120 protein-coding genes, 1 tRNA gene and 2 riboswitches (1 of these 123 running past the window's edge) are annotated in these 111,254 nt (G+C 72.8%); of the genes, 47 read left to right on the forward strand and 74 right to left on the reverse strand.

All coding sequences use genetic code 11. The annotated features are described in order from the left end of the window. Window positions 1–897 (reverse strand): hypothetical protein (locus J4709_RS02250; RefSeq protein WP_232382878.1); only part of this gene is annotated, 897 nt, incomplete at its 3' end. 90 nt (window positions 898–987) lie between these two features. Here J4709_RS02250 and cds1 point away from each other — a divergent pair. Then, window positions 988–2,085, forward strand: coding sequence for an L-cysteine desulfhydrase Cds1 (gene cds1, locus J4709_RS02255; protein ID WP_208236344.1), 1,098 nt, complete (start codon window positions 988–990; stop codon window positions 2,083–2,085). On the opposite strand, the gene J4709_RS02260 is transcribed toward cds1, so the two are convergent. Further along, window positions 2,086–3,384, reverse strand: a complete 1,299-nt coding sequence (locus J4709_RS02260; RefSeq protein WP_208236345.1) for a M50 family metallopeptidase — start codon at window positions 3,382–3,384, stop codon at window positions 2,086–2,088. A gap of 111 nt (window positions 3,385–3,495) precedes the next feature. Then, window positions 3,496–4,260, reverse strand: coding sequence for a FadR/GntR family transcriptional regulator (locus J4709_RS02265; RefSeq protein WP_208236347.1), 765 nt, complete (start codon window positions 4,258–4,260; stop codon window positions 3,496–3,498). A gap of 158 nt (window positions 4,261–4,418) precedes the next feature. Here J4709_RS02265 and J4709_RS02270 point away from each other — a divergent pair, with 158 nt between their 5' ends. From J4709_RS02270 to J4709_RS02310, 9 genes are all read left to right on the forward strand, one after another. Beyond that, on the forward strand, window positions 4,419–5,951 hold the full coding sequence (locus tag J4709_RS02270; RefSeq protein ID WP_307800881.1) for an amino acid permease: 1,533 nt from the start codon (window positions 4,419–4,421) through the stop codon (window positions 5,949–5,951). Window positions 5,952–5,973: 22 nt separating this feature from the next. After that, window positions 5,974–7,329, forward strand: coding sequence for a glutamine synthetase family protein (locus tag J4709_RS02275; protein ID WP_307800882.1), 1,356 nt, complete (start codon window positions 5,974–5,976; stop codon window positions 7,327–7,329). Between the two features lie 95 nt (window positions 7,330–7,424). After that, the gene (locus J4709_RS02280) at window positions 7,425–8,789 is read left to right on the forward strand and encodes an aldehyde dehydrogenase family protein (RefSeq protein WP_208236349.1); all 1,365 of its coding nucleotides are present in this window, start codon (window positions 7,425–7,427) and stop codon (window positions 8,787–8,789) included. 35 nt (window positions 8,790–8,824) lie between these two features. Further along, window positions 8,825–9,589 (forward strand): 3-oxoacyl-ACP reductase, encoded by a 765-nt coding sequence (locus J4709_RS02285; RefSeq protein ID WP_208236351.1) that lies wholly within the window; start codon window positions 8,825–8,827, stop codon window positions 9,587–9,589. 123 nt (window positions 9,590–9,712) lie between these two features. Beyond that, entirely contained in the window at window positions 9,713–10,069 is a 357-nt protein-coding gene (locus tag J4709_RS02290; protein WP_208236353.1) for a hypothetical protein, read from the forward strand. Between the two features lie 58 nt (window positions 10,070–10,127). Beyond that, window positions 10,128–10,223, forward strand: a riboswitch (glycine riboswitch). 4 nt (window positions 10,224–10,227) lie between these two features. Continuing rightward, a riboswitch (glycine riboswitch) is annotated at window positions 10,228–10,327 on the forward strand. 74 nt (window positions 10,328–10,401) lie between these two features. Further along, complete coding sequence (gene gcvT / locus J4709_RS02295) at window positions 10,402–11,496, forward strand: glycine cleavage system aminomethyltransferase GcvT (RefSeq protein WP_208236355.1); 1,095 nt, start codon at window positions 10,402–10,404, stop codon at window positions 11,494–11,496. A gap of 14 nt (window positions 11,497–11,510) precedes the next feature. Beyond that, complete coding sequence (gene gcvH, locus J4709_RS02300) at window positions 11,511–11,900, forward strand: glycine cleavage system protein GcvH (RefSeq protein ID WP_208236357.1); 390 nt, start codon at window positions 11,511–11,513, stop codon at window positions 11,898–11,900. A gap of 1 nt (window position 11,901) precedes the next feature. Beyond that, window positions 11,902–13,158 carry a serine hydroxymethyltransferase gene (glyA, locus tag J4709_RS02305; protein ID WP_307800883.1) on the forward strand — a complete coding sequence of 419 codons (1,257 nt, stop codon included), beginning with the start codon at window positions 11,902–11,904 and terminating at the stop codon, window positions 13,156–13,158. Window positions 13,159–13,222: 64 nt separating this feature from the next. Continuing rightward, window positions 13,223–14,596, forward strand: coding sequence for an L-serine ammonia-lyase (locus J4709_RS02310; RefSeq protein ID WP_208236359.1), 1,374 nt, complete (start codon window positions 13,223–13,225; stop codon window positions 14,594–14,596). Window positions 14,597–14,617: 21 nt separating this feature from the next. On the opposite strand, the gene J4709_RS02315 is transcribed toward J4709_RS02310, so the two are convergent. The 14 genes from J4709_RS02315 to purU form a co-directional block, all read right to left on the reverse strand. Continuing rightward, complete coding sequence (locus J4709_RS02315; protein WP_208236361.1) at window positions 14,618–15,064, reverse strand: winged helix-turn-helix transcriptional regulator; 447 nt, start codon at window positions 15,062–15,064, stop codon at window positions 14,618–14,620. 39 nt (window positions 15,065–15,103) lie between these two features. Further along, complete coding sequence (locus J4709_RS02320; protein ID WP_208236363.1) at window positions 15,104–16,267, reverse strand: thiolase family protein; 1,164 nt, start codon at window positions 16,265–16,267, stop codon at window positions 15,104–15,106. 324 nt (window positions 16,268–16,591) lie between these two features. Further along, window positions 16,592–17,182, reverse strand: a complete 591-nt coding sequence (locus tag J4709_RS02325) for an Asp23/Gls24 family envelope stress response protein (protein ID WP_307800884.1) — start codon at window positions 17,180–17,182, stop codon at window positions 16,592–16,594. Next, window positions 17,183–17,791 carry a DUF6286 domain-containing protein gene (locus J4709_RS02330; RefSeq protein ID WP_208236364.1) on the reverse strand — a complete coding sequence of 203 codons (609 nt, stop codon included), beginning with the start codon at window positions 17,789–17,791 and terminating at the stop codon, window positions 17,183–17,185. Continuing rightward, a complete protein-coding gene (locus tag J4709_RS02335; protein WP_208236366.1) occupies window positions 17,788–18,174 on the reverse strand; it encodes an Asp23/Gls24 family envelope stress response protein in 387 nt (128 codons plus the stop codon). Before J4709_RS02335 ends, J4709_RS02330 begins: the two co-directional genes overlap by 4 nt. Further along, a complete protein-coding gene (locus J4709_RS02340; RefSeq protein ID WP_232382998.1) occupies window positions 18,171–18,365 on the reverse strand; it encodes a hypothetical protein in 195 nt (64 codons plus the stop codon). Before J4709_RS02340 ends, J4709_RS02335 begins: the two co-directional genes overlap by 4 nt. Next, on the reverse strand, window positions 18,362–18,787 hold the full coding sequence (locus J4709_RS02345) for a hypothetical protein (RefSeq protein WP_208236368.1): 426 nt from the start codon (window positions 18,785–18,787) through the stop codon (window positions 18,362–18,364). The genes J4709_RS02340 and J4709_RS02345 overlap by 4 nt, the downstream gene beginning before the upstream one ends. Further along, complete coding sequence (locus tag J4709_RS02350) at window positions 18,784–19,293, reverse strand: Asp23/Gls24 family envelope stress response protein (RefSeq protein WP_173099092.1); 510 nt, start codon at window positions 19,291–19,293, stop codon at window positions 18,784–18,786. Before J4709_RS02350 ends, J4709_RS02345 begins: the two co-directional genes overlap by 4 nt. Window positions 19,294–19,446: 153 nt before the next feature. After that, on the reverse strand, window positions 19,447–19,632 hold the full coding sequence (locus J4709_RS02355) for a hypothetical protein (protein ID WP_173099091.1): 186 nt from the start codon (window positions 19,630–19,632) through the stop codon (window positions 19,447–19,449). A 62-nt stretch (window positions 19,633–19,694) separates the two neighbouring features. Continuing rightward, window positions 19,695–20,366, reverse strand: coding sequence for a response regulator (locus tag J4709_RS02360; RefSeq protein ID WP_208236370.1), 672 nt, complete (start codon window positions 20,364–20,366; stop codon window positions 19,695–19,697). Beyond that, entirely contained in the window at window positions 20,363–21,967 is a 1,605-nt protein-coding gene (locus J4709_RS02365) for a sensor histidine kinase (RefSeq protein WP_208236372.1), read from the reverse strand. Before J4709_RS02365 ends, J4709_RS02360 begins: the two co-directional genes overlap by 4 nt. Before the next feature lie 570 nt (window positions 21,968–22,537). After that, on the reverse strand, window positions 22,538–23,089 hold the full coding sequence (locus tag J4709_RS02370) for a hypothetical protein (protein WP_208236374.1): 552 nt from the start codon (window positions 23,087–23,089) through the stop codon (window positions 22,538–22,540). Window position 23,090: 1 nt separating this feature from the next. Then, window positions 23,091–23,705 carry a DUF6286 domain-containing protein gene (locus J4709_RS02375; protein ID WP_208236376.1) on the reverse strand — a complete coding sequence of 205 codons (615 nt, stop codon included), beginning with the start codon at window positions 23,703–23,705 and terminating at the stop codon, window positions 23,091–23,093. 118 nt (window positions 23,706–23,823) lie between these two features. Beyond that, a complete protein-coding gene (gene purU / locus J4709_RS02380) occupies window positions 23,824–24,672 on the reverse strand; it encodes a formyltetrahydrofolate deformylase (RefSeq protein WP_208236384.1) in 849 nt (282 codons plus the stop codon). A 215-nt stretch (window positions 24,673–24,887) separates the two neighbouring features. On the opposite strand from purU, the gene J4709_RS02385 reads away from it, so the two are divergent. The 3 genes from J4709_RS02385 to J4709_RS02395 all read left to right on the forward strand — a co-directional run bounded on the left by J4709_RS02385 (window position 24,888) and on the right by J4709_RS02395 (window position 27,776). After that, window positions 24,888–25,823 carry a CE1 family esterase gene (locus J4709_RS02385; RefSeq protein ID WP_208236386.1) on the forward strand — a complete coding sequence of 312 codons (936 nt, stop codon included), beginning with the start codon at window positions 24,888–24,890 and terminating at the stop codon, window positions 25,821–25,823. Between the two features lie 65 nt (window positions 25,824–25,888). Next, window positions 25,889–27,073, forward strand: coding sequence for an amino acid deaminase/aldolase (locus J4709_RS02390; RefSeq protein ID WP_208236388.1), 1,185 nt, complete (start codon window positions 25,889–25,891; stop codon window positions 27,071–27,073). 37 nt (window positions 27,074–27,110) lie between these two features. Next, window positions 27,111–27,776 carry an SIMPL domain-containing protein gene (locus tag J4709_RS02395; RefSeq protein ID WP_208236391.1) on the forward strand — a complete coding sequence of 222 codons (666 nt, stop codon included), beginning with the start codon at window positions 27,111–27,113 and terminating at the stop codon, window positions 27,774–27,776. A gap of 64 nt (window positions 27,777–27,840) precedes the next feature. Here J4709_RS02395 and J4709_RS02400 read toward each other — a convergent pair whose 3' ends face one another. Continuing rightward, window positions 27,841–28,140, reverse strand: coding sequence for a DUF3618 domain-containing protein (locus J4709_RS02400; protein WP_208236393.1), 300 nt, complete (start codon window positions 28,138–28,140; stop codon window positions 27,841–27,843). A 124-nt stretch (window positions 28,141–28,264) separates the two neighbouring features. Here J4709_RS02400 and bcp point away from each other — a divergent pair, with 124 nt between their 5' ends. After that, window positions 28,265–28,789: a thioredoxin-dependent thiol peroxidase gene (bcp, locus tag J4709_RS02405; protein WP_208236395.1), complete on the forward strand. Its 525-nt coding sequence runs from the start codon at window positions 28,265–28,267 to the stop codon at window positions 28,787–28,789. Window positions 28,790–28,830: 41 nt separating this feature from the next. Here the strand turns inward: bcp and J4709_RS02410 are convergent. Both J4709_RS02410 and J4709_RS02415 read right to left on the reverse strand, forming a co-directional pair. Further along, window positions 28,831–28,914, reverse strand: a tRNA-Leu gene (locus J4709_RS02410). 152 nt (window positions 28,915–29,066) lie between these two features. Further along, window positions 29,067–30,608 carry an MFS transporter gene (locus J4709_RS02415; protein ID WP_208236397.1) on the reverse strand — a complete coding sequence of 514 codons (1,542 nt, stop codon included), beginning with the start codon at window positions 30,606–30,608 and terminating at the stop codon, window positions 29,067–29,069. A gap of 74 nt (window positions 30,609–30,682) precedes the next feature. On the opposite strand from J4709_RS02415, the gene J4709_RS02420 reads away from it, so the two are divergent. The 5 genes from J4709_RS02420 (at window position 30,683) to J4709_RS02440 (ending at window position 34,755) form a co-directional block, all read left to right on the forward strand. Beyond that, a complete protein-coding gene (locus J4709_RS02420; RefSeq protein ID WP_232382879.1) occupies window positions 30,683–31,378 on the forward strand; it encodes a TetR/AcrR family transcriptional regulator in 696 nt (231 codons plus the stop codon). A 126-nt stretch (window positions 31,379–31,504) separates the two neighbouring features. Further along, window positions 31,505–32,485 (forward strand): anti-sigma factor RsbA family regulatory protein, encoded by a 981-nt coding sequence (locus J4709_RS02425; protein ID WP_307800886.1) that lies wholly within the window; start codon window positions 31,505–31,507, stop codon window positions 32,483–32,485. Between the two features lie 80 nt (window positions 32,486–32,565). Next, a complete protein-coding gene (locus J4709_RS02430) occupies window positions 32,566–33,480 on the forward strand; it encodes an MEDS and STAS domain-containing protein (protein WP_208236401.1) in 915 nt (304 codons plus the stop codon). Continuing rightward, the gene (locus tag J4709_RS02435) at window positions 33,480–34,427 is read left to right on the forward strand and encodes an anti-sigma factor RsbA family regulatory protein (RefSeq protein WP_208236403.1); all 948 of its coding nucleotides are present in this window, start codon (window positions 33,480–33,482) and stop codon (window positions 34,425–34,427) included. Before J4709_RS02430 ends, J4709_RS02435 begins: the two co-directional genes overlap by 1 nt. Before the next feature lie 4 nt (window positions 34,428–34,431). Continuing rightward, window positions 34,432–34,755 (forward strand): STAS domain-containing protein, encoded by a 324-nt coding sequence (locus J4709_RS02440; RefSeq protein WP_208236405.1) that lies wholly within the window; start codon window positions 34,432–34,434, stop codon window positions 34,753–34,755. A gap of 31 nt (window positions 34,756–34,786) precedes the next feature. Here the strand turns inward: J4709_RS02440 and J4709_RS02445 are convergent, their stop codons facing one another. The 5 genes from J4709_RS02445 to rph form a co-directional block, all read right to left on the reverse strand. Further along, window positions 34,787–35,284 carry a hypothetical protein gene (locus J4709_RS02445; protein ID WP_208236406.1) on the reverse strand — a complete coding sequence of 166 codons (498 nt, stop codon included), beginning with the start codon at window positions 35,282–35,284 and terminating at the stop codon, window positions 34,787–34,789. Then, on the reverse strand, window positions 35,281–35,793 hold the full coding sequence (locus J4709_RS02450) for a SigE family RNA polymerase sigma factor (protein WP_208236408.1): 513 nt from the start codon (window positions 35,791–35,793) through the stop codon (window positions 35,281–35,283). The genes J4709_RS02445 and J4709_RS02450 overlap by 4 nt, the downstream gene beginning before the upstream one ends. Window positions 35,794–35,806: 13 nt before the next feature. After that, the gene (locus J4709_RS54445) at window positions 35,807–36,346 is read right to left on the reverse strand and encodes a hypothetical protein (RefSeq protein WP_208236410.1); all 540 of its coding nucleotides are present in this window, start codon (window positions 36,344–36,346) and stop codon (window positions 35,807–35,809) included. A 122-nt stretch (window positions 36,347–36,468) separates the two neighbouring features. Beyond that, window positions 36,469–37,104, reverse strand: a complete 636-nt coding sequence (gene rdgB, locus J4709_RS02460) for an RdgB/HAM1 family non-canonical purine NTP pyrophosphatase (RefSeq protein WP_208236412.1) — start codon at window positions 37,102–37,104, stop codon at window positions 36,469–36,471. Further along, window positions 37,101–37,835, reverse strand: coding sequence for a ribonuclease PH (gene rph / locus J4709_RS02465; protein WP_208236414.1), 735 nt, complete (start codon window positions 37,833–37,835; stop codon window positions 37,101–37,103). The genes rdgB and rph overlap by 4 nt, the downstream gene beginning before the upstream one ends. A 92-nt stretch (window positions 37,836–37,927) precedes the next feature. Here rph and J4709_RS02470 point away from each other — a divergent pair, with 92 nt between their 5' ends. Together J4709_RS02470 and J4709_RS02475 are read left to right on the forward strand one after the other, a co-directional pair. Then, entirely contained in the window at window positions 37,928–38,437 is a 510-nt protein-coding gene (locus tag J4709_RS02470; RefSeq protein WP_208236415.1) for a CYTH domain-containing protein, read from the forward strand. 27 nt (window positions 38,438–38,464) lie between these two features. Continuing rightward, window positions 38,465–39,196 carry a hypothetical protein gene (locus J4709_RS02475; RefSeq protein WP_208236417.1) on the forward strand — a complete coding sequence of 244 codons (732 nt, stop codon included), beginning with the start codon at window positions 38,465–38,467 and terminating at the stop codon, window positions 39,194–39,196. Between the two features lie 20 nt (window positions 39,197–39,216). Here J4709_RS02475 and J4709_RS02480 read toward each other — a convergent pair whose 3' ends face one another. The 12 genes from J4709_RS02480 to clpS all read right to left on the reverse strand — a co-directional run bounded on the left by J4709_RS02480 (window position 39,217) and on the right by clpS (window position 48,763). After that, on the reverse strand, window positions 39,217–40,050 hold the full coding sequence (locus J4709_RS02480) for an inositol monophosphatase family protein (protein ID WP_208236419.1): 834 nt from the start codon (window positions 40,048–40,050) through the stop codon (window positions 39,217–39,219). Beyond that, window positions 40,051–41,823: a prenyltransferase/squalene oxidase repeat-containing protein gene (locus J4709_RS55375; protein ID WP_208236420.1), complete on the reverse strand. Its 1,773-nt coding sequence runs from the start codon at window positions 41,821–41,823 to the stop codon at window positions 40,051–40,053. Between the two features lie 129 nt (window positions 41,824–41,952). Then, window positions 41,953–42,702: an MBL fold metallo-hydrolase gene (locus tag J4709_RS02490; RefSeq protein WP_208236422.1), complete on the reverse strand. Its 750-nt coding sequence runs from the start codon at window positions 42,700–42,702 to the stop codon at window positions 41,953–41,955. Window positions 42,703–42,732: 30 nt separating this feature from the next. Further along, window positions 42,733–43,605: a glutamate racemase gene (gene murI / locus J4709_RS02495; RefSeq protein ID WP_232382880.1), complete on the reverse strand. Its 873-nt coding sequence runs from the start codon at window positions 43,603–43,605 to the stop codon at window positions 42,733–42,735. Between the two features lie 167 nt (window positions 43,606–43,772). Next, window positions 43,773–44,573, reverse strand: a complete 801-nt coding sequence (locus tag J4709_RS02500) for a thioesterase family protein (protein WP_208236424.1) — start codon at window positions 44,571–44,573, stop codon at window positions 43,773–43,775. 153 nt (window positions 44,574–44,726) lie between these two features. Further along, on the reverse strand, window positions 44,727–45,674 hold the full coding sequence (locus tag J4709_RS02505; RefSeq protein ID WP_208236426.1) for a PLP-dependent cysteine synthase family protein: 948 nt from the start codon (window positions 45,672–45,674) through the stop codon (window positions 44,727–44,729). A 20-nt stretch (window positions 45,675–45,694) separates the two neighbouring features. Beyond that, window positions 45,695–45,967, reverse strand: a complete 273-nt coding sequence (locus tag J4709_RS02510) for a MoaD/ThiS family protein (RefSeq protein WP_208236428.1) — start codon at window positions 45,965–45,967, stop codon at window positions 45,695–45,697. Between the two features lie 82 nt (window positions 45,968–46,049). After that, complete coding sequence (locus J4709_RS02515) at window positions 46,050–46,223, reverse strand: hypothetical protein (RefSeq protein WP_208236430.1); 174 nt, start codon at window positions 46,221–46,223, stop codon at window positions 46,050–46,052. 34 nt (window positions 46,224–46,257) lie between these two features. Then, window positions 46,258–46,677 (reverse strand): M67 family metallopeptidase, encoded by a 420-nt coding sequence (locus J4709_RS02520; RefSeq protein ID WP_173099061.1) that lies wholly within the window; start codon window positions 46,675–46,677, stop codon window positions 46,258–46,260. Window positions 46,678–46,711: 34 nt separating this feature from the next. After that, on the reverse strand, window positions 46,712–47,749 hold the full coding sequence (locus J4709_RS02525) for an anti-sigma factor RsbA family regulatory protein (protein WP_208236432.1): 1,038 nt from the start codon (window positions 47,747–47,749) through the stop codon (window positions 46,712–46,714). 110 nt (window positions 47,750–47,859) lie between these two features. Further along, window positions 47,860–48,387 carry a DUF2017 domain-containing protein gene (locus J4709_RS02530; protein WP_208236434.1) on the reverse strand — a complete coding sequence of 176 codons (528 nt, stop codon included), beginning with the start codon at window positions 48,385–48,387 and terminating at the stop codon, window positions 47,860–47,862. A gap of 79 nt (window positions 48,388–48,466) precedes the next feature. After that, a complete protein-coding gene (clpS, locus tag J4709_RS02535; protein WP_208236436.1) occupies window positions 48,467–48,763 on the reverse strand; it encodes an ATP-dependent Clp protease adapter ClpS in 297 nt (98 codons plus the stop codon). Window positions 48,764–48,972: 209 nt separating this feature from the next. Between clpS and J4709_RS02540 the strand changes: the two genes are divergently transcribed. From J4709_RS02540 to J4709_RS02550, 3 genes are all read left to right on the forward strand, one after another. Then, the gene (locus J4709_RS02540; RefSeq protein ID WP_307800889.1) at window positions 48,973–50,292 is read left to right on the forward strand and encodes a nicotinate phosphoribosyltransferase; all 1,320 of its coding nucleotides are present in this window, start codon (window positions 48,973–48,975) and stop codon (window positions 50,290–50,292) included. A gap of 76 nt (window positions 50,293–50,368) precedes the next feature. After that, the gene (locus J4709_RS02545; RefSeq protein WP_208236440.1) at window positions 50,369–50,950 is read left to right on the forward strand and encodes an isochorismatase family protein; all 582 of its coding nucleotides are present in this window, start codon (window positions 50,369–50,371) and stop codon (window positions 50,948–50,950) included. A gap of 3 nt (window positions 50,951–50,953) precedes the next feature. Beyond that, window positions 50,954–51,481 carry a gluconokinase gene (locus J4709_RS02550; protein WP_208236442.1) on the forward strand — a complete coding sequence of 176 codons (528 nt, stop codon included), beginning with the start codon at window positions 50,954–50,956 and terminating at the stop codon, window positions 51,479–51,481. A 24-nt stretch (window positions 51,482–51,505) separates the two neighbouring features. On the opposite strand, the gene J4709_RS02555 is transcribed toward J4709_RS02550, so the two are convergent. The 4 genes from J4709_RS02555 to J4709_RS02570 form a co-directional block, all read right to left on the reverse strand. Then, entirely contained in the window at window positions 51,506–53,254 is a 1,749-nt protein-coding gene (locus J4709_RS02555) for a DEAD/DEAH box helicase (protein WP_208237125.1), read from the reverse strand. Window positions 53,255–53,290: 36 nt separating this feature from the next. Beyond that, entirely contained in the window at window positions 53,291–54,295 is a 1,005-nt protein-coding gene (locus J4709_RS02560) for a zinc metalloprotease (RefSeq protein ID WP_208236444.1), read from the reverse strand. Between the two features lie 285 nt (window positions 54,296–54,580). Then, the gene (locus J4709_RS02565) at window positions 54,581–54,847 is read right to left on the reverse strand and encodes a DUF3039 domain-containing protein (RefSeq protein WP_173099054.1); all 267 of its coding nucleotides are present in this window, start codon (window positions 54,845–54,847) and stop codon (window positions 54,581–54,583) included. Between the two features lie 4 nt (window positions 54,848–54,851). Then, window positions 54,852–55,427: a YqgE/AlgH family protein gene (locus J4709_RS02570; RefSeq protein ID WP_208236446.1), complete on the reverse strand. Its 576-nt coding sequence runs from the start codon at window positions 55,425–55,427 to the stop codon at window positions 54,852–54,854. Between the two features lie 169 nt (window positions 55,428–55,596). Between J4709_RS02570 and J4709_RS02575 the strand changes: the two genes are divergently transcribed. Further along, window positions 55,597–56,262: a hypothetical protein gene (locus J4709_RS02575; protein WP_208236448.1), complete on the forward strand. Its 666-nt coding sequence runs from the start codon at window positions 55,597–55,599 to the stop codon at window positions 56,260–56,262. 96 nt (window positions 56,263–56,358) lie between these two features. Here J4709_RS02575 and J4709_RS02580 read toward each other — a convergent pair whose 3' ends face one another. The 3 genes from J4709_RS02580 to J4709_RS02590 form a co-directional block, all read right to left on the reverse strand. Next, a complete protein-coding gene (locus J4709_RS02580; RefSeq protein WP_208236450.1) occupies window positions 56,359–57,762 on the reverse strand; it encodes an NAD-dependent malic enzyme in 1,404 nt (467 codons plus the stop codon). 101 nt (window positions 57,763–57,863) lie between these two features. After that, window positions 57,864–58,586 (reverse strand): cytidylate kinase-like family protein, encoded by a 723-nt coding sequence (locus tag J4709_RS02585; protein ID WP_307800891.1) that lies wholly within the window; start codon window positions 58,584–58,586, stop codon window positions 57,864–57,866. Between the two features lie 220 nt (window positions 58,587–58,806). After that, entirely contained in the window at window positions 58,807–59,790 is a 984-nt protein-coding gene (locus J4709_RS02590; RefSeq protein WP_232382881.1) for a tetratricopeptide repeat protein, read from the reverse strand. 443 nt (window positions 59,791–60,233) lie between these two features. Here J4709_RS02590 and J4709_RS02595 point away from each other — a divergent pair, with 443 nt between their 5' ends. Next, complete coding sequence (locus J4709_RS02595; RefSeq protein ID WP_232382924.1) at window positions 60,234–61,418, forward strand: ATP-binding cassette domain-containing protein; 1,185 nt, start codon at window positions 60,234–60,236, stop codon at window positions 61,416–61,418. Then, a complete protein-coding gene (locus J4709_RS02600; protein ID WP_208236455.1) occupies window positions 61,411–62,817 on the forward strand; it encodes a hypothetical protein in 1,407 nt (468 codons plus the stop codon). Before J4709_RS02595 ends, J4709_RS02600 begins: the two co-directional genes overlap by 8 nt. A gap of 4 nt (window positions 62,818–62,821) precedes the next feature. On the opposite strand, the gene J4709_RS02605 is transcribed toward J4709_RS02600, so the two are convergent. Beyond that, window positions 62,822–63,145, reverse strand: a complete 324-nt coding sequence (locus J4709_RS02605; protein WP_208236457.1) for a DUF3817 domain-containing protein — start codon at window positions 63,143–63,145, stop codon at window positions 62,822–62,824. Between the two features lie 127 nt (window positions 63,146–63,272). On the opposite strand from J4709_RS02605, the gene J4709_RS02610 reads away from it, so the two are divergent. Both J4709_RS02610 and J4709_RS02615 read left to right on the forward strand, forming a co-directional pair. Then, a complete protein-coding gene (locus J4709_RS02610; protein ID WP_208236459.1) occupies window positions 63,273–64,070 on the forward strand; it encodes a DUF2127 domain-containing protein in 798 nt (265 codons plus the stop codon). A 35-nt stretch (window positions 64,071–64,105) separates the two neighbouring features. Continuing rightward, window positions 64,106–64,801, forward strand: a complete 696-nt coding sequence (locus J4709_RS02615) for a DUF4230 domain-containing protein (protein ID WP_208236461.1) — start codon at window positions 64,106–64,108, stop codon at window positions 64,799–64,801. Window positions 64,802–64,853: 52 nt separating this feature from the next. Here the strand turns inward: J4709_RS02615 and J4709_RS02620 are convergent, their stop codons facing one another. Further along, window positions 64,854–66,044: an acetyl-CoA C-acetyltransferase gene (locus tag J4709_RS02620; RefSeq protein WP_208236463.1), complete on the reverse strand. Its 1,191-nt coding sequence runs from the start codon at window positions 66,042–66,044 to the stop codon at window positions 64,854–64,856. Between the two features lie 106 nt (window positions 66,045–66,150). Between J4709_RS02620 and mce the strand changes: the two genes are divergently transcribed. The 3 genes from mce to J4709_RS02635 all read left to right on the forward strand — a co-directional run bounded on the left by mce (window position 66,151) and on the right by J4709_RS02635 (window position 69,902). Then, entirely contained in the window at window positions 66,151–66,573 is a 423-nt protein-coding gene (mce, locus tag J4709_RS02625) for a methylmalonyl-CoA epimerase (RefSeq protein ID WP_208236465.1), read from the forward strand. A gap of 369 nt (window positions 66,574–66,942) precedes the next feature. Further along, entirely contained in the window at window positions 66,943–68,286 is a 1,344-nt protein-coding gene (locus tag J4709_RS02630; protein ID WP_208236467.1) for a DivIVA domain-containing protein, read from the forward strand. A gap of 155 nt (window positions 68,287–68,441) precedes the next feature. Further along, complete coding sequence (locus tag J4709_RS02635; RefSeq protein ID WP_307800892.1) at window positions 68,442–69,902, forward strand: AI-2E family transporter; 1,461 nt, start codon at window positions 68,442–68,444, stop codon at window positions 69,900–69,902. Window positions 69,903–69,923: 21 nt separating this feature from the next. On the opposite strand, the gene J4709_RS02640 is transcribed toward J4709_RS02635, so the two are convergent. From J4709_RS02640 to J4709_RS02655, 4 genes are all read right to left on the reverse strand, one after another. Next, entirely contained in the window at window positions 69,924–70,715 is a 792-nt protein-coding gene (locus J4709_RS02640; RefSeq protein WP_208236470.1) for an alpha/beta fold hydrolase, read from the reverse strand. A gap of 116 nt (window positions 70,716–70,831) precedes the next feature. Then, a complete protein-coding gene (locus tag J4709_RS02645; RefSeq protein WP_208236472.1) occupies window positions 70,832–71,554 on the reverse strand; it encodes an alpha/beta hydrolase in 723 nt (240 codons plus the stop codon). Between the two features lie 41 nt (window positions 71,555–71,595). Next, window positions 71,596–71,913 (reverse strand): Rv1322 family protein, encoded by a 318-nt coding sequence (locus J4709_RS02650; RefSeq protein ID WP_208236475.1) that lies wholly within the window; start codon window positions 71,911–71,913, stop codon window positions 71,596–71,598. Between the two features lie 13 nt (window positions 71,914–71,926). After that, complete coding sequence (locus J4709_RS02655) at window positions 71,927–73,513, reverse strand: 3-hydroxyacyl-CoA dehydrogenase family protein (protein WP_208236476.1); 1,587 nt, start codon at window positions 73,511–73,513, stop codon at window positions 71,927–71,929. A gap of 55 nt (window positions 73,514–73,568) precedes the next feature. Between J4709_RS02655 and J4709_RS02660 the strand changes: the two genes are divergently transcribed. After that, the gene (locus J4709_RS02660) at window positions 73,569–74,555 is read left to right on the forward strand and encodes an LLM class flavin-dependent oxidoreductase (protein ID WP_208236478.1); all 987 of its coding nucleotides are present in this window, start codon (window positions 73,569–73,571) and stop codon (window positions 74,553–74,555) included. Window positions 74,556–74,604: 49 nt separating this feature from the next. On the opposite strand, the gene J4709_RS02665 is transcribed toward J4709_RS02660, so the two are convergent. Then, complete coding sequence (locus J4709_RS02665; RefSeq protein WP_208236480.1) at window positions 74,605–74,991, reverse strand: SCO5389 family protein; 387 nt, start codon at window positions 74,989–74,991, stop codon at window positions 74,605–74,607. A gap of 116 nt (window positions 74,992–75,107) precedes the next feature. Beyond that, a complete protein-coding gene (locus J4709_RS02670; protein WP_208236482.1) occupies window positions 75,108–75,296 on the reverse strand; it encodes a hypothetical protein in 189 nt (62 codons plus the stop codon). 168 nt (window positions 75,297–75,464) lie between these two features. Here J4709_RS02670 and J4709_RS02675 point away from each other — a divergent pair, with 168 nt between their 5' ends. Together J4709_RS02675 and nucS are read left to right on the forward strand one after the other, a co-directional pair. Further along, window positions 75,465–76,676, forward strand: a complete 1,212-nt coding sequence (locus J4709_RS02675) for a HEAT repeat domain-containing protein (RefSeq protein ID WP_208236484.1) — start codon at window positions 75,465–75,467, stop codon at window positions 76,674–76,676. 40 nt (window positions 76,677–76,716) lie between these two features. Continuing rightward, the gene (nucS, locus tag J4709_RS02680) at window positions 76,717–77,397 is read left to right on the forward strand and encodes an endonuclease NucS (RefSeq protein WP_208236486.1); all 681 of its coding nucleotides are present in this window, start codon (window positions 76,717–76,719) and stop codon (window positions 77,395–77,397) included. 24 nt (window positions 77,398–77,421) lie between these two features. On the opposite strand, the gene J4709_RS02685 is transcribed toward nucS, so the two are convergent. Then, complete coding sequence (locus J4709_RS02685; protein WP_208236488.1) at window positions 77,422–77,817, reverse strand: Rid family hydrolase; 396 nt, start codon at window positions 77,815–77,817, stop codon at window positions 77,422–77,424. Window positions 77,818–78,571: 754 nt separating this feature from the next. Here J4709_RS02685 and J4709_RS02690 point away from each other — a divergent pair. Further along, window positions 78,572–79,843 (forward strand): HNH endonuclease signature motif containing protein, encoded by a 1,272-nt coding sequence (locus J4709_RS02690; protein ID WP_208236490.1) that lies wholly within the window; start codon window positions 78,572–78,574, stop codon window positions 79,841–79,843. A 160-nt stretch (window positions 79,844–80,003) separates the two neighbouring features. Here J4709_RS02690 and J4709_RS02695 read toward each other — a convergent pair whose 3' ends face one another. Beyond that, a complete protein-coding gene (locus J4709_RS02695) occupies window positions 80,004–80,459 on the reverse strand; it encodes a VOC family protein (RefSeq protein WP_232382884.1) in 456 nt (151 codons plus the stop codon). A gap of 635 nt (window positions 80,460–81,094) precedes the next feature. Here J4709_RS02695 and J4709_RS02700 point away from each other — a divergent pair. From J4709_RS02700 to J4709_RS02715, 4 genes are all read left to right on the forward strand, one after another. Next, window positions 81,095–81,499 (forward strand): DUF3224 domain-containing protein, encoded by a 405-nt coding sequence (locus J4709_RS02700; protein WP_232382885.1) that lies wholly within the window; start codon window positions 81,095–81,097, stop codon window positions 81,497–81,499. Window positions 81,500–81,565: 66 nt separating this feature from the next. Next, complete coding sequence (locus tag J4709_RS02705; protein ID WP_208236492.1) at window positions 81,566–81,913, forward strand: hypothetical protein; 348 nt, start codon at window positions 81,566–81,568, stop codon at window positions 81,911–81,913. Between the two features lie 30 nt (window positions 81,914–81,943). Then, window positions 81,944–82,528, forward strand: a complete 585-nt coding sequence (locus tag J4709_RS02710) for a TetR/AcrR family transcriptional regulator (RefSeq protein WP_173099030.1) — start codon at window positions 81,944–81,946, stop codon at window positions 82,526–82,528. An 81-nt stretch (window positions 82,529–82,609) separates the two neighbouring features. After that, window positions 82,610–83,395, forward strand: a complete 786-nt coding sequence (locus tag J4709_RS02715) for a site-2 protease family protein (RefSeq protein WP_208236494.1) — start codon at window positions 82,610–82,612, stop codon at window positions 83,393–83,395. 2 nt (window positions 83,396–83,397) lie between these two features. Here J4709_RS02715 and J4709_RS02720 read toward each other — a convergent pair whose 3' ends face one another. Then, window positions 83,398–84,057 carry a TetR/AcrR family transcriptional regulator gene (locus J4709_RS02720; RefSeq protein WP_307800893.1) on the reverse strand — a complete coding sequence of 220 codons (660 nt, stop codon included), beginning with the start codon at window positions 84,055–84,057 and terminating at the stop codon, window positions 83,398–83,400. 107 nt (window positions 84,058–84,164) lie between these two features. On the opposite strand from J4709_RS02720, the gene J4709_RS02725 reads away from it, so the two are divergent. Further along, window positions 84,165–84,974, forward strand: a complete 810-nt coding sequence (locus J4709_RS02725; RefSeq protein ID WP_208236498.1) for an NAD(P)H-binding protein — start codon at window positions 84,165–84,167, stop codon at window positions 84,972–84,974. A 100-nt stretch (window positions 84,975–85,074) separates the two neighbouring features. On the opposite strand, the gene J4709_RS02730 is transcribed toward J4709_RS02725, so the two are convergent. Further along, window positions 85,075–85,623 (reverse strand): PadR family transcriptional regulator, encoded by a 549-nt coding sequence (locus J4709_RS02730; protein WP_208236500.1) that lies wholly within the window; start codon window positions 85,621–85,623, stop codon window positions 85,075–85,077. Window positions 85,624–85,720: 97 nt separating this feature from the next. Here J4709_RS02730 and J4709_RS02735 point away from each other — a divergent pair, with 97 nt between their 5' ends. From J4709_RS02735 to J4709_RS02745, 3 genes are all read left to right on the forward strand, one after another. After that, window positions 85,721–86,308: a hypothetical protein gene (locus J4709_RS02735; RefSeq protein ID WP_208236502.1), complete on the forward strand. Its 588-nt coding sequence runs from the start codon at window positions 85,721–85,723 to the stop codon at window positions 86,306–86,308. Next, complete coding sequence (locus J4709_RS02740) at window positions 86,305–87,666, forward strand: carotenoid oxygenase family protein (RefSeq protein WP_208236504.1); 1,362 nt, start codon at window positions 86,305–86,307, stop codon at window positions 87,664–87,666. Before J4709_RS02735 ends, J4709_RS02740 begins: the two co-directional genes overlap by 4 nt. Before the next feature lie 102 nt (window positions 87,667–87,768). Next, window positions 87,769–89,268, forward strand: coding sequence for an aldehyde dehydrogenase family protein (locus J4709_RS02745; protein ID WP_208236506.1), 1,500 nt, complete (start codon window positions 87,769–87,771; stop codon window positions 89,266–89,268). A gap of 692 nt (window positions 89,269–89,960) precedes the next feature. Here J4709_RS02745 and J4709_RS02750 read toward each other — a convergent pair. The 3 genes from J4709_RS02750 to J4709_RS55380 all read right to left on the reverse strand — a co-directional run bounded on the left by J4709_RS02750 (window position 89,961) and on the right by J4709_RS55380 (window position 95,292). After that, the gene (locus tag J4709_RS02750; protein ID WP_208236508.1) at window positions 89,961–91,520 is read right to left on the reverse strand and encodes an ABC transporter substrate-binding protein; all 1,560 of its coding nucleotides are present in this window, start codon (window positions 91,518–91,520) and stop codon (window positions 89,961–89,963) included. Window positions 91,521–91,551: 31 nt separating this feature from the next. Then, entirely contained in the window at window positions 91,552–93,504 is a 1,953-nt protein-coding gene (locus J4709_RS02755) for an ATP-binding cassette domain-containing protein (RefSeq protein WP_208236510.1), read from the reverse strand. 198 nt (window positions 93,505–93,702) lie between these two features. Beyond that, window positions 93,703–95,292 (reverse strand): GMC family oxidoreductase, encoded by a 1,590-nt coding sequence (locus tag J4709_RS55380; RefSeq protein WP_208236512.1) that lies wholly within the window; start codon window positions 95,290–95,292, stop codon window positions 93,703–93,705. A 96-nt stretch (window positions 95,293–95,388) separates the two neighbouring features. On the opposite strand from J4709_RS55380, the gene J4709_RS02765 reads away from it, so the two are divergent. Beyond that, window positions 95,389–96,030: a cob(I)yrinic acid a,c-diamide adenosyltransferase gene (locus J4709_RS02765; protein WP_208236514.1), complete on the forward strand. Its 642-nt coding sequence runs from the start codon at window positions 95,389–95,391 to the stop codon at window positions 96,028–96,030. 125 nt (window positions 96,031–96,155) lie between these two features. Then, on the forward strand, window positions 96,156–97,094 hold the full coding sequence (locus J4709_RS02770; protein WP_208236516.1) for a DUF4097 family beta strand repeat-containing protein: 939 nt from the start codon (window positions 96,156–96,158) through the stop codon (window positions 97,092–97,094). Window positions 97,095–97,115: 21 nt separating this feature from the next. Here the strand turns inward: J4709_RS02770 and J4709_RS02775 are convergent, their stop codons facing one another. From J4709_RS02775 to J4709_RS02840, 14 genes are all read right to left on the reverse strand, one after another. Then, window positions 97,116–98,702, reverse strand: a complete 1,587-nt coding sequence (locus J4709_RS02775) for a M28 family peptidase (RefSeq protein WP_307800894.1) — start codon at window positions 98,700–98,702, stop codon at window positions 97,116–97,118. Window positions 98,703–98,926: 224 nt separating this feature from the next. Continuing rightward, entirely contained in the window at window positions 98,927–99,403 is a 477-nt protein-coding gene (locus tag J4709_RS02780) for a DUF2550 domain-containing protein (RefSeq protein WP_208236520.1), read from the reverse strand. 27 nt (window positions 99,404–99,430) lie between these two features. Continuing rightward, entirely contained in the window at window positions 99,431–99,817 is a 387-nt protein-coding gene (locus tag J4709_RS02785; RefSeq protein WP_208236522.1) for a F0F1 ATP synthase subunit epsilon, read from the reverse strand. A gap of 77 nt (window positions 99,818–99,894) precedes the next feature. Then, window positions 99,895–101,325, reverse strand: a complete 1,431-nt coding sequence (gene atpD / locus J4709_RS02790) for a F0F1 ATP synthase subunit beta (protein ID WP_208236524.1) — start codon at window positions 101,323–101,325, stop codon at window positions 99,895–99,897. Window position 101,326: 1 nt separating this feature from the next. Continuing rightward, window positions 101,327–102,226: a F0F1 ATP synthase subunit gamma gene (locus tag J4709_RS02795; RefSeq protein WP_208236526.1), complete on the reverse strand. Its 900-nt coding sequence runs from the start codon at window positions 102,224–102,226 to the stop codon at window positions 101,327–101,329. Window positions 102,227–102,231: 5 nt separating this feature from the next. Continuing rightward, the gene (gene atpA, locus J4709_RS02800; protein WP_208236528.1) at window positions 102,232–103,869 is read right to left on the reverse strand and encodes a F0F1 ATP synthase subunit alpha; all 1,638 of its coding nucleotides are present in this window, start codon (window positions 103,867–103,869) and stop codon (window positions 102,232–102,234) included. A 40-nt stretch (window positions 103,870–103,909) separates the two neighbouring features. Continuing rightward, the gene (locus tag J4709_RS02805) at window positions 103,910–104,737 is read right to left on the reverse strand and encodes a F0F1 ATP synthase subunit delta (RefSeq protein ID WP_208236530.1); all 828 of its coding nucleotides are present in this window, start codon (window positions 104,735–104,737) and stop codon (window positions 103,910–103,912) included. Continuing rightward, on the reverse strand, window positions 104,734–105,291 hold the full coding sequence (locus J4709_RS02810; RefSeq protein WP_208236532.1) for a F0F1 ATP synthase subunit B: 558 nt from the start codon (window positions 105,289–105,291) through the stop codon (window positions 104,734–104,736). The genes J4709_RS02805 and J4709_RS02810 overlap by 4 nt, the downstream gene beginning before the upstream one ends. A gap of 32 nt (window positions 105,292–105,323) precedes the next feature. Next, window positions 105,324–105,557, reverse strand: coding sequence for an ATP synthase F0 subunit C (atpE, locus tag J4709_RS02815; RefSeq protein WP_173099009.1), 234 nt, complete (start codon window positions 105,555–105,557; stop codon window positions 105,324–105,326). A gap of 103 nt (window positions 105,558–105,660) precedes the next feature. Then, the gene (atpB, locus tag J4709_RS02820; protein WP_208236534.1) at window positions 105,661–106,455 is read right to left on the reverse strand and encodes a F0F1 ATP synthase subunit A; all 795 of its coding nucleotides are present in this window, start codon (window positions 106,453–106,455) and stop codon (window positions 105,661–105,663) included. 61 nt (window positions 106,456–106,516) lie between these two features. Further along, window positions 106,517–106,741 (reverse strand): hypothetical protein, encoded by a 225-nt coding sequence (locus J4709_RS02825; protein WP_208236536.1) that lies wholly within the window; start codon window positions 106,739–106,741, stop codon window positions 106,517–106,519. A gap of 78 nt (window positions 106,742–106,819) precedes the next feature. Further along, window positions 106,820–107,236, reverse strand: a complete 417-nt coding sequence (locus J4709_RS02830; RefSeq protein ID WP_173099006.1) for a Cg1360 family ATP-synthase-associated protein — start codon at window positions 107,234–107,236, stop codon at window positions 106,820–106,822. A gap of 406 nt (window positions 107,237–107,642) precedes the next feature. Then, on the reverse strand, window positions 107,643–108,812 hold the full coding sequence (locus J4709_RS02835) for an MraY family glycosyltransferase (RefSeq protein WP_208236538.1): 1,170 nt from the start codon (window positions 108,810–108,812) through the stop codon (window positions 107,643–107,645). Between the two features lie 163 nt (window positions 108,813–108,975). Continuing rightward, on the reverse strand, window positions 108,976–109,938 hold the full coding sequence (locus J4709_RS02840; RefSeq protein WP_208236540.1) for a DUF2207 domain-containing protein: 963 nt from the start codon (window positions 109,936–109,938) through the stop codon (window positions 108,976–108,978). A 371-nt stretch (window positions 109,939–110,309) separates the two neighbouring features. Here J4709_RS02840 and J4709_RS02845 point away from each other — a divergent pair, with 371 nt between their 5' ends. Beyond that, window positions 110,310–110,741, forward strand: coding sequence for a hypothetical protein (locus J4709_RS02845; RefSeq protein ID WP_208236542.1), 432 nt, complete (start codon window positions 110,310–110,312; stop codon window positions 110,739–110,741). A 251-nt stretch (window positions 110,742–110,992) separates the two neighbouring features. Here the strand turns inward: J4709_RS02845 and J4709_RS02850 are convergent, their stop codons facing one another. Next, window positions 110,993–111,254, reverse strand: partial view of an L-threonylcarbamoyladenylate synthase gene (locus J4709_RS02850; protein ID WP_208236544.1) — the 3' end only. It continues 578 nt past the right edge of the window; only the last 262 of its 840 coding nucleotides appear in the window; its start codon lies off the right edge, out of view — the gene reads right to left on this strand; its stop codon occupies window positions 110,993–110,995.

A 111,254-nucleotide genomic window follows, 5' to 3' on the forward strand; every position in this document is an offset into this window, starting at 1 on the left:
CAAACAAGTCTCACCCCGTTCGCCCTCCCCGACGCTAGTCGGAGCCGGGGGCGGGCCCGGGGCCGCGGCCCGGCGGGCCGCGCGGGCCAGCCTGCGGCGGCGGGCGCGCTCCGCGGCGTCCGCGCTGCGCTGCAGCAGCTCCGGCGGGATCAGGTCGTGCCGGCCCGCGATGAACTCCTGCACCCAGATCTTCGCCCGGATCAGCGGCCGCCGGAACCGCACCTCCCGCCGGACGGCCCGCTGGTACTTGCGGGAGTCCGGGTCGTAGCGCCAGCGCGACCACGGCGAACCCGGGCGCGCCACCCGGAGCGCGCCCACCACCAGCAGGACCGGCAGGAACAGCCCGAGCAGGCCCGTCCAGATCTTGCCCTTCAGCAGCGTGATCACGGCAAGGACGAGGTTGGCGACGGTCGAGGCGAAGTACGCCTGCGACAGGGCGCTGCCCGCCGGGTCGGGGACGGCGTCGGCGAACCCGAACGGGCGGATGCCGAGCAGCAGCAGGCCCGTGACGGCGATCGCGACGAACACCGCGTCGACCGACGCGCGGCCCTTCTCCGTCCAGTACACGTCGCTGAGGTGCAGCAGCAGCGCGAACTCGTCCAGCACGAGCGCGGAGCCCGCGCCGAACACGACCGCCGCGACGCAGTCGAGCGTGACGTAGGCGTCGGGGGTCGCGAGGCTCGCGATGCCGCCGACCAGCATCAGCACCACGCCGAACACGACGTGGTGGACGTGGGTGTCGCCGGCCCGCACGTTGCCGAACCATCCGCTCACGTTCGCGCGGATCAGCCGCACGATCACGCGCGTCAGCACGAACGTGACGATGAACGCGGTGAAGAAGCCGAACAGCGGCAGCCGCCCGGTCTCCACGATGCGGTGCCGGAAAAGGTCGATCATGTGTCCCCCTGCTGGGCACCATAATGCCCGGTGACATGCGCCGATATCGTGGGACCCGGCCGATCGACGAGGATCGAGGGGAACATCACCGTGAGCCGTATCGCAGACCGCTGCGACCCGGGATGCCGGGCCTGGATCGCCGAGGCGATCCGCAAGGTCGAGGCGGACGCCAACCGCAGCGCCGACACGCACCTGCACGTGTTCCCGCTGCCGCCCGCGTGGGGCATCGACCTGTACCTGAAGGACGAGTCGGTGCACCCGACGGGGTCGCTGAAGCACCGGCTGGCGCGGTCGCTGTTCCTGTACGGGCTGGCGAACGGCTGGATCCGCGAGGGAACGGTGATCATCGAGGCGTCCAGCGGGTCGACGGCGGTGTCGGAGGCGTACTTCGCGCGGCTGCTCGGGCTGCCGTTCGTGGCGGTGATGCCGGCGTCGACGAGCCCGGAGAAGATCGGCCTCATCGAGTTCTACGGCGGCCGCTGCCACCTGGTCGACGACCCGTCCTCGATCTACGACGAGTCGCGGCGGCTCGCGGCCGAGTGCGGCGGCCACTTCATGGACCAGTTCACCTACGCCGAGCGGGCGACGGACTGGCGCGGCAACAACAACATCGCCGAGTCGATCTTCGAGCAGATGCGGCTGGAGCGGTTCCCGGAGCCGTCCTGGGTGGTGGTCGGCGCCGGGACGGGCGGGACGTCCGCGACGATCGGCCGGTACGCCCGGTACCGGCGGTTCCAGACGCGGCTCGCGGTGGTGGACCCGGAGGGCTCGGCGTTCTTCGGCTCGTACGCCGACGGCGACCCGGAGCGCACCGCGGCGGGCTCGCGGATCGAGGGCATCGGCCGGCCGCGGGTCGAGCCGTCGTTCCTGCCGACGGTGATCGACCGGATGATCCAGGTGCCGGACGCGGCGTCCGTCGCGGCGATGCGCTGGACGAGCCGGGTCAGCGGCCGCGACGTGGGCGGCTCGACCGGCACCAACATGTGGGGCGCGGCGGAGCTGATCGCGCAGATGCGGGCCCGCGGCGAGCGCGGCAGCGTGGTGACGCTGATCTGCGACGGCGGCGAGCGCTACGCGGGCACCTACGGCTCGGACGCGTGGCTGGCCTCGCAGGGCCTGGACATCGGCCCCTACGAGGCGGCGCTGGAGGCGTTCCTGAAGACCGGGGAGATGCCGGTCACCGTCTGATCAGCCCTTGAAGCGGATCGGGTTGAAGACGTCGGCGTAGATGAGCAGGCCGCCCATGACGATCAGGACGGCCGCCATCACGTAGGTGACGGGCAGCGCCTTGGCGACGTCGACGTAGCCGGGGTCGGGCTTGCGGAACACCCGGGCGAACGCCTTCTTCAGCGCCTCCAGCAGCGCGCCCGCCATGTGGCCGCCGTCCAGCGGCAGCAGCGGGATGAGGTTGAACAGCCCGACCGCCAGGTTCAGCGAGCCGAGCAGCATCACGAAGTACCAGACCTTCTGGGTCGTCGTGAGGTCCTTGGAGGCGGCGACGTCGCCGCCGATGCGGCTGACGCCGACGACGCCGACCGGGCCGTTCGGGTCGCGCTTCTCGCCGCCGAACGCGGCGTTCCAGACGCCGACCATCTTCTGCGGCATCCGGATGAGCGCGCCCGCGGTGTGCTCGGTCATCGACCCCATGGCCTCGGCGACGGCGCCGGGCCCCTGCCGCTGCATGGCCTGGGTGGGGGTGATGCCGAGGAAGCCCACGTCGACGATCTTGGTCTCGTCCTTGAGGTCGTACATCTGGTTGCGGGCGATCGGGACGGTCAGCGCCGTCTCGTGGCCGCCGCGCCGGATCACCACCGGGACGTTCTGCCCGCCGGAGTCGCGGATCAGCTTGCGCAGCTGCTCGTAGTCCTTGATCTTGTGGCCCTGGAACGACACGATCCGGTCGCCGGGCCGCAACCCCGCCTGGTGCGCGGGGGTGGGGGTGGCGTTCGCGGGGCAGCTCGTCATGTTCGACTGGCTGGCCGGGACGACGCACTCCGAGACGTCCTGGATGACGGGCTGCGCGGTCTCCTTCCCGATGCCCATGAGCAGGATCGAGAAGAACACCACGGCCAGCACGAGGTTCATCGCCGGGCCCGCGAACATGATGATCAGCTTCTGCCACCACGGCTTGGCGTAGAAGACCCGGTCGCCGTCGTCCGGCCGCACCTCCTCCAGCGCCGCGCCGCGCGCGGACTCGATGAGGCCCTGCCACGGCCCGGTGCTGATCCGCCGGACGGTGCCGGGGGCGTCGCCCCGGCGCGGCGGCAGCATCCCGATCATGCGGATGTAGCCGCCGAGCGGGATCCACTTGACCCCGTACTCCGTCTCGCCCTTGCGCTTGGACCACATCGTCGGCCCGAACCCGACCATGAACTGCGTGGTGCGGACGCGGAACAGCTTGGCGAAGCTGAAGTGCCCGAGCTCGTGCAGCGCGATGGACGCCAGCAGGCCGAAGAACAGGATCAGCACTCCCGCCAGCCAGCCCATGCGTCATGCCCCTCCGTCGTGCACCCCGCACACCGAGGGGTGGTCACCAGCAATCCCCTCAGACTACGTCAACGCGCCGCATCCCGTTCAGCGCAACGGGCGACGGGGCGCCTAGCCGAGGAAGGCGCGCAGGAGGGCGGCGGTGCCCTCCAGGTGCTCGGCGACGGCGCGGCGGGCGGCCTCGGGGTCGCCGGCGAGGATCGCCTCGGCGATCGCGGCGTGCTGGACGGCGGCGTGCTCGATGTTGCGGCCGAGGACGGGGATGGCGTTGAGCAGGTCGGTGACCCGCATCCGGGCGTCGGCGCAGGCGGCCGACAGCAGCGCGGAGCCGGTCATCTCGGCGATGGCGAGGTGGAAGAGGGTGTCGAGGCGGCGGTACTCGTCGGGGCCGGCGGCGTTCAGCGCGGCGAGGCGGGCGCGCAGCTGGGCGCGCTGCGCGCCGGTGAGGGCGGTGGTGGCGAGGATCTGCGCGGCGCCGGTCTCGACGGCCATCCGGTAGGTGAGGGTGTCGTTGAGGTCGTCGCCCATCTGGGCCAGGGCCCGCCGCAGGTCGGACTGGCGGGGCTTCGGGCGCTCGTAGGTGACGAACGTCCCGCCGAAGCGGCCGCGCCGGGACTCGACGTAGCCCTCCTGCTGGACGGCCCGGATCGCCTCGCGGAGCGTGACGCGGCTGACGCCGAGGAGCGGGGCCAGCTCGCGTTCGGGCGGGAGCCGCTCGCCGCGGTCGACGACGCCGAGCTTGATCGCCTGGAGGAGCCGCTCGACGGTCTCCTCGAAGGCGTTGCCGGCCCGGACGGGGCGGAACACCGCCGCCGCGGCGAGGTCGGGAACGCCCCCGGCGTCGGGCGCGCGGGGGTCAGGCTCGGGTGCGGGCATGACCGTCCTTCGGTCCGCGGGGGCTTCGGGCTCCACGTTACATGTGCGTTTCGTCGTCGTTCGGGGGGTTGACGCGGACCCCTCCGCAAACATTAATGGTCTGTCATTAGCCCATTGCGGCTGTGTCGACCCCCCCCGTGGCACGCGAGGAGGTGCTCGTGAGCATCGACGAGCACAAGGCTTCCGCCCCCGACCCCCGATCCGACGACGAGAAACGGCTGCACGAGCTGGGCTACGCCCAGGAACTCAGCCGGTCCATGTCCGGCTTCTCCAACTTCGCGGTCTCGTTCACCATCATCTCGGTGCTGTCGGGCTGCCTGACCTCCTACACCATCGGCCTCAAGGGCGGCGGCCCCGTCGTCATCACGTGGGGCTGGCTCGGCGTCGGCGCGATGACGCTGCTGGTCGCGCTGGCGATGGCCGAGGTGTGCTCCAGCTACCCGACGGCCGGCGGCCTGTACTACTGGGCGGCCAAGCTCGCCCCGTCCAACGGCCCGGCGTGGTCGTGGTTCACCGGCTGGTTCAACTTCACCGGGCAGGTCGCGGTGACGGCCGCGATCGTCTACGGGTCGGCGGCGTTCCTGAACCCGCTGCTGGACCTGCAGTTCGGCTACTCGGTGACGCTCAGCCACACGTTCCTGCTGTTCGCGATCCTGCTGGTCGTGCACGCGCTGCTGAACCAGTTCGGCGTGAAGCTCGTGTCGGTCCTGAGCAGCGTCAGCGTCTGGTGGCACGTGCTGGGCGTCGCGTTCGTCGTCGGGGTGCTGGCGTTCAAGCCGTCGCACCACCAGTCCGCCGGGTTCGTGTTCTCCAAGTTCGTCAACGAGACGGGCTGGCAGTACGGCGCGTACGCGGCGCTGATCGGCCTGCTGCTGTCGCAGTACACGCTGACCGGGTACGACGCGTCCGCGCACATGACCGAGGAGACGCACGACGCGGCCCGGTCGGGGCCGAAGGGCATCGTGAACTCGGTGCTGATCTCGGTCGTGGCGGGCTGGGTGCTGCTGCTCGGCGTCACCTTCGCCATCCAGGACTACGGCGAGGCCGTCAAGGACGGCCCGGCCGGGATCTTCATCGCGGCGACCGGCGACACGATGGGCAAGCTGCTGATCCTGGTGTCGTTCGGCGCGCAGTTCTTCTGCGGGATGTCCTCGGTAACGGCGAACTCCCGGATGATCTACGCGTTCTCGCGGGACGGCGCGCTGCCGTTCTCGGCGTTCTGGCACCGGATCAACAAGCGCAGCCGGACGCCCACCAACGCGATCTGGCTGGCCGCCGGCGGCGCGTTCGTGCTGGCGCTGCCCGCGATCTGGAACCTGACCGCCTACCTCGCGGTGACGTCGGTCGCGGTGATCGGCCTCTACATCGCCTACGTGATCCCCACGTTCCTGAGGCTCCGGCAGGGCAAGGAGTTCAAGGCCGGGCCGTGGAGCCTCGGCAGGTGGAGCAAGCCGATCGGCACGCTCGCGGTGATCTGGGTCGTGGTGATCTCGATCCTGTTCATCCTGCCGCCCGCGAACCCGATCACCAAGGACAGCTTCAACTACTCCCCCATCGCGATCCTCGTCGTCCTCGGCGGCGCCGGGCTGTGGTGGGTGCTGTCGGCCCGCAAGTGGTTCACCGGCCCGAAGGTGCAGGGCAGCGCCGAGGAGCTGGCGGCCATCGAGCAGGAACTCCAGTCGCTCGGCTAGCGCCGGTTAGGAGATCGGACACGTGACCACATCGCTCACCCTCGACGAGCTGCGCGGGGAGGCGGCGGAGGGCCGGATCGACACCGTGATCGTCGCGATCACCGACATGCAGGGGCGGCTGCAGGGCAAGCGGCTGTCGTCCCGCTTCTTCCTGGAGGAGGTGGCCGGGCACGGCTCGGAGGGCTGCAACTACCTGCTCGCCGTCGACGTCGACATGAACACGGTGGACGGCTACTCCATGTCGTCCTGGGAGCGGGGCTACGGCGACTTCGTCATGCGCCCCGACCTCGGGACGCTCCGCCGCGTCCCCTGGCAGGAGGGCGCGGCGCTGGTCCACGCCGACATCGTGTGGGAGGACGGCTCCGACGTGGCGCCCTCGCCCCGGCAGATCCTGCGCCGCCAGCTCGCGCGGCTGGCGGAGCGGGGCTGGGGCGCCTACGTCGGGACGGAGCTGGAGTTCGTCGTCTACCAGGACTCCTACGAGGACGCCTGGCGGAGGGCGTACCGGGACCTCACCCCGGCGAACCAGTACAACGTGGACTACTCGCTGCTCGGCGGCGCCCGCGTCGAGCCGCTGCTGCGCCGGATCCGCAACGGCATGACCGGCGCGGGGATGTACGTCGAGTCGGCCAAGGGCGAGTGCAACCTCGGCCAGCACGAGATCGCGTTCCGGTTCGACGAGGCGCTGCGGACGTGCGACAACCACGTCCTGTACAAGACCGGCGCGAAGGAGATCGCGGCCCAGGAGGGCATGTCGATCACCTTCATGGCGAAGCCGAACGAGCGGGAGGGCAACTCCTGCCACGTGCACATCTCGCTGCGCGACGCCGCCGGGGCGCCCGTCCTCGCCGGGGACGGGCCGCACGGCCTGTCGAAGATCGGCGAGCACTTCATCGCGGGCCAGCAGGCGTGCCTGCGCGACTTCACGCTGCTGTACGCGCCGAACATCAACTCCTACAAGCGGTACCAGCCGGGGTCGTTCGCGCCGACGGCGATCAAGTGGGGCGTGGACAACCGGACGTGCGCGCTGCGGCTCGTCGGGCACGGGCCGTCGCTGCGGATCGAGAACCGGGTGCCGGGCGGCGACGTCAACCCGTACCTGGCGGTGTCGGCGCTGGTCGCGGCGGGTCTGCACGGCATCGAGAACGAGCTGCCGCTGGAGGAGGCGTACGCGGGCAACGCGTACGCGACCGACGCGGAGACCGTGGTCGGGACGCTCCGCGACGCCGCCGCCGACTGGGGCCGCAGCTCCCTGGCCGTGGACGCGTTCGGCAAGGAGGTCGTCGAGCACTACGCGAACCACGCCCGCGTGGAGCTCGACGCCTACGACCGGGCGGTCACGGACTGGGAGATGTTCCGCGGCTTCGAGCGCCTGTAACCGTGACCGAACCACGTTCACTTGCGGCGTGTCGGCCTGAAGAGTCGGCTTTTAAGGCCGACACGCCGCAAGTCAACGACAGCAGCGAGGGGGACATGAGCGAGTTCGAGGTTCTGAATCCGGCGACCGAGGAGGTCGTGGAGGTCGTCGCGCTGGCGTCGGCGGACGAGGCCGACGCGGCGGTGGAACGGGCCACACGGGCGTTCCCGGCGTGGCGGGACGTGGCGCCGGGCAACCGGGCGCGGCTGCTGCGCGCGTTCGCCGACAAGGTCGGCGATCACCTGGAGGAGCTGGCCGCGCTGGAGGTCCGCAACGCCGGGCACCCGGTCGGGCAGGCCCGCTGGGAGGCCGGCAACCTGCGGGACGTCCTGCACTACTACGCCGCCGCGCCGGAGCGGCTCACCGGGCGGCAGATCCCGGTGCCGGGCGGGGTGAACGTGACGTTCGCCGAGCCGCTCGGGGTCGTCGGGGTGATCGTGCCGTGGAACTTCCCGATGCCGATCATGGGCTGGGGCATGGCGCCGGCGCTCGCCGCGGGCAACACGGTGATCGTCAAGCCGGCCGAACTCACCCCGCTCACCGCCCGCCGCGTCGGGGAGCTGGCGCTGGAGGCGGGCGTTCCGGAGGGCGTGCTGCAGGTGCTGCCGGGCGCCGGGCCGGTGGCGGGGCGGCGGCTGGTCGACCACCCGGACGTCCGCAAGATCGTCTTCACCGGCTCGACGCGGGTCGGCAAGGAGATCATGCAGGCGTGCGCGCCGGGCGTGAAGCGGCTGACGCTGGAGCTCGGCGGCAAGTCCGCGAACATCGTCTTCGCGGACGCCGACCTGGAGAAGGCCGCCGCGACCGCCCCGTACGCGGTGTTCGAGAACGCCGGCCAGGACTGCTGCGCCCGCTCCCGGATCCTGGTGGAACGTCCCGTCTACGACCGGTTCATGGAACTGCTCGAACCGGCCGTGCACGGCGTCGCCGTCGGCGACCCGCGCGAGGAGAAGACCGAGGTCGGGCCGCTGATCAGCGCCGCGCAGCGGGACCGGGTCGCCTCCTACGTGCCCGACGGCGCACCCGTCGCGATCCGCGGCTCGGCGCCCGAAGGCCCCGGGTTCTGGTTCCCGCCGACCGTCCTCGCCACCCCGGACTTCGCGACGCTCCCGGCCTGGCACGACGAGGTGTTCGGGCCGGTCGTCACCGTCGCCGCGTTCGAGGACGAGGCCGACGCGTACCGGCTCGCCAACGACACCCCCTACGGGCTGTCCGGCTCCATCTGGACCCGCGACGTCGGCCGCGCCCTGCGCGCCTCCCGCGCCGTCGAGGCCGGGAACCTGTCGGTGAACTCCCACTCGTCCGTGCGGTACTGGACGCCGTTCGGCGGGTTCAAGCAGTCCGGCCTCGGCCGCGAGCTGGGCCCGGACGCGCTCGGCGCGTTCACCGAGACCAAGAACGTCTTCATCGCCGGCGAATGACCGGCGAGCCCCCGCCAGTGACAGGAGAGAGCAGCATGCAGCGTCTGGAAGGCCGGGTGGCCGTCGTGACCGGCGGCGCCAGCGGCATCGGCCTGGCCACCGCGCACCGTTTCGCCGCCGAGGGCGCGCGGGTCGTCGTCGCCGACGTCGACGAGACCGCCGGCAAGAGCGCCGCCGGCGAGGTCGGCGGCCTGTTCGTCAAGGTGGACGTGACCAGCGAGGACGACGTCCAGGCCCTCTACCGGACGGTCCAGGACGCCTGCGGGCGCATCGACGTCGCCTTCAACAACGCCGGGATCTCCCCGCCCGACGACGACTCGATCCTGGAGACCGGCCTGGAGGCGTGGAAGCGCGTCCAGGACGTCAACCTGACCAGCGTCTACCTGTGCTGCAAGCACGTGCTCCCGTACATGCTGGAGCAGGGCAGGGGCTCGATCATCAACACCGCGTCGTTCGTCGCGGTGATGGGCGCGGCGACCTCGCAGATCTCCTACACCGCGTCCAAGGGCGGCGTCCTGGCGATGTCGCGGGAGCTCGGGGTGCAGTTCGCGCGGCAGGGCGTCCGGGTGAACGCGCTGTGCCCGGGGCCCGTCAACACCCCGCTGCTGCAGGAGCTGTTCGCCAAGGACCCCGAGCGGGCGGCGCGGCGGCTCGTCCACGTCCCGGTGGGGCGCTTCGCCGAGGCGTCGGAGATCGCCGCGGCGGTCGCGTTCCTGGCGTCGGACGACGCCTCGTTCATCACCGCGTCGGAGTTCCTGGTGGACGGAGGCATCTCCGGGGCCTATGTGACGCCCCTCTAGGACCCCGCTATGCGGCGCGGTGCTAACCGCGCCGCGATTTCTTGGCATGCCCGTCGGTATGCGCACGCCCCGCTTTGTGCGCATCATGGCGCTTTCCACCCCGGTCTCTGGAGAAGTGATCCCGTGAAGCGCAGTCTCGTGGCGGTCCTGGCGTTGTCGCTCGCGCTCGGCGGATGCGGCGGCTCGGACGGCAAGAAGAGCACCGCCTCGTCGTCCACCGCCGCGGCGCCCGCCCCGGCGGCGTCGTCGCCGTCCGTGGTGTCCGGGCCGAAGGGCTCCCCCGTGCCCACCGCCCCGGGCGGGGACGGGACGGCGAAGGCCGCGCAGAAGTTCAACGACTGCGTGCGCAAGCAGGGCGTCACCATGCCGAGCCCGCACCCGAGCTCGACGCCGTCGAAGGCCGAGCTGGCCAAGATCAGGGCCGCGCTGCAGAAGTGCGTGAAGGCGATGTCCGGCACCCCCGCCGCGACGCCGCGGTGATCGCCCGGCGGCCGCTGGTCGCACGGCGTCGCCGCTGCTAGCCTTTGCGCGACGCCGTTGATCCCGTGCGGGAGAGTTCCACGCAGCCGGCGTGGGACGCCGAAGGAGCAAATCCTCCCCGGAACCTCTCAGGCCCACGGACCGCACGGACCAGGCGACCTCTGGAAAGCGGGGACCCGTTCCCCCGCCGAAGGTGAAAGCCCGCGCCGCGTCTCCTGCGGGGCGGCGGGTGAAGCTCTCAGGCGCCGATGACAGAGGGGGAGGCACCGATACGCCCGGTGCGCGAGTGGGACGATGGACCACGCGCGCCCCGTGACGAAGGAGCCGAACCGATGTCCGCCGACCCGACCGCCAAGAAGACGCCGCTGCACGACGTCCACCAGGACCTCGGCGCGAACCTCGTCGATTTCGCCGGCTACCTGATGCCGCTGCGCTACCGGAGCGAGACCGCCGAGCACCAGGCCGTCCGCACCGGCGCGGGGCTGTTCGACCTGTCCCACATGGGGGAGATCTTCCTGTCCGGCCCCGGCGCCGCCGACGCGCTCGACCACGCGCTGGTCGGGAACCTGTCGCCGATGGCGGTGGGCAAGGCCCGGTACACGATGATCTGCGACCCGGACGGCGGCGTCCTGGACGACCTGATCGTCTACCGGCTCGCCGACGAGACCTGGATGGTCGTCGCGAACGCCGCGAACGCCGCGGTCGTCCGCGAGGCGCTGGTCGAGCGGGCCGCGGGCTTCGACGCCGCCGTCGACGACCGCTCCGGCGCCTACGCGCTGATCGCCCTGCAGGGCCCGCGCTCCCAGGAGATCCTCGAAGGGTTCACCGGCGCGCCGCTCGCCGGCCTGAAGTACTACGCGATCCTCGCCGACCGCGTCGCGGGCGTCGACGCGCTGATCGCCCGCACCGGCTACACCGGCGAGGACGGCTTCGAGCTGTTCGTGGACGCCGCCGACGCGGTCGGACTGTGGAAGGCGCTCGCCGCGGTCGACGGGGTGGTGCCCGCCGGGCTGTCGGCCCGCGACACGCTCCGCCTGGAGGCCGGGATGCCGCTGTACGGCAACGAGCTGACCCGGGAGACCACCCCGTTCGAGGCGGGCCTCGGCCGTGTCGTCAAGCTGGACAAGGCGGTCGACTTCGTCGGGAAGACGGCCCTGGCGGCGCAGGCGCAGACCCCCGCGGGCCGTAGGCTCGTGGGACTGGTGGCGCGCGGGCGTCGCGCGCCCCGCAAGGGGTACCAGGTCGTCACGTCCGGCGGCGCGCCGTGCGGCGTGGTGACCAGCGGCGCCCCGTCGCCCACACTGGGCACGCCGATCGCCATGGCCTACCTCGACAGCGGCGTCGAGGAGACCGGGCTCGCCGTGGACGTGCGCGGCAGGCAGGAGCCGGTCGACGTGGTGGCCCTGCCCTTCTACAAGCGTTCCTGAAAGAGAGAAGAGACGTGAGCGTTCCGGAGCAGCTCCGCTACAGCGAAGAGCACGAGTGGGTGGCCGGCCTCGGTGGCGAGGACGGCATCGTCACCGTCGGCATCACCGCGCACGCCGCCGACGCGCTCGGCGAGATCGTCTACCTCGAGCTGACGCCCTCCGAGGGCGACGCCGTCGAGGCCGGCGAGCCGTGCGGCGAGATCGAGTCGACCAAGTCGGTCAGCGACCTGTACTCGCCGGTCAGCGGCGAGATCACCGCGATCAACTCCGCGGTGGTGGACGAGCCCAAGGTGATCAACGACGACCCGTACGGCGAGGGCTGGATCTTCAAGGTGCGGATCTCCGACGAGCCGGGCGACCTGCTGGACGCCGAGTCCTACGACAAGCTGATCGAGGAGAGCTGACGTGGGACTGTACGACTCCCTCGCCGCGGCCGACCCGGAGGTCGCCGAGGCGGTGGACGCCGAGCTGCGCCGCCAGCAGTCCACCCTCGAGATGATCGCGTCGGAGAACTTCGCGCCGGTGTCGGTGCTGGAGGCGCAGGGCTCCGTCCTGACCAACAAGTACGCCGAGGGGTACCCGGGCCGGCGCTACTACGGCGGCTGCGAGTTCGTCGACGTCACCGAGCAGCTCGCGATCGACCGGGCCAAGGCCCTGTTCGGCGCCGAGCACGCCAACGTGCAGCCGCACAGCGGCGCGCAGGCCAACACCGCGGTCTACTTCGCGCTGCTGCAGCACGGCGACACGATCCTCGGCCTCGACCTCGCGCACGGCGGGCACCTCACCCACGGGATGCGGCTGAACTACTCCGGCAAGGTGCTGAACGTGGTGCCCTACCACGTCCGCGCCGAGGACGGCCTGGTCGACATGGACGAGGTCGCCTCCCTCGCCGCCGAGCACCGGCCGAAGATGATCGTGGCGGGCTGGTCGGCGTACCCGCGGCAGCTGGACTTCGCCGCGTTCCGGGAGATCGCCGACTCGGTCGGCGCGCTGCTCATGGTGGACATGGCGCACTTCGCCGGGCTGGTCGCGGCGGGGCTGCACCCCTCGCCCGTCCCGTACGCCGACATCGTCACCACCACGACGCACAAGACGCTCGGCGGCCCGCGCGGCGGCCTGATCCTCGCCCGCGAGGAGTACGGCAAGAAGATCAACTCGGCGGTCTTCCCCGGCATGCAGGGCGGCCCGCTGGAGCACGTGATCGCCGCCAAGGCCGTCGCGCTGAAGATCGCCGCGTCGGAGGAGTTCAAGGCCCGGCAGGCCGTCACCGTCGAGGGCGCGAAGATCCTCGCCGAGCGGCTGCTCGCCGAGGACTCGGCGAAGGCCGGCGTGAAGGTGCTCACCGGCGGCACGGACGTGCACCTCGTCCTGGTCGACCTGGTGGACTCCGAGCTCACCGGCCGCGACGCCGAGGACCGGCTGCACGAGATCGGCATCACCGTCAACCGGAACGCGGTCCCGAACGACCCGCGCCCGCCGATGGTGACGTCCGGCCTGCGCATCGGCACGCCCGCCCTCGCGACCCGCGGCTTCACCGCCGAGGACTTCGCCGAGGTCGCCGACGTGATCGCGCTGGCGCTGCAGCCGTCCTTCGACGCCGGGGCGCTGTCGGCGCGGGTGAAGGCCCTCGCCGACAAGCACCCGCTGTACCCCGACCTGTAACTCCTCCGCGCCCCCTTCCCCCGTCCGCGCGGGAAGGGGGCGCGCGCTACGACGAGGTAGCACCATGGCCATCAGCGTTTTCGACCTCTTCAAGATCGGCATCGGACCGTCGTCGTCCCACACGGGCGGCCCCATGGCGGCGGCGCACCGCTTCGCCCGCGGCCTGCGGCGCGACGGCCTGCTGGAGCGGACCGCGTCCGTCCAGGCGGTCCTCTACGGCTCCCTCGGGCTCACCGGGAAGGGCCACGGCTCCGACAAGGCCGTCATCCTCGGCCTCGAAGGCGACAAGCCCGAGACCGTCGACGTCGACACGGTGGACGAGCGGCTCGCCGCGATCCGCGAGCACAAGTCCCTCCGCCTGTTCGGCTCGCACGACGTCCCGTTCGCCGTCGGCGAGCACCTGGTCTTCGAGCGCAAGGAGTCGCTGCCCGGCCACCCGAACGGGATGCGCTTCACCGCCTGCGACGCCTCCGGCGAGGAACTGCGCTCCAAGGTGTACTACTCGGTCGGCGGCGGCTTCATCGTGGACGAGAACGCCACCGGCGCCGACCGCATCAAGCCGGACGACACCGTCCTGCCGCACCGCTTCGACACCGCCGCCGAGCTCCTCGACCGCTGCCGCGAGACGGGCCTGTCCGTCTCGGCGCTCATGCTGGAGAACGAGAAGGCGTTCGGCCGCACCGAGCAGGAGATCCGGGAGGGGCTCATCAGGCTCTGGCACGTCATGCGGGCCAGCGTCACCCGCGGCTGCACCCGCGAGGGCCTGCTGCCGGGCGGCCTGAAGGTGCGCCGCCGCGCCCCGCAGCTGCACCGCCAGCTGTCCGCCGAGAAGGCGTCCGACCCGCTGGCCGCGATGGACTGGGTGACCCTCTTCGCGCTCGCCGTCAACGAGGAGAACGCCGCGGGCGGCCGCATCGTCACCGCCCCCACCAACGGCGCCGCCGGCATCATCCCGGCCGTCCTGCACTACCACGACCGGTTCGTGAACAGCGGCGACGACGAGAGCGCCGTCCGGTTCCTGCTCACCGCCGGCGCGATCGGCGTGCTGTTCAAGCAGAACGCCTCCATCTCCGGCGCCGAGGTCGGCTGCCAGGGCGAGGTCGGCTCCGCGTGCTCGATGGCCGCCGCCGGCCTCACCGAGGTCCTCGGCGGCACCCCCGAGCAGGTCGAGAACGCCGCGGAGATCGGCATCGAGCACAACCTCGGCCTCACCTGCGACCCGGTCGGCGGCCTCGTCCAGGTCCCCTGCATCGAGCGCAACGCGGTCGGCGCCATCAAGGCGATCAGCGCCGCCCGCATCTCCCTGCGCGGGGACGGCCGCCACTTCGTCTCCCTCGACAAGGCCATCAAGACCATGCGCGACACCGGCCGCGACATGCTCGACAAGTACAAGGAGACCTCGCGCGGCGGCCTCGCCGTCAACGTCATCGAGTGCTGACCTTCCGGAGTCTCGCCGGGGTCAGGAGGTGAGGGCGCCCCGGCCCGTCGGCGAGTGGGCGCCGGGGCGGGCCTCGTTGCCGCAGTGGCGGCAGATCACCATCGGGCTGAGGGTCTCGCCGCAGGAGTGCCGCCACCGGACGGGCGGGTCGTCGGGATGCAGGTGCCGGTCGCCCCACGCCATCAGGACGATCAGCACGTCGCACAGCTCCCGCCCCGCCGCCGTGAGGTGGTACTCGTAGCGGGCGGGGCGGTCGCTGTAGCGCTCGCGGCGGACGATGCCGTTCTCCTCCAGCTTGCGGAGCCGGGCCGCCAGGATGTCGCGGGTCGCGCCGGTGTTGCGGACGATCCGGTCGAACCGCCGGACGCCGTAGCTGAGCTCCCGGATCGCGAGCAGCGTCCAGCGTTCGCCGACGATGTCGAGCGTGTCGGCGATGGAGCACTCGCGGGGGTGGGCGTCCTTCGGCATACCGGGAAGCCTAACCGCCGGTCCCGGGCGGCCCGCCCGTCACAGCCGCTCGACGATCGTGGCGTTGGCGAGGCCGCCGGCCTCGCACATCGTCTGCAGGCCGTAGCGGCCGCCGCGGTCCTCCAGGGCGTGCAGCAGCGTGGTCATGATGCGGGCGCCGCTGGCGCCGAGCGGGTGGCCGACGGCGATCGCGCCGCCGCGGACGTTGACGCGCGCCAGGTCGGCGCCGGTCTCGCGCTGCCAGGCGAGGACGACCGGGGAGAACGCCTCGTTCACCTCGAACAGGTCGATGTCGCCGAGGCTCAGGCCGCCCCTGGCCAGCACCTTCTCCGTCGCCGGGATGATCGCCGTCAGCATGAGCAGCGGGTCGTCGCCGGTCACGGCGAACGCGTGGAAGCGGGCGCGGGGCCGCAGGCCGAGCCGTTCGGCGACGTCCGCGCCCATCACCAGGACGGCGGCGGCGCCGTCGTTGATCGGGGACGCGTTGCCGGCGGTGACCTTCCACGCGATCTCGGGGAACCGCGCCGCCATGCGCTCGTCGTAGTAGGCGGGCTTGAGGCCGGCGAGGATCTCCGGTGACGTGCCGGGCCGGACGGTCTCGTCGCGCTGCCCGGTCCAGGCGACCTCGCGGTCGAACTCGCCGTTCTTCCACGCCTCGGCGGCGCGGCGGTGCGACTCGTAGGCGTAGGCGTCGAGCTCCTCGCGGGACAGGTCCCACTTCGCGGCGATCAGCTCGGCGCTGATGCCCTGGCCGACGAGGCCGTCGGGGTAGCGCTCCTTGAGCATCGGGCCGAACGGGTCGCTGCCGGGGAGCACGCCCGACCCCATCGGCACCCGCGACATCGACTCGACGCCGCACGCGATCGCGATGTCGTACGCGCCGCTCCGCACGCCCTGCGCGGCGATGTGCAGGGCCTGCTGGGACGAGCCGCACTGCCGGTCGACGGTCATGGCCGGGACGCTCTCGGGGAACCCGGCGGCCAGCACGGCGGTCCGGGTGATGTTGAGGGCCTGGTCGGCGACCTGCGTGACGACGCCGCCGATCACGTCGTCGACGAGTCCGGGGTCGATCCCGGCCCGTTCGACGAGCGTGGCCAGGGTCCGCGCCAGCAGGTCGGCCGGGTGGTCGGCGTGCAGGGCCCCGCCCGGCTTGCCCTTGCCGATGGGTGTGCGCACCGCTTCCACGATCACCGCGTCCCGCATGACCACCTCCGTTGTGTTTTCCAACTCACTGCCCCAGTATCGGACGAGTCAGTTGGAAAACACAACCCACCGATCGGGAAAAGAAGAACCCGGGGGCGCGGCGTCGAACGCCGCGCCCCCGGGTCTTCGGGCCGCTCTAGCCGGAGGGGCCCATGCCGTGGTCCGTCTGTTCCTTCCATGCGTCGAAAGGCCCCAGTGAGCCGCCCGGAACCAGCAGGTCGATCAAGCGAGCCTCCTCATTCCCTCGACGTCATGTTCACTAAAGGACGTTAGTCGGACAAACCGCCATACACACCCAACAAGCCCCCAAGGTGTCATCAAAGGTCAGAGCAGCGTCTCCGCCCGGTCCCCCTGTACCAGCCGCAGCCGCACCACCGCCGGCACCGACTCGCGGCCCAGCGCCGCCGACAGCCGCGGCATCGCCTCCTCCTCGATCCGCTGCCGCAGCTCCGCCGGATCGGCGCGCCGCAGGTACGCGACGTTCAACCGCAGCTCCGGCCGCCGCGACGAACCGACCAGCCGGGCCCGCGCCGTCCGCACCCCCGGGTACTCCCCGACCTCGGCCTCCAGCGCGTCCGTCACCGCCCGCCCCGACAGGCGCGTCCGGCCGCCCGCCGAGTCCGGCTCCATCGCCAGCCCCGGCAGCCTCCCCGTCCGCCCCTGCGCCAGCAGCCACGCCAGCCCGAGCAGCGCCAGCACGATCACCGCCGCGGCGACCGCCGGCCAGAACCAGCCGTGACCGGCCGCGTACCGGCGGACCGCGCCGCTGAACACCCGTCCCGTCGCCCGGCTCTCGCCCAACACGCCCGCCCCGCGCGCGAGCCCCGCCCCGCCGGCGGCGGCCATCAGCGCGCCGACCAGCACCAGCCCCGTCCGGTTCAGCTGCGCGGGCCGCCGGGTCGTCCTGGCCGCCACCTAGGCCTCCTTATACGTCAACCGCACCGACACGGCCCGCGGCCGCAGCGGCCGGATCCGCTCCAGGCACTCGCCCACCGCCTCGGCGACCCCGTCCTCCAGGCCCCGCGCGTCGCGCACCGGCGTCTCCGCGACGACCTTCACCCGCCGGCGCCCGAGCCGGACCCGCCGCACCCGCGCCACCCCGGTCGCGTCCTCCGCCGCCGCCGCGATCGCCCGCCGCAGCCCGCGCCTGCTCACGCCCATCATCACGTCGGGGACGGCGCCGTGCAGCGGGACGACCCGCGACCGTCCCGGCAGCAGCCCGGCCAGCAGGAACACCAGCCCCACCAGCACCAGCCCGCCGCTGATCGCCCGGGTCTCCCACCCGTCCCACCGGACGTCCAGCAGGGCCCGGTACGCGACGACGTGCAGCGACGACCCGATCATCGCCGAGATCACGTCGATCGCGGCGATCACCGACGCCGCGAGCAGCAGCAGCGCCGCGACCGACCCGATCCGGACCCGCCGGGACCGGAACGCGTGCCGCGCCGCCCGGTCCGCCCGGCGCTCCCCCGACGTCCGCGCCCCCCGCGCCGGCGCCCGCCGGTGCCCGGCATGCGTGATCATGAGACGGTCCTCCCGGTGGGCCGCTCCAGCGCGGCCACGTCGATGTCCACCTGCCGCACGGTCAGGCCCGTCAGCGCCTCCACCCGCTCCCGCACGCCCTCCCGGACCCGCCGCGCCACGTCCCGCACCGGCAGCGGGTACGCCACCGACACCGCCACCTTCGCCGTGACGACCTTCCCGTGCACCCGCACGTCGGTGCGGGCCGCGCGGCGCCCCGGCAGGCCGACGCCGAGCACCGACCGGTCGAGCCCGCCCGACCCCGCCGTCTCCTCGGCGGCCCGCGCCACGATGCGCTCCACGACCCGGTCGCTGATCACCGTCCGCCCCCGCTCGCCCGGCGGCCGGACGTCGTCGGTCTCGACGACCCGCTCGTCCGCCGTCATCGCTGCCGCCTGCCGGCGTTGAACGAGAACAGCTGCCGGATGTCGAGGTTCCCCTCGATCGCCCGCCCCGTCAGGAACCCGAGGCAGCCCAGGAACAGCACGATGAAGAAGGGGCCGAACCCGCCGAACGCGCCCGCGAACCCGAGCGCCACGCCGAAGGCCAGCCCCACCAGCGGCCATACCGGAATCACTTCGCTCCCCCTTCGGCGATGTCCCCGATCAGCACGTGCACCGGGCGGTCCCCGGCCAGCGGGCGCACCGCCCGCCGCACGTCCTCCGCGGTCTCCGGCAGCGGCCGCTCCACCCGGGCCACCACCCCGACCTCGATCTCCGCGTCCCGCACGGCGACGCCGGCCAGCGGCCGTCCCGCCCGGTACGTCATGATCCGCGCCCGCGGCCCGGCGGTCAGCCCCGCGACCGACCGGCACCCGGCCGCCGCCTCCGCGACCCGCTCCACCAGCCGCCCCGGACCGCCGTCCGACCCGGAATCCGAGGACGCCCGGACCGCGTCCGGGCGCTCGGTGCTCGCGGACGTGCCCTTCCGGGCGGTGGCGCGGCGCGCGGGCGCGGCGGCGCGGGCGGCGCCGGGCGTCGTGCGGGTGCGGGCGGTCATAGCACCCGCGGACCCGTCGGCTGCTCGGACTCGTCGCGGTCGTCGTCCGGCAGGTGGATGTCGTCGACGGTGATGTCGACCTCCACGACCTCCAGGCCGCACATGTGCTCGACCTGGCCGATCACGTTGGTGCGGACGGCGTCGGCGAGGTCCGGTATCGACGCGCCGTAGTCCACGACGAGGTCGATGTCGATGGCGGCCTGGCGCTCGCCGACCTGCACCCCGACGCCCTGCGTCGGGTCCGCGGCGACGCCGGGCAGCCGCTCCTTGACCGAGCCGATCGTGCGGCTCATCCCCGCGCCCATCTCGTGCACGCCGCCCACCTCGCGGGCCGCCATGCTGGCGATCTTGGCGACCACCACGTCGGCGATCTCGGTGCGGCCGCCGGACGTGACGAGTTCGCTCGTCCCGCCGGAACGGGAGCGGTGCGGGCCCTCGCCGGGCCGGTCCTTCGGCCGGTCCTGCGTGGCGACCGAGCCGTCCCTGCGTCCATCGTCCTGGCTCACGGTGTCCCCCCGATGCGTCGGCAATGTGCGATTGATGCTCACCGCGGATCACACCAAACCCGTCAGGGGCGGACGAACGGCCAGGTCAACAGGGTTTTACATGCGAAGCGGGGGCCGGCGGCGCAGCGCCGCCCGCCCCCGCCGCCCAGGGCGCTAGCCCTTGAACATCGCGCGCATCTTCCGGGCGGCGTCGCCCGGCTTGACCTTGCGCGGCTTGTCCCCCGCGCGTCCGGCGTCGTCGGCGGCCTCCCCGGTGCGGGCCGTGCGGGGCTCGCCCGGCTCGTTCCTCCGCTCCGGTTCGGCGGTCCTGCGGTCCACCTTGTCGTTCAGGTCACCCACGACAACTCCCCCGATGTCGCTGACGGATCGTTCGTCCCGTAGGTACCCCGCGGCGGGCCCGTCTACCCCGGGTAGAAGCGGACCTCCGGCCGGCCGACCTGCCCGTAGTGGGGACGGCGCGTGGCGAGGCCGTTCTCGGCGAGGTACTCCAGGTAGCGGCGCGCGGTGACGCGGGACACCCCGGTGAGATCGGCGGCCGCGGCGGCGGACACGCCCTCGGACGCGCCCGACAGCACCTCGGTGATCGCCTGGAGCGTCTCGCCGCTCATCCCCTTCGGCAGCGACCGGTGGTCCGGGGTGCGCAGGGTCGCGAGCATGCCGTCCACGTCGGCCTGCCCGGACACCTCCCCCGCCCCCACCAGCTGCTCCCGGTAACGCGCGTACCGGACGAGCTTGTCGCGCAGCGACGCGAACGTGAACGGCTTGAGCAGGTACTGCACGACCCCGATCGACACCGCGGAGCGGATCACCGCGAGATCCCGCGCGGACGTGACAGCGATCACGTCGACCTCGCTGCCGCCCGCCCGCAGCGCCCGGCACACGGTGAGGCCGTGCGTGTCGGGCAGGTAGAAGTCCAGCAGGACGACGTCGACCGGCGACCGCTCGCAGAACCGCAGCGCGTCCGCGCCCGAATGCACCACCCCGGCGACCGCGAACCCCGCGACCTGCTCGACGTACGAGCGGTGCGCCTCGGCCGCGACCGGGTCGTCCTCCACGACCAGCACCGAGATCATCGGGCGTCCAGCGGCAGCCGGACGGTGAACACGGCCCCGTCGTCCCCGCCGACCTCCACGGTGCCGGCGTGCCGCCGGACCGCCCGGCCGACCAGCGCCAGCCCCAGCCCGTGCCCGACCGGGCCGCCCGACGACTTGGTCGTCCAGCCCCGGCGGAACATCTCCGGGACGTCCGCCGGGTCCACCCCGGGGCCGCTGTCGGCGACCCGCAGGACGAGCCGCCCGCCCTCCCTGCGCACGCTCACCCGGACCCGCGGCGCCCGCGCCCCCGCGTTCTCCACCGCCGCGTCCACCGCGTTGTCGATCAGGTTGCCGAGGATCGTGACCAGGTCGCGGGGCTCCACCACCCCGTCGATCGCGGTGTCCTCGGCGATCTCCAGCTCCACGCCCCGCTCCGCCGCCTCCGCCGACTTGCCGAGCAGCAGCGCCGCCAGCACCGGCTCCGCCACCGACCCGACGACCCGGTCCGTGAGCCGCTGCGCCGCCGCGAGATCCGCCGTCGCGAACTCGACCGCCTGCTCCGGACGGCCCAGCTCCACCAGCGACACGACCGTGTGCAGCCGGTTCGCCGCCTCGTGCGCCTGCGACCGCAGCGACTCGGCGAACCCGCGGACCGTGTCCAGCTCCCCCGTCAGCCCCTGCAGCTCCGTATGGTCCCGCAGCGTCACCACATTGCCCATCGCCCGGTCCCCCGACCGGACCGGCGACGTGCTCACCACCAGGACCCGCGTGTCGCCGACATGGATCTCGTCCGCGCGCGGCACCGGCGACGTCATCGACGCGACCAGCTCGCCCGGCAGCCCCAGCCCGCCCACGTCCCGCCCCGCCGGACCGTCCGCCGGCAGGTCGAGCAGCTCGCGCGCCGCGTCGTTGCACAGCACGACACGGCCCCCGCGGTCCAGCAGCACCAGCCCCTCCCGGACCGCGTGCAGGATCGCCTCGTAGTACTCGAACATCCCCCGCAGCTCCGCGGGCGCCACCCCCCGCGTCTGGCGGCGCAACCGCGCCGCCACCAGGCAGCTCCCCCCGATCCCGAGCGCCAGCACCATCGCCGCGATACCGACCACGACCAGCAGCCGCCGCCGCAGCTCCGCCGAGATCGCCCGGATCGTGATACCGACCGCCACCAGCGCCACCACCCGGCGCCCCTCCCCGAACACCGGCACCACCGTCCGCACCGACGGCCCGAGCGTCCCCGTGTAGGTCTCGGTGAACTCGTGCCCCGCCAGCGCCCGCGCCGTGTTCCCGACGAACCGGCCGCCGATCCGGCTCGGGTTCGGATGGGTGTACCGGATCCCCGCCGGACTCATGATCGTGATGAAGTCCACGCCGGTGTCGCGCCTGATCCGCTCCGCGTACGGCTGCAGGATCCGGCTCGGCGACCGACCGGCGACCGCCGCCCGCACGTCCGGCGCGTCCGCGATGCTCTCCGCCAGCGCCGTCACCGTGTGCGCCGCCCGCTCGTCGGTCGCGCGCCGCGCGTCCAGGTACGCGAGCGTCGCGCCGACCGCCACCAGCAGCGCGACGATCGCCGCCTGCAGCGCCAGCAGCTGCCGCGCCAGGCTCCAGCGTCCGGGCGCCGCCCAACCGGGACGCCGCATCCCACCCGTACCTCTCGTCTCGGCCCTTCCTCACGGATCTGCCGTGAACGAAATGTACACAACCGTGACCGTTACCAGAAGATCGCGCATAGTGACGGATGCATGCCGCCCGACCTGCACGACCATCCCCGTGCGCGGACGCCCATCGTGTGCATGCGCCCGCTCCGCGGCGCAGGGGCGCCCGCCCGAGCGCGGACACCCGTCCGGGCTCCGGCGCCGACCCCGCCCGGCGCCGCCCGGACGGGTGCCGTGTTTATTGGCATTGCCCTTGGCGGTCAGGCGCTAGAGCGCCTTCCCTTCGGCGGGCAATGCGTGCGATCGCAGCATCGCTTCGACTCGGCCCTGGGGGCCTCGCTGCGCGATCGGATTCTCGCTTCGCTCGAATCCGGCTTCGCACGCGATCGCGACTCCTGAGGTCGCCGCGTGGCTGGGCCAAGCACAGTGCGCCGGTTGCTGCCGGTGGTTCCGTGCAGGTTCGGACTTGGCTTCGCACGCGATCGCGACGGTTCAGGTCGCTGCGTGGCTGGGCCAAGGACACTTGCATGCGCCGGTTGGGCTTGAGAACGCTGGTCAGGCGGTTTCCGGGTGGGGGGTCCTGGGGCGTTTCTCGGGTTGCGGGAACGCCAGGCGGAAGCGGACTATCGCCTTCAGGTCGGGCATGCCCAGGGCGCGGCGGTAGCGCTCCACGGGGCCCGCGCCGAGCTCGCCGTAGACCTCGCTGAGCAGCGCGTCGCCGGCGCAGGTCACGTGCATGACGAGGCGGGGCCGGTTGACGGTGCCGGTGAGCCGGACCCGGACGTCCTGGACGTCCGGGAGCTCCTTGGCGGTCTTGACCAGGACGTCGGCGGCGGCGCGGGAGTGCGCGCGGGTCTGCGGGTCGAGGTCGGGCCACCGCAGGTGGACGACGGTGCGGCCCTGCACGACCAGCCACAGCTGGCCGGCGAGCGCGAGGATCTCCGCGATGCCGGCGGCGGCGGGCAGGAACCACGGGCTGCGCGCGGCGAAGTCCGTTACGGCGGGGTCGAGCGGCGGGTGCCCGGCGAGGCCGGTCGCGCTCAGGGCGAGCGCGGACGCGCCGCACAGCAGCAGCAGGGCGCCGGTCGCCGCGATCGGGATCCTCATGTCAGTCCTTCCGCCAGCGCAGCCGGACGTCCACCAGGGGACGGTGCATCGGCTCGATCCGCTCGAGGCGCGCCGTGACGGCGGCGTGCACCAGTTCCTCCAGGTTCGCCGGATTGCGGTAGTGGGTGACGGTCCGGACGACCAGCCGCCGGCGCAGCAGGCCGAGGCCGCGGGCGCGGGTGCGCTCGATGCCGGGGACGGTCAGTGCCGCGTCGGCGGCGGCGCGGCGCAGCGCGGAGCGGCGGACGACGCCCGCCAGGCGCGGGTCGGCGCCGTCCAGCGGGACGCCCCGCAGCCGCCCGGGCAGCGCGGCGAGCAGGAACAGCAGCCCGCAGCCTGCGGTCGCGGCGGCGGCCTCGCGGACGCCCGCGTCGCGCCACGGGTGATGCCGCAGGGCGTGCACGAGGGCGCCCATGCCGGGCACTGGGTGCACGCCGGAGTGCAGGGTCGCGGCGAGCAGTTCGATGGCGGCGATGCCGCCCGCGGCGGTGACCACCAGCGCGGCCGCCAGCCCGGCGAACGCGCGCCGCGGGCGGAACTCGCGGACGGCCAGGCGCCGCGCCTGCCGCCTGCTGCGCTCTTCCTCGATCAGGTCCTTGACCAGAGCCTCGGCCATAGCCACCCCCGTGAGCCACCGGCACGTCCGGACGATCTATCACTACCGATAGTGATGCATTATCACGTGGAGTGAAACACGCCATGCCGACATCTCACGCTTTCACCTGCGCGAACGGTCAGCGGAAGACGACGGTGCGGTCCCCGTTGAGCAGCACGCGGTGCTCGGCGTGCCAGCGGACGGCGCGGGCGAGCGCGAGGCATTCGACGTCGCGGCCGACCGCCACCAGCTCCTCGGGGCTGTGGGTATGGTCGACGCGGGCGACCTCCTGCTCGATGATCGGGCCCTCGTCGAGGTCGGCGGTGACGTAGTGGGCGGTGGCGCCGATGAGCTTGACGCCGCGCTCGTGCGCCCGGTGGTAGGGGCGGGCGCCCTTGAAGCTCGGCAGGAACGAGTGGTGGATGTTGATGATCGCGCCGGGGAGCTTGGCGCAGAAGTCGTCCGAGAGGATCTGCATGTAGCGGGCGAGGACGACGAGGTCGGCGCGGCAGTGCTCGACGAGCGCGAGGACCTCGGCCTCCTGCGCGGCCTTGCCGCCGGGGCCGGCCGGGAGGTGGTGGTAGTCGATGCCGTACGACTGGGTGAGCGGCCGCAGGTCGGGGTGGTTGGACGCGACGGCGACGACGTCGATGTCGAGGAGGCCGGACCGCTGCCGGTAGAGCAGGTCGTTCAGGCAGTGCCCGCCCTTGGACACCATGATGAGGACGCGGGGCCGCTCGGCGAGGTCGTGCAGCCGCCACTGCAGGCCGAGGTCGGGCGCGAGGGAGGCGAACGCGGCGCGCAGCCCGTCGGGGTCGGCGCCGGGCGGGGCGGCGAACTGCACCCGCATGAAGAAGGTGCCGGAGTCGGGGTCGCCGAACTGCTGGCTCTCGAGGATGTTGCAGCCGCGCCCTGCGAGGGCTCCGGAGACGGCGGCGACGATGCCCGGCCGGTCGGGGCACGACAGGGTCAGCACGTATTGGTCCACGTCTCGGTCTCACTCTCGGCGCGAAGCGGCAGCTCAGGGCCTCTTGCGGGGCGGGTGTACGAGCTTACGCGCCGGACGTGCGCGGGGCGGTCGTGCCGCGCCCGGCGGTCTCGGGGCTCGTGACGGCCGAGGTTCCGGCCGGGCCGGCGGGGCGCCGCCCGGATGGTCTACTCATGAGTAGTTTGAGGGGCGCCGTTGAGGTTACTTTTGCACGCATGCGCTGGATCCTCGTTGTCGCCGTGGCCCTGTCCCTCGTCCTCGCGGGCTGCACGGGCAAGGGCGGCGGAGGCGGGGGCGGGAAGGCGGGCGGACGTCCCGCGACCGTCGACGGGATCGCGACCTCCGCGGGCACCCACAAGGAGAAGATCGACGTGGGCACGCCCGGGCACCGCGAGTACCTGCTGCACGTCCCGGCCAAGGTCGCGGACGGCAAGTGGAAGGACGGCAGGCCGGCGGACAAGCCAGCGCTGGTCATCGCGCTGCACGGCGGCCTCGCCAACATGAACAAGATGGAGTCGCTGACCGGGTTCGACAAGATCTCCGATGACAAGGGGTTCGTCGTCGCCTACCCCGACGGGTTCATGACGACCTGGAACGCGGGGAGCTGCTGCGGCGCCGCGAAGATCGGGAACATCGACGACGTGGGGTTCCTGAGCAAGCTGATCGACAAGCTGACCGGCGCCGGGCTCGCCGACCCCGGCCGGGTGTTCGTCACCGGGTTCTCCAACGGCGCCGGCATGGCCTACAAGCTGGCCTGCGAGAAGGCGGACAAGGTGGCGGCGATCGGGGTGGTCGAGGGGTCGCTGGTCACCAAGTGCGACCCGGACCGCCCGGTGTCGGCGATGATCTTCCATGGGACGGCGGACGGGAACGTCCCGTTCAACGGCGGCGGGAACCGCGACTTCAATGACAAGCGGCCGTTCCCGCCCGTGTCGCAGGCGGTGGACTTCTGGCGGAAGGTCGCGAAGCTGCCGAAGCCGCGCGAGAAGGTGAAGGCGCTGGCCGGGAACACCGACTGCCAGGGGACGGGCAAGGGCGCGCAGGGCGTCGAGGTCACCTTCTGCAAGATCCAGGGCGGGACGCATGCGTGGCCGTCGGAGGCGAGTGCCATGCTGTGGAGGTTCTTCGACGCGCATCCGCGCAAGGGGTGACGCCGCACGCCGGACGGTATGTGAGATGTTTTCACATTTACCGTTATTGTGGCAGTGTGGCACACATGAACCTCCGGGACCGCTACGACGCCGCGACCGCCGGCCTTGAGGCGCCGTTCGCCGTCGTCGACCTCGCGGCCTTCCGCGCCAACGCCGCCGACCTGGTGCGCCGCGCCGCCGGCAAGCCCATCAGGATCGCCAGCAAGTCGGTGCGCTGCCGCGCCCTCCTGGAGGAGGCGCTCGCCATGGACGGCTTCGCCGGGCTCATGGCGTTCACCCTTCCCGAGGCGCTCTGGCTCGCCCGCGAGGGCGTCGGCGACGACATCCTCGTCGCCTACCCGACCGCCGACCGCGGCGCGATCGCCGAGCTGGCCGCCGACCCCGCCGCCGCCCGCGCGATCACCCTGATGGTCGACTGCGCCGAGCACCTCGACCTGATCGAGCAGGCCGCCGGCGACGCCCGGGTCCGCGTCTGCGTCGACATCGACGCCTCCTACCGGCCGCTCGGCGGCCGGGTCCGGATCGGCGCGCTGCGCTCGCCGCTGCGCACCCCCGCCGACGTCGCCGGGTTCGCCGAGCGCATCCTCAAGCGCCCCGGCCTGCACCTCGCCGGGCTGATGGCCTACGAGTCGCAGATCGCCGGCGTCGGCGACCTGCCGCCCGGCCGGCCCGCCCGCGGCCGCGTCATCCGCGCCATGCAGCAGCGGTCCCGGATGGAGCTGGCCCGGCGCCGCGCCGCGATCGTCCGCGCCGTCCGCGAGCTGACCGAGCTGGAGTTCGTCAACGGCGGCGGCACCGGCAGCGTGGAGAAGACCGCCGCCGAGCGCGCCGTCACCGAGATCGCCGCCGGGTCCGGGCTGTACCAGCCGCACCTGTTCGACTACTACTCCAACTTCACCGGACGGCCCGCCGCGCTGTTCGCGCTGCCCGTCGTCCGCCGCCCCGCCCCCGGCGTCGCGACCTGCCTCGGCGGCGGCTACCTCGCCTCCGGGCCCGCCGACGACGTCCGGCTCCCCCGCCCCTACCTGCCCGCCGGGCTGTCCTTCGACCCGAACGAGGGCGCCGGCGAGGTGCAGACGCCGCTGCTCGGGCACGCCGCCGACGAGCTGCGGATCGGCGACCGGGTCTGGTTCCGGCACACCAAGGCCGGCGAGCTGTGCGAGCGGTTCGCCGACCTGCACCTGATCGACGACGACCGGTTCGTCCGGACCGTCCCGACCTACCGGGGCGAGGGGAAGACCTTCCTCTAGGCGCGTGGCCCGCCCCGGCACCGGCTAGGTTGGCGGTATGAGCGACGCACCGTTGATCAGCGTCCGCGGCGAGGCGGTCCTGGAGGCCCAGCCGGAGATCGCCCGGCTGGCGGTGCACGTCCAGTCGCAGGAGCCGGACCGGCGCAGGGCGCTGGACCGGCTCACCGAGCGCAACCGCGCCGCGCTCGACCTGATCGCCTCCTACGGCGACGCGGTGGAGAAGACCGAGACCGGCGGGCTGACCATCACCCCGCTGGTGAAGTACCGGCGCCGCGAGGGCGACATCCGCGCCTACCAGGGCACCGTCCTGATCAACGTGACGGTCGCCGACTTCACCGTGCTCGGCGAGCTGGTCACCCGGCTCGCCGACCTCGAACGGGTCCGGGTGGACGGCCCCGTCTGGGACCTGCGCCGCGACAGCGACGTCCACCGCCGCGCCGCCGAGCAGGCCGCGCAGGAGGCCGTCGCGCGCGCCCGCCGGTACGCCGCGGCGCTCGGCGCCCGGCTCACCGGCCTGGTCGAGCTGTCCGACGAGGGCCTCGGACGCGACGAGGGCATGCCGCGGCCGGTCGCGCTGGCCGCGTACGCGGGCGCCCCCGGCGACGCGGGCGAGCCCGAGGCGATCGACCTGGAGCCGGAGGTGCAGATCGTCCGCGCCGCCGTCGAGGCCCGCTTCACCGCGACCGCCCCCGACCTCGGCTGAACGGGCCCGGAGAACGCGAAGGCGCCGGCCGCGGGTCGCGGTCCGGCGCCTTCACAGGGTGGTCTCAGCGGCGCTTGCGCTTGCGGCGCCACAGGGCGAGGGCGGTCAGCGTGACCGCCGCCGCGGCGCCCGCGTAGACGATCCGCTTGTCGAGCCGGCCGGGCTCGCCGTCCTCGCCCTCGGGCCGCACGATCGCGTTCACGGCCTGGACGAGCTGCCCGGCCTCCTCCTTGATCCGCTCACCGCCCTTGTGCGCGAGGTTCCTCGGGTTGACCCGCTCGGCCAGCTCGTCGATCGTGCGCGCGAGTTCCAGGCGGGTGCGCTCGATCTCCCGCTCCAGCGCCTCCGGGTCGCGGTCAGCCATGCCGTTGTCCTTGTCGTGTCGGGCGAAGCATGATCCGAACAGTGTTGCAGGTCTTCCCGCCGGACGCCCGCCGGACCCCGGGCGGTACCGTTGGACCCATCATCCGAGCGAAAGGCGGCACAGGGTGTCAGAACCTTCCGAGGGGGGACGACCCCCCGCGCCCCCCGGCCCGACTCCGTCGGGGTCCGTACGGCTGCAGCCGGGCGACGTCGCCCCCGATTTCGAGCTCCCGGACGCCGACGCGTCCCCGGTCTCGCTGGCCTCGTTCCGCGGGAAGCGGGTGATCCTCTACTTCTACCCCGCGGCCATGACCCCAGGCTGCACCAAGGAGTCGGTCGACTTCGAGGCCATCCTGCCCGAGCTGGACGCGGAGGGCGTCGCCGTCGTCGGCGTCTCCCCCGACAAGCCCGCCAAGCTCGCGAAGTTCCGCGAGAAGGAGGGCCTGACCTTCCCGCTGCTGTCGGACCCGGACGCCGAGGTCCTGCAGGCGTACGGCGCCTACGGGGAGAAGAAGCTGTACGGCAAGGTGGTCGTCGGCGTGATCCGCTCGACGTTCGTCATCGACGCCGACGGCAAGGTCGAGAAGGCCTACTACAACGTGAAGGCCACCGGCCACGTCGAGCGGCTGCGCCGCGACCTCTCGGCCTGACCCCCGGACGCGGCGGGCCGGGCCGGGCCGCCGCGGAAGGGTGCGGGCGGGGGGACTCGAACCCCCACGGTGTCTCCACCAACAGGACCTAAACCTGCCGCGTATGCCTACTTCGCCACGCCCGCCGGTGCTCCGTGCAGGAGCGCGTTCAGCTTAGCGTCCCGGCTGGTCGGCACGGCACGATATATACGCCGACGGGCGAGCCGTCCGGAAACGCGGAACGGGCCCCCGTCTCAGGGCGGGGGCCCGTGCTCGCCTGGTTCGCGGAAGCGTGCGGTCAATTGGCCGGCTCCGCCGCCCGGGCGGCGTCCCGACCGGTGTGCGGCTCCTCGGCCGCCGTGGCGGGACGGCGGTAGAGGGCGCCGACGACCACGGCGGTGACGGCGAGGACGACCGCGGCGGACAGCAGCGCGGTGTGCAGGCCGTCCGCGAACGCCGCCTGCGCCTGCCGCATCACCTGCGGGCCCGCGTGCGCCGCCATCGCGAGGGACGTCCTGGCGTGCTCGGCGACCGGCCCCGGCAGCCCGGTGGTGTCGAGGTTCGCCCGGTAGCCGGACTGCAGGACGCTGCCGAGCACCGCGATGCCGAGGGCGCCGCCGAGCTCGCGGGCCAGGTCGTTCACCGCCGACCCGACGCCCTGCTTCTCGGGCGGGAGCGCGTCGGTGATGGACGCGGTGGCGGGCGTCATGGCGAGCCCCATCCCGGCGCCGAGCGGGATGATGCCGCCCAGCATCACCCAGTAGCTGCTGCCCGTGTCCAGCAGGGACAGCACCAGCAGGCCGACACCGACGAGGATGAGCCCGGCGACGATGACGCGGCGCGGCCCGACCTTGGCGGCGGCGCGGGGCGCGATGCCGCGTGCGGACGGCATCATCGCGGCGGCCATCGGCAGCATGCTCACGGCGGCGAGCAGCGGGCCGCGGTCCTTCACGAGCTGCAGGTACTGCAGGACGATGAAGACGAACCCGAAGAACGCGAAGAACTGCACGGTGATCGACAGGGTGCCGGCGGCGAACGCGCGGTGCCGGAAGAGCCGGGGGTCGAGCAGCGGGTTGGGCCTCCGCAGTTCCCAGCCGACGAACCCGGCGAGCACGACGACCGCGGCGGCGAGGCCGATGAGCGTGCGGGCGCTCGTCCAGCCCTCGGTGGGCGCCTCGATGACGGAGTAGACGCCGGCGCCGAGCCCGAGCACGGTGATGAGCGCGCCGGTGAGGTCGAGCTTGGGCGCGTCCGGGTCGGCGGACTCGGGGACGACCGCGAGGGTCGCGGCGAGCGCGACGGCGGCGAGCACGATGTTCAGCAGGAACACCGACCGCCACGACCACTGCTCCAGCAGGCTCCCCGACACCAGCAGCCCGAAGATCGCGCTGGCGCCGGCGACGCCGGCCCAGGCGCCGACGGCGCGGGTCCGCTGCCGCGCCGGGAACGTCGAGGTGATCGTGGACAGGGTCGCGGGCATGACCAGCGCCGCGCCGGCGCCGAGGACGCCGCGCATCGCGATCAGCCACCCGGGGTCGCTGGCGAACATCGCCGCGGCCGACCCGGCGCCGAAGACCACGAGCCCGGCGGCGAGCGCGCGGCGCCGCCCGTAGCGGTCGCCGATCGCGCCGCCGAGGAGCAGCAGCGCCGCGAACACCAGCGCGTAGGCGTCGATGATCCAGGAGAGCTGGGTCTGGGTGGCGCGGGTGTCGCGGGCGATGGACGGGATCGCGGTGTTGAGGGACGCGACCGCCGACACGACGGTGGCGAGGGCGAGCATGACGGCCGGCAGCACGGCCCGGTGGACCTGCTCTCCGGGCGCCGTTGCGGTGGTGGCCATCGGAGCCTCCAGGTGACGGGATCTCTTCGCGGTGACACCTCGAATGTGACGCCCGCCCGGACTACATTTCAACCATGATGAATAAATCCGGGGGCCCGCCCGCGGACGCGCCGGCCGCCGCGGGCACGGGCGCCGCGTCCGGGCGGGCGTCGCGCGGGCGGCGGCGCGGCAGCCCCGACACCCGCGCGCAGATCCTCGACATCGCGCGCACCCGGTTCCTCGCCGACGGGTACGGCAAGGTGACGCTGCGCTCCATCGCCGCCGAGGCCGACGTGGACGCCGCGCTGATCAGCTACTTCTTCGGCTCGAAGAAGGGCCTGTTCGGCGCCGTCCTCGGGCTGCTGGCCAACCCGCCGGACGTGCTGGCCGCCGCGCTCCCCGGCGACCCCGCCACGCTGCCCGAACGCGTCCTGGCCGCGATGCTGGCGACCTGGGACGACCCCGAGCGCGGCGGCCCGCTGATCCTGATGGTGCGCGCCGCGACGCAGGACGCCGAGCTCACCCGGCTGCTGCGCGACGTCGTCGGCCGCGAGATGATCGACCGCATCGCCGAGCACGTCGGCGGGCCCGACGCCCGGCACCGCGCCGCCGCGTGCAGCGCCCAGCTCGCCGGCGTCATCTTCGGCCGCTACGTCCTGGCCGTCGAACCGCTGGCGTCCATGACGGCCGATGAATTAATCGCCGCGATGGCCCCGGGCATGCGCGCCGTCCTCTACCGCCGCACCCGCCCGGACCGCCGCACCCGCCCGGCATCTCGTCGCACTATGTGAAAAACCCGTCGGGGTAATTAGTGAACGGATCGGCGCACGATGGGGAAGGCGACCTACCCTTGTCAGGTCTGCCGGCGCCGCGGCAGGCCGAGAACGCCGGCATCGAAGACGCGACCTGGGGCCGCCGTGAGCGAATCCTTCACCCATTGCGTCCTGCCGTACGACAGGGTCGACGACCTGCTCGACGGGGCCCTGCCGTTCCTGCGGGACGGCGCCGAGGCCGGCGACCGCGTCATCGCCCTCTGCGGGATCGCCCGCGAGATGCTGCTGCGCGACGCCCTCGGCGCCGAGGCCGCGTCCGTCGAGTTCGTCGAGCCGGCGGCCTGGTACTCCCACCCCGCCCGCACCCTCGCCGACTGCCTGAGCGACGCCGACGACACCGCCTGGCGCGGCCGGCGGCTCCGCCTCCTCGGCGAGCCGGTCGTGTGGGCGTCGCGGCCGCCGCTGGAGGTGCTGGAGTGGCAGCGGGTCGAGGCGATGCTGAACATCGCCTTCCGCGGCACCGGCGCCGCCATCATGTGCCCCTACTCCTCGTCGCTGCCCGCCGGCGTGGTCGCGGCCGGGCGCCGCACCCACCCCGAGACGGTGCGCGGCGCGCGGTCCATCGCCAACCCCCTCTACATGGACCCGTGGGCCTACAGCGCCAAGTGCGACGGCGAGCCCCTGCCCCCGCCGCCCGCCGACGCCGACGAGCTGGACGTCGTCCGCCCCGACCTGTACTGGCTGCGCGCCTACGTCACCGAGTACGCGCACCGCACCCCGCTGCCCGACGAGGACCTGCAGCGGCTGCTCGTCGCGGTCACCGAGGTCGTCACGAACGCGCTGCGGCACGGCGCGCCGCCGATCGTGCTGCGGATGTGGACCGAGGCGTCCGGCGCCGACCCGGCGCTGGTCTGCGAGGTCACCGACCAGGGCAGCTGGGACCCGCGCGCCGGCCACGGGCTCGTCCCGCCCCGCCCGTCCGGCACCGCGACCGGCGGCCGGTTCGGGCTGTGGGCGGTGCGGCTGCTCTGCTCCATCGTCCAGATCCGCACCGGACCGGGCGGCAGCACCGTCCGGCTGCGGCTCCGCCTGCCCGCCGTACCGGCCGCGATGAACGGAGTGTGAGGAACTCGATGCGTTGGGCTTCCGAGAACCTCCATGAGGCGTACGCTGAACGAATCCGAACCGACCTCGATGGGCAGGCCATGGAGACACCCTGGTTCGCCAAGCGACCCGTCAAAGACATCCGGCCAGGCGATCACAGCTGGCTGGCCTACAGCGGTCCCGAGGAGCGCGACAGCGTCATCGGCCCCTTCGTCCGGGAGGGGCTCGACACCAACGAGAAGGTCGTCTACGTGACCGACGCCCCGGCCGAGCTGCTGCCCGGCCTCGGCGCGCGGCACCGCGTGGACGTGGAGGCCCTCGGCAGGACGGGCCAGCTGCGGATCATCTCCCGCCGGGACGCCTGCCTCGACCGGCGGGGCGGCTTCGCGCCGGGCAAGATGCTGGAGACGATCGGCCGGGAGGTGGACGCGGCGTTCGGCCAGGGCTTCCGGGCCGCCCGGTTCACCACCGACTACAGCCGCCTGATCAGCGCGCCGGGCCGCTCCGACCTCGCCGAGATGCTCGGCTGCGAGGACGGGGTCGGCAACGCGGTGTCGCCCAGCACGATGGCGATGGCGATCTGCCAGATCGACCGGCGCGCCTGCCCGCCCGACGAGCTCGCCGCCCTGCGCGACACGCATGAGGTGCTCGTGGAAGTGAACCCCGAATTCGACGACGGGATCCTGAAGATCAGCCGCACGTTCGAGCCGAACGGGCTGCGGGTCGAGGGCGAGCTGGACGCCGCCCGGCACCAGGTGTTCGCCGAGCAGCTGGCCCAGGTGTGCCTGGCCCGGCGGCGCGTCCACCTCGACTTCACCGACCTCGGCTTCATCGACCTCGGCGGGCTGAACCTGCTGGCGCAGCAGGCGACCGTGCTGCCGGCCGACGAGGCGCTGGTCCTGGACCACCTGCCGCCCGACGTGGAGAACGTCATCGAGATGGTCGGCTGGCACCGGCTGCCCGGTCTCGAGCGCGGCCGGGAACGCGCGTTCACCGAGACGGAAGGCATCGCCTGATGAGCGTGGAGGACGGGGCGCCGAAGCGCAGGCCGCTGGAGCACAGGGCGTTCGTGTACGGCGGGATGGACCATTTCCTGGCGGTGACCGAGCCGTTCCTGCGGTCCGGGCTGGAGGCGGGCGAGGCCGTTGTCGCGGTCGCCCGCCGGGCCAACCTGTCGGCGCTGCACGACCTGTTCGGCGACGGCGCCGGGATCGAGTGGGTGGACGCGGCCGGGTTCTACCGGCATCCCGTCCGGACCCTGCGCGACTACCAGGCCCTGGTGAACGACTTCGCGCCGCGCCCCGTGTGCGCGCTGGCCGAGCCGGTGTGGACGGGCTGGGACGAGCGGCAGACGCTGGAGTGGATCCGCTACGAGTCGCTGATCAACGAGGTGTTCAAGGAGTCCGGGGCGCGCGCGCTGTGCCCCTACGACAGCGAGACGCTGCCGCCGCGGATCGTCGACGAGGCGCGGCGCACCCACCCGATGGTGGTGACCGACGGGCCCCCCCTGGCCAGCGACGCCTACGTCGCGCCGGCGGCGTTCGGCGCGAACTGCGACCGGCACCGCCGCTTCACCCGCCCCGACGACGCCGAGTACTTCGCGGTCGACGACGCCGACCTGCACGCGCTGCGCTCGTTCGTCGCCGAGCGGGCGCTGCTGCACGGCCTCGCCCAGCGGCCCGCGCAGAACCTCGTCACCGCGGTGAACGAGGTCGCGGCGAACGCGGTGCAGCACGGCCTGCCGCCCGTCGGGATGTGGATCTGGCGGGACGGCCCGGAGCTGCTCTGCGAGATCGGCGACAACGGGCTGTGGCGCCCCGCGCCGGACGCCCTCACCGGCTTCATCCCGCCCCGCTCGGCGCTGCAGCGCGGCTTCGGGCTGTGGACGGTGCGGCTGCTGGTCGACCTGGTGGAGCTGCGCGCCGGCTGGGACGGCACGTTCGTCCGGCTGCACATCAGGTAGCCCGGTGGAACCGCTGAGGATCGTCCGCACGGACGAGCCCGCCGGTCTGGCGCTGATCGGCGAGCTGGACGCCGCCCGGCACGCCGTGCTCGCCCGCGCGCTGGAGACCGCGCTGGCCGAGCTGCCGCCCGACCGCGAGTTCCACCTCGACCTCGGCGGGCTCGACTTCATCGACCTCGGCGGGATCGCGCTGCTCGGCGACGCGGCGTGGAGCCGCGCGTGCGGCGCGCCCGTCGTCCTGGACCGGACGCCGCCGGACATGCGCGCCGTCCTGGAGACGGTCGGCTGGGGCACCCTCCCCGGCCTCTGCTTCGGCGACCCCGCCTGATCCGTCCGCCGGCGGGGCCGCCGTCACTGCGTCAGCTCGGCGTCGGGGACACGGCGGCCGGCGGCCGGCCGCCCGGGACCGGCGAGGTCGTCGGCCTCGGGGCCTTGCCGCCCGGCATCGGCGTGGCGGTCCCCGGCATGCGCGTGGTGCGCGACGGCTCGGGCGTGCTCCGGCCGGGCGGGGTGACGCGTCCTCCGGTTCCGCGCGTCGGCGCGGGCGACGGGCGGGCCGTCGGCGGTTCCGTCGGCAGCTCCGGCCCCGGGACGGACGGGGAGGCGGGCGGTCCCATCGGCCGCGGCGTCGCGGGCCGCCCGCCGCCCGGCCACAGGAACATCGCGATCGTCACCAGCACCGCCGCGGTCACCGCCGCCGCGAGCGCCGGGAACGCCCACCGCCAGCGGCTGCGCGGTTCCGGCACCGCGGAGCGGCCCGCGTCCTGGAACCTGCGGACCGTGCCCGGGTCCGCGGTGACGTGGTCGGCGGCCGCCCGGTAGTGGTCGCGCAGCAGGGCTTCGAGCTCGTCGTTCACGCCCGGCCCTCCTTCATGTGCTCCCGCAGCGCCGCCATGGCCCGCGCGGTGTGGCTCTTCACCGTCCCCCGGGAGATCCCGAGGGTGTCGGCGATCTCCTGTTCCCCGAGGTCGCACCAGTAGCGCAGCACGACCACCGCGCGCTGCTTGGCGGGCAGCGCGCGGAGCACCTCGTCCAGGTCTCCCCCGGCGACCCCCGCGGCCGGGGGCGGCCCGGCGAGGCGCTCCACGTCCGCCACCGTCCCGACCGGAGTGTCGCGGCGGCGCGCCCGCCGCCTGTTCTCGTCGATGGCGAGGTTGACCAGCACCCGGCGGGCGTACGCCTCCGGGTTGCCGCCCGACACCCGCTTCCACTTCCGGGCGACCCGCTCGTAGGCGACCTGCAGCAGGTCCTCGGCGAGGTGCCGGTCGTAGACGAGGAACACGGCGGTGCGCAGCAGCCGGCCCGCGGTGGCGGTCACGAACTCGTCGAACGTGATCTCCGCCCCGCGGATCTCCTGGGCGCTCATGGTGGACAGGCGGCTACCTCCGGGGCGGCGAGGGGACGGGCGACGGCTTCACCGGCGGCTCGGACGGCACCGGCCGCGGGATCTTCGCGCCGGGCGGCATCGGCCGCGGCGACGCCGTCCTGGACGGGACCGGGACGCCCGGCCGCGAACCGCAGTGCGTCGGCGACGGCACCGGCCGCGCCTTCGACGGGGACGGCACCGGCCGCGCCTTGGTCGGGGACACCGTTGGGCGCGGCGTCACGACCTTCCCGCCCGGCGGCACCGGACGCGGCGACACGACCTTCCCGCCGGGCGGGGAGGCCGGCCGCGCCTTCTTCGGCGGCGCCGGCTCCGGGGTGCGGGTGGACGGCCGCGCCGACGCGCACGGCCGCGCGGGCGGCACCGGGGCCGGGCTCGCGGTGGGCGCCAGCGCGTTCCGCTCCGCCACCGGCCTGACCTGCGGTGACGAGCCGGAGTCGGCCGACGCCCAGATCCCGGCGGCGAGCGCGCCCGCGCCGGCCACGCCGGCCAGCGCGAGCAGCGGCCCGCGGCGGATGCGACCCTTGTCGATCATGTTGCTCCTCGAGGGGACGGTGTCCGTACACCCTTGAGAACCCCCGCCGGGGACGATCAGGTTGTCATCGGGCCGGAGAAATTTCCCGGCGGCGTCGACCGGCGCGGACGAACCGTCCCGATCTAGAGGCGGCCGGCGGCGGCGAGCGCGTCGGGCAGCAGCCCGGCCAGCGCGCGGAACGCCTTGCCGCGGTGGCTGATCGCGTCCTTCTCCTCCGGCGCCATCTCCGCGGTGGTGCGGGTCTCGCCGTCCGGCAGGAAGACCGGGTCGTAGCCGAAGCCGCCGGTGCCGCGCGGGTCCCGGACGATGGTGCCGCGCATCCGGCCCTCGACGGTGTGCTCGACGGCGCTGCGGTCGCCGTTCGCCGGGACGACCAGCGCCGCCGCGCACACGAACGCGGCGCCGCGCAGGCCGTCGCGGACGTCGGCGAGCTGGTCGAGGACGAGCCGCAGGTTCGCGCCGTCCTTGTCGCCGGTGGCGTCGCCGAACCGTCCGGACCAGCGGGCCGACAGCACGCCCGGCATGCCGTTCAGCGCGTCGACGCACAGGCCGGAGTCGTCGGCGACGGCGGGCAGGCCGGTGTGCGCGGCGATCGCGCGGGCCTTCAGCAGCGCGTTGCCCTCGAACGTCGGCTCGGTCTCGGGCACCTCGGGGGCGTCCGGGAACTCCGCGAGGCCCGCCACGTCGATGCCGTCGAGGATCCGCTCCAGCTCGACGATCTTGCCCGCGTTGCGGGTCGCCAGCACGATCCTCGTCACGGGGCCAGCTTCTCCTTGCCCAGCGCCTCGTCCTGCAGCCGGGTCAGGTCGGCGCAGCCGCCCGCGGCGAGGTCGAGCAGCGCGTCCAGCTCGGCGCGGTCGAAGGGGGCGCCCTCGGCGGTGCCCTGCACCTCGACGAACCTGCCGTCGCCGGTGCACACCACGTTCATGTCGGTGCCGGCGGCGGAGTCCTCCTCGTAGCACAGGTCGAGCCGGGCCTCGCCCGCGACGACGCCGACGCTGACCGCGGAGACCGAGGTGACCAGCGGGTTCCCGCGCAGCATCTTGCGCTCGCGCATCCACGACACCGCGTCGGCGAGCGCGACGTACGCGCCGGTGATCGCGGCGGTGCGGGTGCCGCCGTCGGCCTGCAGCACGTCGCAGTCGAGCTGGACGGTGTTCTCGCCGAGCGCCTTGAAGTCCAGGCAGGCCCGGACGGACCGGCCGATCAGCCGGGAGATCTCGTGCGTGCGGCCGCCGACCCGGCCCTTGATGGACTCGCGGTCGTTGCGGGTGTTGGTGGCGCGCGGCAGCATCGCGTACTCGGCGGTGACCCAGCCGAGCCCGGAGTCGCGGCGCCAGCGCGGCACCGAGTCCTGCACGGACGCCGCGCACAGCACGCGGGTGCGGCCGAACTCGACGAGCACCGACCCCTCCGCGTGGTCGAGCCAGCCGCGCTGGATGCGGACGGGCCGGAGCTGGTCGGGTGCGCGATCATCGGGGCGTGCCATGCGCACCACCCTAGTGCCCGCCCGCGGTCACACGTATCTCACCGCATGTTGACACCCGACCCCCGATGGGTTGGTCTGGGAGAAGATCCCCGGTGAGTGAGCGGCGTGGACTGATGCCCATAGAGATCGAACGAAAGTTCCTGCTCGGCGAGACGCCCGACTGGTCGCATCCGGTGCTGGCGGGGGCCGACGTCATCGAGTACGAGCAGGTCTACCTGAGGGTGGCGGGCGGCGAGCAGGTCCGGATCCGCCGCGGCGTCCGGGACGGCCGCGCCGACCACCGGCTGGCGCGGCTGCGCCGGCTGTCGGACGGGGTGCGGGAGGTCGAGGAGAGCGCGCTGGACGCGGCGGAGTACGCGCGGCTGCGCGCGGACCGGGACCCCCGGCGCGAGGTCGTCGCCAAGGTCCGGCGCTGCTTCCGCTGGGACGGCCTGCTGTTCGAGCTGGACGACATCCGGCGGCCCGCGGCGCGCGCCTGCCATCTGCTGGAGCTCCAGGTCGCCAGCCTGGAGGAGCCGTACACCCTGCCCGACTTCCTCGTCATCGACCGCGAGGTGACCACGGAACCCGCGTTCTCCAACGCCGCGATCGCGCTCGGCTGACCCGTGGCCTCGTTCCCGGGAGGCGCCATGACGCTCGGTGAGCTGTCGAGCCGGCTGTCGGCGGCACTCGGGCCCGCCGGCACCGGCACCGGCACCGGCACGGGCGCGGACCGGCTGCGCGCCGCGCTGGCGCCGTTCGCCGCGCCGCGCGCCACCCGCCGGCTGCTGTGCGCCGCGCTGGGCGACGAGCGGTGGATGGCGGAGATGCTGGCCGCCTCGTACCGGCACCCGAACGGCTTCGACAAGCTCGTCCTGCTGGCGGACGCCGGGTGCCAGCTGCGGCTGCACGTCTGGCGGGACAACGTGCGCGAGACGCGGGTCGAGAACGTCCACAACCACCGCTGGGACTTCTCCTCGGTGCTCCTCCTCGGCGGCTACCGGTTCCAGGAGTTCGTCCCCGACCCGGACGGCCCGGACTTCCACACCTACGGGTACGCCTCGGAGCGCGGGGCGGCGGAGTACTCGCTGGAGCCGCTCGGGCCGCGCGGCCTCACCTGCTCCTTCGACGCCCACCTGGGACCGGGGACGTCGTACACGCTGGCGTCGGACGTGCTTCACCGCGTGTCGAACGTCCCCGGGCGGCTCACGGTGAGCCTGGTGCTCCAGGGGCCGCACCAGGCGGGGACGCCGGTCCTGGTGTTCGCCGAGGACCGGCTCGAAGCGGGCGAGGAACTGCACCGGGCGGGGTTCTCCGACGGCTCGCTGCGGCGGTTGCTCGAGCAGCTCGTCGACGAGCTGGCGGTCCCGCTGCCCGCCTGAGCCGCCGCAGAGCGGCCCGCCTAACCCTCCACGGCCGTCGCGTACTCCAGGAGCTCGCGGGCCAGCCGCTCGTCGCGGGCGGCGACGAACGACACCGGCCGCCGGTACATCGACCCGTGCGCCTGGAACGGTGCGCCCGACAGGTCCAGGACGTGCCCGCCGGCGGCGCGGACGAGCAGCGTTCCGCCGCCGACGTCAAGCAGGTCGCCCTCGTGGCAGATCATGCCGTCGAGCTGCCCGCAGGACACCAGCGCGAGGTCCAGCGCGGGCGCCCACAGGGACGTGACCCGCTTGCACTTGCCGCTGAGCGCCTCGCTCATCCGGTCGCCCCAGACGCGTCCGGCCGCCGAGTAGTTCGTGACCAGGGAGATCGTGGACCTGCGCAGCGGGACGCACGGACCGGGCGGCGCGGCGGGCCGCTCCCCGGAGGGCGGTTCCACGGCGACGAACTCGCGCCGCAGGAGCGGGTCGACGACGAGCGCGAGGACGGGACGCCGCCGCCGGAAGAGGGAGATCGAGATCGCGCAGTGCGCGATGCCGTACCCGAAGTTGTTGGTGCCGTCGAGCGGGTCGACCAGCCAGACGTGCTCGGCGTCCGGCCACCGCCGGACCGGCCCCTCCTCGGCGAGGACCCCGTACCCGGGGAACCGCTCGGTGAGCCCGGTGACGATCCGCCGCTGCGCCTCGACGTCGGCGGCGAGCTGGACGTCGTGGTCGCCCTGGTAGCGGCGCGGCGACGCCGTCCCGAACTGGGACCGCAGGTAGGCGCCCGCCGACCGGGCGCAGCCGAGCGCCACCGCGGCCTGCGCCTGCCATGCGCCGCCGGGGGGCGGCTGCGACTCCGACACGATCACTCAGCCTCCCGGACGCCGGCCGCCGCGCCGGCTCCGCCAGACCCGATACTCCTCCCCGACGACGTTCGGCGCCACCGCCACCAGCAGGGTGACGACGGCGGTCACGGCCCAGGCCCCGGCCTTGCCCGCCTTCGCCGAGGTCAGGTCGTCGAAGACGGCGAGCCGGTCCAGGGTGACGAGGGCCACGACGACGGTCAGGACCGACAGCCACGCCGTCTGCCACCACCGCCGCGCGCCGGCCCCGGGCGCCCGGTCGTCGCCGGCCAGCAGCTCCGCCGCGCAGTGCTCCAGCGCGATGCGCTCCCTCGACCGGTACGGGTCCACGACGACGGGCTCCACGTTCTCCCGCAGCGTGTCGGAGACGGCCCGGAGCGCGTAGAGGGCGTCGTGCGTCGCCCACATCGCGCGCGCCCCGCCGGTGAGGGACGAGCGCCAGGTCCCCTCCGGGTCCTGCAGCGCGAGGAGCCGGTCGGTGCCGGTCAGGACGACCGGGTCGTCGAGGCCGGTGCCCGCCATGGCGAGCGCGGCGAGCACCCACGGCGTCGCGAAATGCCGGAACTCCAGGCGGGCGGAGGTCGCCGGGTTGATCAGCGAGTGGTCCTGCGAGCTCTCCCACGGTTCGTCCTTGGCCGGGTCGAAGGACGCGCGCAGGTACGCGACGGCCCGCCCGACGGCCGGGTCGGTCGCCGCGACCCCGGCGGTGAGCAGGGCGATGACGGTGTAGGCGGTGTGCGTCGCCGATGACGCCTGCGTCTGCCCCGCCACGGCGGGCCGGGATCCCCAGCCGCCGTCGTCGTTCTGTGCGGCCCGCAGCCACGCCACCCCCTTGGCGGCGTCGCCGCGCCCGTACCGGGCCAGGGTGCGGACGGCGCAGGTCGTCGGGAACACCCGCAGTTCAGGCGCGGCGCCGTCCAGGGGCGCGGCGGACGGCCATCCGCCGTCGTGCTGGAGCGACTCCAGCCACGCCAGCCCGTCGGCGATGACCGGGTCGGAGCTGCTGCGCCCGACGCCGTGCAGCGCCCACAGGACGGCGCAGGTGCTCTCGGTCACCGACTGGTCGGACTGCGCTCCGACGAGCGACTTGCGGACCTGCCATCCGCCGTCCGGGTTCTGCATGTCGACCAGCGACGCCACCGGCCTGCTCAGCTCGTCGCCGGTCACCCCGGCGTGCAGGTGCGCGAGGATGCCCTCCGCGGTGGACAGCAGGCCGAGGGAATGGCCGTCCATGTACAGGTTCCAGCCCCACCGGCCGTCCTCGATGGAGCGGTGGTTCTCCAGGTAGAGCAGCGACCTGTCGACCGCGCGCCGGATCCGGACCGGCAGGTCCCGCGCCACCGCCGACGCGCGGTACCAGCCGTGCGCGGCGGCGAACAGGTCGGCGTCGCGGACCTCGCCGCGGCGCGCTTCGAGGTCCGCCATCGACAGGACACGGCTGCGCGCCCCGACCCGTCCGAAGTCCTGCGCGCCGCGCGCCACGGCGCCGACGGTCAGCCGCGGGCGGCGCGGGCCCGGCTCGGCCGCCAGCAGGCCGAGGTGGTCGACGTCGAGGCCGAACCGCTCCTTGGCCGCCCGCGCGACGAGGGCGCCGAGGCCGTCCCCGGCGTCCCGGCCGCCGCGCCGCTCCGCCGGCAGCCGCAGCGGGACGATCTCCCCGCCCTCCGCCAGGACGACGAACCCGTCCCTGCTCTCCGCGAAAAGGATCAGTTCCAGCCGGGGGACCCGGGCGCCCGGCCCCGCGGCCCCCTCTTCTGCCCGGCGTGCCCCGTCGCTCACGACCACTCCCGCGAGTCGGTCCGGTGCGCCCCGCGACCCACCGGTTCAGACGTCCGCGGTCATGCTCTCACGCCCGAACTGTCGCGACTGTGCGTTCGTGCACAGTCACGGGCGCGTTCCGGCGCCGCGTCAGAGGTCGTACACGGCGCCGACCTCGGCGAGCTCGATCGGGCCGCCGAAACCGCTGTCCTTGGCCTCCGCGAGGGTCTGCGCCGGGTCGTTCCACGGCAGCAGGTGCGTCAGGACCAGCCGGCCCGCGCCCGCCCGCTCCGCATGCTCGCCCGCCTCCCGGCCCGTCAGGTGCATGTCCGGCGGCAGGCCCGGCCGCTGCGCGAACGCCGCCTCGCACAGGAACAGGTCGGAGCCGCGCGCCAGCTCCACGAGCGCGTCGCTGTGCCCGCTGTCCCCCGAGTAGGCCAGCACGCTGCCGCCGTGCTCGATCCGCATCCCGTACGTCTCGACCGGATGGTTCATCAGCGCAGTCGTCACGGCGAACGGGCCGATCTCCAGCCGGCCGGGGCCGAGCGTCCGGAAGTCGAACGTGTCGTCCATCTCCGGGTTCGGCGCGAGCTCGTACGCCTTGATCATGTGCTCGGCGGTCCCGGGCGGGCCGTACACCGGGATGCGCGGGGCGCGGCCGTACGGGCAGTACGTCCTCGCGATCCAGTAGACGGTGAGGTCCAGGCAGTGGTCGGGGTGCAGATGCGAGATGCAGATCGCATCGATGTCCAGCACGTCGTGGAAACGCTGGAGGGTCCCGATCGCACCGTTGCCGATGTCGACGAGCAGCGAGAACCCGTCCGCCTCGACCAGGTAGCTGGACGCGGGGCTGTCCGGCCCCGGGAAACTGCCGGAGCAGCCGATCACTGTGACCCGCACGCTCACTCCTCCTCTTGTGTCCCCGAGGAATCAGGTGGTCAGAGCCTTGTTCAGGACGGATTCGGGCGCGGTCTCCACCGCGTCGATCTCCGGCCCGAGGAAGCGCCGGCCGAGCTCGGCGAACACCCCGGGGTCACCGGTCGCGCGGAACCGGTGCCGTGGCCGGGGCCTCCCCTCGTCGCGGGCCAGCCCCTGGTCGTGCAGCACTCGATACACGTCCTTGGCGGTCTCGTCGGCGCTCGACACCAGTGTGACCCCGTCGCCGACGACATACGAGATGACGCCGGTCAGCAGTGGGTAATGCGTGCAGCCGAGGATGAGGGTGTCGCAGCCCGCGTCCACGATCGGCCGCAGGTAGCCGCGCGCCGCGTCCAGCAGGTCCGGGCCCATCGTCACGCCCGCCTCGACGAACTCGACGAACCGCGGGCACGCCGCGCTGACCAGCTCGATGTGCGGGGCGGCGGCGAACGCGTCGTCGTAGGCGCGGCTGGTGACGGTGGCGTTGGTGGCGATCAGCCCGACCCGCCCGGTGGAGGTGGCGCGGGCCGCGCGCCGGGTCGCCGGGTTGATCACCTCGACGACCGGGACGTCGTAGCGCTCGCGGGCGTCGCGCAGCATCGCCGAGCTGGCGCTGTTGCAGGCGATCACCAGCATCTTCACGCCCTCGTCGACGAGCCGGTCGAGCATCTCCAGCGCGAACGCGCGGACCTCGGCGATGGGGCGCGGCCCGTACGGCTGGCGGGCCGAGTCGCCGAGGTAGACGATCGGCTCGTTCGGCAGCTGGTCGAGGATCGCGCGGGCCACGGTGAGGCCCCCGAACCCGCTGTCGAAGATCCCGATCGGAAGGTCCGACCGGCCACCGGAGGAGGGCTGCATCGCATCGAGGTCACCGGTCGCTGACATGGTCCTACAGGCTAGGCGACTTACCCCCGGACAGGTGCGTCATGCGTTGGACATCACACCGTCACCTGTTGGAAAACGCTCCAGTTCACGGGATGCGCGCGTGATCCCGTCGCCCGGTGCGCGAAACGCCGGTCGCGTGCGTCGCACGGGTCACTTCTCGGCGCCGGTCACTTCTTCGCGCCGGTGCCGACGCGGGCGATCTGCCGGCTCTGCGCGACGAGGCGCCCGGCGGAGTCCCAGACCTCGACCTCCTCGTCGAACCAGCCGTCCGACAGCAGCCGGCCGGTGCCGTGCACCGCGAGCCAGCCGGGCGCCGGGACGGCGCGCATGTGCCAGGTGAGCTCGACGGTCGGCGCCCAGCCCTTGGAGCCGAGGTTGAGCGCGACGGGCGGGAGCGCGTCGACGGCGAGCGCGAGCGAGAAGGCGTCGGGGCCGTAGTCGTCGCGGAGCCGGAACCAGGCGCGGACCTCCGGGCGGCCGCTCGGGTTCCCGTCCAGCCAGCCCATGGTGGAGCGGTCGAAGCGCATGTCGACCTGCCCGGCGAAGCCCTCGGTGCCCTCGTCGGGGAGCATGCTGGTGCACTCCTCGAGCGGCGGGACGTCGACGGCCGGCGCGGGCCCGGCGAACACGGGCTCGGCGGCGCCGGTGAGGGTGCCGGTGGTGATCAGCGCTTCCACCACGGGACGGTCGCCCTGCACGAGGCTGACCAGCGAGGTCGCGGCGGTCCGCCCGGTCTTGCGGGCGTCGACGACCAGCTCGGCGCGGCCGGGCTTGGCGGGCCGCAGGAACGTCGCCGCCGTGGAGACGGGGTGCTCGTGCGGGGAGGCGTCGACGGCGGCGCGGTCGAGGACGGCCATCAGGTAGCCGCCGTTCAGCGCCTCGGCGAAGCCGAAGTCGCCGTCCAGGTCGACCTCGTACCGGCCTTCGCCGATCCGCTTCACCGCGGTGGCCGCCTCGAACCCGCTCATCGCCTGCTCCCCGTCCGGCCGGCGGGCGTCCACCCGGCCGGCACGGTTCTAGAATCACGTTCGAGTATGAACTGTACCGTGCCGGTCGGGAAACGCGCCGTGGCCGGGATCACGCTCGCCGGGCCGGGCACGGGTCGTTTTGAGACGCAGGCGCTAGGCCCAGAGCTGGCCTTCGAGGTGCGCCTCGGCCTCCTCCAGGGTGCCGCCGTACGCGCCGGTGGACAGGTACTTCCAGCCGCCGTCGGCGACGACGAACACGATGTCGGCGCGCTCGCCCGCCTTCACCGCCTTGGCCGCCATGCCGATCGCGGCGTGCAGCGCGCCGCCGGTCGAGATGCCCGCGAAGATGCCCTCCTGCTCCAGCAGCTCGCGGGTGCGGCGCAGCGCGTCCCGCGACCCGACGGAGAACCGCGTCGTCAGGACGGAATCGTCGTACAGCTCGGGGATGAAGCCCTCGTCGATGTTGCGCAGCCCGTACACCAGCTCGCCGTACCGCGGCTCCGCCGCGACGATCTTCACGTCCGGCACCTGCTCGCGCAGGTAGCGGCCGACGCCCATCAGCGTGCCGGTCGTCCCGAGGCCCGCGACGAAGTGCGTCACCGACGGCAGGTCCGCGAGGATCTCCGGGCCCGTCGTCTCGTAGTGCGCCAGCGCGTTGGCCTCGTTCCCGTACTGGTACAGCATCACCCAGTCGGGATTCTCGGCCGCCAGGCCCTTCGCCACCCGGACGGCCTCGTTCGACCCGCCCGCGGCGGGCGAGGAGATGATCCGCGCGCCCCACATCTCCAGCAGCTGGCGGCGCTCCGCCGAGGTGTTCTCCGGCATCACGCACACCATCCGGTAGCCGCGCAGCTTGGCGACCATGGCGAGGGAGATGCCGGTGTTGCCGGACGTCGGCTCCAGGATCGTGCAGCCGGGCGTGAGCAGCCCGTCCTTCTCCGCCTTCTCGATCATGTAGAAGGCGGGACGGTCCTTCACCGACCCGGTCGGGTTGCGGTCCTCGAGCTTGGCCCAGAGCCGGACGTCCTCGCTCGGCGACAGCCGCGGCAGCCCGACCAGCGGGGTGCCGCCGAGCGAGTCCAGCAGCGAGTCGAATCGCATGTGAGCTCGTCCAGCCCGGCTCAGCCGCCGGCGACGGCCGGCAGGATCGTCACGCCGTCGCCGTCGGAGACCGCGGTCTCCAGGCCGCCGAGGAAGCGCACGTCCTCGTCGTTGAGGTAGACGTTGACGAACTTGCGCAGGCCCTTGTCGTCCACCAGCCGGGCGCGCAGCCCCGGGTGCCGGGTGTCCAGGTCGGCGAACAGCTCGTCGAGCGTGCCGCCCTTGCCCTCGACGGCCTTGGCGCCGTCGGTGAGGTTGCGCAGGATCGTCGGGATCCGGACCTCGATCGCCATCGCGATGATCTCCTTAGGTCGTACGGGGCTCCCCGCCCTCTGCGTCACAACCGGGCGGGCAGCGGGGGAATTCCGGGCAGGATCAGCGCGTCGGCGAACAGTCGTAGACGACCTCGGCGCGCGAATGCCCGAACAGGAAGCTCTGTACGGGTGGCACCGCGAAACACGGGACGCGGCGCCGCACGCCCGTCACGTCCCCGCTCGTCCACATGTCGACCAGTTTACCGGCCGCGTCCCCGCCGTTCCCCGCCGCCATCGGCGCTCCGCACCCCCGCGATCAGGCCCGGCGGTCAGGCGCCGTAGGCGTCGACGATCCGGACCTCTTCCTCGGTCACCTCGCCGTCGACGATCCGGTACGACCGGAACTCCTCGGTGCTCTCGTCGCGGGTGGACACGAGCACGTAGTGCGCGTTCGGCTCGGAGGCGTAGGAGATGTCGGTGCGGGACGGGTACGCCTCGGTCGCGGTGTGCGAGTGGTAGATCACCACCGGCTCCTCGTCCCGGTCGTCCATCTCGCGCCACAGCTTCAACTGCTCCTGCGAGTCGAACCGGTAGAAGGTCGGCGACCGCTCGGCGTTGGTCATCGCGACGTACCGGACGGGCCGGTCCGACCCGATCGGGCCGGCGATGATGCCGCACGCCTCGTCCGGGTGGTCGGCGCGCGCATGCGCGACGATCTTCTCGACGAGGGCACGCTCGATCGTCAGCATGCCCCGAAGGCTACCGCCCCGGCCCGCGCGCCCCTCACCCGCCGTCGAGGCCGACGTGCATGCGGATCCGGGTGCCGCCGGTGCCGGAGCGGATCTGCACGAGCCGGCAGAGCCGCCGCACCGCCCACATCGCGCCGTCGGCGTCCCGCCCGTCCGGGCCCGCGGCCGGGCCAGGGCCGCGCGGCGGGGCGTAGCCGAGGAACCGGTCGGCGAGCGCGCGGCCGGGGTCGGCCACCTCGCAGACCAGCTCGCCCTCACGCGTCCACAGCCGCGCCGAGCCGCACCCGCCGCCGGTCCGGATGATCAGGGTGGCGACCTCGTTGGCGGCCAGCACGAACGGCAGCGTCCGGCTCTCCGGCAAACCGAGCCGCATCGCCTCCACGGTGAGGAACGCGCGCAGCGACGGCAGCCCGCCCGGCCCGAACGTGCGGTGCGCGGCGGCGTCCGGGGGCGGCGGCAGCGCGCCCGCGTTGCACTCGGCGTAGAACTCGGCCGGGTCGGTGAACCGGGGGCTCGGCCGCGGCCCGTCCGGGCCGGCCAGCTCGGGATGCGTGCGGGCCATCGCCTCCAGCACGTCCGGGGGCAGCGCCACCGCGTCGTACGCGCACATGATCGCGGTGGGGGTGCCGGCGAACACCACGTTCAGCAGCGACTCGTGCCGCTGCCACTCGCGCGTCTCCAGCGGCGACAGCCCGTCCCACACCGGCTCGGCGAGCAGCCGCAGCCGCCCGCGCGGCCACCAGTCGGCGCGCATCCGGTCGTGGTACCCGGCGAGCGCCCGCATCGGGCCGCCGAACCACTCGCCGGAGTCGATGAACTCGATCCCCGCGCAGACCTCCACGCCGAGCTCCTCGCGCAGCGTCACCCGGACCGGCTCGGAGGCGATCACGACGACGGCGTCGCCCGCGCGCCACCCGCCCCGCAGGAACGGGACGGCGGTCAGCGCCAGCTCGCGCGGCCACCCGTACGGGATCGCCCGGTGCACCAGCGCGTCCCGCCGGTCACCCGGCCGGACGGCGGCGGCCGGGGCGGCGTCCGCGCACTCCGGCGGCCCGCCCGGATAGGCGGTCATCGGACCTCCTCGGCCTCGGCGGCGTCCCCTCGGCTCCAGTTGACACCACGCACCGCGTCCGCATCCGGACATTCGGTGATATCGCCCTGGCCAGGTGCGGACGGGACCCGCTACCAGAGCGCGCGGACGAGCCCCTCCTGCAGCATCGTCAGCCAGTCGTACGCGGCGAACATCGCCGTCCGCGGATCACGCGGATCGAGCCGCTCGGCCTCCTCGTACCACTCCTCGCTGATGTCCAGCCGCGTGCCGAGCGCCAGCCGGACGTCGTTCAGCGCCCGCAGCCAGATCTGCGCCTGCTCCTGGTCGAGGACGATCTTCCCGGCCGCGCCCTTCAGCCCGTCCAGCACCGTCCGGGCCGCCTCGCGCTTGCCGTCCCGCAGCCCCATCTCGGTGTAGCGGCGGAACTCCCCCGCCGCCTCGCCGTCCTCGCGGTAGGCGTCGGGGAACAGCCGCGCCAGCACCGGGTCGTCCGGCTTGACGGCGTCCTCGGCGATGCCCAGCGAGGCCAGCTCGCCGTCCCCGCCCGGGACGTCCCCGAGGAGCGTGACCAGCTGCTCCATCAGCGCCCGGACCAGCGCCGCCTCCTCCGGCTCCAGCCGCACGGCGACGCCCTCGCGGGTCTTCTTCACGTTGCTCATCGGATCGCTCCGCCCAGAAAGGCTTCGGTGGCTCCCGAGGGGGGACGTCCGCCCCCGCGCCCCGCAGAGCCCGTCGGGATCAGTCGTCCCGCTTGACGGTGGCCCACAGCCCGTAGGAGTGCAGGATCTCGACGTCCCGCTCCATCTCCTCGCGGGTGCCCTTGGCCACGACGGCGCGGCCCTTGTGGTGGACGTCCAGCATCAGCTTCTCGGCCTTGCTCTTGGGATACCCGAAGACGGCCTGGAACACGTACGTGACGTACGACATCAGGTTGATCGGGTCGTTCCAGACGATCGCCAGCCAAGGCCGGTCCGCGCGGACGTCCTCCTCGACGTCGGGCCGCTCCAACTCGACGGGCGCGGGCGCCGTGCTCATGACCTCACTCCGCTCGGCGTGCTCGCCCTGCTCGTGACGCTCATCGGCCGCGTCTCCCCCTTCCGCCGCGTTGTCGGTCCGCCCACCGCACCCGATGCTATGCGCCTTCGCGCCGTCCGGGGCGATCTCCACCGTCCCCGGTGTGATCTCCGCCGGGTGCGGCGGCCCGCACCTCCATGGTGCCCGCACCTGGCCTTAGGGTTCCACCTGTGGACGTTGACGACGGAACCGCCCTGCTCACGGACCGGTACGAGCTGACGATGCTGCAGGCCGCGCTGCGCAGCGGCACGGCCGGGCGGCGCGCGGTGTTCGAGGTGTTCGCGCGCAGCCTGCCCGCAGGGCGCCGCTACGGCGTCGTCGCGGGCGTCGGGCGGCTGCTGGACGCGATCGAGGCGTTCCGGTTCGACACCGCGGAGCTGGAGTTCCTCACCGCCAACGGGATCGTCGACGACCCCACGGCGCAGTGGCTGGAGAAGTACCGCTTCTCCGGGAACGTGTGGGGCTACGCCGAAGGCGACTGCTACTTCCCGGAATCGCCGATCCTGGTGGTCGAGGGGACGTTCGCCGAAGCGGTGCTGCTGGAGACCGTCGCCTTGTCGATCCTCAACCACGACTGCGCGATCGCGTCGGCCGCGTCCCGGATGGTGCAGGCCGCACAGGACCGGCCGATCATCGAGATGGGGTCGCGCCGCACCCACGAGCGCGCCGCCGTCGCCGCCGCCCGCGCCGCCTACATCGCCGGGTTCACCACCACGTCGAACCTGGAGGCGGGCCGCCTCTACGGCGTGCCCACCGCCGGGACGAGCGCGCACTCGTTCACGCTGCTGCACGACAGCGAGCGGCACGCGTTCGAGGCGCAGCTGGCGTCCCTCGGCGGCGGGACGACGCTGCTCGTCGACACCTACGACGTCGAGCGGGCCGTCCGGACGGCCGTGGAGCTCGCCGGGCCGTCCCTCGGCGCCGTCCGCATCGACAGCGGCGACCTCGGCGTGATGGCCCGCCGCGTCCGCGAGCAGCTCGACTCGCTGGGCGCCCGCGACACCCGGATCGTGGTGACCGGCGACCTCGACGAGTACGGCATCGCCGCGCTCGCCGCCGCGCCCGTGGACGGCTACGGCGTGGGGACGTCCCTGGTCACGGGATCGGGCGCGCCGACCGCCTCGCTCGTCTACAAGCTCGTCGCCCGCACCGACGGCGCGGACGAGGACGCGCCCATGCGGCCCGTCGCCAAGCGCTCGGCCGGCAAGCCCAGCCGCGGCGGCCGCAAGAGCGCCGTCCGGCGCATCGACGCGCACGGCACCGCCTACGCCGAGACGGTGTCGATCGGGGAGACCGCGCCGGGGCGGCGCGACCGCGCGCTGCTCGTCCCGCTGGTGCGCGACGGCGAGATCGTCGGGCGCGAGTCGCTGCGCGACGCCCGCGACCGGCACGTCCGCGCGGTGGCGGAGCTCCCGGCGACGGCGCTGCAGCTGTCCAAGGGCGAGCCGGCCGTGCCGACCGAGTTCGTCGAGGGCGGCCCGCGCGCCTGACCGGCGGACGGGCGCGGGAGCGCCCGGGGCGCTGGGGTAGCGTCGACAGCGGGGAGAAACCGGCAGAGGAGCGGTCGTGGGCAAGAAGGCTCTGATCATCGTGGACGTGCAGAACGACTTCTGCGAGGGCGGCTCGCTCGCCGTCGGCGGAGGCGCGGGTGTGGCCACGGCCATCTCCGGGCACGTCGCCGAGCGGGGCGGCGGCTACGCGCACATCGTCGCGACCCGCGACTTCCACCTCGACCCCGGCGACCACTTCTCCGATCGTCCCGACTTCGTCGACACCTGGCCCCCGCACTGCGTGATCGGCACGCCCGGCGCCGACTTCCACCCGAACCTGGCGCTCGCCCCGATCGAGGCGGTGTTCGGCAAGGGCCGCGAGACCGCCGCCTACAGCGGCTTCGAGGGCGTCTCCGACGACGACGTGCCGCTCGCGGACTGGCTCGCGTCCCGCGGCGTCGACGCCGTCGACATCGTCGGCATCGCGACCGACCACTGCGTCCGCGCCACCGCCGTCGACGCCGCCCGCGCCGGGCTGCGCACCACCGTCCTGCTGGACCTGACGGCGGGCGTCGCCAAGACCACCGTCGACCGGGCCCTGGACGAGCTCGGACGCGAGGGCGTCACCCTCACCGGCGACCCGGTCGTGAGCGACTGAACCGTGAGCAACCCCCCCGAACCCCAGATCATCCTGATCGCCGGCGTGTCCGGCAGCGGCAAGACCACCGTCGGCGGCATGCTCGCCGAGCGGCTCGGCTGGGACTACGCGGAGGCCGACGCGTTCCACTCCGCGGCGAACATCGCCAAGATGCGGGCCGGCCATCCGCTCACCGACGCCGACCGCGCCCCCTGGCTGCGCGCGATCGCCGCCTGGATCGACGACCGGCTGAGCTCCGGGCGGCCCGGCGTCGTGACGTGCTCGGCGCTCAAGCGCGCCTACCGCGACGAGCTGGCGGGCGGCCGGCCCGCCGTCCGGACCGTGCTGCTGGACGGCGACCGCGACGTCATCGCCGAGCGGATGCGCCGGCGGCACGGGCACTTCTTCGGCGCCGGCCTGCTGGACAGCCAGTTCGCCGACCTGGAGCGCCCCGCCCCGGACGAGCACGTCCTGACCGTCCCCATCACCGACTCCCCGGAGGAGACGGTGGACCGCATCATCAAGTCCCTGGACCTCGAGCCGAAGCACTGACCGCCCGGCGCCGGGCGCGGCGCGTCAGGCGCGCTTGGCGGCCCATTCGCGGATCTTGCCGATCCGCTTGCGGATCTCCTCGGCGCTGGCCTGCGGGACGGGCGGCCCGCCGCACGCCGAGCGCAGCTGGCCGTGGATCACGCCCTGCGGCTGCCCGGTGCGGTGGTTCCACGCGTTGACCAGGCCGTTCAGCTCCTTGCGCAGGGCGTGCAGGTCCTCGGCGGCGGTGCGGTCGTCGCGGTCGGCGCGCGGGTCGCCGGTCTTGCGGCGGCGCTCGTTGGCGATCTGCTCGGCCTGCCGCTTGCGCAGCAGCTGCGTCACCTGCTCGGGCTCCAGCAGCCCCGGGATGCCGAGGAACTCCTCCTCCTCGGCCGAGCCCGGCTGCGCCTGCATGCCGAACTCGCCGCCGTCGTACAGGACGCGGTCGAACGTCGCGGACGCCTCGACGGTCTCGAACGGCAGCTCCTCGCCGACGTCCGGGGTGTCCTGCTTGCGGTTGGCCTCGGCGAGCAGGTCGTCGTCCAGGCCGTCCTCGCGGACGGGCCGCTCGAGGACGTGGTCGCGCTCCTCCTCCAGCTCGGCGGCGTGCCCCATCAGCGTCGGCACCGACGGCAGGAACACCGACGCGGTCTCGCCGCGCTTGCGGGCGCGGACGAAGCGGCCGATCGCCTGCGCGAAGAACAGCGGCGTGCTGGTGGACGTGGCGTAGACGCCGACGGCCAGGCGCGGGATGTCGACGCCCTCCGACACCATCCGGACCGCGACCATCCACCGGTCCTCGGTCTCGCTGAACGCCTTGATCTTCTTGGACGCGGTCGGGTCGTCCGACAGCACGATCGTCGCGCCCTGCCCGGTGACGGCGCGCAGCATCTTGGCGTAGGCGCGGGCGGCCTCGTGGTCGGTGGCGATGACGAGCCCGCCCGCGTCCGGGATGGCGCGGCGCAGCTCGGTGAGGCGGCGGTCGGCGGCGGCGATGACCTGCCTGATCCAGTCGCCCTTGGGGTCGAGCGCGGCCCGCCACGCCTGCGAGGTCTGGTCCTGCGTGAGCGGCTCGCCGAGGGTCGCGGTGATCTCGTCGCCGGCGCGGGTGCGCCAGCGCATCTCGCCCGCGTAGGCCAGGAAGATCACCGGGCGGACGACCCCGTCGGCGAGCGCCGGGCCGTAGCCGTAGGTGTAGTCGGCCTGGCTGCGCTTGATCCCGTCCGGGCCCTCCTCGTAGCGGACGAACGGGATCGGGTTGATGTCGGTGCGGAACGGGGTGCCCGACAGCGCCAGCCGCCGCGTCGCCGGCTCGAACGCCTCCCGGACGGCGTCGCCCCAGGACAGGCCGTCGCCCGCGTGGTGCACCTCGTCGAAGATCACCAGGGACTTGCGGGACTCGGTGCGGTTGCGGTGCAGCGCTGGGCGCGCCGCGACGGTCGCGTAGGTGACGGCGACGCCGTCGAAGTCCTTGCCGACCGGCCCGTCGCCGTTCTGGTACTCCGGGTTGATCTTGATGCCGACGCGGGCGGCGGACTCGGCCCACTGCCGCTTGAGGTGCTCGGTCGGGCACACGATCGTGATCGCCTGGATGGCCCGGCGCTCCATCAGCTCGCGGGCGAGCCGCAGCGCGAACGTCGTCTTGCCGGCGCCGGGCGTCGCGACGGTGAGGAAGTCGCGAGGCCCGGGCTGCTGCCCGTCCGTTCCGAAGTAAGCCTCCAGCGCCTGCTGCTGCCAGGCGCGCAGGGATTGCGCGGTCCCCCAGGCGGCCCGCTCGGGGAACGCGGGGGGCATGCTCGATGCGGCGAAGGTGCTCACGGTCATAGCAGGCTACCGAGCCCCACCGACAGATCGCGCCGTCCCCGCCCCTCCTGTGCCGCGATCCACACTCCCGCGCACCCGCGCCCGGCCCCCCGCGCGCCCGTGCCGCGGTGCCCGGTAGGCGGCCCACACCGCCCGGATCCGGCGGCCCTGACCTGGGGTGAAGTTCCGCATGCAGGAGTCGAACCCGTAGTTCATGAAGTTGTGCACCGGGTCGTCGCCGCGCTGCGGGCAGCTGTCCTTGTAGTGCGGGCATCCTTGCGCGGGCGTCGCCTCGTACGGGGTGTCGGACACCCCGTCGCCGGGCGGCGTGCACCCGCCCTGGAACGTGTGCAGCAGCCCCAGCCAGTGCCCGATCTCGTGGACGGCCGTGTAGCCGCGGTTGAAGCGCCGGTACGTCCCGTGCGGAAGGCTCCGGTAGTCGACGACGACGCCGTCCTTGCGCGGGCTCTTGCGGTACCACTGCGGGAACGTGGAGAACCCGAGGACGTCGCTGCCCACCGCCGCCGTGTAGAGGTTGAGGGTGCCGCGCCCGCCCCGGCGCAGCTTGTGCTTGAGGCGGCTCTCGTACTTGCGCGGGTGATGGAACCACGCGGCGTTGTTCGTCACGTCGTAGCCGGCGAGGCGGAACCGGACTCCCGTGTCGGCGCCGCCCGTCCGCCCGCTGTAGGCGGCGTTCAGCGTGGCGATCTGGCCTCGGACGGACGCCGCGGACAGCCGCCCCGTCCGCCCGGCGGAGAGGGCGTGGAACCGGACGGGGACCACCAGCGTCCGCCGCCGCGCCGAGTCGAACCGGCGCTCGTCCGACGTCCCGTACCGCTCGTGCAGCGTCCGGCGCAGGTCGCCGAGCATCGCGACGACCTGGCTCCGGCTCAGGTCCCCGTCCTGGTCGCGCGGGTGCGCCGCCCGCGCCGCCGCCCCAGCCGTCCCCTGGCCGCACCCGTCCTTCCCCGCCGCGGCGGCGGTCTCGCCCGCCCGGACGGCCCTGGCCCGCGCGCGCGGGCCGTCACTCATCGAACTCGACACCGCACACGCCGTGACCGTCAGTGCGCACAGCGAAACCCCGGCGAACCGCCGCATCTGTCCCCCGTATGTCCCCGTTTGGAAAGCTGATCCGCGGAAACCGCTCCGGATGAGCAGCCCCGAAAAACGCGTGGTCCCGGACCACGAAGGCCCCGAGAACGCGAAGGCCCCGCGGTGGCGCGTCCGCCCTGCCGGCGAACCCCGACCGCGGGACCGTCACGGGCGCGCGCGGGCCCCCCGGCCCGGCGCCGCCCTCATCCGGCTCTCAGCCGGCCGTCACTCGCCGTCCTTGCCGCCGCCCTGCATGGACTCGTAGATCTCCTTGCACTCCGGGCAGACCGGGTACTTCTTCGGATCCCGGTTCGGCACCCAGACCTTGCCGCACAGCGCGATCACCGGCGTGCCGGTCACCGCGCTCTCGGTGATCTTCTGCTTCTTCACGTAGTGGGCGAACCGCTCGTGGTCGCCGTCACCGTGCGAGAGGTCCGGCCGGACGTCCTGCTGGGTGTCGCTCTCGGGAAGGATCTTCGTACTCACGTCCATCACCTTAGTTCAGCGTCGGGTCCTCGGGGAAAGTCGAAACGAACGCCAGGTCACCGCCCTGCCGGCGGAGCACCTCCTGCCACAGCCGGTCCGGGTCGCCGGCGAACACGTCGCCCGCCTCGGCCGGCACCAGGTACCACGCGCCGTCCTCGATCTCGCCGTGCAGCTGCCCGGCCGACCAGCCGGCGTACCCGGCGAACACCCGCAGCTGCAGCAGCTCGGCCGCGAGCAGCCCCGGCGGGGCCTCCAGGTCGACCAGGCCGACCCGGGCGACCTCGGAGCCGCCCTCCAGCGCCCGCCAGCCGAGCGGCTCGTCCTCGCCGGGCAGGCGGGCCAGGGCGAGCGCGTTGTCCAGCGCGACCGGACCGCCCTGGAACACCACGGACGGGCCGGTCACCAGCTCCGCCCACGGCGGCAGGACCCGGTCGACCGGGATCTCGGTCGGCCGGTTGAGGACAACCCCCAGTGTGCCCCCGTCCATGTCGTGCTCGACCACCAGGACGACGCTGCGCCTGAAGTTGGGATCCTCCAATTGAGGTGTCGCGACCAGCAGAAGCCCCACCCTGATGCCGTCTTCCATGGGTTCCATCATGCGTTGCGCGGACCTCCCACGGCACGTCTCCCCGCTCGTTAGCCTGTTAGGCATTCCTAGCGACGGGGATATCGGCACCACAACCGCCTAGGCTGAGAATGATCCCGGATCAGCCGGCCGCCCGCACCACGCCCCCACGCGGGTCAGGAGGACAGCGATGCAGTTGCCCAGGGTCATCATCGCCGCCGTGTTTCTCGTCATCGGCGGACTGATCGCCGTCCCCGCCCTGATGAAGTCGTCGGGCTCGGGCGCGCGGGCGTCGTCCACCACGTCCACGTCGGCGAGCCCCAGCCCCAGCGGCTCGGGGTCGACGCCCTCCCCGACGAAGTCGACGCACAAGCCGTCCAAGACGCCGTCGAAGAGCCCGACCAGCACGGCCGCGCCGCAGCCCGTCACCGCCACCATCGGGTCGGTGTCGTGCCCGTCGCGGTCCGTCCGCGTCACCGTCCGCAACACCGGGACGCAGCGCGAGGACTTCACCGTCCTCAAGAACGACGACTCCGCCACCGTCCCCGCCACCGTCAACGCGCGCGACAGCAAGACCGTGACGGTCGAGCTGAAGGAGGACCGGCGGACGCTCGTCCAGGTCGACTGGGCGAACAAGCAGATCGAGACCCGCTCGCTCACCGCGAACTGCAAGCACGCCGGGGCCGCGCCGCACAAGACCACGCCGACCAAGCTGCCGCACACCGGCCCGGACACCGTCCTGTGGGCCCGGGCCGCGACCGGCGTCGGCGTCATGCTCACCGGCGTGGTCATCTTCTGGTACGGCGGGATCTGGCCCCGCCGCCGCGACCAGGTCTTCGCCAAGAAGGCCGACTGACGGCGCCTGGAGCGGAGCTCCAGCGGAGCGGAAGGCGCCGTCAGTCGTCAGCCGGGGGGTGTGGGGGGTCGTCCCCCCACAGTGGCACCGCCCGCGTCATGCCTCCGTGCGGGGGCGGCCGCCGGCGGCCTCGCGGACGGCGCCCGCGACGCGCGACGCCACCTCCGGGTGGAACACGCTCGGCACGATGTAGTTCGGGCCGAGCTCGCCCGGCGTGACGACCTCGGCGAGCGCCTGCGCGGCCGCCGCCAGCATCACCTCGGTGACCCCGTCGGCCTGCGCGTCCAGCAGCCCGCGGAAGACGCCGGGGAACGCCAGCACGTTGTTGATCTGGTTCGGGTAGTCGCTGCGGCCCGTCGCGACGACGGCGGCGTGCTCGCGCGCCTCGTCCGGCGACACCTCCGGCTCCGGGTTCGCCAGCGCGAACACGATCGCGTCCTTGTTCATCGTCGCGATGTCGTCGCCGTTCAGGATGCCCGGCGCGGAGACGCCGATGAACACGTCCGCGTCCTTCACCGCGCCGCGCAGGTCACCGGAGTAGCCGGCGGTGTTGGTGTGCTCGGCGATCCAGCGCAGCGAGTCGTCCAGGTCGTCGCGGCCCTTGTGCACCGCGCCCCGGTAGTCGCAGACGATCAGGTCGCGCGCGCCGGCGTGCATCAGCAGCTTCAGGATCGCGGTGCCGGCCGCGCCCGCGCCCGCCATCGTGATGCGGACCGCGCCGATGTCCTTGCCGACGACCCGCAGCGCGTTGGTCAGCGCCGCCAGCACGCAGATCGCGGTGCCGTGCTGGTCGTCGTGGAACACCGGGATGTCCAGCAGCTCGCGCAGCCGCCGCTCGACCTCGAAGCAGCGCGGCGCGGAGATGTCCTCCAGGTTGATGCCGCCGAACGCGGGCGCGAGGATCTGCACCGTCCGGACGATCTCGTCGGTGTCCTGGGTGTCCAGGCAGATCGGCCACGCGTCGATCCCGGCGAACCGCTTGAACAGCGCCGCCTTGCCCTCCATCACCGGCAGCGCCGCCTCCGGCCCGATGTTGCCGAGGCCGAGCACCGCCGACCCGTCGGTGACGACCGCGACGCTGTTGCGTTTGATCGTCAGCCGGCGGACGTCCTCGGGGTTGCGGGCGATCGCCAGGGACACCCGGGCGACGCCGGGGGTGTAGGCCATCGACAGCTCGTCGCGGTTGCGCAGCGGCACCTTCGACTGCATCTCGATCTTGCCGCCGAGGTGCATCAGGAAGGTCCGGTCACTGACCTTGTGGATCTTGATGGAGTCGATCTTCTCGAGCGCGCTCGAGATCGCCTCGGCGTGCTGGGTGTCGCGGGTGGCGATCGTCACGTCGATGCGCAGCGTCTCGTGGCCCGCGGTGTTGACGTCGAGGGCCGTGACGATGCCGCCGGCGTTCTCGACCACGTGCGTGATCTGGCTGACCGCCCGGCCACCGGCCGGGACCTCCAGCCGGACGGTGATGGAGTACGAAACGCTCGGCACGCTCGCCACGACAACCTGCTCCCTTTAGCTACCGGGTACGTCCTCGTCCCGGCCGCCACGTCCCATGGGGCACGGGACGCCCGGGGGCCGCCGCCCTCTCCGCCGGCGGCTCACAGCGCCCGCGCCGCGACCGCGATCAGGTCGACGGCGGCGGATGCGGGCAGCCTCGTGGTGTCGATCACGAGATGGTAGAGCCGCGGATCGGCGGGGTCGGCCCCGTAGAAGTGCTTCACGTAGGCCGTGCGGGCGCGGTCGTTGTCATCGAGCATACGCTCAACATCGCGGTCCGGCGTCCCGCTCGCGCCGACCGGGCCCCGCATCCCGCCTGCGGCGCGGCCCCGGCGGCCGCCCGGAGCGGGCCTCGCCTCGCCCGCGGCGCTCTTTGCCAGCGCGTCCGCGGCGACCGCGAGGCGCCGGTCGCGCGGGCCGTCCAGCCGGACGTGCAGCACCCCGGGACGGCCCGCCAGCACGACGGCCGCGGCGCGGCCGAGCAGCACGCCCCCGCCGCGCTCCGCCGCCTGGTGGATGACCTGCTCGGTGTGCTCGACGAACTCCTCGGGACGGATGATCGCCTGCTCGGGGAGGTAGACGTCCATCGCGCCGAGCGCGACGTTCGGCAGCCGCGCCGCGCCCGCGAGGATGCGGCCGATGCCGCTCTCGGCGCGCCCGTCGTGCGCGAGCGCCTCCTCCAGCGTGCAGCCGATCTCGCCGGCGACCCGCACGGGAATGGCCCGGTCGAGGAACGGCAGCCCGAGCCGCTCGGCGACCGCGGGGCCGACCACGTCGCCCCGCGCGCCGAACGCGGCGGAGATCGTCACGACACGGGCGCTCACACCCGCTACATGCCCGATTCGCCCCGCTCCAAGGCTCCGAACCCGCCACATTCCCCGTCTGACACGGCGATCGCGACGCCCAGCCATCACGCGAGCGCGTTATCTGACCGGTGGGGCGACGCCGAAGGCGAGCCCCACCGGGAAGCTCGCGAAGCGAGGTCGCGCTCGCCCGAGCACGGTCAGCGGGCGAGCCCCAGGCGAGCCCGCTGGGCCGGTGTCCTTAGAACAGCGCGGACTGGAGGGAGCGGCGGGCCTTGGTGATGCGGGGGTCCTCCGGGGGCAGCAGCTCGAACAGCGACAGCAGGTGCGTGCGGGCCGCGTCGCGGTCGTCGCCGGCGCTGCCGCGCACCGCGGTGAGCAGCCGCGCGAACGCCTCCTCGATCCGGCCGGACACCATCTCCACGTCCGCCGCGCTGATCTGCGCCCGCACGTCGCCGGGCTTGTCCGCCGCCTCCTGCACGGCGCGCTCCGGGTCGAGCGCCTCCACCCGCAGGCTCAGCCCGACGAGCGCGAGGCCCTGCTTGGCCTGGCCGTCCCGCGGGTTCGCGGCGAGGACGCGCTCGAAGGCGGCCTTCGCGCCCTCGAGGTCGCCGCGCTGCAGCGCGTCCTCGGCCTCGGCGTACACCGAGTCGGCCGGGGACGGCGCCTCGCCGGGCGCCGCGGCCTCGCCCTCGGCGCCCTCCGGCAGGATGCCCTCCTGCCGCAGCGCCTCGAAGAGCTGGTCGATCGCCTGCCGGACCTGCGGCTCGGGCGCCGCGCCGTTCAGGAACGGCAGCAGCTGCCCCGCCACGACCGCCGCGACGAACGGGATGCCGCGCACGCCCATCTGCTGCATGTACGCGCCGAGCTGCGGGTTGGCGTCGATGTCGACCTTGGCGAGGATCCACTTGCCGGCCGCCTCGGTGGCGAGCTTCTCCAGGATCGGGCCGAGCTGCTTGCACGGCCCGCACCAGTCGGCCCAGAAGTCGACGAGGATCGGGACGCTCTGCGACCGCTCCACGACCTCGGTGTTGAAGGTCTCGTCGGTGACGTCCACGACGTGGGGCCCGCCGGCGGGTGCGGCACCGGCCGGGCCGGCCGGACCGCCCGCGGGCGCCGCGCCGGCCTGCGCGGCCTGCGCCCGGCGCTCCTGCTGCTTCCTGGTGGCCGCCTGGCGAGCCCCCAGGTCGATGGCCCCGTGCAACGAAAAGTCCCGAGAAGGCATGGGTCCATCCTGCCCCATGACCGCCCCCGCCTGTGCGCCCGTCCGCTCGCAGCGGAGCGCGCCGCGCGGCCGGGGCGGCCGGCGCCGCCGCGCGGCCCCGACCGCGACGCCCCGTTCCGAGGGATGCCAACGCAATTGTCCACCTTTTTTGAATTCTCACCTTCGGTCGGAAGGCAAAGAATCCAGGCGTCCTGCCGTAAAGGCAAAAAGATTGCTGACAGCCATCACCAAGCCCGGTTATAGTCGCGATGTCGATGCATCGTGCGACGGCAAAAGAGATCCGGTGCCCCGGGCCCCGCCGATTCGGCCGGCCCGGCGGAGGACGGGCGCCGTGTGGCGCCGGGAGCGGCCACCGGCCCGGCTCGGACGACCGTCGCGCTCGCATGACGAGCAACGGGGGGAAACAAGTGATCGCGGAGCATTCCGCGATCGTGGCCCGAGGAATGGGTGTCCGCCGCGGGGGGCGGTGGCTCCTGCGCCCGGTGACCTTCGGCGTGACCGAAGGCGTGGTCGGCTTCGCCGGTCCACCTGGTGTCGGTAAATCCACTCTGCTGGCCACGTTCGCGACCTTGCGCCGGCCCAATTCCGGCGTGCTTCACATTCTCGGGCACGACATAGCGAATGCCGCGGACCTGCGCGCCGCGCGGGCCCGGATCGGCTACCTGCCGGCCCGGTTCTCCCGCGCGGAGAGCATGACGGCGGGCGAGTTCGTCGCGTACGCGGCGTACTACAAGCGCACGAGCACCTCAGTGGCACGGTCCATCATGAAGCGGCTGGACCTCGCCGAGGCCGCCGGGACGGCGCTGTCGCTGCTGCCGCCGGACGTCCGGCTGCGCGCCGGCCTCGCCGCCGCCTGCGTGCACGGCCCGGACCTGCTGGTCCTGGACGACCCGTTCGGCGACCTGCGCGCCGCGGCCGATCCGTGGCCGACCGGCGCGGCGGGCCCGGGCGGGTCCGCGTTCTCGGCCGCGGTGGCCGAGCTGGTGCCGGTGCTGCGCTCGCTGGCGCCGACCGTCCTGGTCAGCGCCGACGACACCGAGACGCTCACCGGCTGGTGCGACCGGCTGCTCACGCTGGCGCGCGGCAGGCTCAGCGAGCAGCCCACGCATTCGGCGTCGGCCCGCCGGGGCCGCTCGGCCGCGGACCGCCGCGCCGCCGCCGACCGTCCGGGCGCCGTACGCCGGGCCGCCGACGACCCCACGGGAGCCGGCCACGGCACCGAGCCGGGCCGTCCCGCGGACCAGAGCGGCGCGACCGGACGCCTGCTGGGAACCGATCTGCCGGCCGGCGCGGGCCGCGCACCCGCGGACCACCGCGCCGCGGCCGGTGCGGACCCCGAGAGCACGGCCGGGCACACCCCGAAGGGCCACGCCCGCGGCAGGGCGGGCCGGTCGCGGCGCGGCGGGCCGAAGCGGCGGCCGGCACGGCTCGCGCTGCCCCACGTCAACCTGCGCCCCGCCGCCCTGCGCCCGGCCGCACTGCGGTCGGCGGCCCTGCGGTCGGCGGCACTGCGGTCGGTCGCGCGGCGTCCGGCCGCGCTGGGTCCGGCGGCACTGCGGCAGGTGGCGCTGCCGGTGGCGAGGCTGCGGTCGAGGCGGGCCGCCGCGGGGAGCGGCGCCGGTGTCTGACCTCGGTCGGGTGCTCCGGCTGGACGCCCGCCGCTCGGCACTGCTGGTCGCGGTGCCGGTCCTCTCCGCGGTCGGGACGGCGGCGGCGGGCCCGCCGCTGCTGCCCTCGGTCGCCTACTGGGACAACTCCGTCGTCGCGCTGGTCAACGCGGTGCGGTTCCTCGGCCCGGCCGCGGCCGGGCTGGCCGCGTGGACGGCCGTGCGGGAGCGCCCGCTCGACTACCTGCGCGACCTGACGGCGCGCTCGCCCGCCACGGGCGCGCTGCTCGACCTGCTGCTGCTCTCCGCGGCGGCGCTCGCGTCCTACCTGGTGGTGACCGCGCTGGTGGTCGCGGTCACGCTGCTGCGGCAGGAGGCCGGGCACCCGCATCCGCTCGGCGTGGTCGCGGGGGCGGGCGCGCTGGTCCTGCACGTCGCGGTCGGCTACCTGGCCGGACGGGTCGTCCCGCACCGGGCGACGGCGGCCGTGGTGCTCGCCGTGACGGCGCTCTGGGCGGCCCTGCGCGCCCCGGGGACGTCGTGGCTGAGCCTGCTCCCCCCGGCGGGGTTCAACCGGATCCAGCTGTTCACCACGCTGCGCGCGGGGGTCCTCGCCTACCAGATGCTGTGGGCGTCGGGGCTGACGGCGGCGCTGGTCCTCGGGTACGTGCTGTGGGCGACGCGGCGGCTGCTGCTCGTCCTGCCGCTGGCCCTGGCGCTGGCGGCGACCGGCGGCGCGACGCTCGGCCTGCGCGACGCGGGCGGGACGGTCACGCCGGCGCCGGCGGCGCGGGTGTGCCGGGAGTGGCCGCTGACCGTGTGCGTGCATCCGGCGCTGCGCGCGGCGCTGCCCTCGCTCATGAACGCCGTGACGCCGCTCGCGGCGCGGCTGAGCGGCACGCCGGGCGCGTTCACCCGCGTCGAGCAGCTCCCGGACTGGCTGCCGGCCGGGGTGGCGGACGGCGTCGCCGGCATCCACCTCGACGAGGACCTGGCGCCCGGTTACCAGGAGCGGGCCGTCCGGCAGATCAGGGACGGGCTGCTGAACGCGAGCGCGTGCGCGGCGCCCGGTCGGCCGCGCGGCTACGGCTCGCTGGTGGACGCGTGGCTGCTCGGCGAGCAGCCGCCCGCGATCGGCGACGCGCGCGCGGCGCGGCGGTTCGCGTCCTGGGGCGACGAGCGGCGGCGCGTCTGGCTGCGCCGGCACTTCGCCGGCTACCGGTCGTGCGCGCTGGGCCCGGCGGACTTCCGCCCGGCGCCCAGGCGGGTGCACCGGCAGCCGGGACGGGTGGCGCGCGACGCCCACCGGGCCGTCCCTGCGCCGCCCCGCGCGGACGGGCCGTCCCCGCGCCTGGACGGGCCGTCCCCCCGTGTGACCGCGGCGGACCCCCGACCGGCCGCGGTCACGCGGAAGCCGTGATCGCTCAGGCGCGTCCGGCGGGCTGCGGCTCGGCGCCGGCCGCGCCTGCCGGCTTGGCCCAGTTCCGCTCGACGAAGTACGGCGCGACGGGCAGCACCGCGGCGACGAGCGCGAGGACGGTGCGCTTGAGCCCCCAGCCGAGCTTCTCGCCCGCGAAGAACGCCAGCCCGACGTAGCCGAGGAACAGGATGCCGTGGATGGGCCCCATCACCTTGACGGCCACCGGCAGGTCCGCGCCGTACTTCAGCGGCATGGCGATGAGCAGCAGGACCAGGAAAGAGGTCGCCTCGGCGATGGAGACGACCCGGAAAGCGCGCACGATGTCCACGAACCGCTCAACGCCCCGCCGCCGTTCCCGGTTTCGGCCATGGCTATGGCCCTGCTCACAACGCCCTCAGGGACCGTTACCAAGATGGGACGACATGTCGGCCGCCCGACCGCTCTAAGGTGTCCGGGTGGACTGGAGCCTGCTGACCTGTGCGCGCAAGGGGCACGTCACCTATGCCCCCGACGAGGTGCCGCTGCGCGAGCGGCTGATGGTGGCGTCGCCCGTCGGGGAGGCGTGGCGGTGCCTGCGCTGCGGCGCGTACGTGCACGGCGAGCCGCACGGCTCCGGCCCGGCCGAGCGGGCGCCGCTGGTGAAGCGGGGCAAGGAGCTGCGCGACGCCTTCATCATGCGGTTCTTCGCGGTGGAGCGGCTGATCCGCGGGCTGATCGTGGCGGTGGCGGCGTACGGGGTGTGGCGGTTCGCGCAGAGCCGCGGCTCCATCGAGGAGGTCTTCGAGAAGGAGATCCCGCTGCTGCGGCCGATCGCCAAGCAGTTCGGCTGGGACCTGGACCACTCCAAGGTCGTCACCTCGATCCGGCACGTGTTCGGGCTGGAGGAGAAGACGCTGCGCTGGCTCGCGATCGGGCTGCTGGTGTACGCGGCGATCGAGATCATCGAGGCGGTCGGGCTGTGGCTGCTGAAGCGGTGGGGCGAGTACTTCGCGGTCGTCGCGACGTGCTTCGGCCTGCCGGTGGAGATCTACGAGCTGTCCGAGAAGGTCACCGTGCTGCGGATCGGCGCGCTGGCCATCAACATCGGTCTGATCGTCTACATCATCGTCACCAAACGGCTGTTCGGCGTGCGCGGCGGTCGGGCCGCCCACGAGGCGCATCTGCGCAGCGAGTCGCTGATGGAGGTGGAGCACGCGGCGGACGATCCGGACGTCGCGCGCACGCCGCGTCCGGCCGCGGAGTCGCCGGGATGAGGTGAGTGGGCGGTAAGTCCGGGAATGTGGGGAGCATGCCGAAGAACGACGCGGCCCGCGAGCCCGCCCCCCAGCGCGTGCGACCCGTCCCCCGGCGCGGTGCCCTCACCGGTCTCGTGCTCGTCGTGGCGACCGTCGTGGTCGTCCTCGTCGGGCAGCGGGTCCTGCACGGCCTCCCGCACTGGATGAACCCGTTCCACGAGGAGACCAAGGACCGCAGCGGCCCGGTGCTGCTGCAGTCGATCCGCGACCTGAACCGCTACGAGGCCGCCAGCGGCAACTTCCAGGTCGTCGTCGACCTGGAGAAGGACGCGAAGTTCCTGCCGTCCTCGCTGCGCGGCAAGCGCACCCTGTTCGTGGGCAACGGCTCCGTCGACGCCTACGTGGACTTCTCCGCCGTCGGCTCCGGCGCGGTGAAGGTGAACTCCGACCGGACGGCGGCGATCATCTCGCTGCCGCACGCCCGATTGGAGCCGACGAACCTCGACACCAAGCGCAGCTACGTCTACGCGACCGAGCGCGGCCTGTTCGACCGGTTCGGCGACTTCTTCAGCAGCAACCCCGACAACCAGCAGCAGCTGTACGTCCTGGCGAGCCAGAAGATCCAGACGGCGGCGCAGCAGAGCAGGCTCGCCGCCCAGGCGGACGCCAACACCAAGCGGATGCTGGAGAACATGCTGAGGGCGCTGGGCTTCAAGACGGTCACCGTCCAGCAGCCCAACGCCCAGTAAGCCCGCGACCAGCGCCGAGCAGCCTGCTCAGGGGTGCTCGGCCCGTCCGGCGTTACGCGTTCGGGACGCGCAGGATCAGCGCGTCGCCCTGGCCGCCGCCGCCGCACAGGCCGGCCGCGCCGACGCCGCCGCCGCGGCGCTTGAGCTCGTAGGCGAGGTGCAGCGCGATGCGGGCGCCGGACATGCCGACCGGGTGGCCGAGCGCGATGGCGCCGCCGTTGACGTTGACCTTCTCGGGGCCGGCGCCGAGGTCGCGCATCGACTGGATGCCGACCGAGGCGAACGCCTCGTTGATCTCGATGAGGTCGAGGTCGTCGACGGTCAGGCCCTCCTTGCCGAGGGCGTGCTTGATGGCGTTGGACGGCTGGGACTGCAGCGAGTTGTCCGGGCCGGCGACGTTGCCGTGCGCGCCGATCTCGGCGAGCCAGGTGAGGCCGAGCTCCTCGGCCTTCGCCTTGGACATCACGACGACGGCGGCGGCGCCGTCGGAGATCTGCGAGGACGAGCCGGCGGTGATCGTCCCGTCCTTGCTGAACGCGGGGCGCAGCCGCGCGAGCGACTCGGCGGTGGTGTCGGCGCGCACGCCCTCGTCCTTGGCGAACACGATCGGGTCGCCCTTGCGCTGCGGGATCTCGACCGGGGCGATCTCGTCGTCGAAGACGCCGTTCTTGATGGCCGCGGCGGCGCGCTGGTGCGAGCGCGCGGAGAACTCGTCCTGCTCCTCGCGGGAGATGCCGAGCCTGGCGTTGTGGTGCTCGGTGGACTCGCCCATCGCGATGCCGTCGAACGCGTCGGTCAGCGCGTCGTAGGCCATGTGGTCGAGGACCTCGATCGAGCCGTACTTGTAGCCGGCCCGGGACTTCGGCAGCAGGTGCGGGGCCTGCGTCATCGACTCCATGCCGCCCGCGACGACGATGTCGAACTCGCCGGCCCGGATGAGCTGGTCGGCGAGCGCGATCGCGTCCAGCCCGGACAGGCAGACCTTGTTGATCGTGATGGACGGGACGTTCATCGGGATGCCGGCCTTGACCGCCGCCTGCCGGGACGGGATCTGCCCCGCGCCCGCCTGCAGGACCTGCCCGAGGATCACGTACTGCACCTGGTCGCCGGTGACGCCGGCCCGCTCCAGCGCCGCCTTGATCGCGTGGGCGCCGAGGTCGGCGGCGGAGAAGTCCTTCAGCGCGCCCTGCAGGCGCCCCACGGGGGTGCGCGCTCCGGCGACGATCACGGACGTGGCGGTCATGAGGGGGCCTCCAGGATGGTGCTGCGGCGACGTTTGCCACCATACCCAGGGAAGCGGCGCACGCAGCCGTTCGCCCCCGTCTGGCCGTCCATAGGGAGAAAGACCCATGCTGACCCGTATCGACCACATCGGCATCGCCTGTCACGACCTGGAGGCGACCGTCGAGTTCTACAAGGCGACCTACGGCTTCACCGACGCGCACTTCGAGGTGAACGAGGAGCAGGGCGTCCGGGAGTGCATGCTCAAGATCAACGAGACCGGCGACGGCGCGGCCAGCTACCTGCAGCTGATCGAGCCGATCCGGGACGACTCGGCCGTCGCCAAGTGGCTGGCGAAGAACGGCGAGGGGGTGCACCACATCGCGTTCGGCACCGACCGGGCCGTCGCGGACGAGTCCGCGGAGATCGCGGGCAGGGGCGTCCGGGTGCTGTACGACGCGCCGAGGAACGGCTCGATGGGGTCCTTGATCAACTTTTTGCACCCGAAGGACTGCCACGGCGTGCTGACGGAGCTCGTCCAGAAGGCCTAGCGGGCGGCCGCGGGGGCCGCGCGGTCCGGCGGGACGGGGCGCGGCGCGGGCGCGATCGGATCGTGACGTGTTCGATATCACCTCGGGGGGCGGCGGGGTGCAAGACCGCCGCTCTGTGAGCATTCGGACACATCTGGTGCATTTGCGGCCCCCGTACCTGGGCACCTGGGGCACCGGACGCCGTAACCGCAAACTGGGACAAACCACGCAGCGCGTCAAGATGAGCCCCCAACACGGCAGTGTCCGGAGTACGCTTCATCCACCGGAAGAGGTCTGGGGCACTGCGCACGTTCATGGCGCCCGTTCATGCCAGGCGATCAACCGGTCCCCGGAACCACCCGTAGCCCCGTCACATCAGGATTGAGCCCTATGCAGTCCGACATCGACGCCCAGCTCAGCAACTTCTTCGAGGACACGCCCCCGCGCGATTTCGACGTGGTGCTCCGTGGCTACGACCGGCACCAGGTCGACGAGCACATCAAACAGCTCGAGAACGAGGGCCGGCAGGCACGCGAGCAGTCCCAGGCCCTGCAGCGGGAGCTGTCGGACGCCCACCGCCAGCTGCAGGAGCAGGAACGTCCCACCTACTCCGGTCTCGGTGCCCGCATCGAGCAGTTGCTGCGGCTCGCCGAGGAGCAGGCCACCGAACTCGTCCAGGCCGCCCGGTCCGAGGCCAACGAGATCAAGGCCGCCGCGAAGGTCGACGCCGCCGAGCAGCGCGCCACCGCCGAGAACGACGCCGCCGAGCTGCGCGCCACCGCCCAGCGCGAGGGCGACGACATGCGGCAGTCCGCCGAGCGCGAGGCCGAGGAGGTGCGCACCTCCGCCCGCCGCGAGGCCGACGAGCTGACCTCCACGACCGAGCGCGAGGTCGCCAAGCTGCGCGCCACCGCCGACCACGAGGTCGCCGAGAAGCGCGCCGCCGCCGAGCGCGAGATCGCCAAGCTGCGCACCACCACCGAGCGCGAGGTCGCGCAGCTGCGCGCGTCCACCAAGCGCGAGCGCGACGAGATCCTCACGACCGCCAAGCGGCAGGCCGACGAGATGCGCGCGCAGGCGCAGCGCATCCTGGAGGAGAGCGAGGCGCAGCGGGCGCAGGCCGAGGCCGAGTTCGAGATCCAGCTGGCCGCCCGCCGCGAGGAGGCCGACCGGCAGGACGCCGAGCGGCACGCCGCCGCGCAGGCCGCCACGCAGAAGCTGGTCGCCGAGGCCGAGCAGCGCGCCGCGTCCGCCGAGCAGCGCGCCGCCAAGGCCACCCAGCAGGCCGAGCAGACGCGGCGCGAGGCCGACTCGCACGCCAAGCAGCTCATGGCCAACGCCCGCAAGAACTCCGACAACGTCATCGCCGAGGCCAAGTCGCAGGCCGAGCAGCTGCTCGCCGAGACCAAGGCCGAGGCCGACCGCGTCCGCACCGCCGCGCAGCGCCAGGTCGACGAGCTGACCCGGCAGCGCGACAGCATCACCAGCCACCTCAACCAGCTGCGCCAGCTCATCGGCGGCGTCGCCCCGGCGATGGGCGGCGGCGAGCCCGAGCTGGCCGCGCCGCCGGAGAAGGCGGCCATCCCGGCCGCCGAGCCGAAGCCGGCCCCGGCGCAGCAGCAGGCCCAGCCCAAGCAGCAGCCCGCCCAGCCCGCCGGCAAGGCCGCGCCGGCCAAGCAGGCCCCCCAGGGCAAGAAGTCCGACGAGGACGACGAGGACTGGTGGCAGGAGTGACCCGCCGGGCCGGCTGACGGCCCGGCGGCGCGCGACGGAGAGCCCGGAGGCGGAAACGTCTCCGGGCTTTCCGTCGTCTACCCCCTAACGCGTGGTCGGCGGCCCCCCGGTCCGGACCCGTGGACGACGACGGCAGGATGGCGAAGGAGAGCGGCGTGGCCGACGACACCCCCAGCGAGGACCGGCAGGACACGGCCCCCGGGAAGGGACGCACCGGCACCGCCGGCAAGGTCCCCGCGCCCGCGCCGCCGGCCGATACCTCCGAAGCCGGAACCGCCGACGGCGAGAAGGCCGCCAACGACGACGCTGGGGGCGGCGAGAGCGAGGGCGCGGTGGCGCCGAGCGGGGCGCTCGTTCCGGAGGCCCTGGACGAGAAGCTCGCCGAGGAGCCCGCCGGGGAGCTCGACCCCGCCACCGGCGGCCCGCGGACGCGCCCGGCGGACGACGAGCCGGCCGACCACTGGTCCCCCGCGCCCGGCGGCGAGGCGCCCGACCCGCAGGCCCCCGACCCCGCGCACGACGTGGAGCAGCGCCGCCGCGAGGCGGGCGTGAACCCGCTGTTCCCGTTCGGCCGGCCCGGGCAGCCGCTCGGCCGCGCCCACCCGTTCGTGTTCGGGTTCACCGCCGCGCTCGGCGTGATCACCGCGTGGATGCTGGTGAAGGCGGCCACGAACGCCAAGTCGGTGCTCGTGATGATCGTCGTCGCGATGTTCCTCGCGGTCGGCCTGAACCCGGCGGTGGAGCGGCTGCGCCGGTTCGGGCTGCCGCGCGGCGCCGCGGTCGGGACGGTGTTCCTGATCGTGATCCTGTTCTTCGCGGGGTTCGTCGCTTCGCTCGTCCAGCCGGTCACCGAGCAGGTCACCGAGCTGCGGCACAGCATCCCCGACTTCGTGAACCAGCTGCAGAACAACACGACGCTGGCGGACTGGGACAAGCGCTACGGGCTGCTCGACCGCGCGGAGAAGGCCGTGAACAGCCCGGGGTTCCAGAACGGGCTGACCGACACCGCCACCGGCATCGGCAAGGTCGCGATCAACGGCGTCTTCCAGACGATCACGATCCTGATCCTGACGCTGTACTTCATGAGCTCGCTGCCGCAGATCAAGACGTTCTTCTACCAGCTCGCTCCGCGCTCCCGGCGGGCCCGCGTCGCGCTGCTCGGCGACGAGATCCTGGACCGGATCGGCGGGTACGTCGCCGGCCAGTTCACGATCGCGTTCATCGCGGGGCTGTGCTCGTACATCTTCCTGTCGATCCTCGGCGTGAAGTACGCGCTGGCGCTGGCGCTGATCGTCGCGGTGACCGACCTCGTGCCGCTGATCGGCGCGACGATCGGCGCGGTGATCGTCTGCCTGGTGGCGTTCCTGACCGGCACGACCACCGACCTCATCGTCTGCGTCGTCTTCTACGTGGTCTACCAGCAGGTCGAGAACTACCTGGTGTACCCGCGGGTGATGAAGCGGACGGTCGACGTCCAGCCGGCGGTGACGATCGTCGCGGCGCTGGTCGGCGCGGCGCTGCTCGGCGTCGTCGGGGCGCTGCTGGCGATCCCGACGGCGGCGGCGATCTCGCTGCTGATCCGCGAGGTGGTCCTGCCGAGGCAGGAAACGCTCTGAGCCGTTCCGGGCCGCCCGGCGTCAGCCGGTGGTGCGGGCCAGCGCGGCGGCGAACTCGGCGACGGCCTGGTTGAACAGGTCGGGCTGCTCGACGGCGCACAGGTGCCCGGCGCGCGGGATGACGAGCAGCTCGGCGTTCGGCAGGGCGTCGGCCATGGCGCGCGCCTCGTCCTCGGTGGCGATGGTGTCCTCGTCGCCGGCCATCACCAGCGCGGGCACCTTGAGGCCGCGCAGCGTCTCGAACGCGTCGGGGCGCGCGGCCATCGCGCGCTGCGCCCACGCGGCGGCGGGCGGCGGCGTCGCCTGGACGAGGCCGCGGACGCGCCCGTAGACGAGGGCGCGCTGGCGGTAGGTGGTGGGCCCGACGAGGCCGGGCAGCACCTCGTCCAGCAGGACCTGGACGGTGCCGTCGCGGTCGATCGCGTCGGCCTGCCGGAGCCGGTTCTCGCGCGCCGCGGGGGTGTCGGCGCCGGCGCGGGTGGAGGCGAGGACGACGCCGAGGACGAGGTCGGGGTGGCGGCGGCACAGCGCCATCGCGACGTACCCGCCCATGGACAGGCCGCCGACGACGGCGCGCCGCACGCCGATGCCGCGGAACAGGTGCGCGACGTCGTCGGCCATCGCGTCGACCGAGGGCTCGTCGCCGCCGAGCCGCGACCCGCCGAACCCGCGCAGGTCGGGGGTGATGACGCGGAACCGGTTCGCCAGGCCCTGCCGCTGCTCGAGCCACATCGCGGAGGACAGCGGGAAGGCGTGCAGCAGGACGAGGGGTGTCCCCGTTCCGACGTCCCTGGCGTACAGCTGCACGGTCATCCGGTTCCCTCGCGTCCGCGTCCGTGGAACACCGCCGCGTTCGCACGGCGGTCGGACCATCGTTACCCGCTATCGGGGGCGGTGGGACGGGAGTGGCCGCGATCGGCCGCGAGCGTTTATCTGTCCGGTTCGTCCCATTCCGTGGGAAGCGGGCACGCGTCCGGTGCGACGTGCCGGACGATCTCGTTCAGCACGGTCCGGACGTACGGCTCGCCCACCCACAGGTGCTTGGCGTTGTCCACGCCGATCACCTCCGCCTGCGGCGCGCGCGCGAACCGCTCCTGAGCCTCCGCCGGGCGCAGGTAGTCGTCGAACTCCGGGACGAGCGCGACGAGCGGCCGCCCGTCGGCGCCCCAGGCGTCCAGGTCGGCGTCCCCGGCGCGCTTCAGCGGCGGCGACAGCAGGATCGCGCCCTCGACCAGCGGGTCCAGCCCCCAGCGCAGCGCCAGCTCGGTGCCGAACGACCAGCCGAGCAGCCACGGCCGCGGCAGGTCGTGGTACTCGGTGTACTCCAGCGCCGCGGCGACGTCGAACCGCTCGGTGTCGCCCTCGCCGAACTCGCCCTCGCTGGTGCCGCGCGCCGACGTCGTCCCGCGCGTGTTGAAGCGCAGGACGGCGAGGCCGGCGAGCGCGGGCAGCCGGTAGGACGCCTTGCGCAGCACGTGGCTGTCCATCATGCCCTCGGCGGTCGGCAGCGGGTGCAGGCAGACGAGGGTCGCGACCGGCGGCCGGTCCGCCGGCAGCGCCAGTTCCCCGACGAGCCGCAGCCCGTCGGAGGTGTGCAGGGTGATCTCCTCGCGCCGCGCCGGGAGCACCGTCGCCGCCCTGATCTCCGCCATGGACTCCCTCACTCGGTGATGCCGCGCCTGCAACGCCGCGCCTAGTAGCGCGGCGCGTTCCTGCTCCGCTGGACGCGCGGCGCCCGGCGGGCCCGCGCCTGCCAGCACGGGCGGTGCCAGTGCCGCCGGTCGTCGGCGCCGCCCCGCTCGTCCGCGGGCCACGCGACGACGTGCGGGACGCCCCGCGGGATCTCCTGGTCGCATCCCGGGCACCGGTACGCCTTCACCGCGGCGGCCCCGGTGATGGACCGGACGATCCATTCACCGTCCGGGCCGTCCTCGGTCTGCTGCGCCCAGCCCCCGCCGCCGCCCTGCGACGGCTTACCCGATACGGCGCGGCGGTTCTTGCGGGGGCTCATGCCCCAAGGATATTCAGCGGATCGGCACGCCCGCCGTGACGTGCTCGGTGAGCAGCGGGACGGGCGCGAGGGCGGGCTCGCGGGTCTCGGCGTGCAGGGCGCGCAGCACCGCGACGGCGCGGTCGATCCCGAGCCGGTCGAGGTCGGCGATCGGGCCGGTCGGGTAGCCGCAGCCGAGCGTCATCGCGGCGTCGATCGAGTCCGGGTCGGCGTAGCCGGCGCCGAGCATCGCGGCGGCGTCGTTGAGGTAGGGGAAGCGCAGCGCGTCCACGATGAACCCGGCGCGGGCGCGGCAGCGGACGACGGTGAGGCCGAGCCGTCCGGCGAGTTCGGCGGCGCGGTCGGCGACGCCGGGACCGGTCGCGACGGTCTCCGCGATCTCGGCGAGCGCGCCCGCCCTGTCCGTCGAAAGCAGGTCCGGCAGGTGCAGGCCGACGACGTCGGCGGGACGTCCGGACGCCATCGCCGCCTCGGCCACCGGGACGGTCGCGGACGTGACGGCGAGGACCGCGCCGGGCTTGGCGGCCTGCGCCGCAGCGGCCAGCAGCTCGCGTCCGGCGTCGGCGTCGCCGGACGCCTCGACGATCAGGTCGCAGTCGGCGAGGTCGGCGGCGGCGTCGCGGACCTGCGCTCCGGCGCGGTCGCAGAGCGCCGCGAACGCGTCGGCGAGGGCGCCGGTGCCGAGGATCCCGACGACGGGCGCCGGGCCGTCCGCCTGCACGGGCGCCTCGTCCTTGGGCGCGCCGTGGTCGTAGAAGCCGCGGCCGGTCTTGCGGCCGAGCAGCCCGGCCGTGACCAGCTCGCGCAGCAGCGGCGACGGCGCGTGCCGCCGGTCGCGGGTCTCGGCGTGGATCGCCTCCAGCACCTCCAGGCAGGTGTCGAGGCCGATCAGGTCCATGAGGGTGAACGGGCCCATCGGCAGCCCGGCGCCCGCCGTCATCGCGGAGTCGATGTCGTCGCGGGTCGCGTGCCCGGACTCCAGCATCCCGGCCGCCTGGTTGAGGTAGCCGAACAGCAGCCGGTTCGCGACGAACCCGGCGCGGTCGCCGATGGTGACGGGGGTCTTGCCGAGGTCCTTCACCAGCGCGGCGACGCGGTCCACGGCGGCCGGCTCGGTGAGCACCGTGCGGATCACCTCGACCAGCTTCATGACCGGCGCCGGGTTGAAGAAGTGCACCCCGACGATCTTGGTGGGCCGGTTCGTGGTGACCGCGATGTCGGTGACCGACAGCGACGAGGTGTTGGTGGCGAGGACCGCGTCGGCGCGGCACACCCCGTCCAGCGTCGCGAACACCTTCCGCTTCAGCTCCAGGCGCTCCGGCACCGCCTCGATGACCAGGTCGCAGTCCGCGAGGTCGGCGAAGTCGGTGGACAGCGCGACGCGGCCGAGGATCTCGCGCTGCGCGTCCTCGGTGAGCCTGCCGCGCTTCACCGCGCGCCCCGTCGACTTCTCCAGGTGGCCGCGGCCGCGCTCCAGCGCGTCCTGGTTCACCTCGATGCCGACGACCGCCAGGCCGCCGCGCGCCAGCACCTCGGCGATGCCCGCGCCCATGGTGCCCAGTCCGACGACCCCGACCCTGCTGAACGAACCACCAGTCATGCACCGCAGTCTCCCAGAGCGCTCGGGCCGGGCGGATGCCGGGTACGACCGGGACGTGCGCTTCGGAATCTTCCTGCTCGCCGCCCGCCACCCCGGTCAGGACGACGCCGCCGCCCTGGCCCGCACCGCCGAGGCCGCGGTCGCCGCGGAACGCGCCGGATTCGACGACGTGTGGCTGGCCGAGCACCATTTCATGTCCTACGGCGTCATCCCGTCCGCGACCCTGATGGCCGGCCACATTCTGGGCCTGACCAGCCGTATTCACGTCGGTACCGCGGTCAGCGTCCTTTCCTGCCGGCATCCCGTGGCGCTCGCGGAAGAGGCCGCGATGCTCTCGCTGGTCTCCGGCGGACGTTTCCGGCTGGGGGTCGGACGCGGCGGGCCGTGGCGCGATCTCGAGGTGTTCGGGACCGGGCTCCGCCGCTACGAGGAAGGGTTCACCGAATCCCTCGACCTGCTGCTCGCCTGGCTGCGCTCGGAACGGCTCGGATGGGACGGTGAGCATTTCTCGTTCCGCGAAGTCCCCGTCGTGCCGAGGGCGGCCGAGCCGCCGCCGGTCTCCGTCGCGTGCACCTCTCCCGCCACCGAGGCCGTCGCCGCGGAACGCGGGCTCCCGATGATTCTCGGAATGCACGTCGGCGACGAGGAGAAGGCCGCCGCCGTCGCCCGGCACGGCGACCCCGCGGCGCCGAACATCTCAGCGCACCTCGCGCAGGTCGCCGATACAAGGGACGAGGCCGTCCGGACGCTGCTCGCCGAGATGCCCCGCTGGCTCGGCCCCGGCCTGGACGGATACGTGCCCGTCGACGACCGGCCCCGCCCGTCCCGCGACCCCGTCGCCTACACCCGCCGCCTGTGCGACCTGCACCCCGTCGGCTCCCCCGACGACTGCGCCGCGGCCCTCGCCGCGACGGCCGAACGCACCGGGATCCGCCATTTCATCCTGCTGGTCGAGGCCGCCGGATCGCACCGCGCGACGCTGGAGAACATCGCCCGCCTCGGCGAACAGGTCCTCCCGAGAACGCGCACGGCACTGTCCTGACATGCCGGCGCGCCGCCCTTCGCGAAGGGCGGCGCGCCGGCGGGACAAATCAGCAGTCGCGCAGTTCCGGTGACTGGTTCAGGATCTGCTCGCGCGCCGTCACGAACGTGCGGTACGCGTCCGATTCACCGGACGGGAACACCGCGACGCGATGGCAGTTCTGGAACGCCAGCCTCACGCCGAAGTAGCGCTCCAGAGTCCCGCGCATCGCGTCGCTCGCGAGCACGCGCAGCAACTGGCCGCGCGCCCGCTCGTCCGGCGGCGGCGTCAGGTTGTCGGCGAACGTGCCGCCGTCCACCTGAAGCCGCGCCACCAGACCGCTGATCATTTCCCATGCGTACGGGAGGGACGTCCTGATGCATTCGACGAACTCCTTGTCGCCGACCTCGCCCTGCCGAGCCGTCTCCAGGAGTTCCGGGGTCACGTCGAGGGACATCGCGGGGGTCCTTTCGCAGCCGGATGACACCCACCACCCGCGACGCTAATCACGGCATCCCGACAATTCCAGGCTTGACAGCGCCCCTTACATGGGCCATATGGGCCACCGGGCCGTCAGCCCGCGGGCGCCGCTCCGCGCCGTCCGGACGGCCGCCGCACCGGGCGCGCGACCCGCTCCGACCGCTCGGCCCAGAACTCGCGCGCCCGCCGCGCCAGCGCCGCGTTCCGCGCCGCACGCGCCTCCGCGCGCCGCTCGCCGGCCCGCTCCTGCATGATCGACCGCATGATGTCGTGGTGGTACACGGCCCCTCCTCCGTCACGGGCCGCGGAAACGGCCCGACATCCAAAAGGTTCGTCCTAAGGCCCTCACCCCCACATCGGGATGACTCCCTATATCCGGCCTTAGCGGTGTCTTAGGCGCGCTCATCCAGGTCATAGGGATGTCGGACGCGGCTGGCACAATCCGGCGCCATGGACGAGACCCTGGCGGGGCTGGACGACATCGGCTGGGCCGGCCTCGGCCACGCCTACGGCTCGGCGGACGACGTGCCCGGCCTGCTGCGGACGCTCCGCGCACCGGGCCCCGAAGAGCGCCAGGACGCGCTGCACACGCTCTACGCGAGCATCTACCACCAGGGCAGCCGCTACGAGGCGTCCGGACCCGCGGTGCCGTTCCTGCTCGCCCTCGCCGCCGACCCGGCGACCCCCGACCGCGACGACCTGCTGTACCTGGCCGCGGGCATGGCGATCGGCTTCGACGAGTCGCACCTGCCGTCCGGCGTCGACATCGCCCGCTGGCGGCGTGAGGTGCACCGGCTGCGCGCCTCCGGCCCCGCCGAGGAGGAGCGCCGCATGGACGCCTGGGTCGCCGAGGCCGGCGACCCCCGGGAACGGCGCTCGCGGGAGATCCGGCGCAGGCACTACGACTTCACGGCGGCCCTCGTGGACGCCGAAGCCGAACTCGCCGCCTACGACGCCCTCCGGACGCGGCTCCCGCTCGTCCGCGACCTGCTCGCCGACGGCGACGCCCACGTCCGCGCCGCCGCCGCGTCCACGCTCGGCTGGTTCCCCGAAGAGGCCGTCGCGTCGCTCCCCGCCCTGCGTGCGCTGCTCGGCACCGAGACGGATCCGGCCGTCACCGCCAACGCCCTCGTCTCCGCCGGCCTCCTCGACGGCCGCGACCTGATCCCCCGGCTCCGCGGGCACCTCGCCGGCGACGAGCCGCTCCCCCGCTGGGCCGCCGCCATCGCACTCCTCCGCCTGGACGCCGCCGACCCGGCCGTCACCGCCGAACTCGCCGCCGCGTGCGTCTCCCCGCCCGGGGCGCCCGGCGTGCCCGTCGCGTTCATGGACGGCGACCTGCGCCGCTACTCGGCCGCCGCCATCGCCGGGATGGACGAACCGCCCGCCGAGGCCGCCGCCGCCGTCCTCGACGGGCTGTCCCGCACGTCCGGCGACGCGTCCTCCCCCATGGCCGCGCTCGCGCTGGCACTCGCCCTCGGCGCCCCGTCCGCTCCCCTGCCGCCTTACGCCGCCCTCACGCCCGTCCAGCAGCGGACCGTCCGCGTCATCGCCGAACTCCCGCACGACAGCTGGCAGTGGGGCAACCTCCTGGAGATCCTCGGCGACTGGGGCCTGCCCGCCGACCGCGACAAGTGCCGCGCGTACGCGGGTCTCGCATGACGGCCACGCCACGCCCTCACCGGAACTAAGGTTGGGCAACGTGCGTCTCGTTATCGCCCGCTGCAGCGTCGACTACGCCGGCAAGCTCACCGCCCACCTGCCCATGGCCCCCAGGCTCGTCCTGATCAAGGCCGACGGGAGCGTGAGCATCCATGCCGACGATCGCGCCTACAAGCCGCTGAACTGGATGAACCCGCCCTGCTCCCTGCGGGAGGAGCCGTACGAGGAGAACGGCGCGATCGCCCGCTGGACGGTCACGCACGGCAAGTCGGGCGAGCGGCTGATCCTCACCATCGAGGAGATCCTGCACGACACCAGCCACGAGCTCGGGCTGGACCCGGGCCTGCAGAAGGACGGCGTCGAGGCGCACCTGCAGGAACTGCTCGCCGAGCACATCACCACGCTCGGCGACGGCTGGTCGCTGATCCGCCGCGAGTACCCGACCGCGATCGGCCCCGTCGACATCCTCTGCCGCGACTCCGACAGCGCGACCGTCGCCGTCGAGATCAAGCGGCGCGGTGAGATCGACGGCGTCGAGCAGCTCACGCGGTACCTGGAGCTGCTGAACCGCGACCCGCACTTGGCGCCGGTGCGCGGGATCTTCGCCGCGCAGGAGATCAAGCCGCAGGCCCGCGTCCTCGCCGTCGACCGCGGCATCAACTGCGTCACCCTCGACTACGACGCCCTCCGCGGCATCGAACACGAAGGCACCCTGTTCTGATAGTCCGGCGCCGTCGGCCGCGCGCTACTGCGCGGCGACGGCCTCGATCTCCAGGAGCATCGCCGGGTCGGACAGGGCGTCGACGCCGGCGAGAAGGCTGGCCGGGCGGCAGTCCCCGGCGGCGAGTTCGGCGGTGACGGCGTCGTAGTTCGCGGTCAGCGCGGGCAGGTCCACGGTGAACAACCGGATCTGGACGACGTCGGCGAGCGCGAACCCGGCCTTGCCGAGCGTCTCCCGCAGCCGCCGGAACGACAGCGCCACCTGCCCCCGGATGTCACCGGTATGGGCGATGGCCCCGTCCTCGCCGCGCGCCTCATGCCCGGCAACGAAAAGCCACCGTTCAGGCCGCTCGATCAACACGGCCCGCTCGTACCCGAGCCGGTCACCGAACATGCGCGGATCTATATCGACGCGGTTCATATCTCGCTCCCTGGGTTCCGTTCCTGCCGCCTCGTTCCTGGCTGCCGTTACCCTTCCCCGCCTCGCGAGGAGAATTCTCAGGCCGATGCTGGGTGCGGTGAGGGCTGAGAGCTTGGATATTTTTAAATGGGCGAGGGTGTTTTGGTGTTCGCCGAGAAGGCCGTTCGGGGGTTCTTGGGGGGACGCTTCGGAGAGTGGTGAGGGGGTGTTCTGATGGAGGGCCTAGATGGCGTTCGGGGCTTCGCTGTTCCGGGCTTCGGTATTCGGTGTTCGGGGCTTCGCTGTTCCGGACTTCGCTGTTCCGGGCTTCGGTATTCGGTGTTCGGGGCTTCGCTGTTCCGGACTTCGCTGTTCCGGGCTTCGGTATTCGGTGTTCGGGGCTTCGGTGTTCGTGCCATGGCGTTAACGGCGAGATGGTGTTCGGGTGGTGGGGTGGCGCTGGCGTACGGGGCCGCCCCTCCAAAGTCAAGGGCGCCTTCGGCGTCGCTACGCGATGGACTTCGTCCACCCTTGACTTTGGAGCCTCTGCGGCCCCTGAGGCAGCGTTAGGGGCAGGCTCCGCCTGCCCCACCCCGGGTCGCGCCACCCCACCACCCCCTTCCGTAAGGAACAAAGGGAGCCGCCAGTCAAGGGACAAAATAGATAAACAGCCGGAGGCGGGCAAATCGCCGAGGCGGAGTCGGTTCGGAAACCCAACCCAGAAAAATGCCCGCTCACAGGTTCGATTGCTGGTCACGCATGGTATTCTTTACGTATGCAATCAGTGACGGTCGAGTTGGGAGCCGCGTCCACCATGGAACTGGTGAACGCGCTCTCAACCATCGCCACTGAACTCGCCACCCGACAAGCCCCCGAATCAGCAGCCGCCTGCCTCGAACTCACCGAAACACTTGCCACGGCCACCGATATGCAGGAAAGCGCCATGGCATCGTTCATCGGCCGAGTGGACGTGGCAGGGGAACAGCAGCGGTGGGGATACCCCTCCACCCGCGCATGGCTGCGCTCCAAGCTCGGCATGCGAGAGAGCCGCGCCAAGGAGCGCTTGACCCTCGCGCGCCAGCGGCACCGGATCCCGCAGGTCGCCAAGCGCCTGGCGGCCGGAGACCTGTCCTACGGCTACGCCACCACGATTGCCGACTCGGTCGCGCGCCTGGACGACATCGACTGCGCCCAGGCCGAGGCCACACTCCTGGAGATGGCCGATCAGGGCTTCTCGGCCGGGAAGGTCGCCTCGTTCGGGCAGCGCATCCGCGACGTCATCGCCGAACGCGACGGCACCGAGGACGCGCCCGACGCAGACACCAAGCACGGCTACGACAAGTCGTGGATCACCACCACCCGTTCCCTGGACGGCGGCCGCTACATCAAGGGGTGGCTGAACCCCGAGGACGCCGCGATCTGGGACGGCACCCTCGCGCCCCTGGCCAAGCCGGCCGGGCCCGACGACCGCCGGGACGTGAGCGAACGCACCGCCGCCGCACTGTCCAGCGTCCTGTCCGGCGGACACAAGGCCACCAAGGTCACCGTCATCTGCGACCTGGAGACCCTCACCGGCGGCAACGCCCCCGCCCGCCTCACCGACGGGACACCGATCCCCGCCGCCCAAGCCCGCCGCATCGCGCTGGCCGCCGGAGTGTCACCCCTCCTGCTGGGACGAGGCAACACCCCGCTCTACCTCGGCTACCGCGAACGGTTCGCCAGCGCCGCCCAACGCCAAGTCCTGGAAACGCTGTACCCCACCTGCGCAGTGCGGGAATGCGAGACCCCCGGGACACTGTGCGAAGTGGATCATGTCGGCGGATGGGCACTCGGTAGGTCACCGACCGACATCGATCAACTCGCGCTCACCTGCGGATGGCACAACCGGTTCAAACACACCAGCCCCGACCAGATCCACATCACCAAAGATCAAGACGGGCGCTACGTCTACCGATTGCTACCGCCACCGGATGCGCATCGACGAACCGGGGGCGGGCCGCCCGACGGAACCGGGCCACCCGACACCACCCTCACCTGGGCTGCGTAACCCCCGCCACTCACATGGACATCCGGTCGCCCGGCAGCAACACCGCCGGGCGGTCGGCATGCCCTCACATCACCAGGCCCGCACTCTGCCGCCATCCGCAGTAGCCCACACCCGGAAAGCAGTGGTGGCGCGCACCTCAGGAAGGCCGTGCCTGCGGAGCTCAAGCCACGCAGAACTCATTGCCTTCCGGGTCACAGAGGAGGACGCCGAAGTGGTCCTCACCAGGCTCGTCGAGGATGCGCAGCGTTGTAGCGCCAGCGCTGGTCAGCCGCTCCACCATGGCATTGACCCGTTGGACACGAACGGCCAGTGCGACGCCCCGTCCACCGCTCACCTTCAAATCAAGGTGAAGCCGGTTCTTGACGACCTTTGGTTCGGGCACGCGTTGGAACCACACTCGAGGGCCTCGACCTGCCGGATCAATGATTGATTCGGGCGTCATGCCGGCTCCAGCGGGCAGCTCTGCCTCGGGCACTCCCATCGCCGTCCAATAATCCCGCCAGTTGATGTGTCCGTCGGGTGGCGGCTCGGGCACGTACCCCAGGGCCTCGCACCAGAAGTCCACCAATCTCTGCGGGTCGGCGCAATCGATGGTCAGTTGCATGGTGACGTCCATGCCACACAACATCCCAGGCGGGTCTGACAAGAACTCATGCTCTCCGATCGGGCCCTGTCATCCCTTACGGAAGGGGGTGGTGGGGTGGCGCGACCTGGGGCGGGGCAGGCGGAGCCTGCCCCTAACGCTGCCTCAGGGGCCGCAGAGGCTCCAAAGTCAAGGGTGGACGAAGTCCATCGCGCAGCGACGCCGAAGGCGCCCTTGACTTTGGAGGGGCGGCCCCGTAGGCCAGCGCCACCCCACCACCCGAACACCATCTCGCCCCAAGACCCGAACACCCGACGCCCCCGCCCCCGAACCCCCCTCGACGAGCCAGGCGGGTCGGTGCCCGGCGGTCAACGCCGACCCACCGTCCCGCCGGCCCACCACCCCGCCGACCCGCCGACCCACCGGACGCGTGGCATCAGCGAGTCGCCCGCTCCGCGTACACCGCGGAACAAGACGACGTGATCAATGGCTACGACGCCGTCCGCACCACAACGTTCCAGCCGCAAGACGCGACTCCGCCGAAGAGTTGGCCGCCGAGAACATCGTCGGCTCCCCCTAAGTCCCACCCACACCTCACCATGCACGTCGTGGCGACTTTTGTTGCGTGGTCTCGCGGGGTGTCGGAGGTGGCGGGCATCATGGCGGGCATGACCTTCCAAGCGAGCGGCGCCTTCGACATCGACGCGTGGGAAGCCGAGAAGCCGTACGACGAGCAGGGCGGCAACAAGCTGAGCCGGGTGCACGTGGGCAAGACGTTCCACGGCGATCTGGTGGGGACGAGCACCACCGAGCTGATCACGGTGGAGTCGGCCGCCGGGCCGGTGGCGTACGTGGGAATCGAGCACGTGCAGGGCATCCTGCACGGCCGGGAGGGGACGTTCGTCCTGCAGCACAGCGCGGGCACCGAGGACGGCACGCCCGGCACGCAGTGGCTGCGCTGGCTGATCGTGCCGACGTCCGGGACCGGGGAGCTGGCGGGGATCCGCGGGACCGGGCAGATCACCGTCACCGACGGCGGGCACACCTGGACGCTGGAGTACACGCTCGACTGACCCGCGCCGGCGGGCGGCGCGCGCGTGTGTAAGTGCGGTGTAATCCGTTCGCCTTAGTCTCCATCGATGATGTCCAGGAGGCTTCGCGTGGTCGCGGCGGCGGGAGTCTGCCTCGCGGTCGCGGTGGGATGCGGTGGCGGGGGCCATGACGGCCTCGTCGCGGCGTTGAAGGACGGACCGCTGCACGGGTACGGCAGGTCGGACAAGCAGCTGGACTGCTATGCCTCGGCGCTGACGGAGTACGGCGACAAGTCCGACGTCAAGGCGTTCGTCGACGGCGGCGGCAAGGACGCGGCAGCCTACCGGCGCATCCGGATCAAGGACCGGGAGGCGTTTGTGAAGAAGGCGGACGCCTGCCTGGATCTGCACCAGTTCGCGAACCCCTATCCGACGGCGGCGTTCGGCGGCGGGTAGCGGGGGCGCGGCTGCCGGTAATCTTTCGCCATGCCCCCGGTCAGTACCGACGCGACGCGCGAGCGGATCATCGACGCCGCCGAGGCGTGCTTCTCCCGGTTCGGCGTGGCGAAGACCACGGTGGAGGACATCGCGGCGGCGGCGAAGCTGTCGCGGGCGACGGTGTACCGGGCGGTCAGCGGCGGGCGGGACGAGCTGATCCTCGCGGTGGTGGTGCGCGACCTGCACCGCTTCCTGGACCGGCTCGCGGTGCGGCTGCGCAGCGAGCGGTCGGTGCCGGAGGCGATCGTCGAGGGCACGATGGACGCGGTCGAGTACGTCCGCAACGAGCCGGCGATCGCGCATTTCCTGGTGCCGGAGGCGGCGGGGCACATGCAGGCGGCGGTGGCGGGTGCGGCGGAGCACGTCCTCGCGCTGTGCTGCGACTACGTGCGGCCCTACTTCGAGCAGGCGCAGCGGCAGCGGACGCTGCGCGCCGACATCGAGGTCGAGGGGACGGTGGAGTTCCTGTTCCGGATCATCACGTCGCTGATCGTGATGGACCGGCAGCGCGAGCCCGACGAGCTGCGCCGCTTCCTGCGCACGTACGTGGTGCCGGGGATAGCCGGGCGCTGATCCGGCGCGGGGGCGTACCCGCACCTACGAGGCGGTAGCTTTCAAGGAATCGGACGGGCGGGACCGGAAGGGGTCGGGGCGATGGTTGCGGACTTCACGAAACGGGGCCGGTCGGCGGTGCAGCCGAGCCCGGTGTTCCTCGTGATCGTGGCGGCGACCGTCATCTGCGGCCTCCTCGCCTGGCGGTACGGCGACAACCCGGCCAAGGGGGCGCGGGTCGCGCTGTTCGGGTTCGTCATCGCGGCATGGGTGCTGTCCCTGTGCGTGCACGAGTTCGGGCACGCCTACATCGCCTACCGGTCCGGGGACCGGAGCGTGGCGGCGAAGGGGTACCTGACGCTGAACCCGCTGAAGTACTCCGACATGCTGCTGAGCTTCCTGATCCCGGTGGTGTTCATCCTGCTCGGCGGGATCGGCCTGCCGGGCGGGGCGGTGTGGATCGAGCGGCACCGCATTCCGGGGCGGCTGCGGCACAGCCTGGTGTCGGCGGCGGGGCCGCTGTCCAACGCCATCTTCGCGATCATGCTGGCGGTGATCTACAAGAACTTCGCGGCGCAGGGCCACGCGGTGTTCTGGCTGGGGCTGGCGTTCCTGGCGTTCCTGCAGGTCACAGCCGCTCTGCTGAACCTGCTGCCGATTCCGGGGCTGGACGGGTTCGGCATCGTCGAGCCGTACCTGCCGCGCCGCTTCGTCGACCAGGTCAGCGGGTACGGCGGCTACATCTTCCTGGTGCTGATCGCGCTGCTGTGGATCGAGCCGATCAACCGCGGCTTCTTCCACCTGATCTACCACATCACGGACGCCCTGGGGATCGGCACCATCTCGATCGAGGTGGGCCACTCGCTCTTCATGTTCTGGCAGAGCTGAGGCTATTTCCCGTCGCCGTCCGCGGCGCGCCCTGCGTCATCCGCGGACCGGCCGTCGCCGGCGAGGTGGCGGACGATGCGGCGGAGCTGTTCGGCGTAGTGCTCCTGGAACTCGGGTGAGTCGGGGCTGATGCCGAAGACGCGGCGGACCGCGAGCGGCAGCACGACGGGCGCGGAGACCATGGCCATCATCACGAGCATGACGGCGGCGGGGTCCAGGTCGCCGGCGAGTTCGCCGTCGGCCTGGCGCCGCACCAGCTCGGACAGGTCCTCGCGCTCGATGGGCGGTTCGCCGTCGAAGGTGCCGGTGAGGCCGCGCAGGGCGTTGAGGCGGGTGCCGCGCGGGTCGTCGAGGGCGTGCCGCAGATAGCGGACGAGCACCTCGTCGAGCCCGATGCCGGGGTCGTTGAAGCCGGCCTCGGTCTCGCGCCAGCGGCAGGTGATCTCCCGGTAGAGGCCCCCCTTGCCGCCGAAGTAGTAGTTGATCAGCTGTTTGTTCACGCCGGCGCGGTCGGCGATGTCCTGCACCCGGGCGCCCGCGTAGCCCTTGGCGGCGAACTCCTCCAGGGCGGCGTCGAGCAGCAGCCGCCGCGACCGCTCGGCGTCCAGCTTGCGTTCGCCCGGCGCGGGGGCGCGCCGCGGCCGCCTGGTCTCCTCCGTCACGCCGTTCATGGTACCGCCCGGCTGACGCCGTCATACATCCGGCTGGTTGACGTCTTCATCCATTTGGTTGAAGATGGCCGGAGCACTCACACGGAAGAAGTCGAACGATGATCCTTGTCACCGGTGCCACCGGTAACGTCGGCCGCCACGTGGTCGGCGAGCTGCTCTGCGCGGACGTGAAGGTCCGCGCGCTGACCCGCGACCCCGCGACCGCGCGGCTGCCCCGCGAGGCCGAGGTCGCCCGCACCGACGAGATGCCGCTGGACGGCGTCACGTCGCTGTTCCTCAACCCCGCCGTGTTCTGGGGCGGGCTCGGCGACCTGCTGGAGCGCGCCCGCGACGGCGGCGTCCGGCGCGTCGTCATGCTGTCGTCGGCCGCCGCGCTGGACGACGATCCGGCCAACGCGATCGGCGCCCACCATCTGGAGATCGAGCGCGCGATCGAGGCGACCGGCCTGGAGTGGACGTTCGTGCGCCCGGGCGAGTTCGCGACCAACTCGCTGGCCTGGGCGGAGACGATCCGCGCGGGCGAGCCGGTGCGCGGCCCGTACGCGCGGGCGCGCAGCGCGCCGATCCATGAGCGCGACATCGCCGCCGTCGCCGCGCGCGCCCTGCTGTCGGACGAGCTGGTGGGCGCGAAGCCGGTGCTCAGCGGCCCGGAGGCGCTCACCCACCCGGAGATGGTCGAGATCATCGGCGCGGCCGCCGGGGTCCCGGCCCGGTTCGAGGAGATCACCCCGGAGTCGGCGCGGTCGGAGATGCTCTCCCGCCCCTACATGCGCGAGGGGATCGTGGACGCGCTGCTGAAGGTGCGCGCCGACGCGGTGGACCGCGAGGTCGAGATCTCTCCGGAGGTCGAGCGCATCACGGGCCGGCCGGCCCGGACGTTCGCCGAGTGGGCCGCGGACCACTTCTGACGGCCGCGACGCGGCGCGTCACCGCCCGCCGGTGGGCGGGACATGGTACAGCCGGGCAGGCCCCCGCCTGCCCGGCCGTATGCGTGTCGGCCCCCGGCCGTCAGGCCTCGGACGCGGTTCCGGGGCGGCGCTCCTCGTACTGCTTGCGCGCCCAGACGAACCAGTCGCGGCGCATGGCCATGAAGCGCTTGCCGTACTCCATGGTCAGCCGCCCGTTCCCGGTGAGCCCGCCCTCCTCCTCCCATGGGACGATCTCCTCGAGCCGGGCGAGGTCGTCGAGCCGGCCGGAGAGGGCGTCGATCATCCGGTCCATGTAGCCGAGGGCATCCTCGGGGGCGACCTGGTCGAGGAAGAAGACCCGCAGCAGCACCTCGTCGCGGCGGTGCGGTTTCGGGTCGGTCTCCACCATCCAGTGGCGCAGTTCCGCGCGTCCCGCCGGGGTGATCGAGTACTCCTTGCGGCCGCGCGGACCCTCGGCGGACACCTCGATCAGCCCGCCCTCGGTGAGCTTGCCGAGCTCGCCGTAGAGCTGGCTCTGGGTCGCCTGCCAGACGGTCCCCAGCGAGATCTCGAACACCTTCATCAGGTCGTATCCGCTGGCCCCGTCCATCTCGGCGATCAGGCCCAGCAGCGCGTGTCGCAGGCTCATACCTCGAACCATACACGTCAGGGTTGACATGTCGATACTGACACGTCTAGCTTTTGACCTGTCGAACTTGGAATGTCGCTCCCGAAAGGCTCGCGCCATGCTGCTCTACTACCTCCGGACCTTCCTCCCGTGGCTCCTGCTCGCCGTCGTGAGCGGCTGGAACGACCAGGCCGGCGCGGCGGCCGGCCTCGCGGCGGCGGTCGTCCTGCTCGCCCTGGACCTGCGCAAGGGCAGCCGGCTCGACGCGCTGATCCTCGAGGCGTCCGCCCTCGTCTTCATGGCGCTGCTGACCGCGCTCGCCTTCGCCGACCCGCACTCGGTCCTGATGAACTACGGCGCGTCCATGGCGATCGGCTGGCTGGCCCTCACCGCGTGGGGCACCGTCCTCGCCGGACGGCCCTTCACCGAGGGCGTCGGGCGCCGCAACGTCACCGACGAGATCGCGGCGACGGACCTGTTCAAGAGCATCACCACCGTCATCGCCGTCGTCTGGGCGATCAGCTTCACCGTCATCGCGGTCGTCCTCGCCTTCGTGCAGCACGCCGCGCCGGACAACACCGCGCTGCTCGTCGCCGCCAAGGTCGCCGGGTTCGCCGTCCCGATCGTCTTCACCGCCCGCTACCCCGAGATCGCGCAGAAGCGGTACTTCGCCCGGCACGGCATCGACCGCGAGGCCGTCCGATGAGCGTCGAGGCGACGGACCGGCCCGGGCAGGAACGCGCCACCTGGCTGGAGGGGCACCTCGCCCCCATTGAGGACGAAGTCGACGCCACCTGCCTGAAGATCACCGGCGCGCTCCCGCCCGAGCTGACCGGACGGTACTTCCGCAACGGCCCGAACCCGCTGCCCGGGAGGCCGAGCGGGCACTGGTTCACCGGCCCCGGGATGATCCACGGGGTGCGGCTGCGGGACGGCCGCGCCGAGTGGTACCGCAACCGGTGGGTGCGGACCAGGTCGTTCACCGATCCGGATGCCCGGTACGCCGCCGCCGACGGCACGCTCGACCTCACCGCCGTCGCCGCCAACACCCACGTCGTCCCGCACGGCGACAGGATCCTCGCGCTGGTCGAGAACGGCCTCCCCTACGAGGTGACGCCCGAGCTCGGCACGGCCGGGCCGTGCGACTTCGGCGGGACGCTCACCACCGCGATGACCGCGCACCCCAAGCAGGACCCGGTCACCGGCGACCTGCTGTTCTTCGGCTACGGGGTGCTCCCGCCGTACCTGACCTACCACCGGCTGCCCGCCGGCGGGTCGCGGATCGTGGAGAGCGCCGAGATCGCGGTCCCGGGCCCGACGATGATGCACGACTTCGCGATCACCGAGAACCACGTGGTCTGGCTCGACCTGCCCGTCGTGTTCGACCTGGAGACGGCGCTCGGCGGGGCGGGCATGCCGTTCCGCTGGGACGAGTCCTACGGCGCCCGGCTCGGTGTGATGCGGCGGGACGCGGCGGGCGACGTCCGCTGGTTCGACATCGACCCCTGCTACGTCTTCCACGTCGGCAACGCCCACGAGGACGCCGCCGGCCGGATCGTCCTGGACGGCGTCCGCTACCGGTCCGCGGAGTTCGCCGGCCTGTGGACGCGGATCGGCGGCGCGGCGAGCCCGTCGCACGCCGCCGCACAGTCCGGGACGTCGTCCCTGTACCGCTGGACGCTCGACCCCGCGTCCGGGCGGGTCTCCGAGGAGAGCCTCGACGACCGCAACGTGGAGTTCCCCACCCACGACGATGCCCGGACCGGCCGGGAGCACCGTTTCCTCTACACGGTGGCCGGGAACGCCGTCGTGAAGTACGACCTGCGCGACGGTTCGTCCTCGGTCCGGGAGTTCGAGGAGGGGGCGTCCGTGGGCGAGGCGGTCTTCGTCCCCGCCGAGGGGGCGCGCGGGGAGGACGAGGGATGGCTGCTGTCGATCGTCTCCGGCTCCTCGGGCGCGGAGCTCGCCGTCCTGGACGCGGCGGACCTGTCGCGGACGGCGGGCGTGCGGCTGCCCCGGCGGGTGCCGGCGGGCTTCCACGGCAGCTGGATCCCCGACGCCTGACCGGTGCCCGGAGGGGAGCAGACACCCGGCCGCCTAGAGTGATTTACTAGCGAGTACACAATGCAAGTAACCACTTACCAGGCTCCTCCCGGGAGGTTCCGCATGTCCGTGGCCACGGAGAGCACCGAGACCTTCGCGTCCCTGAACCCGGCCACCGGCGAGGTCGTCGCCGAGCACCCCGTGCACGGCGCCGACGCCGTCGCGCAGGCGCTCGGCCGGGCCCGCGAGGCGGCCGGCTGGTGGCGCGCCCTCGGCTGGAAGGAGCGCCGCCTCCGGCTGCTGAACGTCAAGGGCGCGCTCACCCGCAACCTCAACCGGATGGCCGAGCTCATCCACCAGGAGACCGGCAAGCCGGTGCAGGACGCCCAGCTGGAGACGATCATGGCGATCTCCCACCTGGACTGGGCGGCCCGCAACGCGCGCAAGATCCTCGGCCCGCGCACCGTCTACCCCGGCCTGATGGCCATCAACCAGCGCTGCGAGCTGGAGTACCAGCCGCTCGGCGTCGTCGGCGTCATCGGCCCCTGGAACTACCCGATCTTCACCCCGATGGGCTCGATCGCCTACGCGCTCGCCGCCGGCAACGCCGTGGTGTTCAAGCCGTCGGAGTTCACCCCCGGCGTCGGGCTGCTGCTCGCCGAACTGGTCGAGGGCGTGATCCCCGAGCACCCGGTGCTGCAGGTCGTCACCGGCCTCGGCCCCACCGGCGCCGCGCTCGCCTCGTCCCCGGACGTCGACAAGATCGCCTTCACCGGCTCCGGCCGCACCGCCAAGCGCGTGATGGCCGCCTGCGCCGAGAACCTCACCCCGATCGTCGCCGAGTGCGGCGGCAAGGACGCCTGCATCGTCGACTCCGACGCCGACCTGGACGCCGCCGCCGACGCCGCGCTGTGGGGCGCGATGTCCAACGCCGGCCAGACCTGCATCGGCGTCGAGCGGATCTACGTGCTCGACGACGTCTACGACCGCTTCCTCGGCAAGATCACCGAGCGGGCGAAGGAGCTGCGGCCCGGCTTCGACCGCGAGGCCGCCTACGGCCCGATCACCATGCCCGGCCAGCTCGACATCATCGAACGGCACATCAAGGACGCCCTCGACAAGGGCGGCAAGGCCGTCGTCGGCGGCGCCGAGTCCGTCCGCAAGCCCTACGTCGAGCCGGTCGTGCTCACCGACGTGCCGGACGACTCGTCCGCCGTCTGCGAGGAGACGTTCGGCCCGACGATCACCGTCCACCGCGTCAAGGACCTGGACGAGGCGGTCGAGAAGGCCAACCGCACCAGCTACGGCCTCGCCGGGACGATCTTCTCCGGCAGCCGGACCCGCGCGATGGAGGCCGCCCGAGCGATGCGCTCGGGCATGACGTCCATCAACGCGTTCGCCGCGTTCGCGCAGGTCGCGGCGCTGCCGTTCGGCGGCGTCGGCGAGTCGGGCTTCGGCCGCATCCACGGCGCGGACGGCCTGCGCGAGTTCGCCCGCCCGAAGGCCATCACCCGCCAGCGGTTCGCCACCATGAACCTCACCTCGTTCGGCCGCACCGAGAAGGAGATGGCGCGCGTCCTCGGCCTCATCAACATGATCCACGGCCGCCGCTACAAGCGCTAAGAACGGCGGTGCCCGCAACGCGAGGGCGCCGCGCGAGTGCGGCGCCCGCCCCGCGCGGGCGCCGCACACAGAACAACCCGCCCGCCCCGCGCGGGCGGGTTGGTGGTTTTGACGCCGGCCGCCCGGCGGCCTCATCGGCCCTTCGTCCGCGCCGTTTCCTGAGCCCGGACCGGCCCCGCCTAAGGCGTCCCGCGCCTGCCGGACCGCCCCCTAAGGCGGCTGAGCCCTAGGCGCCGCGATCTAAGGCGTCCTAAGGCCTGCGAATAGGGCGTCGTCCCGATGTAGGACCCGGGGCCTTAGGACGAACCTTGTACATGTCGGGCCAAGAGGGCCCGGCGGAGACAAGGAGCAGGACATGTACAGCACGGACATCAGCCGGGTCATCATCGCCGACCGCGTACGCGACCGCCAGAACGAGGCCCGCAACGCGCGCCGCGCCCGCCTCGCCAAGGCGCTCAAGCGCTGACGCGCGACCCGTCCAGAGACCGAACGAACGGAAGGAGCCGACCATGATCAGCCACGAGTTCATGAGGATCGCCGGGCAGGACCGGGTGCGCAGGCTGCGGGCCGAGGCCCGCGACGCGCGCCTGGCCCGCCTCGCCAAGGCCCTCAAGCGGTGAGCCCCGGACCGCGACCCCATCCGCCAACGCCCCCGTCATGCGACGGGGGCGTTCCTCGTTCCGGCGCCGTTCTCACGACCGGCTGCTCGCCTTACCCCTCGCCGGATACAGGAGCTTGCGCGTTCCGTCGTGCCGGAGTTCGACGACGTTGATGGTCGGATGGTGCGGGTCGCCATCGGGGTCCATCTCGATGCGCCCCGCCGCTCCCTGCACGTAGTTCGTCTCATGCAGGTTGTAGAGGAAGTTGAGGACGTCGGCCGATGACGGGATCTCGCCGCCGCGCGCCAGGTGCACGGCCTGCGCGGCCGTGAGGAACGCGTCGTGCGCCATCATCTCCCAGGCGTCGCGCAGCTGGGACCGGTCGAACGGCTCGTAGTACCGCTCGGCCTCGGTGAGGAACGTCGCGAACGCCTTCTGCTGCTGCGGATCGCTGCTGTCGCCCGCGACCAGGTCCGGGTCCGTCAGCGGGGTGTAGACCACGGTGGCCGGGGCGTCGCCGGGGAAGTCGGCGATCCCTTCGGCGTCGGAGCCCGTGACCACGGTGATGGGGTGCTTCTCGCATTTCTCGAAGTCCTGGAGCAGCCGCGGAAGGAAGATCGTCCGGCCCGCGTACAGCACCACGTCCGGCGGGTCGCCGCCGCACAGGTTGAGGTTGCTGGCGACCGCCGCGAACACGTTGGGAAGGCCCGGCTGCGCCGGGCTGTCGGCGCTGAAGGACTCGGGCAGCCGCCCTCCCGTCTTGATCGCGTCCTTGAAGAGGTCGTGGAAGTCGCGTTCGAGCGACTTGCTGTAAAGGTCGTCGGACTTGCGGTCGACCACCATCACGGCCGACTTGATGCGCGGCTTCAGATAGCCGGCCAGGACCTCCACCTGCCGCCGCACCGGCACCGCGACCCGCGTCAGGCCGTCGATCCTGGTGGCGCCGCCGGTGCCGGGCGGGCCGAGCGCCGCACCGGCGCTGTCGAACCCGTCCCCGGTGACGACGTCGCCGACCATCCCGATCTTCTTCGCGGACAGCTCGCGGGCCGACTCGATGGTCTGCCGGGTGCTGATGCCCATTCCGACCACGGCGACCAGGTGCTCGGCGTCTCGCATCCTCTCCAGCCGGCCGACGACCTTCTTCCAGTGGCTCTGGTCGGCGCCCTCGTTGGCGAGGACGAGCTTGATGCCCGGCTTGTCGCCGTCGGCGGCCCCTCGGTTCGCGCGCATCTGCGCGATGTGCGCGCCCTCGATCTCCCGGGTGACCCGGCCGCCGGTGAGGTCGTGCTCCTTGGTGGTGGACAGCGCACCGAGGAACGCCACGGTCACATAGCCGCCCTTCAGCCCGGTCACCCGCTTGTTCTCCTTGCGAATGGCCTCGTCGACCTTCTTCATCGACGGATCGAAATGGACGGCGCCGTCGGTGACCCCGATACATTCCCCGCCGATCCGGTCAACACCGTGCCCGCAGGTCGGAGGGCGGAAGAACACGTACCAGACGCCGGCCGCCACGACCGCCAAGGCCGTCATCGCGGCGACGGTCACGAACCAAGGGCGCGGCCCGTAGCGGGGCAGCGGGATGGGATCGTCCGGGTCGGGTTCGCGCAGCCGCAGGAAAACGGACCTCAGCGCCCTCCGGACAGTACGGACCATCAGTTGCCTCCAGGGGTCTGCCGTACGGCGTTCAGCGCGGCCATTGCTTGGCGATCTCCCGGTGGTCCTCGGCCTCCCCGTTCAGCATGGCGCTCTCGGAGTGGGCGTCCTGCGCGATCAGGTCGTACGCGGCCGCGATGGCGGTGTGCAGTTCGTAGCGGGCCGGACCGGTGAACGGGTCGGCGGCGATCCAGAGGCCGGCCACGAGGGCGGCCAGGGCCCGGGGGTGGCCCAGGCCGGGCACGTCGTCCGCCCGGGCGGTCCGCGCCAGCCGCTCGGCCTCGCCGCTCGGGTCGTGCACCGCCGGCGTGCGGCGGGGCGCAGCGGTCACCTTCGCGACCAGACCGAGCCATGCGGACGCGGGCATCTCGGTGAGCAGGGCGGCGAGCCGGCGGGTGACGTGCGCCAGGTCGCCGAGGGCGAGCGCGTGGTACAGGTCGCGGACCTGCTCCTCGCCGGTCAGGCCGTCCCCCGGCACGGCCGGGCGGAGGCGGGCGTGGAGGGCGTCCCAGGTGGTGCCGTTCGCGACGCGCTCCGCCAGCCGGCGCGCCAGCAGCCGGTGGAGGACCGCGGGCAGCGTCTCGGGTCCGGCGCCGCGGGCCGGCTGCCAGACGTCGGAGCGGAGGACGAACCCCGCGTCGGCCGGGCTCAGCAGGGCCGCGGTGAGGAACTGCGCCTCGTCCTGGTCCCGCGCGGCGGCCGTCGTGATCAGGTGCTCGCGCTGCCGCGGGCTGAAGGCGGACAGGAAGTCGTCGACCAGCCGCTCGCCGATCGGCCGCTCGGGATCGGCGTCATCGGCGGGGTCGTACGGGCGGCCGAGGAGCGTCCCGACGTCGGCGCGCTCGTCCGCGCACTCGGCGGCCGCCCGGACGAGCCTGGCCGTCGCGTGCGGGTTCCCGGCCGTGAACTGGTGGATCATCTTCGCCGTGTGGTCGTGGAACCCGGCGTGGCGCGCCAGCTGCTCGGTCTCGTTCCACGTGAGGTCCGGGAGCGCGATCCTCAGCCGCCGGACCGCGGGATCGCCGAACACCGCCGGGACGTCGATCTCCGCCAGGGACGCGGCGGCGGCGCCGCCCGCGAGCGCCCGCACCGCCGGGCCGCCGCGGGCCGCCGCGATCACCCCGATGGGCGGTGTCCGGGTCCGGCCCGCGCTGGCCGACAGGAGCGCTTTGACGAACGCGGCTGCGCCCTCGGCGTCGTCCACGAGGATCGCGCATTTGTATCCGCCATCGGCGGCGGGGCCGTTCGCGAACTCGTCCTCGAGGTCGGCGAGGAATGCGTCCAGCAGGAGCCGGTCGACCCAGCCCCGGTACTTCGGGTACTCGTGGTACCGGACATTGAGTTTCACCAGCTTGTCCGGCCCCGCCGTCCCGGCGCCGTACCAGCGCTCCCCTTTATCGAGCTCGGAGCGCCGGCCGAACCTCGGAAAGGGCAGGCCATTGCTCATCAGGTCGGAGAGGACCCGGCCGATCACATCCGCCCATACCGCGTCCACCATGACGCCCGCGGCACGGGCGGCCAGGGGCGGGACCACGGCCCCCGCGAGGCGGCTCAGGAAGTTCCTGAGCGCCGCCCTGTCGCGATAGCGGTCGAGAATCCGCCGGACCTCCTGCCGGGCCTTCTCCGGATCCGCTCCGATGCCGACCGCCGCGCCGATGAGCGGCTCGTCCATCACCATCCGGCCGACGAGCAGGCGCGGGAACCTGAGCCCGTCGAGCCGCCCGCACCGGCGGTTGAGCTCGAAGCCCAGGGCGGCGAGGACATCCGGAACCGGTGAGTCCTTCAGCGTCGTTCCGTCCATGCGGGCGTGCGGAACGCGCTCTTCAAGAATGTCCTCGACGGCGTCCAGCAGGGCGGTCTTCCCCGCGCCGCTCGGCCCCACGAAGATCAGCATCGGGGACTCGCCGGCCGGCGCGCCCGGACGGAGTTTGATCACTTCGCCGGCGAGAGGCAGGCCCTTTTCCCGGCCATAGAGTCGGGGCATGGCTCTCACCGTCCCTCAGTGGCGTCATGACGCGTGTTTCATTGTCGCATTGGCGTCGGCGTTGCCGAACGGAAACGAACGCAGAGTGGAAAAAGACGCACAACGGGGAGCCGGTCATTTCAGATGAACGGCGCTAATGGGAGTGCGACCGTGCGGGAGCACACGGCCTGACGCGGGGAATGCGGAGCCGCCCCGGCGTCAGCGGTTGGCGGGGCGGAGCGGGGTGCGGCCGCGGATGAGGTCGGCGGCGCGCTCGGCGATGGCGATGGTGGGGGCGTTGGTGTTGCCGCGCGGCACCGCCGGCATGACGGAGGCGTCCACGACGCGCAGGCCGTCGACGCCGCGGACGCGCAGCTCGGGGTCGCAGACCGAGGTGTCCGCGCCGCCCATCGCGCAGGTGCTCGTCGGATGGAAGAGCGTCGCGCACTCCCGGCGGACGAACGCGGCGAGCTCCTCGTCGTCCTGGACGCCCTCCCCCGGCGCGTGCTCGCCGCCGGCGAGGTGGGCGAGCGGGCCGACGGCGGCGATCTCGCGGGCCTGCCGGACGCCGGCGACCAGGATGTCCAGGTCGGCCTTGTCGGCGAGGTAGGCGGGGTCGATCAGCGGCTTGGCGTACGGGCTGGCGGACCGCAGCGTCAGCGACCCGCGGCTCGCGACCGCGATGGCCGTGACCAGGACCGACAGCAGCCGCTGGGACGGCTCCACGAGCCCCTGGTCGACGAACGGGGTCGGCAGCACGTGGTACTGCAGGTCGGGCGCGGGCAGGCCGTCGACCGTCCGGACGAACCCGCCGGCCTCGGCGAGGTTGGACGCGTAGGGGCCGCGGGCGAGGGCGGTGTAGAGCGCGAACGCGCGGGCGTTCGCCAGCTCCCAGAGGCCCTTGGTGCGCGGGGTCGCGAACATGACGTTGACGAACGGGTGGTCCTGCAGGCCCTGGCCGACGGGTGAGTCGACGACGACGTCGATGCCGTGCTCGCGCAGGTGGCCGGCGGGGCCGACGCCCGACAGCATCAGCAGCTGCGGGCTGTTCACCGCGCCGCCGGACAGGATCACCTCGGCGGACGCGCGGGCCTCGACGGTCTCGCCGCGCGCCTCGTACCGGACGCCGGCCGCGCGGCCGTTCTCGATCAGGACGCGGGTGGCGAGCGCGTCGGTGACGACGGTGAGGTTCGGCCGCCGCAGCGCCGGGCGCAGGTACCCCGCGGCGGCCGACCAGCGCCGCCCGCGCTTCTGGGAGACCTGGTAGAAGCCGACGCCGTCCTGGTCGGCGCCGTTGAAGTCGGGGTTGGCCGCCAGCCCGAACGCCTTCGCCGACTGCACCCACGCCTGCGTCAGCGGGTGCCGGTAGCGCAGGTCCTCGACGCGGAGCGGGCCGCCGGTGCCGTGGTAGGGGGTGGCGATGCGCTGCTGGTCCTCGGCGCGGCGGAAGTAGGGCAGCAGGTCCTCATAGCCCCAGCCGTCGCAGCCGTGGACGTCGCGCCAGGCGTCGTAGTCGCGCCGGTTCCCCCGGATGTAGATCATCGCGTTGGTGGACGAGCTGCCGCCGAGGGCGCGGCCGCGCGGCCAGTACACCGCGCGTCCGGCGGCGTGCTCCTGCGGGACGGTCGTGTAGTCCCAGTCGTACGGGCCCTTGATCAGGTTCGCGACGGCCGCCGGGATGCGGATCTCCGGCGCGTCGTCGGGCGGCCCGGCCTCCAGCAGCAGCACCTTCGCCGACGGGTCCTGTGACAGCCGGGCGGCCAGCACGCAGCCGGCGCTGCCCGCACCGACGATCACGTAGTCGTACACGGAACGAACACTACCGAACGGTTTTGCGACGTCCCCGGGCCGGACGGCGGGCGGCGGGCGGCACCGCGCGGACGGCCCGGCGCTAGTGTGACGGCCATGGCGAAGAACAGGGAGACCCCCGTCGTCCTCTCGCGGATCTACACCCGGACCGGCGACGACGGCAGCACAGCGCTCGGCGACGCGTCCCGCACGAGCAAGACCGACCCGCGGCTGGCCGCCTACGCCGACGTGGAGGAGGCCAACGCCGCGATCGGCGCGGCCCTCGCGCTCGGCGACCTGCCCGACGAGCTGCGGACGCTCCTTGTCCGCGTGCAGAACGACATGTTCGACGTGGGCGCCGATCTGTGCGCGCCGGTGGTGGCCGACCCCGAGTACCCGCCGCTGCGCGTCGACCCGTCCTACATCGAGCGGCTCGAGGCGGCCTGCGACGAGCACAACGCCGCGCTGGAGCCGCTGCGCAGCTTCATCCTGCCCGGCGGCACCCCCGGCGGCGCGCTGCTGCACGTCGCGCGGACGGTGACGCGCCGCGCGGAGCGGTCCGCGTGGGCTGCGCTGGAGGCCCACGGCGCCGCTCCGGTCGGCGAATCCGCCGACGGCGGCCCCGAGGCCGCCGACCGGGGCGTCAACCCGCTGACCGCCAAGTACCTCAACCGGCTGTCGGACCTGCTGTTCATCCTGTGCCGCGTCGCGAACGCCGAGCACGGCGACGTGCTGTGGAAGCCGGGCGGCGAGCGCTGACCCGCGCGCGTCCCCGGACGGGGTGGGGTTAGCCCCACCCCCGGGACGCCGGTCCTCCTCCTGTCCGGGCGGCGCGCCGTCCGGCAGGCTTGTCCGGGACGGGGTGCGAGACGAGGGGGACACGGATGAGGACTCTGGCGGGCGCGGCGGTGCTGACCGGGGCGGTGGTGCTGGCGGGCGCGGCGCTGACGGGCTGCGGCGTGAGCATCGGCCGCCACACCGAGGAGCGCTCGTACACCGCGCCGGGCGGGGTCACCGCGCTGAAGGTGGCGCCCGGCGACGGGTCGGTGCAGATCACCGCCTCCGACTCCCCCGGCATCAAGGTCACCGAGCATCTGCGCTGGGCCAACGACCGCAACAAGCCGAAGCCGCGGCACGGCGTCAGCGGGCGGACGCTGTCGCTGTCGGCGAAGTGCGGGCACAGCGTGATCGGCTCCAACCCGTGCCGGATCTCCTACCGGATCCAGGTGCCGCGCGCCACGGCCGTGGACGTGCGCGGCGGCGCCGGGTCGATCCGGGTCTCCGGCCTCGCCGGGACGGTCCGGCTGCACGGCGACACCGGCGAGGTCAGCGCGACGGACCTGCGCACGTCCTCGGCGACCCTCAGCGCGGGTCCGGGGAACGTGCGGTTGTCGGGCCGCGCCGACACCGCCGACCTGCGCGTGGACACCGGGACGATCACCGCGACCGGGCTGGCCTCCGGCCGGCTGACGGCCCGGTCCGGGAGCGGCGACGTCCGGCTGGGCGGCCGTATCACCTCCACCGAGGTGCACTCCGACACCGGCAGCGTCCGGGCGGACGGGCTGGTCTCCGACCGGCTGGCGATCGACACCAACTCCGGAACGATCGCGGTCGGCCTGTCCTCGGCGCCGCGGACCGTCCAGGCCAGCAGCGACACCGGCGCGGTGCGGCTGCGGCTGCCCGGCGCCCAGTCCTACGCGGTCGCGCTGACCACCGACACCGGCGGCAAGGACGTCGACCCCGGCATCCACCAGGACTCGCGGTCGTCCCGGCGGGTCACGGTCAAGACGAACGCCGGCGGGATCTCGATCAAGCCCGTCTGAGAAGCCCCGCCCCCGGCCGGCTCAGCGCACCAGGTAGGGGCCGAGCCATTCCGGACGGTACGAAGCCGCCGGCGCGGCCGCGACGCGCGCCTCCCCGTTGACGGGGAGCGTGCTCGCGGCCAGCCGCTGCACCGCGTACGCGACGCCGCCGACGTTGGTGCCGAGCAGCTTGAGGTCGACGTTCTTCATCCGGTCGCATTTGGCGTGGTAGCAGGGGTCGTACGCCTTCCCGGCCCGGCCGCCGTACGCCTTGGCCTCCGCGGCCGTCTTCACGCCCTCGGCGCCCGTCTCGATGCCGCCGGACGGGATGCCCTTCGCGACGAACGGCCCGTAGTCGGAGCGCCCGTCGAACGGGGTCTGCGTCACCGGCAGGCGCCGTGCGGCGAAGTAGTCGCGGAAGACCTTCTCGATCGCGCCGGACCCGGCGGGCGGGACGGTCCCGGCGTGCGCGGAGTGGTCGCCGTCGTAGACGGCGCGGGTGCCGTTCGGCGAGCCGAGCATGTCGAAGTTCAGGTCCAGCGCGATCCTGCCGCGCTCGGCGGCGCTCAGCGACTTCACGTAGTGGGTGGACCCGACGAGGCCCTCCTCCTCGGCGCCCCACCAGGCGAACCGCACCCGGTTGCGCAGGTCCTTGGCGGGCAGCTTGCCGATCTTCTCCGCGACGGCCAGCAGCGCCGCCGCGCCCGTCGCGTTGTCGTTGATCCCCGGGCCCGCCGGGACGCTGTCGAGGTGCGCGCCGGCCACCACGACGTTGCCCGCCCGGCCGCGCCGGGTGTCGGCGATGACGTTGCCCGCCGACCGCTTCCCGTGCACCGCGTCGGTCTTCACCCGCAGCTTCAGGCCGCCCTTCCTCGCGGCCTTCGCCAGCTCGGCCCCCGCCTTGTAGGACGGGCCCACCACCGGGATCGGCGCGACCTTCTCCACCGTCCCGTTGACCGGGCCCTTCTCGCCGGGCTTGTTGTAGATCACCGCGGCGGCGGCGCCCGCGGCCTTCGCCTTGGCGACCTTCGTGGCGAACGAGCAGGTCCCGCGCTGCATCAGAGCGATCGAGCCCTTGCGGAAGTGCGCGAAGTCGCCGCTCTCGCAGCCGCTCGTCCCCTCGCCGGACGGCGGGAGGTCGACCGCTTGGACGGGGGCGGTCACCTCGCCCGCACCCGAGTAGGCGAACGTCAGGAAGTCCGTCCCGACCGCGTAGGACGCCTTGGACGGGGCGACGCGCGCCAGCACCGGCTTCGACCGCTCACGCCAGTACGGGAACGTGAACCGCTGCACCCTCGGCTCGAACCCGGCCTTCTTCAGCCGTCCCACGACGTACCGGACGGACACCTCGAACCCCTGCCCGCCGACCGCGCGGTTCCCGCCGTTGTAGTCGGCGATCTGCTGGAACGCGGACAGGTGCCGCCGGACGTCCTTCAGCGCGACCAGCGACGCCAGGTCGGACCCGGCCGGCGGAGCCTGCGGCGCCGGCAGGGCCTGCGCGGCGGACGCGGCCCGCAGCGCGGGCGCGGGACGGGACGGCACCTCATGCGCACCCGGCCCGACGGCGGCCAGCGCGCCCGGGACGGCGGCGGACAGCGCCACGGCGGCGCCGGTGAGCAGCTTGCGCACGTGCACTCCTGCGGAGACGGGAACGGGGCTGTGACCAGGGCCGATCATGAACCCGCGGCCCGCCCGCCTCAAGCAGCGCCGGGACGACCCGGCCGATTCGATACCGCCGCCTTACCCTGCCCACGCCGACACGCCCGGCCGCCCGCCGCAAACACCCACCGCAAACACCCACCGCACGCGCCCGCCGCACACACTCACCACACGCGCTCGCCCGGCGCGACGCGTCACTCCGACGGATGCACGTCCACCGGGAAACCGGGCGGCGCCGCCTCCAGCCACGCCAGGAACCCCGTCAGCGCCGCCGCGCCCATCGCCAGCTCCATCACCTGCGCGCCGTCGCGCACCTCGATCACGCTCACGTCCGGCAGCAGCCCGTCCGCCTCGTCCGGGCCCGGCGTCCGCCGGTTGGACACGACGAGGCCCCGGCGGTGGATCACCTGCCGGGGCCTTCTGCGGAAACCGAACACGCGGTGCCAGTGCAGCTCGTCGCCCCGGTACCGGCCGATACCGAGGCGCCACACCCCCGGAGCGGACTCCGGGGCGGCGCCCTCCGCGGGCATCGTGCGCAGGCTGCACTCCACCGTGCCGCCGCCGCGGACGAACAGCCAGCGGCGCACGGCCATCACCACGAACACGAGCGCGGCCACCAGGACGAGCCCGGCGAGCACCCCGCCCGCGTCAAGTGCCAGGTGCCCGCCCAAGTCCCCCCGCCGTTCGCTCGCTGAAAACTAGACCTCGATGCCCGCGGCGCGCAGCCGCGCCCGGGCCCGCCGCTCCGGCGTCGAGTCCTCGCCGGCGCCGGCCATCGCGTCCTCCAGCGCCTGCCGCGCGTGCTGGACGTCGATCTCCTCGCCCATCTCGGCCTGCTCCGCCAGGATGGCGACCTCGTCGCCCGCGACGGAGAAGAACCCGCTGCCGACCATCGCGCTGACCCGCTCGCCGCCGTCGGCCGGCTCGATCGTCACCACGCTGCCGTCCAGCAGCACGCCGAGCACCGGGGCGTGGCCCGGCAGGATGCCGAGCGAGCCCTCGATGGTCTGCGCGACCACCGTCCTGGCCTCGCCGGACCAGATCTCGCGCTCCGGCGAGACCAGCCCGACCTTCAGGGTTGCCACGTCTCAATCCTCCGAATACCGAAGCGGTCCCGGCGGGGCGCCCGGACGATGCGGTCCGGGCGCCCCACCGGAGCGGACTACTTCTCCAGCTCCTTGGCCTTCTTCTCGACATCCTCGATGCCGCCGCACATGAAGAACGCCTGCTCGGGCAGGTGGTCGTACTTGCCCTCCGCCAGCGCCTTGAACGAGGCGATCGTCTCGTCCTTCGGCACCGTCACACCGGGCTGGCCGGTGAACTGCTCGGCCACGTACATCGGGTGCGACAGGAAGCGCTCGATGCGCCGCGCCCGCTGGACGGTGACCTTGTCCTCTTCGGAGAGCTCGTCGATACCGAGGATCGCGATGATGTCCTGCAGCTCCTTGTACTTCTGCAGGATCCGCACCACCTCCTGGGCGACGGAGTAGTGCTCGTTCCCCAGGATCTGCGGGTCCATGATCCGCGACGTGGAGTCGAGCGGGTCCACCGCCGGGAAGATGCCCTTCTCGGAGATGCTCCGCGCCAGCGTGGTCGTGGCGTCCAGGTGCGCGAACGTGGTGTGCGGCGCCGGGTCGGTGATGTCGTCGGCGGGCACGTAGATCGCCTGCATCGAGGTGATCGAGTGACCGCGCGTCGAGGTGATCCGCTCCTGCAGCACACCCATCTCGTCGGCCAGCGTCGGCTGGTACCCCACCGCGGACGGCATGCGCCCGAGCAGCGTGGACACCTCCGAGCCGGCCTGGGTGAACCGGAAGATGTTGTCGATGAACAGCAGCACGTCCTGGTTCTGGACGTCGCGGAAGTACTCCGCCATCGTCAGCGCGCCCAGCGCGACGCGCAGCCGGGTGCCCGGCGGCTCGTCCATCTGGCCGAACACCAGGGCGGTGTCCTTGAGGACGTCCGCCTCGTCCATCTCCACCCAGAGGTCGTTGCCCTCACGGGTGCGCTCGCCCACGCCGGCGAACACCGAGGTGCCGCCGAAGTTGCGGGCGACGCGGCGGATCATCTCCTGGATGAGGACGGTCTTGCCCACACCCGCGCCGCCGAACAGGCCGATCTTGCCGCCCTTGACGTACGGGCACAGCAGGTCGATGACCTTGATGCCGGTCTCCAGCATCTCCGTCTTCGACTCCAGCTGGTCGAACGCCGGCGCCTTGCGGTGGATGCCCCAGCGCTCGTTGATCTCCAGCGAGGCGGTCGGGGTGTCCAGCGCGTCGCCGAGGGCGTTCCACACGTGGCCCTTGGTGATGTCGCCCACCGGGACCGCGATGGACTCGCCGGTGTCGACCACCGGGGCGCCGCGGACCAGGCCGTCCGTCGGCTGCATCGAGATGGCCCGGACCATGTTGTCGCCCAGGTGCTGGGCGACCTCGAAGGTCAGGGTCTTCTCCTCGCCGCCCAGCGTGACCTGGACGTGCAGCGCGTTGTAGATCTCCGGGATGGCGTCGGCGGGGAACTCCACGTCGACGACCGGGCCGATGACGCGTGCGACGCGCCCGGTCGCGGTCGCCGTCTCTACCTGTGCAGTCATTTCACTCCCCGCCAGACTCGGCGAGCGCGTCAGCGCCACCGACGATCTCGCTGATTTCCTGGGTGATCGCGGCCTGCCGCGCCTGGTTCATCTGGCGCGTGTAGACCCCGAGCAGATCATTGGCATTGTCGGTCGCCGACTTCATCGCCCGCCGCACCGACGCCTGGAACGACGCCGCCGACTGCAGCAGCATGTGGAAGATGCGGCTCTCGACGTAGTTGGGCAGCAGGAGGTCGAGCGCCGCCTGCGCGGACGGCTCGAACTCGTAGGTCGGCAGGACCTGGCCCTCGCCGTCGCCGTCGGAGACCTCCAGCGGCATCAGCCGGCGGACCTGGACCTTCTGCGTCAGCATCGAGACGAACTCGGTGTAGACGACGTGGATCTCCCCGACCCCGCCCTCGGCGTCGGTCTTGAGGAAGTCCTCGGTCAGCCGCCGCCCGATGCGCTCGGCGCTGGCGAAGTCCGGACGGTCGCTGAAACCGTGCCAGGTCTCGGCGACCTCCCGGCCCCGGAACCGGTACCAGGTGATGCCCTTGTTACCGATGACGTACGGGACCGGCTCGCGGCCCTGCTCGCGCAGCGCGGTGATCAGCGCCTCGGCCTCGCGGATGACGTTGGCGTTGTAGGCGCCGCAGAATCCCCGGTCCGAGGTGACGATCAGTACCGCGCTGCGGTTGTCGGTCGGCTGCTCGTGCAGGAGCGGATGGTCGATCCCGACGCGGTGGCTCACCAGCGCGCTCAAGGCCTGCGTGATCCGGTCGGCGTACGGCTTGGAGGCCGCCACCGCCTGCTGGGCCTTGACGATCCGCGACGTGGCGATCATCTCCTGGGCGCGCGTGATCTTGGCGGTCGACTTGACCGTCTTGATCTGCTGCCGGAGTTGACGAAGCTGTGCGGCCATGGCCGTCAGCCCTTCTTGACGCGGGTGATCGTCTCCTGCTCGACGGCCTCGTCCTCGATCGCCTCGATGGCCTCCTCAGCGCCGAGCACGTCGCCCTCGCTGGTCTGGAAGCCCTTCTTGAACTCCGTGATGGTGTTCTTGAGGCTGGTCAGGTCGTCGTCGGACAGCTGCCCGGTCTCGCGGATCGAGGTCATCAGGCCCGCGTCCTCGCGCTCGACGTAGTCGAGGAACTCGCGCTCGAAGCGGCGGACGTCGGCGACCGGGACCTCGTCCAGCTCACCGGACGTGCCCGCCCACACGGAGATGACCTCCTGCTCGACCGGGAACGGCGAGCCCTGCGGCTGCTTCAGCAGCTCGACCAGGCGCGCACCGCGCTCCAGCTGCGCGCGCGACGCGGCGTCCAGGTCGGACGCGAACGCGGCGAACGCCTCCAGGTCGCGGAACTGCGACAGGGCCAGGCGCAGCGTGCCGGCGACCTTGCGCATCGCCTTGATCTGCGCCGAGCCGCCGACCCGGGACACCGAGATGCCGACGTTGATCGCCGGCCGGACGCCCTGGTTGAACAGGTCGGTCTCCAGGAAGCACTGCCCGTCGGTGATCGAGATGACGTTCGTCGGGATGTAGGCCGACACGTCGTTGCCCTTGGTCTCGATGATCGGCAGACCCGTCATCGAGCCGGCGCCGAGGTCGTCCGACAGCTTCGCGCAGCGCTCCAGCAGACGCGAGTGCAGGTAGAAGACGTCGCCGGGGTAGGCCTCGCGGCCCGGCGGGCGGCGCAGCAGCAGCGACACCGCGCGGTAGGCCTCGGCCTGCTTCGACAGGTCGTCGAAGACGATCAGGACGTGCTTGCCCTGGTACATCCAGTGCTGGCCGATCGCCGACCCGGTGTAGGGGGCGATGTACTTGTAGCCCGCGGGCTCCGACGCCGGGGCCGCCACGATCGTGGTGTACTCCAGCGCGCCGGCCTCCTCCAGCGACCGCCGCACGTTGGCGATCGTGGAGCCCTTCTGGCCGACCGCCACGTACACGCAGCGGACCTGCTTGGCCGGGTCGCCGGTCTCCCAGGCTTCCTTCTGGTTGATGATGGTGTCCACGCAGACCGTGGTCTTGCCGGTCTGCCGGTCACCGATGACCAGCTGGCGCTGCCCCCGGCCGATCGGGGTCATCGCGTCGATGGCCTTGATGCCGGTCTGCAGCGGCTCCTTGACCGACTGCCGCTGCACGACGGTCGGGGCCTGCAGTTCCAGCGCCCGCCGCTCGGTGCTCTCGATCGGGCCCTTGCCGTCCAGCGGGTTGCCCAGCGCGTCGACGACACGGCCGAGGAAGGCGTCGCCGACCGGGGCCGAGAGGACCTCTCCGGTACGGCGGACCTTCTGGCCCTCCTCGATCTTGCTGAAGTCGCCCAGCACCACGGCGCCGATCTCGCGCACGTCCAGGTTCAGAGCCAGGCCACGGGTACCGTCCTCGAACTCGAGGATCTCGTTGGCCATCGCCGAGGGCAGGCCCTCGACGTGGGCGATACCGTCGCCGGAATCGACGACGGTGCCGACCTCTTCGCGCGCGGCGGCCTCGGGCTCGTACGACTGGACGAAGCGCTCCAGCGCGTTCCGGATCTCATCCGGACGGATCGTCAGCTCCGCCATGATTCCTCTCTTGCTCCCTTTGGGGCCGGCTCTGCCGGCGTCAACCGGTACCGAGCCGCCGGCGGACGTCGTCCAGCCGTCCGGCGATCGTGCCGTCGATGATCTCGTCCCCGATCTCAATCGACAGGCCGCCGATCGCCGTGGGGTCGAGCTCGATGTTCAGGTGTACTTCGTGGCCGTAGGCGGCGGCGAGCACCGCGGCGAGCCGGGTGCGCTGCGCGTCCGTCAGCGCGACCGGGGTACGGACCAGCGCGACCAGCCGCTCCCGCCGCTTGGCGACGATCCGGCCGTACTCGGCCAGCCCGCCCTCCAGGCTACGTCCTCGCGGGCGCAGCACCAGTTCGGTGATCAGCGTCAGCGTGGCCGGCTGGACCTTGCCGTCGAGCAGCGCCTCGACCAGGCCCGCCTTGCGGTCGGCGGGCAGGCCGGGGCCGGCGAGGGCGCCGCGCAGCTCGACCTCGCCCTCGATGACCCGGGAGAACCGGAAGAGCTCGTCCTCCAGGTCGTCGAGCCGGCCGGCCGCCTCCGCGCGGGCGGACTCGGCGATGACCGCGAGGGTCTCCACCGCGTCCGACAGCTCCGAGGGGGTGGACCAGCGCATCCGGACCACGTCGGCGACCAGCCCGAGAGCGGCCGGCGACACCTTGCCCTCCAGCAGGATCCGGACGAGCTGCGCCTTGTCCGCGCCGTCCCGCGCCGGGTCGGAGACCGCCCGCCGCAGGCCGTGCTCGCGGTCGATCAGGTGCAGCACCGCGAACAGGTCGCCGCCGAGCGCGTCGAGGTCGGGGCCGGCGGAGGAGATGACGGCCTCCAGCCGGTCCTTGGCCTCGGCCAGCGACGCCCTGCTCACCGCTCCCGTGATGGTCATGATGTGATCTGCTCCTGCGTGCGGGCGCGCTCCTCGAGCTCCTCGAGGAACCGGTCGACCACCCGGCTCTGGCGGGCGCCGTCCTCAAGGGACTCGCCCACCACGCGGGAGGCCAGCTCGACCGACATCGAGCCGATCTCGGCGCGCAGCGAGGTCAGCGCCTGCTGGCGCTCGGCCTCGATCTGCGCCTTGGCGGCGTCGATGATCCGGCGCGCCTCGGACTGGGCCTGCTCCTTCATCTCGGCGATGATCTGAGCGCCCTGCTCCTCGGCCTTCTTGCGCAGCTTGGACGCCTCGATGGCGGCGTCCTTCTGCTGGGCCTTGTACTGCTCGAGCGTCTGGCGGGCCTCCTCCTGCGCCTGCTCGGCGCGCTTGAGGCCCCCCTCGATCGCGTCGGTCCGCTCCTCCAGCGTCTGCTGGATGCGCGGGGTGAGGATCTTCCCGACCACGATCAGCACGACCAGGAACGAGAAGATGCCGACGACCAGCTCGTACGGGTGCGGGACGAGAGGGTTGTTCTCCTCCGCCGCAAGGACGGAAGCTGCTGTGATCATGTCTGCAGCCCTTCCTCAGGTGGCAGGGGTGGTCAGACGCTCTTGAAGATGAACGGCGCGACCAGGCCGATCAGGGCGAGCGCCTCGGTGAGGACGAAGCCCAGGAGCATGTTGGTGCGGATGACGCCGGTCAGCTCGGGCTGGCGGGCGATCGCGTTGACGCCCTGGCCGAAGATGATGCCGATGCCGATGCCCGGGCCGATGGCCGCGAGGCCGTAACCGATCGCGGTGACGTTACCGTTCACGGCGGCGAGGACTCCCGTCATGGGTTCTTTCCTTTTCTGTCGGCCGGCGGAGTGTCCGCCGGTCTGGCTTATCGAGGTTGTCGGTTTCGGGCCGCGCGCCGGGGGCACGGACGGACCCGGAGGACTAGTGGTCCGCTTCGAGGCCGCTCTGGATGTACATGGCGGCCAGCAGTGCGAACAGGAACGCCTGCAGGAACTGGATCAGCAGCTCGAGCGCGGTCATCAGGATGGTGACGATCACGCCGACGATGCCGACGCCGAACCCGGCGACGGTGGGCTTCTCGAACAGGAACCAGAAGCCGACGAGGCTGAAGAACGCCAGGATCATGTGTCCGGCGAACATGTTGGCGAACAACCGCACCGCGTGCGTGAAGGGGGCGATGATGAAGGTCGAGAGGTACTCGATCGGCACCAGCAGGATGTAGACGGGCCAGGGCAGGCCCTTGGGCAGCATGTTCGTGAAGTACTTCGCGCCCTGGTGCCGCAGGCCGAGGTAGACCTTCAGGCAATAGACGAAGACGGCCAGGACGACCGGGAACGCGATGTGCGAGGCGATCGGGAACTGGATGATCGGGATGACCGAGAAGACGTTCCAGACCCAGATCAGGAAGAACAGCGACATCAGCAGCGGCATCCACCGCTCGCTGTTCTTGCCGAGGAACGGCCGCGCGATCTGGTCGCGGACGAACATGTAGCCGACCTCGCCGAGGTTCTGCATGCCGCGCGGCACCAGCTTCGGCTTGGCGAACGCGCTGTAGAAGAACACGCAGATCAGCAGCGCGCCGACGACCGCGAACAGCACCGGCTTGGTCAGCCAGGCCGGCGCGCCGGAGAACAGGGGCGGGAAGTCGAAGATCGTCGGCCCCGGGGCCTGGAACTCCTCCCCACCGGAGGAGGCGAGGACCGTCAGCGCGTTCACGCGGCGTTCCCTTCATCAATGTGGTGATGTTTCACGTGGGCTTCCTCGGCGGCGCGGCCGCTCAGAGGGAGTGGCGACCGTGTTTCACGTAGACCAGGTAGACGGCGAGCACGACCCCGATGATCAGACCGACGGGGATCAGCCACGACTGCCCGGTCCACCTGGACAGCAGCCACCCGGCCCCACCCCAGATGATCATGCCGGACAGGAGGTAGCCAGGCACGGACCAGGCGACGTCGGCGAATTCCCGCTGACCGTCCTCCGGCCGGGGCTTCTGCTCGCTCATCGCGCTCCGGACGATAGCAGGCCATGCCTGCGGTGGTCATATTGGAGTAGTCCGCCAGGACCGTGCGCCGGGAGGACATCACGGACTCCGGTCCAGGGCGCTTTCGGGCTCGTCAATGTAGGGCCTCCGCTGCAGGGCGACGCGGAACTCGGCCGCGATCCAGCACAGGGCCAGGGCGATCACGGCCCAGCCGAACACCTTGGTGTTCCAGATCGAGACCCCGTCCATGGCCGTGACCAGCACCATCACCGCGAGGATCTTCACCACGTAGCTGGCCAGCGCGGCCAGCATCATCGTCTGAGCGGAGATCTTGCCGGCCCAGGAGACCGCGATCGCGCTGATGGAGAAGAAGATGAGCACCACGACGGTGGCCAGTGCCGCCGCCAGCGCGCCCTTGCCGCCCGCCGTCAGCAGGCCGATCAGGACCGCGCCCACGCCGACCGCGCCGGTCGGGATCGCGGCGCCGCGCAGGATCCGAGCGTCGGAAGATTGCATGAGGGCTCCGGCTGGTCACGTTGAGTGGTCGTCTCTTGTTCGTGAAAGGTATCACAAGCGTCCGGAATGTCCACAATTACCCTAGAGGTAACGCCCTGCCCGGCTGCGGTCCCGGCCCGGGGCCACGCTCGCACCACGGACCTTAACCCAGCTCACGGCGCCCGATCCGGGGAACGGGCGGGACGCGCCGCAGGCCGCGGGGGCGCCGGACACAAGGCGTGAACACCTGCGGGCGGGAGTCGCTCCGCGCCCGTCCTCGACCTGTCACCCGAATGGTATTCGACGCCCTGTAGTACACCGTCCGGACGGACGGGTGGTGCTCGTCACCGGCGTCCGGCGGGCGTCCGCGCAGGTCAGCGGGCTCAACGGGCGGGCCGGAGAGATCGGGCCGGGCAGGCCCGGCGGGTCAGACCGGCAGCTGCGGGCGGGCGGCGGGCTGCTGCCCGGTGTCGCCCGGCTCCGCCGCGGCGCCCCGGCGCCGCCCGCGCGGCCGGCCGAGCCGGAACATCAGCAGCACCCCGGCGACCGCGATCACCACCGTCACCCCGAGGGTGACCCACGCGGCGTCGAACAGCGCCAGCCCGACCAGCCCGGACGCCAGCAGCCCGACCCAGAAGTACATGATCAGCACGGCGCGGCGGGTGGAGTGGCCGAGCTGCAGCAGCCGGTGGTGCAGGTGCTGCTTGTCCGGCGAGAACGGCGACCTGCCCTGGTTCGTCCGGCGCCACACCGCCAGCAGCATGTCCATGAACGGGACCGCCGCCACCGCCGGGATCAGCAGCAGCGGCACGTACAGCGGGAACAGCCCGTTCGACAGCACCGCCGGGTCGAACTGCCCGGTCAGCAGGATCGTCGACGCGCTGAGCAGCAGCCCGATCAGCATCGAGCCGGTGTCGCCCATGAAGATCTTCGCCGGGCTGAAGTTGTGCGGCAGGAAGCCCAGGCACATCCCGAACAGCACCGCCGCGGTGAGCGTCGCGCCGCTCAGCGTGGTCATCCCGTTGGTCTTGGTCAGCAGGTAGGCGTAGCCGAACAGGCCGAGCGCGGCGATCCCGACGACCCCGGCCGCCAGCCCGTCCAGCCCGTCGATGAAGTTCACCGCGTTGATCGTGGCGACCACCACGAACACGGTCAGCGGCACCCCGTAGGCGGGCGGCAGCGACAGCGACTCGCCGTTCGGCAGCGGGATCGAGTAGATCTGGATGCCCTGCATGATGAAGATCCCGGCGGCGGCGACCTGCCCGGCGAACTTGGTGAGCGGGTCGACCTCCCACCGGTCGTCGGCGATGCCGACCAGCACGATCAGCCCGCCCGACATCAGCAGCGCCTTGCCCACGCTGATGTCGCCGTTGGCCAGCACCTTGCGCATCTCCGGCAGCCCGGACGCCACGACCAGCGCCGCGACCATCCCGCCGAACATCGCCAGCCCGCCCAGCCGGGGCGTCGGGATCACGTGCACGTCCCGGTCCCGGGGCACCGCCTGCGCGCCGAACCACACGGCGAACCGCCGGACCGCGGGGGTCAGCAGGTAGGCGACCAGCGCGGCGACCAGGATGGTGAGCAGGTACTCCCGCAACTCCCCCGCGCCTCCCTTCGCCGATCACCGCCGCCGCGACCGCGGCCGTCCGCGATCACCCACTGCACATGCCCCGATTGAACGCACCGTCACCTGGACGGGGTTCCCGACCGGGTAAGACGGCCGTCCGGCGCGATCGGTTCGCCGTCGCGACCGACCAACTCTAGTCCCACCGCGCCGCATCCGCGGCATATCGCGCCGTCCCGGACGTCCGGGAGCACGCCGCGGCCGCTCCGGCGATCACCAGCGCGAGGCCGGCCAGGGTCCGGTCCCCCAGCGAGAACGCCCACGGGCCGCGGTCCAGCACGTCGTCCGCCACGTCCGAGACGATCAGCAGCGCGCCCGCCGCGGCCAGCGCCGCGCCCGCCCGGCGGCGCGGCGCCCGGCCGCGCGCCGCCAGCACGACCGCGGCCAGGGCCAGCGCGAGCGCCGCCGAACCCGCCCAGGTCCCGGCCCAGTGCGGCCTGGCGTAGTGCGGCGGGACGGCGGCGACCGCGTGCTTCGGCAGCCGGACCCGGACGGTCATCCCCTCGTGCGGGGCGAGCGCGCTCTGCGAGAAGTCCACCGCGTACCGGCCGTCGCGCACGCCCAGGCAGCGCGTCGTCGCCCCCTCCGCGCCCGCCCGGCACGTCGCGTGCCGCAGCGGGACGGGCGCCTCGACCCGGACGACGGCGTCCTCGATCGGCACGTCCCAGCTCGTCCCGATCGCGTCCCAGACCAGCTCGTCGTGGTCGCGGTAAGGGGTGAACGCCCAGCCCAGCGCGTACTCGATCACGTACGCCTGGCGGCCGCGCACCTCCCGGTGCCGGTCGCCGACGGTGATCTGCAGGTCGTTCAGCAGCCGCATCGTCCGGGCCCTGGCCGGCGCGCCCGTCGAGGAGCCCGCGCTGACGTCCCGCACGTCGTACAGCCGGTTCGCGCGGCGCACCGGCACCCGCCGGACGATCCCGTGCTCGCCGCCGCGGTCGAAGTCGTAGGTGATCGTCTCCCGGACGCGCACGATCCCGTCCCGGCCCAGCGTGAGGACCACGTCATAGGTCGGGATGCTCTCGCGGGGCACCGGCGCGGCCGCCGCGGCGGGCAGCAGGAGGACCATGGCCACCAGCGCCACGGCCGCGGCGGTCACGGGTCCCCGAACACGGCCGCGCATCCCCCGCATGGTCTCACCGCGGCCCGCGCGATGTCGGCGCAACCCGCCGAACCCGCGGCGCCGCGCCGGGCGGGCGCCGCGCGGCGGAAATGAGATCTTCGTCATGCCCGGCCGTCCGCGCCGCCGCGGCACGCCGGGAGAGCCGTCCGAAACCCGCCGGAGCCGGGGTTCCGGCCCCGGCGCGTGCCGCGTCCGGACAGTTGGACGCGGCGGCGGCCCATCCGGTTCGGGCAAACCGATCTTTTCGGCCACCCCTGGCCGCACGGTAAGAAAACCGTAAAGATGATCTTGTTAACACTGCTAGGTTATCCGCCGCTAACCCGTGATACATGAGCATGGAGGGACCAATGCGGCGATTCGCAGCCGTAGCCCTGACCGCCGGCGCCCTGCTGACGGGCTCCGCCCTCGTGGGCGCCCCCGCCGAGGCGGCCACCGCCCACAAGTGGGCCCCGTACAACTCCTACGGCAACCTCAGCGCGTGGGGCACCTACACCCGCAGCGGCGGCAGCACCTACGTCACCGGATACCTCCGTGACAGCAAGAAGAACGGCTGGACCGCCTGCGTCCGGTTCCTCTTCACCGAGGGCAGCAAGAAGTACTGGTCCCGCTTCAAGATCGTCGGCTACACCTCCAGCGGCAGCCAGTACAACTTCGACGGCAAGGCCACCGTCAAGATCAAGACCAGCTCCAGCTACAGCAGCCACCTGTGGGTCCAGGAGTGCGGCCGCAACAAGAAGACCGGCAAGTACCTCTACGGCAAGGGCAAGAAGCTGTTTTGATTGCAGGCCCCTCGGCGGTCGGGCCCTGGGGGCCCTCCCTTCAACGGGGACTGCGGCGATCGCTGCATCGCTCCGGCTCGCCTAGGGGCTCGCTGCGCGATCAGATTCTCGCTTCGCTCGAATCTGGCTTCGCACGCGATCGCAACGCGCGGGTCGTCGCCGGCTGAGCTTACGGACGTGTCCGTGATGGTCGGCGGTGGCCGGGCATGGAAACGGCCGGGCAGGTTCTCCTGCCCGGCCGTTTCCGCTTGCTAGTCGTCCTTCGGCTGCGGAGCGTCGGTCGGATGCGGGGCTTCCGCGGTGTCGGCCGGGGGCTCAGCGGGGGGCTGGGCGGGCTCAGCGGGCGGCTGGGGGGTTTCGGCCTGGGGTTGCTTGGTGAGGGAGGGCTTGGACTCCGCGGCGGCCGAGGGGGCCGCTGTGAGCTCCGCGGGCTCGGGCGCCTCGTCCTCCTCGGTGAGCAGCACGCCGACCACCGAGCGGATCTTGTCCTCGGGGATGGCGCCGACACGCAGG

The sequence above is a fragment of the Actinomadura violacea genome, from assembly GCF_017573465.1.
In the GTDB taxonomy this organism is placed as follows: Bacteria; Actinomycetota; Actinomycetes; order Streptosporangiales; family Streptosporangiaceae; genus Spirillospora; species Spirillospora violacea.

Coding starts and splice junctions, on each gene's coding strand:
- J4709_RS02260 (WP_208236345.1), bottom strand. CDS start 3,384: ATGGGCTGGCTGGCGGGAGTGCTGATCCTGTTCTTCGGCCTGCTGGCG.
- J4709_RS02265 (WP_208236347.1), bottom strand. CDS start 4,260: ATGCCCGCACCCGAGCCTGACCCCCGCGCGCCCGACGCCGGGGGCGTT.
- J4709_RS02280 (WP_208236349.1), top strand. CDS start 7,425: ATGAGCGAGTTCGAGGTTCTGAATCCGGCGACCGAGGAGGTCGTGGAG.
- J4709_RS02285 (WP_208236351.1), top strand. CDS start 8,825: ATGCAGCGTCTGGAAGGCCGGGTGGCCGTCGTGACCGGCGGCGCCAGC.
- gcvT (WP_208236355.1), top strand. CDS start 10,402: ATGTCCGCCGACCCGACCGCCAAGAAGACGCCGCTGCACGACGTCCAC.
- J4709_RS02310 (WP_208236359.1), top strand. CDS start 13,223: ATGGCCATCAGCGTTTTCGACCTCTTCAAGATCGGCATCGGACCGTCG.
- J4709_RS02315 (WP_208236361.1), bottom strand. CDS start 15,064: ATGCCGAAGGACGCCCACCCCCGCGAGTGCTCCATCGCCGACACGCTC.
- J4709_RS02320 (WP_208236363.1), bottom strand. CDS start 16,267: ATGCGGGACGCGGTGATCGTGGAAGCGGTGCGCACACCCATCGGCAAG.
- J4709_RS02330 (WP_208236364.1), bottom strand. CDS start 17,791: ATGATCACGCATGCCGGGCACCGGCGGGCGCCGGCGCGGGGGGCGCGG.
- J4709_RS02335 (WP_208236366.1), bottom strand. CDS start 18,174: ATGACGGCGGACGAGCGGGTCGTCGAGACCGACGACGTCCGGCCGCCG.
- J4709_RS02345 (WP_208236368.1), bottom strand. CDS start 18,787: ATGACCGCCCGCACCCGCACGACGCCCGGCGCCGCCCGCGCCGCCGCG.
- J4709_RS02360 (WP_208236370.1), bottom strand. CDS start 20,366: ATGATCTCGGTGCTGGTCGTGGAGGACGACCCGGTCGCGGCCGAGGCG.
- J4709_RS02365 (WP_208236372.1), bottom strand. CDS start 21,967: ATGCGGCGTCCCGGTTGGGCGGCGCCCGGACGCTGGAGCCTGGCGCGG.
- J4709_RS02370 (WP_208236374.1), bottom strand. CDS start 23,089: ATGAGGATCCCGATCGCGGCGACCGGCGCCCTGCTGCTGCTGTGCGGC.
- J4709_RS02375 (WP_208236376.1), bottom strand. CDS start 23,705: ATGGCCGAGGCTCTGGTCAAGGACCTGATCGAGGAAGAGCGCAGCAGG.
- J4709_RS02385 (WP_208236386.1), top strand. CDS start 24,888: ATGCGCTGGATCCTCGTTGTCGCCGTGGCCCTGTCCCTCGTCCTCGCG.
- J4709_RS02390 (WP_208236388.1), top strand. CDS start 25,889: ATGAACCTCCGGGACCGCTACGACGCCGCGACCGCCGGCCTTGAGGCG.
- J4709_RS02395 (WP_208236391.1), top strand. CDS start 27,111: ATGAGCGACGCACCGTTGATCAGCGTCCGCGGCGAGGCGGTCCTGGAG.
- J4709_RS02400 (WP_208236393.1), bottom strand. CDS start 28,140: ATGGCTGACCGCGACCCGGAGGCGCTGGAGCGGGAGATCGAGCGCACC.
- J4709_RS02415 (WP_208236397.1), bottom strand. CDS start 30,608: ATGGCCACCACCGCAACGGCGCCCGGAGAGCAGGTCCACCGGGCCGTG.
- J4709_RS02420 (WP_232382879.1), top strand. CDS start 30,683: ATGATGAATAAATCCGGGGGCCCGCCCGCGGACGCGCCGGCCGCCGCG.
- J4709_RS02430 (WP_208236401.1), top strand. CDS start 32,566: ATGGAGACACCCTGGTTCGCCAAGCGACCCGTCAAAGACATCCGGCCA.
- J4709_RS02435 (WP_208236403.1), top strand. CDS start 33,480: ATGAGCGTGGAGGACGGGGCGCCGAAGCGCAGGCCGCTGGAGCACAGG.
- J4709_RS02450 (WP_208236408.1), bottom strand. CDS start 35,793: ATGAGCGCCCAGGAGATCCGCGGGGCGGAGATCACGTTCGACGAGTTC.
- J4709_RS54445 (WP_208236410.1), bottom strand. CDS start 36,346: ATGATCGACAAGGGTCGCATCCGCCGCGGGCCGCTGCTCGCGCTGGCC.
- rph (WP_208236414.1), bottom strand. CDS start 37,835: ATGGCACGCCCCGATGATCGCGCACCCGACCAGCTCCGGCCCGTCCGC.
- J4709_RS02475 (WP_208236417.1), top strand. CDS start 38,465: ATGACGCTCGGTGAGCTGTCGAGCCGGCTGTCGGCGGCACTCGGGCCC.
- murI (WP_232382880.1), bottom strand. CDS start 43,605: ATGTCAGCGACCGGTGACCTCGATGCGATGCAGCCCTCCTCCGGTGGC.
- J4709_RS02500 (WP_208236424.1), bottom strand. CDS start 44,573: ATGAGCGGGTTCGAGGCGGCCACCGCGGTGAAGCGGATCGGCGAAGGC.
- J4709_RS02505 (WP_208236426.1), bottom strand. CDS start 45,674: ATGCGATTCGACTCGCTGCTGGACTCGCTCGGCGGCACCCCGCTGGTC.
- J4709_RS02510 (WP_208236428.1), bottom strand. CDS start 45,967: ATGGCGATCGAGGTCCGGATCCCGACGATCCTGCGCAACCTCACCGAC.
- J4709_RS02515 (WP_208236430.1), bottom strand. CDS start 46,223: ATGGCGGCGGGGAACGGCGGGGACGCGGCCGGTAAACTGGTCGACATG.
- J4709_RS02520 (WP_173099061.1), bottom strand. CDS start 46,677: ATGCTGACGATCGAGCGTGCCCTCGTCGAGAAGATCGTCGCGCATGCG.
- J4709_RS02525 (WP_208236432.1), bottom strand. CDS start 47,749: ATGACCGCCTATCCGGGCGGGCCGCCGGAGTGCGCGGACGCCGCCCCG.
- J4709_RS02530 (WP_208236434.1), bottom strand. CDS start 48,387: ATGAGCAACGTGAAGAAGACCCGCGAGGGCGTCGCCGTGCGGCTGGAG.
- clpS (WP_208236436.1), bottom strand. CDS start 48,763: ATGAGCACGGCGCCCGCGCCCGTCGAGTTGGAGCGGCCCGACGTCGAG.
- J4709_RS02555 (WP_208237125.1), bottom strand. CDS start 53,254: ATGCCCCCCGCGTTCCCCGAGCGGGCCGCCTGGGGGACCGCGCAATCC.
- J4709_RS02560 (WP_208236444.1), bottom strand. CDS start 54,295: ATGAGTGACGGCCCGCGCGCGCGGGCCAGGGCCGTCCGGGCGGGCGAG.
- J4709_RS02565 (WP_173099054.1), bottom strand. CDS start 54,847: ATGGACGTGAGTACGAAGATCCTTCCCGAGAGCGACACCCAGCAGGAC.
- J4709_RS02570 (WP_208236446.1), bottom strand. CDS start 55,427: ATGGAAGACGGCATCAGGGTGGGGCTTCTGCTGGTCGCGACACCTCAA.
- J4709_RS02575 (WP_208236448.1), top strand. CDS start 55,597: ATGCAGTTGCCCAGGGTCATCATCGCCGCCGTGTTTCTCGTCATCGGC.
- J4709_RS02590 (WP_232382881.1), bottom strand. CDS start 59,790: ATGCCTTCTCGGGACTTTTCGTTGCACGGGGCCATCGACCTGGGGGCT.
- J4709_RS02595 (WP_232382924.1), top strand. CDS start 60,234: ATGGGTGTCCGCCGCGGGGGGCGGTGGCTCCTGCGCCCGGTGACCTTC.
- J4709_RS02615 (WP_208236461.1), top strand. CDS start 64,106: ATGCCGAAGAACGACGCGGCCCGCGAGCCCGCCCCCCAGCGCGTGCGA.
- J4709_RS02620 (WP_208236463.1), bottom strand. CDS start 66,044: ATGACCGCCACGTCCGTGATCGTCGCCGGAGCGCGCACCCCCGTGGGG.
- mce (WP_208236465.1), top strand. CDS start 66,151: ATGCTGACCCGTATCGACCACATCGGCATCGCCTGTCACGACCTGGAG.
- J4709_RS02630 (WP_208236467.1), top strand. CDS start 66,943: ATGCAGTCCGACATCGACGCCCAGCTCAGCAACTTCTTCGAGGACACG.
- J4709_RS02640 (WP_208236470.1), bottom strand. CDS start 70,715: ATGACCGTGCAGCTGTACGCCAGGGACGTCGGAACGGGGACACCCCTC.
- J4709_RS02645 (WP_208236472.1), bottom strand. CDS start 71,554: ATGGCGGAGATCAGGGCGGCGACGGTGCTCCCGGCGCGGCGCGAGGAG.
- J4709_RS02650 (WP_208236475.1), bottom strand. CDS start 71,913: ATGAGCCCCCGCAAGAACCGCCGCGCCGTATCGGGTAAGCCGTCGCAG.
- J4709_RS02655 (WP_208236476.1), bottom strand. CDS start 73,513: ATGACTGGTGGTTCGTTCAGCAGGGTCGGGGTCGTCGGACTGGGCACC.
- J4709_RS02665 (WP_208236480.1), bottom strand. CDS start 74,991: ATGTCCCTCGACGTGACCCCGGAACTCCTGGAGACGGCTCGGCAGGGC.
- J4709_RS02675 (WP_208236484.1), top strand. CDS start 75,465: ATGGACGAGACCCTGGCGGGGCTGGACGACATCGGCTGGGCCGGCCTC.
- J4709_RS02685 (WP_208236488.1), bottom strand. CDS start 77,817: ATGAACCGCGTCGATATAGATCCGCGCATGTTCGGTGACCGGCTCGGG.
- J4709_RS02690 (WP_208236490.1), top strand. CDS start 78,572: ATGCAATCAGTGACGGTCGAGTTGGGAGCCGCGTCCACCATGGAACTG.
- J4709_RS02695 (WP_232382884.1), bottom strand. CDS start 80,459: ATGGACGTCACCATGCAACTGACCATCGATTGCGCCGACCCGCAGAGA.
- J4709_RS02700 (WP_232382885.1), top strand. CDS start 81,095: ATGACCTTCCAAGCGAGCGGCGCCTTCGACATCGACGCGTGGGAAGCC.
- J4709_RS02705 (WP_208236492.1), top strand. CDS start 81,566: ATGATGTCCAGGAGGCTTCGCGTGGTCGCGGCGGCGGGAGTCTGCCTC.
- J4709_RS02710 (WP_173099030.1), top strand. CDS start 81,944: ATGCCCCCGGTCAGTACCGACGCGACGCGCGAGCGGATCATCGACGCC.
- J4709_RS02715 (WP_208236494.1), top strand. CDS start 82,610: ATGGTTGCGGACTTCACGAAACGGGGCCGGTCGGCGGTGCAGCCGAGC.
- J4709_RS02725 (WP_208236498.1), top strand. CDS start 84,165: ATGATCCTTGTCACCGGTGCCACCGGTAACGTCGGCCGCCACGTGGTC.
- J4709_RS02730 (WP_208236500.1), bottom strand. CDS start 85,623: ATGAGCCTGCGACACGCGCTGCTGGGCCTGATCGCCGAGATGGACGGG.
- J4709_RS02735 (WP_208236502.1), top strand. CDS start 85,721: ATGCTGCTCTACTACCTCCGGACCTTCCTCCCGTGGCTCCTGCTCGCC.
- J4709_RS02740 (WP_208236504.1), top strand. CDS start 86,305: ATGAGCGTCGAGGCGACGGACCGGCCCGGGCAGGAACGCGCCACCTGG.
- J4709_RS02745 (WP_208236506.1), top strand. CDS start 87,769: ATGTCCGTGGCCACGGAGAGCACCGAGACCTTCGCGTCCCTGAACCCG.
- J4709_RS02750 (WP_208236508.1), bottom strand. CDS start 91,520: ATGGTCCGTACTGTCCGGAGGGCGCTGAGGTCCGTTTTCCTGCGGCTG.
- J4709_RS02755 (WP_208236510.1), bottom strand. CDS start 93,504: ATGCCCCGACTCTATGGCCGGGAAAAGGGCCTGCCTCTCGCCGGCGAA.
- J4709_RS02765 (WP_208236514.1), top strand. CDS start 95,389: ATGGCGAAGAACAGGGAGACCCCCGTCGTCCTCTCGCGGATCTACACC.
- J4709_RS02770 (WP_208236516.1), top strand. CDS start 96,156: ATGAGGACTCTGGCGGGCGCGGCGGTGCTGACCGGGGCGGTGGTGCTG.
- atpD (WP_208236524.1), bottom strand. CDS start 101,325: ATGACTGCACAGGTAGAGACGGCGACCGCGACCGGGCGCGTCGCACGC.
- J4709_RS02795 (WP_208236526.1), bottom strand. CDS start 102,226: ATGGCCGCACAGCTTCGTCAACTCCGGCAGCAGATCAAGACGGTCAAG.
- atpA (WP_208236528.1), bottom strand. CDS start 103,869: ATGGCGGAGCTGACGATCCGTCCGGATGAGATCCGGAACGCGCTGGAG.
- J4709_RS02805 (WP_208236530.1), bottom strand. CDS start 104,737: ATGACCATCACGGGAGCGGTGAGCAGGGCGTCGCTGGCCGAGGCCAAG.
- J4709_RS02810 (WP_208236532.1), bottom strand. CDS start 105,291: ATGATCACAGCAGCTTCCGTCCTTGCGGCGGAGGAGAACAACCCTCTC.
- atpE (WP_173099009.1), bottom strand. CDS start 105,557: ATGACGGGAGTCCTCGCCGCCGTGAACGGTAACGTCACCGCGATCGGT.
- J4709_RS02825 (WP_208236536.1), bottom strand. CDS start 106,741: ATGAGCGAGCAGAAGCCCCGGCCGGAGGACGGTCAGCGGGAATTCGCC.
- J4709_RS02830 (WP_173099006.1), bottom strand. CDS start 107,236: ATGCAATCTTCCGACGCTCGGATCCTGCGCGGCGCCGCGATCCCGACC.
- J4709_RS02845 (WP_208236542.1), top strand. CDS start 110,310: ATGCGGCGATTCGCAGCCGTAGCCCTGACCGCCGGCGCCCTGCTGACG.